At 53.6% G+C, this 113,362-nt stretch carries 123 protein-coding genes and 1 tRNA gene (1 of these 124 cut by a window edge); 62 read left to right on the forward strand and 62 right to left on the reverse strand.

Annotated features, from left to right (window positions below; all coding sequences use genetic code 11):
• Positions 1–51: 51 nt before the first annotated feature.
• Together IPN28_09635 and IPN28_09640 are read right to left on the reverse strand one after the other, a co-directional pair.
• The gene (locus IPN28_09635; GenBank protein ID QQS56531.1) at positions 52–1,026 is read right to left on the reverse strand and encodes a hypothetical protein; all 975 of its coding nucleotides are present in this window, start codon (positions 1,024–1,026) and stop codon (positions 52–54) included.
• Positions 1,027–1,111: 85 nt separating this feature from the next.
• Positions 1,112–1,666: a hypothetical protein gene (locus tag IPN28_09640; GenBank protein ID QQS56532.1), complete on the reverse strand. Its 555-nt coding sequence runs from the start codon at positions 1,664–1,666 to the stop codon at positions 1,112–1,114.
• 29 nt (positions 1,667–1,695) lie between these two features.
• On the opposite strand from IPN28_09640, the gene dusA reads away from it, so the two are divergent.
• Complete coding sequence (gene dusA, locus IPN28_09645) at positions 1,696–2,715, forward strand: tRNA dihydrouridine(20/20a) synthase DusA (protein QQS56533.1); 1,020 nt, start codon at positions 1,696–1,698, stop codon at positions 2,713–2,715.
• A 20-nt stretch (positions 2,716–2,735) separates the two neighbouring features.
• Here the strand turns inward: dusA and IPN28_09650 are convergent, their stop codons facing one another.
• From IPN28_09650 to IPN28_09790, 29 genes are all read right to left on the reverse strand, one after another.
• Positions 2,736–3,278: a hypothetical protein gene (locus tag IPN28_09650; protein ID QQS56534.1), complete on the reverse strand. Its 543-nt coding sequence runs from the start codon at positions 3,276–3,278 to the stop codon at positions 2,736–2,738.
• Between the two features lie 51 nt (positions 3,279–3,329).
• Positions 3,330–3,692 carry an iron-sulfur cluster assembly accessory protein gene (locus tag IPN28_09655; GenBank protein ID QQS56535.1) on the reverse strand — a complete coding sequence of 121 codons (363 nt, stop codon included), beginning with the start codon at positions 3,690–3,692 and terminating at the stop codon, positions 3,330–3,332.
• 16 nt (positions 3,693–3,708) lie between these two features.
• On the reverse strand, positions 3,709–4,125 hold the full coding sequence (locus tag IPN28_09660; protein QQS56536.1) for a DUF59 domain-containing protein: 417 nt from the start codon (positions 4,123–4,125) through the stop codon (positions 3,709–3,711).
• 8 nt (positions 4,126–4,133) lie between these two features.
• Positions 4,134–4,706, reverse strand: coding sequence for a hypothetical protein (locus tag IPN28_09665; protein QQS56537.1), 573 nt, complete (start codon positions 4,704–4,706; stop codon positions 4,134–4,136).
• Positions 4,707–4,757: 51 nt separating this feature from the next.
• Positions 4,758–5,990 carry a cysteine desulfurase gene (locus tag IPN28_09670; GenBank protein QQS56538.1) on the reverse strand — a complete coding sequence of 411 codons (1,233 nt, stop codon included), beginning with the start codon at positions 5,988–5,990 and terminating at the stop codon, positions 4,758–4,760.
• Complete coding sequence (locus IPN28_09675) at positions 5,987–6,373, reverse strand: endonuclease domain-containing protein (GenBank protein QQS58598.1); 387 nt, start codon at positions 6,371–6,373, stop codon at positions 5,987–5,989. Before IPN28_09675 ends, IPN28_09670 begins: the two co-directional genes overlap by 4 nt.
• A 164-nt stretch (positions 6,374–6,537) precedes the next feature.
• The gene (locus IPN28_09680; protein ID QQS56539.1) at positions 6,538–7,170 is read right to left on the reverse strand and encodes a YcxB family protein; all 633 of its coding nucleotides are present in this window, start codon (positions 7,168–7,170) and stop codon (positions 6,538–6,540) included.
• Between the two features lie 91 nt (positions 7,171–7,261).
• Positions 7,262–7,828 carry a YcxB family protein gene (locus IPN28_09685; GenBank protein ID QQS56540.1) on the reverse strand — a complete coding sequence of 189 codons (567 nt, stop codon included), beginning with the start codon at positions 7,826–7,828 and terminating at the stop codon, positions 7,262–7,264.
• A complete protein-coding gene (sufD, locus tag IPN28_09690; protein ID QQS56541.1) occupies positions 7,804–8,775 on the reverse strand; it encodes a Fe-S cluster assembly protein SufD in 972 nt (323 codons plus the stop codon). Before sufD ends, IPN28_09685 begins: the two co-directional genes overlap by 25 nt.
• A complete protein-coding gene (locus IPN28_09695) occupies positions 8,769–9,383 on the reverse strand; it encodes a hypothetical protein (protein QQS56542.1) in 615 nt (204 codons plus the stop codon). Before IPN28_09695 ends, sufD begins: the two co-directional genes overlap by 7 nt.
• Before the next feature lie 21 nt (positions 9,384–9,404).
• A complete protein-coding gene (gene sufC, locus IPN28_09700; protein ID QQS56543.1) occupies positions 9,405–10,166 on the reverse strand; it encodes a Fe-S cluster assembly ATPase SufC in 762 nt (253 codons plus the stop codon).
• On the reverse strand, positions 10,159–10,611 hold the full coding sequence (locus IPN28_09705) for a hypothetical protein (protein ID QQS56544.1): 453 nt from the start codon (positions 10,609–10,611) through the stop codon (positions 10,159–10,161). Before IPN28_09705 ends, sufC begins: the two co-directional genes overlap by 8 nt.
• Positions 10,608–10,970, reverse strand: coding sequence for a hypothetical protein (locus IPN28_09710; GenBank protein QQS56545.1), 363 nt, complete (start codon positions 10,968–10,970; stop codon positions 10,608–10,610). The genes IPN28_09705 and IPN28_09710 overlap by 4 nt, the downstream gene beginning before the upstream one ends.
• Positions 10,967–11,263: a 4a-hydroxytetrahydrobiopterin dehydratase gene (locus IPN28_09715; protein QQS56546.1), complete on the reverse strand. Its 297-nt coding sequence runs from the start codon at positions 11,261–11,263 to the stop codon at positions 10,967–10,969. The genes IPN28_09710 and IPN28_09715 overlap by 4 nt, the downstream gene beginning before the upstream one ends.
• The gene (locus IPN28_09720) at positions 11,260–11,526 is read right to left on the reverse strand and encodes a hypothetical protein (protein ID QQS56547.1); all 267 of its coding nucleotides are present in this window, start codon (positions 11,524–11,526) and stop codon (positions 11,260–11,262) included. Before IPN28_09720 ends, IPN28_09715 begins: the two co-directional genes overlap by 4 nt.
• Complete coding sequence (locus tag IPN28_09725) at positions 11,526–11,858, reverse strand: hypothetical protein (protein QQS56548.1); 333 nt, start codon at positions 11,856–11,858, stop codon at positions 11,526–11,528. The genes IPN28_09720 and IPN28_09725 overlap by 1 nt, the downstream gene beginning before the upstream one ends.
• Before the next feature lies 1 nt (position 11,859).
• Positions 11,860–13,335, reverse strand: a complete 1,476-nt coding sequence (gene sufB, locus IPN28_09730; GenBank protein QQS56549.1) for a Fe-S cluster assembly protein SufB — start codon at positions 13,333–13,335, stop codon at positions 11,860–11,862.
• A complete protein-coding gene (locus IPN28_09735) occupies positions 13,322–13,780 on the reverse strand; it encodes an SUF system Fe-S cluster assembly regulator (GenBank protein ID QQS56550.1) in 459 nt (152 codons plus the stop codon). Before IPN28_09735 ends, sufB begins: the two co-directional genes overlap by 14 nt.
• Before the next feature lie 94 nt (positions 13,781–13,874).
• Complete coding sequence (locus IPN28_09740; GenBank protein ID QQS56551.1) at positions 13,875–15,509, reverse strand: ATP-binding protein; 1,635 nt, start codon at positions 15,507–15,509, stop codon at positions 13,875–13,877.
• 441 nt (positions 15,510–15,950) lie between these two features.
• Positions 15,951–17,531 carry a peptide chain release factor 3 gene (locus IPN28_09745; protein ID QQS56552.1) on the reverse strand — a complete coding sequence of 527 codons (1,581 nt, stop codon included), beginning with the start codon at positions 17,529–17,531 and terminating at the stop codon, positions 15,951–15,953.
• 64 nt (positions 17,532–17,595) lie between these two features.
• Positions 17,596–17,724 (reverse strand): entericidin A/B family lipoprotein, encoded by a 129-nt coding sequence (locus IPN28_09750; GenBank protein ID QQS56553.1) that lies wholly within the window; start codon positions 17,722–17,724, stop codon positions 17,596–17,598.
• Between the two features lie 36 nt (positions 17,725–17,760).
• Positions 17,761–18,117: a DUF1491 family protein gene (locus IPN28_09755; protein QQS56554.1), complete on the reverse strand. Its 357-nt coding sequence runs from the start codon at positions 18,115–18,117 to the stop codon at positions 17,761–17,763.
• Positions 18,118–18,122: 5 nt separating this feature from the next.
• Positions 18,123–18,347, reverse strand: coding sequence for a hypothetical protein (locus IPN28_09760; GenBank protein QQS56555.1), 225 nt, complete (start codon positions 18,345–18,347; stop codon positions 18,123–18,125).
• A gap of 30 nt (positions 18,348–18,377) precedes the next feature.
• Positions 18,378–18,794, reverse strand: coding sequence for a transcriptional repressor (locus IPN28_09765; GenBank protein ID QQS56556.1), 417 nt, complete (start codon positions 18,792–18,794; stop codon positions 18,378–18,380).
• A 309-nt stretch (positions 18,795–19,103) separates the two neighbouring features.
• Positions 19,104–20,681: a PAS domain S-box protein gene (locus IPN28_09770; GenBank protein QQS56557.1), complete on the reverse strand. Its 1,578-nt coding sequence runs from the start codon at positions 20,679–20,681 to the stop codon at positions 19,104–19,106.
• A gap of 21 nt (positions 20,682–20,702) precedes the next feature.
• Positions 20,703–21,617, reverse strand: coding sequence for a diguanylate cyclase (locus IPN28_09775; GenBank protein QQS56558.1), 915 nt, complete (start codon positions 21,615–21,617; stop codon positions 20,703–20,705).
• Between the two features lie 109 nt (positions 21,618–21,726).
• The gene (tgt, locus tag IPN28_09780; protein QQS56559.1) at positions 21,727–22,917 is read right to left on the reverse strand and encodes a tRNA guanosine(34) transglycosylase Tgt; all 1,191 of its coding nucleotides are present in this window, start codon (positions 22,915–22,917) and stop codon (positions 21,727–21,729) included.
• Positions 22,918–22,988: 71 nt separating this feature from the next.
• Positions 22,989–23,285, reverse strand: coding sequence for a 50S ribosomal protein L28 (gene rpmB / locus IPN28_09785; protein ID QQS56560.1), 297 nt, complete (start codon positions 23,283–23,285; stop codon positions 22,989–22,991).
• A 95-nt stretch (positions 23,286–23,380) separates the two neighbouring features.
• The gene (locus IPN28_09790) at positions 23,381–24,409 is read right to left on the reverse strand and encodes a cobalamin biosynthesis protein (GenBank protein QQS56561.1); all 1,029 of its coding nucleotides are present in this window, start codon (positions 24,407–24,409) and stop codon (positions 23,381–23,383) included.
• A gap of 99 nt (positions 24,410–24,508) precedes the next feature.
• On the opposite strand from IPN28_09790, the gene IPN28_09795 reads away from it, so the two are divergent.
• Entirely contained in the window at positions 24,509–25,933 is a 1,425-nt protein-coding gene (locus tag IPN28_09795) for a polyhydroxyalkanoate depolymerase (protein ID QQS56562.1), read from the forward strand.
• A gap of 87 nt (positions 25,934–26,020) precedes the next feature.
• Entirely contained in the window at positions 26,021–26,704 is a 684-nt protein-coding gene (locus IPN28_09800) for a M48 family metallopeptidase (GenBank protein QQS56563.1), read from the forward strand.
• Positions 26,705–26,718: 14 nt separating this feature from the next.
• Here IPN28_09800 and ruvX read toward each other — a convergent pair whose 3' ends face one another.
• Complete coding sequence (gene ruvX / locus IPN28_09805; GenBank protein ID QQS56564.1) at positions 26,719–27,231, reverse strand: Holliday junction resolvase RuvX; 513 nt, start codon at positions 27,229–27,231, stop codon at positions 26,719–26,721.
• Positions 27,232–27,350: 119 nt separating this feature from the next.
• Between ruvX and gatC the strand changes: the two genes are divergently transcribed.
• The 10 genes from gatC to IPN28_09855 all read left to right on the forward strand — a co-directional run bounded on the left by gatC (position 27,351) and on the right by IPN28_09855 (position 33,492).
• Complete coding sequence (gene gatC / locus IPN28_09810; protein ID QQS56565.1) at positions 27,351–27,638, forward strand: Asp-tRNA(Asn)/Glu-tRNA(Gln) amidotransferase subunit GatC; 288 nt, start codon at positions 27,351–27,353, stop codon at positions 27,636–27,638.
• Between the two features lie 7 nt (positions 27,639–27,645).
• Positions 27,646–27,912, forward strand: a complete 267-nt coding sequence (locus IPN28_09815) for a hypothetical protein (GenBank protein QQS56566.1) — start codon at positions 27,646–27,648, stop codon at positions 27,910–27,912.
• Positions 27,909–29,375, forward strand: a complete 1,467-nt coding sequence (gatA, locus tag IPN28_09820; protein QQS56567.1) for an Asp-tRNA(Asn)/Glu-tRNA(Gln) amidotransferase subunit GatA — start codon at positions 27,909–27,911, stop codon at positions 29,373–29,375. Before IPN28_09815 ends, gatA begins: the two co-directional genes overlap by 4 nt.
• Before the next feature lie 27 nt (positions 29,376–29,402).
• A complete protein-coding gene (locus IPN28_09825; GenBank protein QQS56568.1) occupies positions 29,403–30,068 on the forward strand; it encodes a hypothetical protein in 666 nt (221 codons plus the stop codon).
• A 37-nt stretch (positions 30,069–30,105) separates the two neighbouring features.
• Positions 30,106–31,560, forward strand: a complete 1,455-nt coding sequence (gatB, locus tag IPN28_09830) for an Asp-tRNA(Asn)/Glu-tRNA(Gln) amidotransferase subunit GatB (protein QQS56569.1) — start codon at positions 30,106–30,108, stop codon at positions 31,558–31,560.
• Positions 31,561–31,562: 2 nt separating this feature from the next.
• A complete protein-coding gene (locus tag IPN28_09835; protein ID QQS56570.1) occupies positions 31,563–32,297 on the forward strand; it encodes a TerD family protein in 735 nt (244 codons plus the stop codon).
• 9 nt (positions 32,298–32,306) lie between these two features.
• Positions 32,307–32,564, forward strand: a complete 258-nt coding sequence (locus IPN28_09840) for a DUF4177 domain-containing protein (protein QQS56571.1) — start codon at positions 32,307–32,309, stop codon at positions 32,562–32,564.
• Between the two features lie 4 nt (positions 32,565–32,568).
• A complete protein-coding gene (locus IPN28_09845) occupies positions 32,569–32,793 on the forward strand; it encodes a hypothetical protein (GenBank protein ID QQS56572.1) in 225 nt (74 codons plus the stop codon).
• Between the two features lie 88 nt (positions 32,794–32,881).
• A tRNA-Ser gene (locus IPN28_09850) sits at positions 32,882–32,973 on the forward strand.
• A gap of 39 nt (positions 32,974–33,012) precedes the next feature.
• On the forward strand, positions 33,013–33,492 hold the full coding sequence (locus IPN28_09855; protein QQS56573.1) for a GNAT family N-acetyltransferase: 480 nt from the start codon (positions 33,013–33,015) through the stop codon (positions 33,490–33,492).
• A 1-nt stretch (position 33,493) separates the two neighbouring features.
• Here the strand turns inward: IPN28_09855 and IPN28_09860 are convergent, their stop codons facing one another.
• The 3 genes from IPN28_09860 to purT all read right to left on the reverse strand — a co-directional run bounded on the left by IPN28_09860 (position 33,494) and on the right by purT (position 35,412).
• Positions 33,494–33,976, reverse strand: coding sequence for a hypothetical protein (locus IPN28_09860; protein ID QQS56574.1), 483 nt, complete (start codon positions 33,974–33,976; stop codon positions 33,494–33,496).
• 78 nt (positions 33,977–34,054) lie between these two features.
• Positions 34,055–34,234 (reverse strand): hypothetical protein, encoded by a 180-nt coding sequence (locus IPN28_09865; GenBank protein QQS56575.1) that lies wholly within the window; start codon positions 34,232–34,234, stop codon positions 34,055–34,057.
• Positions 34,231–35,412: a formate-dependent phosphoribosylglycinamide formyltransferase gene (gene purT / locus IPN28_09870; protein ID QQS56576.1), complete on the reverse strand. Its 1,182-nt coding sequence runs from the start codon at positions 35,410–35,412 to the stop codon at positions 34,231–34,233. Before purT ends, IPN28_09865 begins: the two co-directional genes overlap by 4 nt.
• Here purT and IPN28_09875 point away from each other — a divergent pair.
• From IPN28_09875 to IPN28_09915, 9 genes are all read left to right on the forward strand, one after another.
• Positions 35,411–35,557: a hypothetical protein gene (locus tag IPN28_09875; protein ID QQS56577.1), complete on the forward strand. Its 147-nt coding sequence runs from the start codon at positions 35,411–35,413 to the stop codon at positions 35,555–35,557. The genes purT and IPN28_09875 overlap by 2 nt on opposite strands.
• Before the next feature lie 219 nt (positions 35,558–35,776).
• Positions 35,777–35,989: a cold-shock protein gene (locus IPN28_09880; GenBank protein QQS56578.1), complete on the forward strand. Its 213-nt coding sequence runs from the start codon at positions 35,777–35,779 to the stop codon at positions 35,987–35,989.
• Between the two features lie 3 nt (positions 35,990–35,992).
• A complete protein-coding gene (locus IPN28_09885) occupies positions 35,993–36,928 on the forward strand; it encodes an NADP-dependent oxidoreductase (GenBank protein ID QQS56579.1) in 936 nt (311 codons plus the stop codon).
• 48 nt (positions 36,929–36,976) lie between these two features.
• Positions 36,977–37,345 (forward strand): hypothetical protein, encoded by a 369-nt coding sequence (locus IPN28_09890; GenBank protein ID QQS56580.1) that lies wholly within the window; start codon positions 36,977–36,979, stop codon positions 37,343–37,345.
• Positions 37,346–37,408: 63 nt separating this feature from the next.
• Positions 37,409–37,987: a DUF1211 domain-containing protein gene (locus IPN28_09895; protein QQS58599.1), complete on the forward strand. Its 579-nt coding sequence runs from the start codon at positions 37,409–37,411 to the stop codon at positions 37,985–37,987.
• Positions 37,988–38,020: 33 nt separating this feature from the next.
• Positions 38,021–38,338, forward strand: a complete 318-nt coding sequence (locus IPN28_09900) for a hypothetical protein (protein QQS56581.1) — start codon at positions 38,021–38,023, stop codon at positions 38,336–38,338.
• Positions 38,339–38,403: 65 nt separating this feature from the next.
• Positions 38,404–41,373 (forward strand): cytochrome c biogenesis protein ResB, encoded by a 2,970-nt coding sequence (locus tag IPN28_09905; GenBank protein ID QQS56582.1) that lies wholly within the window; start codon positions 38,404–38,406, stop codon positions 41,371–41,373.
• Positions 41,363–41,938, forward strand: a complete 576-nt coding sequence (locus IPN28_09910) for a TlpA family protein disulfide reductase (protein ID QQS56583.1) — start codon at positions 41,363–41,365, stop codon at positions 41,936–41,938. Before IPN28_09905 ends, IPN28_09910 begins: the two co-directional genes overlap by 11 nt.
• Before the next feature lie 90 nt (positions 41,939–42,028).
• Positions 42,029–43,489, forward strand: a complete 1,461-nt coding sequence (locus tag IPN28_09915; protein QQS56584.1) for a leucyl aminopeptidase family protein — start codon at positions 42,029–42,031, stop codon at positions 43,487–43,489.
• On the opposite strand, the gene IPN28_09920 is transcribed toward IPN28_09915, so the two are convergent.
• The 8 genes from IPN28_09920 to IPN28_09955 form a co-directional block, all read right to left on the reverse strand.
• Positions 43,486–44,892, reverse strand: coding sequence for a UDP-N-acetylmuramate--alanine ligase (locus IPN28_09920; protein ID QQS56585.1), 1,407 nt, complete (start codon positions 44,890–44,892; stop codon positions 43,486–43,488). The genes IPN28_09915 and IPN28_09920 overlap by 4 nt on opposite strands.
• Positions 44,893–44,913: 21 nt before the next feature.
• The gene (locus tag IPN28_09925) at positions 44,914–45,543 is read right to left on the reverse strand and encodes a hypothetical protein (protein QQS56586.1); all 630 of its coding nucleotides are present in this window, start codon (positions 45,541–45,543) and stop codon (positions 44,914–44,916) included.
• An 89-nt stretch (positions 45,544–45,632) separates the two neighbouring features.
• Positions 45,633–48,266, reverse strand: coding sequence for an ATP-dependent chaperone ClpB (gene clpB / locus IPN28_09930; GenBank protein QQS56587.1), 2,634 nt, complete (start codon positions 48,264–48,266; stop codon positions 45,633–45,635).
• Positions 48,267–48,436: 170 nt separating this feature from the next.
• Positions 48,437–48,892: a DUF4167 domain-containing protein gene (locus IPN28_09935; GenBank protein ID QQS56588.1), complete on the reverse strand. Its 456-nt coding sequence runs from the start codon at positions 48,890–48,892 to the stop codon at positions 48,437–48,439.
• Between the two features lie 224 nt (positions 48,893–49,116).
• Entirely contained in the window at positions 49,117–49,992 is an 876-nt protein-coding gene (gene prmC / locus IPN28_09940) for a peptide chain release factor N(5)-glutamine methyltransferase (protein QQS56589.1), read from the reverse strand.
• Positions 49,993–50,001: 9 nt separating this feature from the next.
• Positions 50,002–51,069 (reverse strand): peptide chain release factor 1, encoded by a 1,068-nt coding sequence (prfA, locus tag IPN28_09945; protein QQS56590.1) that lies wholly within the window; start codon positions 51,067–51,069, stop codon positions 50,002–50,004.
• Between the two features lie 14 nt (positions 51,070–51,083).
• A complete protein-coding gene (locus tag IPN28_09950; GenBank protein ID QQS56591.1) occupies positions 51,084–51,995 on the reverse strand; it encodes a helix-turn-helix domain-containing protein in 912 nt (303 codons plus the stop codon).
• 11 nt (positions 51,996–52,006) lie between these two features.
• Positions 52,007–53,254: an aspartate kinase gene (locus tag IPN28_09955; GenBank protein ID QQS56592.1), complete on the reverse strand. Its 1,248-nt coding sequence runs from the start codon at positions 53,252–53,254 to the stop codon at positions 52,007–52,009.
• An 81-nt stretch (positions 53,255–53,335) separates the two neighbouring features.
• On the opposite strand from IPN28_09955, the gene ubiG reads away from it, so the two are divergent.
• The 5 genes from ubiG to IPN28_09980 all read left to right on the forward strand — a co-directional run bounded on the left by ubiG (position 53,336) and on the right by IPN28_09980 (position 56,834).
• On the forward strand, positions 53,336–54,133 hold the full coding sequence (gene ubiG / locus IPN28_09960; GenBank protein QQS56593.1) for a bifunctional 2-polyprenyl-6-hydroxyphenol methylase/3-demethylubiquinol 3-O-methyltransferase UbiG: 798 nt from the start codon (positions 53,336–53,338) through the stop codon (positions 54,131–54,133).
• 3 nt (positions 54,134–54,136) lie between these two features.
• Positions 54,137–54,328 carry a twin transmembrane helix small protein gene (locus IPN28_09965; GenBank protein ID QQS56594.1) on the forward strand — a complete coding sequence of 64 codons (192 nt, stop codon included), beginning with the start codon at positions 54,137–54,139 and terminating at the stop codon, positions 54,326–54,328.
• Positions 54,329–54,343: 15 nt separating this feature from the next.
• Positions 54,344–54,994 carry a hypothetical protein gene (locus IPN28_09970; protein QQS56595.1) on the forward strand — a complete coding sequence of 217 codons (651 nt, stop codon included), beginning with the start codon at positions 54,344–54,346 and terminating at the stop codon, positions 54,992–54,994.
• A gap of 93 nt (positions 54,995–55,087) precedes the next feature.
• Entirely contained in the window at positions 55,088–55,852 is a 765-nt protein-coding gene (locus IPN28_09975; protein QQS56596.1) for an electron transfer flavoprotein subunit beta/FixA family protein, read from the forward strand.
• A gap of 52 nt (positions 55,853–55,904) precedes the next feature.
• Complete coding sequence (locus tag IPN28_09980) at positions 55,905–56,834, forward strand: FAD-binding protein (protein ID QQS56597.1); 930 nt, start codon at positions 55,905–55,907, stop codon at positions 56,832–56,834.
• Positions 56,835–56,837: 3 nt separating this feature from the next.
• Here the strand turns inward: IPN28_09980 and IPN28_09985 are convergent, their stop codons facing one another.
• Positions 56,838–58,109, reverse strand: coding sequence for a pentapeptide repeat-containing protein (locus tag IPN28_09985; GenBank protein ID QQS58600.1), 1,272 nt, complete (start codon positions 58,107–58,109; stop codon positions 56,838–56,840).
• A gap of 114 nt (positions 58,110–58,223) precedes the next feature.
• Positions 58,224–58,826, reverse strand: coding sequence for a TlpA family protein disulfide reductase (locus IPN28_09990; protein QQS56598.1), 603 nt, complete (start codon positions 58,824–58,826; stop codon positions 58,224–58,226).
• Between the two features lie 91 nt (positions 58,827–58,917).
• Here IPN28_09990 and IPN28_09995 point away from each other — a divergent pair, with 91 nt between their 5' ends.
• The 3 genes from IPN28_09995 to IPN28_10005 all read left to right on the forward strand — a co-directional run bounded on the left by IPN28_09995 (position 58,918) and on the right by IPN28_10005 (position 62,755).
• Positions 58,918–59,121, forward strand: coding sequence for a hypothetical protein (locus IPN28_09995; GenBank protein ID QQS56599.1), 204 nt, complete (start codon positions 58,918–58,920; stop codon positions 59,119–59,121).
• Positions 59,122–59,128: 7 nt separating this feature from the next.
• On the forward strand, positions 59,129–60,406 hold the full coding sequence (lysA, locus tag IPN28_10000; protein QQS56600.1) for a diaminopimelate decarboxylase: 1,278 nt from the start codon (positions 59,129–59,131) through the stop codon (positions 60,404–60,406).
• Positions 60,407–60,478: 72 nt separating this feature from the next.
• Positions 60,479–62,755 carry a DUF4175 family protein gene (locus IPN28_10005; GenBank protein ID QQS56601.1) on the forward strand — a complete coding sequence of 759 codons (2,277 nt, stop codon included), beginning with the start codon at positions 60,479–60,481 and terminating at the stop codon, positions 62,753–62,755.
• A 426-nt stretch (positions 62,756–63,181) separates the two neighbouring features.
• Here IPN28_10005 and IPN28_10010 read toward each other — a convergent pair whose 3' ends face one another.
• Positions 63,182–64,225 (reverse strand): zinc-ribbon domain-containing protein, encoded by a 1,044-nt coding sequence (locus IPN28_10010; protein QQS56602.1) that lies wholly within the window; start codon positions 64,223–64,225, stop codon positions 63,182–63,184.
• A gap of 157 nt (positions 64,226–64,382) precedes the next feature.
• On the opposite strand from IPN28_10010, the gene IPN28_10015 reads away from it, so the two are divergent.
• The 5 genes from IPN28_10015 to IPN28_10035 are packed head-to-tail and all read left to right on the forward strand — an operon-like array spanning position 64,383 to position 68,830.
• Positions 64,383–65,120, forward strand: coding sequence for a hypothetical protein (locus tag IPN28_10015; protein QQS56603.1), 738 nt, complete (start codon positions 64,383–64,385; stop codon positions 65,118–65,120).
• The gene (locus IPN28_10020; GenBank protein QQS56604.1) at positions 65,117–65,815 is read left to right on the forward strand and encodes an ATP-binding cassette domain-containing protein; all 699 of its coding nucleotides are present in this window, start codon (positions 65,117–65,119) and stop codon (positions 65,813–65,815) included. Before IPN28_10015 ends, IPN28_10020 begins: the two co-directional genes overlap by 4 nt.
• A complete protein-coding gene (locus IPN28_10025) occupies positions 65,805–66,764 on the forward strand; it encodes an FtsX-like permease family protein (GenBank protein ID QQS56605.1) in 960 nt (319 codons plus the stop codon). Before IPN28_10020 ends, IPN28_10025 begins: the two co-directional genes overlap by 11 nt.
• Before the next feature lie 11 nt (positions 66,765–66,775).
• Positions 66,776–67,357 carry a YdcF family protein gene (locus tag IPN28_10030; protein QQS56606.1) on the forward strand — a complete coding sequence of 194 codons (582 nt, stop codon included), beginning with the start codon at positions 66,776–66,778 and terminating at the stop codon, positions 67,355–67,357.
• A gap of 12 nt (positions 67,358–67,369) precedes the next feature.
• Positions 67,370–68,830, forward strand: a complete 1,461-nt coding sequence (locus IPN28_10035; protein ID QQS56607.1) for a 1-acyl-sn-glycerol-3-phosphate acyltransferase — start codon at positions 67,370–67,372, stop codon at positions 68,828–68,830.
• A 3-nt stretch (positions 68,831–68,833) separates the two neighbouring features.
• On the opposite strand, the gene IPN28_10040 is transcribed toward IPN28_10035, so the two are convergent.
• On the reverse strand, positions 68,834–69,709 hold the full coding sequence (locus tag IPN28_10040) for a prephenate/arogenate dehydrogenase family protein (GenBank protein QQS56608.1): 876 nt from the start codon (positions 69,707–69,709) through the stop codon (positions 68,834–68,836).
• 93 nt (positions 69,710–69,802) lie between these two features.
• Positions 69,803–70,663: a chorismate mutase gene (pheA, locus tag IPN28_10045; protein QQS56609.1), complete on the reverse strand. Its 861-nt coding sequence runs from the start codon at positions 70,661–70,663 to the stop codon at positions 69,803–69,805.
• Positions 70,664–70,742: 79 nt separating this feature from the next.
• Here pheA and IPN28_10050 point away from each other — a divergent pair, with 79 nt between their 5' ends.
• On the forward strand, positions 70,743–71,801 hold the full coding sequence (locus IPN28_10050; protein ID QQS56610.1) for a homoserine O-succinyltransferase: 1,059 nt from the start codon (positions 70,743–70,745) through the stop codon (positions 71,799–71,801).
• 4 nt (positions 71,802–71,805) lie between these two features.
• Here the strand turns inward: IPN28_10050 and IPN28_10055 are convergent, their stop codons facing one another.
• The 3 genes from IPN28_10055 to IPN28_10065 form a co-directional block, all read right to left on the reverse strand.
• The gene (locus tag IPN28_10055; GenBank protein ID QQS56611.1) at positions 71,806–72,561 is read right to left on the reverse strand and encodes a methyltransferase domain-containing protein; all 756 of its coding nucleotides are present in this window, start codon (positions 72,559–72,561) and stop codon (positions 71,806–71,808) included.
• Between the two features lie 9 nt (positions 72,562–72,570).
• Positions 72,571–73,020: a (deoxy)nucleoside triphosphate pyrophosphohydrolase gene (locus IPN28_10060; GenBank protein ID QQS58601.1), complete on the reverse strand. Its 450-nt coding sequence runs from the start codon at positions 73,018–73,020 to the stop codon at positions 72,571–72,573.
• Positions 73,021–73,118: 98 nt separating this feature from the next.
• Positions 73,119–74,246, reverse strand: coding sequence for a peptidylprolyl isomerase (locus tag IPN28_10065; protein ID QQS56612.1), 1,128 nt, complete (start codon positions 74,244–74,246; stop codon positions 73,119–73,121).
• A 169-nt stretch (positions 74,247–74,415) separates the two neighbouring features.
• On the opposite strand from IPN28_10065, the gene secA reads away from it, so the two are divergent.
• From secA to IPN28_10080, 3 genes are read left to right on the forward strand one after another with little or no spacing between them, the layout of a single operon-like run.
• Positions 74,416–77,163, forward strand: a complete 2,748-nt coding sequence (gene secA, locus IPN28_10070; GenBank protein QQS56613.1) for a preprotein translocase subunit SecA — start codon at positions 74,416–74,418, stop codon at positions 77,161–77,163.
• A 41-nt stretch (positions 77,164–77,204) separates the two neighbouring features.
• Positions 77,205–78,371, forward strand: coding sequence for an FAD-dependent oxidoreductase (locus tag IPN28_10075; protein ID QQS56614.1), 1,167 nt, complete (start codon positions 77,205–77,207; stop codon positions 78,369–78,371).
• Positions 78,359–79,156: an aldo/keto reductase gene (locus IPN28_10080; GenBank protein ID QQS56615.1), complete on the forward strand. Its 798-nt coding sequence runs from the start codon at positions 78,359–78,361 to the stop codon at positions 79,154–79,156. The genes IPN28_10075 and IPN28_10080 overlap by 13 nt, the downstream gene beginning before the upstream one ends.
• A 4-nt stretch (positions 79,157–79,160) precedes the next feature.
• Here IPN28_10080 and IPN28_10085 read toward each other — a convergent pair whose 3' ends face one another.
• Together IPN28_10085 and IPN28_10090 are read right to left on the reverse strand one after the other, a co-directional pair.
• Positions 79,161–80,300 (reverse strand): 3-dehydroquinate synthase, encoded by a 1,140-nt coding sequence (locus IPN28_10085; protein ID QQS56616.1) that lies wholly within the window; start codon positions 80,298–80,300, stop codon positions 79,161–79,163.
• On the reverse strand, positions 80,290–80,868 hold the full coding sequence (locus IPN28_10090; GenBank protein ID QQS56617.1) for a shikimate kinase: 579 nt from the start codon (positions 80,866–80,868) through the stop codon (positions 80,290–80,292). The genes IPN28_10085 and IPN28_10090 overlap by 11 nt, the downstream gene beginning before the upstream one ends.
• Before the next feature lie 102 nt (positions 80,869–80,970).
• Here IPN28_10090 and IPN28_10095 point away from each other — a divergent pair, with 102 nt between their 5' ends.
• The 4 genes from IPN28_10095 (at position 80,971) to IPN28_10110 (ending at position 84,926) form a co-directional block, all read left to right on the forward strand.
• Positions 80,971–81,114, forward strand: coding sequence for a hypothetical protein (locus tag IPN28_10095; protein QQS56618.1), 144 nt, complete (start codon positions 80,971–80,973; stop codon positions 81,112–81,114).
• Positions 81,115–81,166: 52 nt separating this feature from the next.
• Positions 81,167–82,852, forward strand: a complete 1,686-nt coding sequence (locus IPN28_10100; protein QQS56619.1) for a hypothetical protein — start codon at positions 81,167–81,169, stop codon at positions 82,850–82,852.
• 30 nt (positions 82,853–82,882) lie between these two features.
• Positions 82,883–83,881: a site-specific tyrosine recombinase XerD gene (xerD, locus tag IPN28_10105; GenBank protein QQS56620.1), complete on the forward strand. Its 999-nt coding sequence runs from the start codon at positions 82,883–82,885 to the stop codon at positions 83,879–83,881.
• Between the two features lie 97 nt (positions 83,882–83,978).
• Positions 83,979–84,926 carry an acetyl-CoA carboxylase carboxyltransferase subunit alpha gene (locus tag IPN28_10110; protein QQS56621.1) on the forward strand — a complete coding sequence of 316 codons (948 nt, stop codon included), beginning with the start codon at positions 83,979–83,981 and terminating at the stop codon, positions 84,924–84,926.
• A 16-nt stretch (positions 84,927–84,942) separates the two neighbouring features.
• Here IPN28_10110 and IPN28_10115 read toward each other — a convergent pair whose 3' ends face one another.
• Both IPN28_10115 and IPN28_10120 read right to left on the reverse strand, forming a co-directional pair.
• The gene (locus IPN28_10115) at positions 84,943–85,362 is read right to left on the reverse strand and encodes a ribbon-helix-helix domain-containing protein (protein QQS56622.1); all 420 of its coding nucleotides are present in this window, start codon (positions 85,360–85,362) and stop codon (positions 84,943–84,945) included.
• 137 nt (positions 85,363–85,499) lie between these two features.
• Complete coding sequence (locus IPN28_10120; GenBank protein ID QQS56623.1) at positions 85,500–85,781, reverse strand: BolA family transcriptional regulator; 282 nt, start codon at positions 85,779–85,781, stop codon at positions 85,500–85,502.
• A 126-nt stretch (positions 85,782–85,907) separates the two neighbouring features.
• On the opposite strand from IPN28_10120, the gene IPN28_10125 reads away from it, so the two are divergent.
• Together IPN28_10125 and cobS are read left to right on the forward strand one after the other, a co-directional pair.
• Entirely contained in the window at positions 85,908–86,447 is a 540-nt protein-coding gene (locus IPN28_10125) for a J domain-containing protein (GenBank protein ID QQS58602.1), read from the forward strand.
• Positions 86,448–86,539: 92 nt separating this feature from the next.
• Entirely contained in the window at positions 86,540–87,553 is a 1,014-nt protein-coding gene (cobS, locus tag IPN28_10130) for a cobaltochelatase subunit CobS (protein QQS58603.1), read from the forward strand.
• 7 nt (positions 87,554–87,560) lie between these two features.
• Here the strand turns inward: cobS and IPN28_10135 are convergent, their stop codons facing one another.
• Positions 87,561–87,965, reverse strand: coding sequence for a hypothetical protein (locus tag IPN28_10135; GenBank protein QQS56624.1), 405 nt, complete (start codon positions 87,963–87,965; stop codon positions 87,561–87,563).
• Positions 87,966–88,108: 143 nt separating this feature from the next.
• On the opposite strand from IPN28_10135, the gene IPN28_10140 reads away from it, so the two are divergent.
• A complete protein-coding gene (locus IPN28_10140; protein QQS56625.1) occupies positions 88,109–89,947 on the forward strand; it encodes a cobaltochelatase subunit CobT in 1,839 nt (612 codons plus the stop codon).
• Positions 89,948–89,973: 26 nt separating this feature from the next.
• Complete coding sequence (gene msrA / locus IPN28_10145; GenBank protein QQS56626.1) at positions 89,974–90,492, forward strand: peptide-methionine (S)-S-oxide reductase MsrA; 519 nt, start codon at positions 89,974–89,976, stop codon at positions 90,490–90,492.
• Between the two features lie 7 nt (positions 90,493–90,499).
• On the opposite strand, the gene IPN28_10150 is transcribed toward msrA, so the two are convergent.
• Positions 90,500–90,907: a hypothetical protein gene (locus IPN28_10150; protein QQS56627.1), complete on the reverse strand. Its 408-nt coding sequence runs from the start codon at positions 90,905–90,907 to the stop codon at positions 90,500–90,502.
• Positions 90,908–90,989: 82 nt separating this feature from the next.
• On the reverse strand, positions 90,990–91,520 hold the full coding sequence (locus tag IPN28_10155; protein ID QQS56628.1) for a hypothetical protein: 531 nt from the start codon (positions 91,518–91,520) through the stop codon (positions 90,990–90,992).
• Positions 91,521–91,643: 123 nt separating this feature from the next.
• Here IPN28_10155 and hisS point away from each other — a divergent pair, with 123 nt between their 5' ends.
• Together hisS and IPN28_10165 are read left to right on the forward strand one after the other, a co-directional pair.
• Positions 91,644–93,134 (forward strand): histidine--tRNA ligase, encoded by a 1,491-nt coding sequence (hisS, locus tag IPN28_10160; GenBank protein ID QQS56629.1) that lies wholly within the window; start codon positions 91,644–91,646, stop codon positions 93,132–93,134.
• Between the two features lie 2 nt (positions 93,135–93,136).
• Positions 93,137–93,916 (forward strand): hypothetical protein, encoded by a 780-nt coding sequence (locus tag IPN28_10165; GenBank protein QQS56630.1) that lies wholly within the window; start codon positions 93,137–93,139, stop codon positions 93,914–93,916.
• An 11-nt stretch (positions 93,917–93,927) separates the two neighbouring features.
• Here the strand turns inward: IPN28_10165 and IPN28_10170 are convergent, their stop codons facing one another.
• Together IPN28_10170 and IPN28_10175 are read right to left on the reverse strand one after the other, a co-directional pair.
• Entirely contained in the window at positions 93,928–94,569 is a 642-nt protein-coding gene (locus IPN28_10170) for a hypothetical protein (GenBank protein QQS56631.1), read from the reverse strand.
• A 43-nt stretch (positions 94,570–94,612) separates the two neighbouring features.
• A complete protein-coding gene (locus IPN28_10175; protein ID QQS56632.1) occupies positions 94,613–95,029 on the reverse strand; it encodes a SufE family protein in 417 nt (138 codons plus the stop codon).
• Between the two features lie 199 nt (positions 95,030–95,228).
• Between IPN28_10175 and clpX the strand changes: the two genes are divergently transcribed.
• The 3 genes from clpX to IPN28_10190 all read left to right on the forward strand — a co-directional run bounded on the left by clpX (position 95,229) and on the right by IPN28_10190 (position 99,862).
• Positions 95,229–96,524, forward strand: coding sequence for an ATP-dependent Clp protease ATP-binding subunit ClpX (gene clpX, locus IPN28_10180; protein ID QQS56633.1), 1,296 nt, complete (start codon positions 95,229–95,231; stop codon positions 96,522–96,524).
• 293 nt (positions 96,525–96,817) lie between these two features.
• Positions 96,818–98,140, forward strand: coding sequence for a hypothetical protein (locus IPN28_10185; GenBank protein ID QQS56634.1), 1,323 nt, complete (start codon positions 96,818–96,820; stop codon positions 98,138–98,140).
• 129 nt (positions 98,141–98,269) lie between these two features.
• Positions 98,270–99,862 (forward strand): hypothetical protein, encoded by a 1,593-nt coding sequence (locus tag IPN28_10190; protein QQS56635.1) that lies wholly within the window; start codon positions 98,270–98,272, stop codon positions 99,860–99,862.
• 12 nt (positions 99,863–99,874) lie between these two features.
• Here IPN28_10190 and IPN28_10195 read toward each other — a convergent pair whose 3' ends face one another.
• Positions 99,875–100,300: a GtrA family protein gene (locus IPN28_10195; protein QQS56636.1), complete on the reverse strand. Its 426-nt coding sequence runs from the start codon at positions 100,298–100,300 to the stop codon at positions 99,875–99,877.
• Positions 100,301–100,343: 43 nt separating this feature from the next.
• Between IPN28_10195 and IPN28_10200 the strand changes: the two genes are divergently transcribed.
• From IPN28_10200 to IPN28_10235, 8 genes are all read left to right on the forward strand, one after another.
• Entirely contained in the window at positions 100,344–101,963 is a 1,620-nt protein-coding gene (locus IPN28_10200) for a hypothetical protein (protein ID QQS56637.1), read from the forward strand.
• Positions 101,932–102,885, forward strand: coding sequence for a glycosyltransferase family 2 protein (locus IPN28_10205; GenBank protein ID QQS56638.1), 954 nt, complete (start codon positions 101,932–101,934; stop codon positions 102,883–102,885). The genes IPN28_10200 and IPN28_10205 overlap by 32 nt, the downstream gene beginning before the upstream one ends.
• Positions 102,886–103,092: 207 nt before the next feature.
• Positions 103,093–104,034 (forward strand): exopolyphosphatase, encoded by a 942-nt coding sequence (locus IPN28_10210; GenBank protein ID QQS58604.1) that lies wholly within the window; start codon positions 103,093–103,095, stop codon positions 104,032–104,034.
• Between the two features lie 60 nt (positions 104,035–104,094).
• On the forward strand, positions 104,095–105,492 hold the full coding sequence (locus IPN28_10215) for a hypothetical protein (GenBank protein ID QQS56639.1): 1,398 nt from the start codon (positions 104,095–104,097) through the stop codon (positions 105,490–105,492).
• On the forward strand, positions 105,489–106,913 hold the full coding sequence (locus IPN28_10220; protein ID QQS56640.1) for a deoxyribodipyrimidine photo-lyase: 1,425 nt from the start codon (positions 105,489–105,491) through the stop codon (positions 106,911–106,913). The genes IPN28_10215 and IPN28_10220 overlap by 4 nt, the downstream gene beginning before the upstream one ends.
• Before the next feature lie 9 nt (positions 106,914–106,922).
• Complete coding sequence (locus IPN28_10225) at positions 106,923–107,840, forward strand: LD-carboxypeptidase (GenBank protein ID QQS56641.1); 918 nt, start codon at positions 106,923–106,925, stop codon at positions 107,838–107,840.
• 298 nt (positions 107,841–108,138) lie between these two features.
• Positions 108,139–108,681, forward strand: a complete 543-nt coding sequence (locus tag IPN28_10230; GenBank protein QQS56642.1) for a CarD family transcriptional regulator — start codon at positions 108,139–108,141, stop codon at positions 108,679–108,681.
• Positions 108,682–108,958: 277 nt separating this feature from the next.
• A complete protein-coding gene (locus IPN28_10235) occupies positions 108,959–109,693 on the forward strand; it encodes a hypothetical protein (GenBank protein ID QQS58605.1) in 735 nt (244 codons plus the stop codon).
• A gap of 12 nt (positions 109,694–109,705) precedes the next feature.
• Here IPN28_10235 and IPN28_10240 read toward each other — a convergent pair whose 3' ends face one another.
• Positions 109,706–111,154, reverse strand: a complete 1,449-nt coding sequence (locus IPN28_10240; protein QQS56643.1) for a M48 family metalloprotease — start codon at positions 111,152–111,154, stop codon at positions 109,706–109,708.
• Between the two features lie 315 nt (positions 111,155–111,469).
• On the opposite strand from IPN28_10240, the gene IPN28_10245 reads away from it, so the two are divergent.
• On the forward strand, positions 111,470–112,339 hold the full coding sequence (locus tag IPN28_10245) for a thermonuclease family protein (GenBank protein ID QQS56644.1): 870 nt from the start codon (positions 111,470–111,472) through the stop codon (positions 112,337–112,339).
• A 37-nt stretch (positions 112,340–112,376) separates the two neighbouring features.
• Positions 112,377–113,362: the 5' portion of a prolyl aminopeptidase gene (pip, locus tag IPN28_10250; protein QQS56645.1), read on the forward strand. The gene runs 61 nt beyond the window's last position; 986 of the gene's 1,047 nt are visible here — the first part of the coding sequence; it begins with the start codon at positions 112,377–112,379; its stop codon lies beyond the right edge, outside the window.

Below are 113,362 nucleotides of genomic sequence, written 5' to 3' on the forward strand. Positions count from 1 at the left end.
GATCTTATCAAGCCTGCAAAAGCGCAAAATTATTGCCAGCAGCAACAAAGATCAATAGGAGACCATATCGAAATCGAGGCAGACGTGCTTATACGTCTCGGTAATCGCCGACATAGCCAGCGGCTTGGCAATCGCCGGCTCGATTTCCGGCAACTCCCCGCCCGAGGCCACGGCGATCATCCGTCCGGCCGCCTTGGCGCAGGCAACAGCCTGATCGAACGGGTGGGTCATCTGGATCGTGCGGAAAAAACGCAGACACCGCGGCTCCATCTCACGGATGAGGGAAACCGGAGCATGGACGGGCAAATCATTGGCCGGCAACCCGAAACGCCAGTTGCTCCCGGCCGGAACGCCGTGCCGCACCGCTTCCTGCGTCATCACATGAACGATCTGGTCAAGATTCTCCGGCAAATCCGACCCGTAGAAATAGGTAAACGGCCCGGAATTGCTGGAAATCGCCAGCCGCCGCCCCGCCACACCGCTCAGGGCCGAAATACAATCGCCCAAAGTCCAGCCGTGTCGCTGCACCATGCGCTCGATCACGACATCACAAAGCTCCTGCGCGGAAATCTCGAAGGCCATCGCCCGTTTTGTACTTTCAACCAGAAGGCGGAAGGATTCCTCACGGGGAAAACCCATATCCTCCCAGCCGATCAGGATGTTCTGATACAACATATGGAGAAGTTCGTTGAACTCGTGGTGACAATCCATCCAGTCCTCGAAAAAGAGGCGCGCTGCCATGCGCCCGCGCTCGGTTTCCTGATCGATGATATGAGAGGGCGGCAACGCATAAGGCGCCAGCGGCCCTGGCGCGGGATCGCAATTCAGAAGTACCGCAAGCTTTTTAAAACTCGCCGTCATCGCTTGATCGGCTTCATCAAAGACGAAATAATTTTCGACAAGAACGCCGGCCATAAGCTGAATGACCTTCATACCGTCGACACCCCGCTCATGATCCGACGCGAGCTGGATCAAAGCGGAGTAGAATCGTGCGCCCATGTCGGGCTTGTTCGTAAGCGCAAACATATTTCCGGTGAACCTTGAACGGGGTTATGAAAAGGTTGGAAAGTTAACGAAAGGAAGGACGTAGTGGTCAACTACGGTATTGATTCTAATCAAATAATTCGTGCTCGTAAATACCCCAGAGATATTTTCTCGCAATCCACCCCTGATATCCCGAGATTTCTATGGAGCACCAATGCGCCTGACACTCTTCAACATTAACAAGAACAAAGGGCTCTAACTTCATGGTTACATTGGTAATTTCATCATCCTTTGGATCGGGGACTTCGTACACGGGAACGTTCTCCCGGCCCTCAATCATGGCCGTCCGCGCCCCCGATAATAAGGTGTGGTACACCCACCCCTCCTGACCCTCATGGTCCCGGATCTTGCGCCAGTTCTCGAATTCCAGAACGATCTCTACGGGCAGCCCCTGCCGCGAATAGGTCCAGCGGATTGGATATTTTTGATCCGGTCCGGCCCGCACATGAACCTCTTCTGCGCCCAGTGACACAAAGCGCGGCAGCGGCAGGGTAGTTGAACGGAAGGGAGGCTTTTTCTCAGGGGCAGCCGACTTCTCCGCCCCCGCCTCATAGGGTGCCAGCAGCAGAAAAACCGCAAAAAACAGCGGAAAAACAACAAAAATGCGATTTTTAGACACCATCGGACAGCAGATATGCTAAGGAAATCCCCATGAACACCGCCAATGTAACAGAAACTGTGGAAAAGTCCAAAACCGTCTCCATCGCGCCCATGATGGACTGGACGGACCGCCATTTCCGTTATTTTGCGCGTATGATCTCCCCCAATATCCGCCTTTACACCGAAATGGTGACGACCGGCGCTCTCCTGCACGGCGACCGCGAACGCTTCCTGCGCTTCAATGAGCAGGAACACCCGATCGCCATTCAACTCGGCGGCTCCGACCCTGCCGATCTCGCCGTCTGCGCGAAAATGGGGGAGGATTTCGGTTACGACGAAATCAACCTGAACTGCGGCTGCCCCTCCGACCGCGTGCAGAAGGGCAAATTCGGCGCCTGCCTGATGGCCGAACCGCAACTCGTGGCCGAATGCGTGGCCGCCATGCAAAACGCTGTGAATATCCCCGTCACCGTCAAATGCCGCATCGGCATCGACAACTATGATTGCGAGGAGTTTCTGAACACCTTTATAGAGGTCATCAAACAGACGGGCTGCAAAACCTTCATCATCCACGCCCGCAAGGCTTGGCTGTCGGGCCTCTCGCCGAAGGAAAACCGGACCAAGCCGCCCATCAATTACGCCCGCGTGGCGAAAATGAAAGCGTGCCACCCGGAACTGAACATTGTCATCAACGGCGAAATCCAGTCCGCCGAGGAAGTGCAGCAACACCTAGAAGTCTTCGACGGCGTCATGATCGGCCGCGAAGCCTATCAGAACCCCTATCTCCTCCTGACCGAAATCGAACAGGCCATTTTCGGCAACGAAATGCTGCGAACCCGCGAGGAGATCGCCCGCGCCATGATCCCCTATAGTAAGGAGCAGGCGGAAAAATACGCAACACCCGTAAAATCCATCACCCGCCACATGATCAACCTCTATCAGGCGATCCCCGGCGCCAGATTATGGCGGCAGGCGCTCAGCACCCTGCCCCATCAAACCGGCGCGGATGAAAAAGTGATCGCAAAAGCCCTAGAAGCCTGCGAAAACGCCAATCGCAAATCGGCCGCATAAAAGCACCAGCATTCGCATTTTTAGAGCGTCTGGGCTTGAGAAGGGTCAGGCCTCAAGAAATACCGTGCCAGAAATAGAACAAGTGCGGATTGCGGAAGGGCCATATACGATACTTCCAACCACACAGAAAAAGCGCCGCCTATACCGGAACACCCAAAGACCGAATAGTAATTCTCTGGAAAAGGATTGAATAAACCCGATAGATACGATGCCGGCATCAAAACAGGGAAATAAGTAATAAAAAAAGTCTCCGCAAGTCCAAGAGATTGACAAAAATCCTCCACTCCGATGGAAGCAAGTCCAACCACTAGAAGCATCAGACAGTCGATTAAAATCCATGACAAAAATATTTGGGGAAACGGCCTTCCGCCTAAAAACAAGACATTTGTAATCCATAAGGCCCAAAGAACCGGAACGTAGAAATAAAGATAAGGGAGGAGGGGATTTCTATCAAGGCCGACAAATAAGCTAACCAACGCATATAAATATCCGGCGGCAATCCAATAATAAAAAAGGCGCACTGAAGGAAATTCAAAAACTAAAACAAATCTTTCCCATAACACGTTTTTGCAGCCTGCTATATAAATGACCCAAGGAAAAAGCCTGCCTTGGCTTTAGACCGGAACGCCCTTTTCCCGCGAAACCTGAAAACTCTCCCCGCAGCCGCAGCGCCCCGTCTCGTTCGGATTGCTGAAATCAAACTTGGAGTTTCCCAGCGCATCCGTGACATAATCGACAACCATCCCGAACAGCATCCACGAATGCATCCGTGGGATATAAAGCCTGACCCCGCCCTGCTCGATGACATCATCCCCCGACAGCGTATCGCCGGGTTTGACATACTCCATATGATAGCTGTGCCCGGAACACCCGGTGCTCTTGATGCTCAGCCGTACCCCCGGCGACCCCTCCGGCGCCTTGTCCAGCAAAGCGCCGATCTGCGCCGCAGCCTGTTCTGTCATCTTGATCGGGTTCATACGCGTCTCTTTCACCCTAGTAAAACATATTGAGCTGCATTTTTGCCGTTTCAGCCATCTTCGAGGGATCCCAAGGCGGATCCCACACCATATCGACGGTCACACCGCCAACGCCCTCAATAGGCAGTATAGCAGATCGCACCCATCCCGGCATCTCCTGCGCCACCGGACAGCCGGGGGAGGTCAAGGTCATCCGTACGCCGATATCCGATAAACCGTCTTTTTCCGGCTCGATATCAATGACATAGATCAACCCCAGCTCATAGATATTGACTGGAATTTCCGGGTCGTAAATCTCCCGCAACGCCGCATGTATCTTAGGCCAAAGCTTATGCTCACGCGGCGCCTCGACGTGCGCCGGCTCCGTCAGCTCGTCATAGACGCTCTCGGCGGGCGCACTATTCGCGGCAGAATCGGATGCGTTCTGAACCATAACCGTCTTTACTCAATACACTTTTTCATCAAATCCATCCCCAGCGCCTTCTTGCGCGCCTCCTGCTCGTTGGCATTAAGCATCTTCACATTCCCGCCCGTTCCCTCGATCCACAAGGAAACGTGCTCTTTGACCGAATAGGCATACATACACTTGCAGTTGAACTTGATCCCTGTAGTAACATTCGTCTCGGCACAAACTTTAATGACAGCCGGCTTCAAAAATTTCTCAAAACACGGCTTGCCCTTGGAATAATACTCCTTGCGCCGTTCTGCGTCGCCCTGCACGGAAAGATCCAACGCCATATGCGCCTTGGCCATACATCCGCAAAACCCGGAAACATCCAGCCCCATCCGTTTGACCTCGTCGCTCTTGCTGGCCTCTGCCACGCACTCGGTCTTGAAAGCCTCCACCTGCTTGGCCGTCATTTTTTCCGACTGCTTCTCCCGCAGGGTTTCCCGCATCTCCTCATGGCTCTGGTAGGGCCGTTTCGCAGAGGAATCCATATCGTTCTGCATCACAATCATCACGGCCCCGAAACTCGCCGCCAGCAGAACAATCAGCAAAATGATCCGGCTCATTCCCCTCTCTCCCTGACCAAGCCTAACATTCCCGGAGCCTGATCTCCATCCCTACCCGAACAGGGAGCGCACTTTATGCAGCCCCGCGATCAGCGCGTCAATATCCCCCCCGTCCGTATAAAGCCCGAACGAGGCCCGCGCCGTAGCCTCGATGCCCAGAAACTCCATCAGAGGCATACAGCAATGATGCCCCGTCCGCACCGCCACCCCGCACGGGTCCAGCACCATGCCGATATCGCTGGGATGCGCCCCGTCCATCGTAAAGCTAAGAATTCCGGCCTTGTGCGAAACATCCTCCGGCCCATAAAGTTTCAGGCCCGGAACCTTGCGGATTTCCGCAGTGGCGTATTCAAGAAGCCTCCGCTCATGCGCCGCGATTTGATCCATGCCGATGCCCGAAACATAATCAATCGCCGCGCCCAGCCCAATGACCTCGACAATCGCGGGCGTCCCCGCCTCGAACCGCGCCGGCGGCTCCTTGTACGTCGTGCCGGAAAACCGCACCCGCTCGATCATATCGCCCCCGCCCTGATAAGGCGGCATGGACTCCAGAACGTCGTATTTCCCGTACAGAACGCCGACCCCCGTCGGCCCATAAAGCTTGTGCCCCGTGAACACGAAGAAATCCGCATCCATCGCCCGCACGTCAATCGCCTGATGCACCGCGCTCTGCGACCCGTCCACCAGAATTTTAAGTTCGGGATTGTACGCCCGCGCCGTTTTGATAACCGCCTCGACCGGATTCACCGTCCCCAGCGCGTTGGAGACATGAACGACGCCAATAAGTTTTGTTTTCTTGGACAACAGCTTCTCAAACGCCGGAAAATCCAGCCGCCCGTCCGCCGTCACCGGAATGACCTTGATGACGCATCCCACCTGCCCGCACAGCAGCTGCCACGGCACGATATTCGCGTGATGCTCCATAGCGGTCAGGAGTATCTCGTCCCCCGCCTTAAGATGCGTGCGCCCCCAGCTCTGCGCGACCAAATTGATCCCCTCCGTCGAATTGCGCGTGAAGATAATCTCGTTCGCGCTCCCCGCACCGATGAACCGCGCCACTCTCGCCCGCACCGCCTCGAACGACGCCGTCAGACTCTGCGAAAGTTCATAAAGCCCGCGATGGATATTCGCATACCCGCCCTCCATGACGGCCTGCATCGCCTCAATAACGGCCCGCGGCTTCTGCGCGCTCGCCCCGCTATCCAGAAAAACCAGCGGTTTCCCATGCATGGTCGTCTTGAAAATCGGAAAATCCCCGCGCCACGGAGAGGGAATCTGTGTCATCTCTGCAAAACCTCCCTGATCCGCTCCAAAACCCCTTCGGGGTTATTTAAAACGTCATGATTCCAGAACCTCAGGACACGATAGCCCTGCCCTTCAAGAAATGCCGTCCTGATCATATCACTTGAGTTTTCATTATGCTGCCCGCCATCCGCCTCGATAATAAGCCTTGCCGAAGAACAATAAAAATCAACGACATAAGGGCCAACAGGATATTGTCGCCTAAATCTCACACCCAGTTGATCCGCCCGGATCAAAGCCCAGAGCTTCTTCTCAGCCTCAGTTGGATTTTTCCTTAATTTTCTCGCAACAGGCGTCAATCGACTCTTGCGGCTGCTATTTCTCTTTTTTGGGAGATCGGCTACCCCCTCTCCCCGGGATGGCATCCCTCCCCTCTCACCCGCCTGCAGGGATGAAACACACCCCCTCTCACCCACCTGCAAGGATATCCCATCTCCCCTCTCACCCGCCTGCAGGAATGGCACATCTCCCCTCTCACCCGTTTGCGGGGGAGAGGGGTTGGGGGAGAGGGGGCGTTGAATATTCTCGCTCACGGCGCCTCACTCTCAGGACTCTTCTCCTGCGCCGCCTGCCACCATTTTAGGCACTGTTCGTAAATCCGCTGCTTCTCCTCTTCGGATTTAAAGAAGCGAGTAGGCACAATTAAAGCACTATACGTAGATAGGAATAAGTACAAATCACCATTCAGTATTTGTACTTTCTCTAGGCCGCTCCAGTAATATTCGCATTTAAAAAAATTTGAAGAGTGAATAACGTAATTCTGACAAAGCATAAGAATTACGGGAGCCAAGATAGCTTTGTTCTCCCCTACACTAAGTAAACGCTTGGTAATCGCCTTAAATCTGGAATGGAGCGCTTTCTTCCCGATAAAACGAAGATACAGCACAAAAAAGGTAAAGATCAAAAATGGGAGCGCCGCACTAGCTAAAGATTCAAAAGTGTAACTCCAAAAATCGCTGACTTTAATTTCTGCCTTCGAAACATCAATAAAAAATCTTAAAAAAATAATAACAAAAAAAACACACACGAATATTTTATAAATTCTAACTACGCCAGCAGCACCAGCCTTTCTTTGTTCAGCCGTCATACTGACGTCAGCCTGAAACTTCGCATAATCATCAACAGTTAGCTGATATTCAATCTCAATCGCCTCCCCGCTCACGCCACACCCCCGTCAACACCACACGCACCCCGCCCGCCAAGCCCTCGCTCGCGTCGTGCCCGTCGTGGTCGTTGTGTTTCAAAAAAAATCGTCACGCCGCCCCACTCTCAGGAGTCTTGCCCCGCGCCGCGTTAAAATACTCCTGACATTTCTGATAAAACCGCTCAAACGCCGCATCATCTGCAAACGCCCGCTTGGGAACGACCAGAGCACTAATATTTGTAGTGTACAAAAAAACTAAATCCCCGACTTTCTGAACTCTCTCGAATCCACGCCAACCAATAGTGTAGTCCGAATATTTTGTAATCTCTTTTACAAACTCAGAATCTATAATCAATTTACGCTTGGAGATATTGTCCGAAATAAGCATTTTTTTAAAATGCAGCTTGAACGACCTTTGTCTTAAAACAAAAGTCACCATCAAAATAAACAAGGCACAAGTTAAAAAGCCGGAAATAAATTGCACTGCTATTAAGCCTTTTTGGGGCAAAACAAAACAAAAGCCAAGAAGAAGTAAGGCAACAATTATTGGCCCCCTAAATTGCACAAAAGAAAATCCAACAGAGTCTGATTTATTATCAATTGCAACATTGCGATTAAACGCCACCAGATCATCAACCGTAAGCTGAAACTCTACTTCAACCGCATCGCCAGCCATGCTTCCGCCTTCCCCCGCGCTTCCTCGCGCGCGCCCTCATGAGGAATTTTCTCCAGAACCTCATCGACGAACGCCTGCACCAGAAGCCGCCGCGCCTCCGCCGCGCTCAACCCCCGCGAGCGCAGATAAAACAGCGGTTCCTCATCCAGCGGCCCGGTCGTCGCCCCGTGCGAGCATTTGACATCATCCGCATAAATCTCCAGCTCCGGCTTGGTGTCCATCTCCGCCGTCGGAGAAAGCAGCAAGGCGTTGGACAGCTGATACCCGTCCGTCTTCTGCGCCGCCTGATGCACGTGGACCTTGCCCTGAAACACCCCCCGCGCCGTATCGTCCAAAAGTGAACGGTAGAATTGATAGGACGTACAGTGCGGCGCCGCATGCTCAATCAAAATCGTGGTGTCCCCATGCTGCGCTCCGCCCAGCAGATTCAATCCGTTCAAACGGCAATCCGCATTCGGCCCGGCAATCACCGCGTGAATTTCATGGCGCGTCAGCTTCCCGCCCATATTCAGCGAAAAACAATCGTAAGCCGCATCCCGCTCCAGCGTCACCCGCACAAGGTTCGTCTGCACGGCCTCCAGACTCTCCTCCTGCAAACGGATATGATGAAACCGCGCATTCTTGCCCACGCTGATCTCCGTGATCATATTCTTCCAGTACGCACCCTGCCCCACATGCCGCTCGATCAGGGTCAGCTCCGCCCCCTCCTCAACGCTTACCCTTAAAACCGGCTGCTGATGCGCCCCGGCCGCGCCCATCCACCCAATATCCTCGACTTGTCCACTATTCTGTCCACGGCTTCTGTGGATAACTTTCTCCTCCACCCCCTGCGGTCGCACGGCCAAAAGCTCAGACGGCAACGCCCGCGCCAGATTCGTGTACTTCCACTCCTCCTGCTTGGGCGTGGGCAGCGTTTGTGAATCAAGCGCTTTCAGAACCCCTACCATAAGCTCTCCATCTCCGCCTTAAGGGGCGCCATCCGCGAACATCCGGCCAAAACCTCCAGAGCAAGGATAAAGAAATGCCAGACATCCCCGGTCATCTCGCCGTTAAGCTTAACCATCTTCGAAACAGCAAGCGCACAAGCCAGAACTCGCCCCTCGCCCTTAAGATTGTTATTATCAAGAATATAGTCGATTTGCGAACGGTGTCGAAAAGCGCAATTTGGGGGCCATTCGGCGGGATACATCTCCCGCGGAATCGAAAGCGGCGGAAAAGAGGAACTGTCCCGGATCGCCGCATCCGTACGTTCTAGGATTTCCACCATATCGGGAAGCCTTTCGAAGGGAAGGCCGGAGGCCACGGCACCGGCCCCGATAATAATGTTAAGGGTGTCGCGCTCGCGCCGGTAAAGAACATCCTCGACCTTCTCGTCAAAAACCCAGATGGTTTTGGAGTCAATCCGCCCCGAGGGAATAATTTGGCGAACAAGCTGTTCTCCAGCAACCGCCGCCAAAGCCGCCGTAATAGTTTCAAGGGGATTAGGCTCCGAAACCGCGAAATGTGCGCTGATGATGGCAAAAATTTCTTCAGAGGCTTTATCCAGAATAGGCATGATTTGTCCTTGAATGAAAGGTTACGCGCAGGCTTTGACAAATTCTTTGTAGCCCTGTTTTTCAAGCTCCAGAGCCACGTCAGCCCCACCGGTCTTGACAATCCGGCCATCAGCCATGACATGCACCACATCCGGCTTGATATAATCCAGCAACCGCTGATAATGTGTGATGATCAGGAAAGCGCGGTCCGGACTCCGTAAACGGTTGACCCCCTCGGCCACGATCTTGAGGGCATCGATATCCAGACCGGAATCCGTTTCATCGAGAATGCAGAATTTCGGTTCCAGCAAGGCCATCTGCAGAATCTCGTTCCTTTTTTTCTCGCCGCCCGAGAACCCGGCATTGACCGCCCGCTTCATCATCTCGTCAGAAATCCCGAGATCCTTGCACTTGGCCTTCATCAGCTTGAGCAACGAGAGCGCATCCAGTTCCTCCTGCCCCCGCTGCTTGCGAACGGCATTGATCGAAGTCTTCAGGAAGGTGCTCATATTGACGCCCGGAATTTCAACCGGATACTGGAACGCCAGAAAAACCCCCGCAGCCGCTCGCTCCTCAGGCTCAAGTTCCAAAAGACTCTGTCCGTTCAGCGTGACAGCCCCACCCGTAACCTCATACCCCTCACGCCCGGCCAGAACATAGGAGAGCGTTGATTTCCCTGACCCGTTCGGCCCCATGATCGCGTGAACTTCGCCCGCCTTGATGGACAGGCTGAGACCCTTGAGGATTTCCCGGGAACCCAAGTCCGTTTGAACGCACGCTTGAAGGCCTTTAATATCAATCACTCTCAGTATTCCCGTCTTGCTCGGTTTCGTAGTAATTCTCTTTTATATAATCGAAAAGACGCCACGGCAGATTGAAAATGGAAAAAGACAGCGTCAAAAAACCGACGATGAACAAACCACTGACCACCGCTGAAACAATCAGGCTGTAGACAGAAAAAAAAGTGTATCCGTCCTCAAGCTGCCCATAATTGAAAATCATCTGATAAAGCACGTGCGACGTCATGTAATTGAAAAACGTATCCAAACCATGATCTTTGCAGCTCAACAGTAACGTTTCCGAATCGATATGACACCACTGGTAAACAAAGAAAGTATTGACGAAAAGAAGGATAAAAACGCCGATCGAAATCACAAGAAAGACTTTTTGTTTGTAATAATCGACGGAGTCCGCAAAAAGCTGTTTGCCGAAACCGGTAAAACCCTTAATGAAAGCGCTTTTGTTCATGGCGGAGGATCCGGCCTTTCAACGTCAGTGCTTTCGTCGGCGGACTTAGAAAGCGGCATAGCCATCACGTCTTTCTGTCCGTCACTAACTTTCCCGACATCCGTCGTCTCTGATGGCATATACTTATCCTTCGGGATAAACTCCGGCACAGGATGCATCTGCGGAAACGGCTCGTCCTCACCCTGCTGCTCGGCAACCAAAGCTTGAAAATCGGCATCCCCGACAGGCGCCTGCTCCTGCCGCGCACTATAAATCATCGTACCGGCCAGAATGACACCGTAAAGGATCAGCGCCGCGCTGACCCCGACCACAACGCGGTGAAAGAATTTCTCCATCCTCATGCCGTTATTATCGTTCACAGGCCTTTCCATTCTGAAATCTTCTCGGCCAGCGAAAGATCCCGTTGCGTCACCTGGTTGCCCGCCTCATGGGTGGTGAGGGTCAGCCGGACGCGGTTATAGAGGTTTTCGATCTTCGCATGATGGTCCGCCTCATCTGAAAGCCGGGCCACGACCGCAAGGAAAGCAAAAGCCTCCGTAAAATCCACAAAGGTAAAATTAGCCGAAATTGCCCCGTCCGCATAGCTCCATGCGGGATTCTTCGCAAGCCAGTCCCCTAAAATGTTGTTTTCTATGGGTTTTATACGACTCATGCCGCTTTTCTCTTGTTCCCGAGCGCGTTGTAAATGCCCATAAGACTGACCAGCAGCCAGCTGAATTCCATCACAAACCCGCCCAGATCGCCCCAGTCAAAATGATAAACCAGCGAAACCATAATCATAAACGCACCCAGGGCGTTCAACCCAAAAAACCGGACGCTCTTGGAATCGATCCTGTCCCCGGCCATCAGCCAGTACATAAAAGTCGTCAAACAGGCACCCGTAACACCCATAACCGCCATCAAAAATTCCATCATCACCCCACGCTCCACTGCTGTAAAACCCAGCTAAGTGCAAAACTCGAAAAAAGTCCAAAAACCAGCAGAATAATCGGCGAACTGATCATATACTTAATATGCTCCGCTCGATACTTGTCAGGATTGCCCCAAACACACAGAATCCCATAAAAAGAAAGCAGTATAGAAATGCCGAATAGAGCGCCCATGTAAATACGAATGACAAAAGATTCAATGTCACCGGAATAATAGGACACGCCGATGCTTCCAAGAATTAAAACCCAGGGCACAATACAAAGCGCCCAGACCAAGAACCACCCAAGAGAAAACATGACTTGATCCCCGATAGACATATCACCCCACGCTCCCCTCAAGGCTGATCCCCACCAGCTTCTGCGCCTCCACCGCGAACTCCATCGGCAGGTGCTGCATGACCTCCCGCGCAAACCCGTTGACGATAAGCGCAATCGCCTCCTCTTCCCCGATCCCGCGCTGCAGGCAATAGAAAAGCTGATCCTCCGAAATCTTGGACGTCGTCGCCTCATGCTCCAGCTTCGCCGTGCGGTTACGGCTCTCGATATACGGAACCGTATGCGCCCCGCACTGATCGCCGATGAGCAGACTGTCACAGGCCGTGAAATTCCGCGCCCCGTCCGCCCCCGGCATGATCTTGACGATCCCGCGGTAGGTATTGTTGCTCCGCCCCGCGCTGATGCCCTTGGAGATGATCCGCGAACGCGTATTCTTGCCCAGATGGATCATCTTGGTCCCGGTATCGGCCTGCTGCCGCCCGTTGGTGATCGCTACGGAGTAAAACTCGCCGGAGGAATTGTCACCCTTCAGAATACACGACGGATATTTCCACGTGATCGCCGACCCCGTCTCCACCTGCGTCCATGAGATCTTCGAATTCCGCCCCTCGCACAGCCCGCGCTTGGTCACGAAATTATAGATCCCGCCCGCGCCTGTATCAATGTCACCGGGATACCAGTTCTGCACCGTCGAATATTTGATCTCCGCATCGTCATGCGCGATCAGCTCGACAACGGCGGCATGAAGCTGCCGCTCATCCCGCATCGGCGCGGTGCAGCCTTCAAGATAGGAAACGTACGACCCCTTATCCGCGATAATCAGCGTCCGCTCAAACTGCCCGGTATTCAACTCGTTGATCCGGAAATAGGTCGAAAGCTCCATGGGGCAGCGCACCCCCGGCGGGATATAGACAAAACTCCCATCCGTAAACACCGCCGTATTCAGGCACGCGTGCTTGTTATCGGAATACGGCACGACCGAATTCATGTATTTTTTGACCAACTCGGGATGCTCCCGCACGGCTTCCGAGATCGAACAGAAAATCACCCCATGCCGCTTCAACTCATCCTTGAACGTGGTCGCGACGGAAACGGAGTCAAACACCGCATCGACGGCCACAGGCGCCCGCCCTTTAACCCCGGCCAGAATTTCCTGCTCCCGCAAAGGAATACCGAGTTTCTTGTAGGTTTCCAGCAATTTCGGGTCCACCTCGTCCAACGACTTCGGCCCATCCTCGAAGGATTTCGGCGCGGAATAATAATAGGCGTCCTGATAATCGATGTCCGGGAATTCCAGCTTCGCCCATTTCGGCTCCTTCATCCGCTGCCAGTGCGCGAACGCTTTCAAACGCCGCTCCAAAAGCCACTCCGGCTCCTTCTTCTTGGCGGAAATAAACCGGACGATCTCCTCGCTCAGCCCCTTGGGCGCTTTATCGCTCTCGATATCCGTAACGAACCCCGCCGAATATTTTCCGGCCATGTCCTTGACGGTGGCAATCGTCTCTTCAGTGGCCCCCATAGGCCGCTCCCTTCTCTTCAACCGTAATCGTTTTTCGGGTATTTGGACGCATCATATCCGTCAGCATGACCCCCTCCAGCGCCGACCGCAAGGCCTGATTGACCGAATCCCACCGCCCGCGCACAGCGCAACACGCCCCCAGCGCGCAATCCGGCTCCAACCCGTCCACACAAGCCGTCAGGGCAATCGGCCCCTCGATGGCCTCGATGATAGTAACCACGGAAATCTCATGCGCCCTGTGCGCCAACCTGTACCCGCCCGCCGCGCCGCGCACCGAAACCACAAGCCCCGCCCGCAGAAGCATCTTGAGAACCTTGGCCGCCGTCGGCTCGGATATATTCGTCTGCCCGGCGATCAAGGCCGCGCTCAACAGCGCATCGCCGGTCCGCGCCATATCGGCCAGCACCACCACCGCATAATCCGCAAGCTTTGAAATTCTGAACATTGAAACGCTCAATACGATCTAGGACTAATTTTGTGCTAAATTACACCTTTGCCCTTGAGATTCAAGCTGTTTTTCGCTTAAATGACTTAAAAAATCAAGTTACAATAGGTTTTGCTGTTTTATCATGTACAACGCGCTTAATTAGAGAAAACAAAGGTATAAAACTTAAAAACTCACTTTCTTCTAACTCTTTAACTACGTTGCAAAAATGCTTTTTGTTAGCATTCTGGCTTATTTTATAAAAATGTAAGTCTTCCATCTCTCCATATTCTTGTTGGCCTAATTGCGGCCTACCCGTAGCATTATTTATTTTATTTATTTCAAAAAGATCACGTTTTTTGAGCATTCCAAATTTATCGAGTATAAACTTAGTGTATAAAAATTCAATTGGACAATACAGGTAATCCTTAAGTTCTGCCGTAGGCGTAGGCATAAGTATTGCATAAACATTCGCCCCATCATTTCTTTTTTGAATATTTGGGTCGTTCAATAAAGTTTTTCCAACCTTAAAATTATTTTGCCCCTCTTGATCGGCATCAAAAATTCCTATTATGGTTTTGGTTGGAAAAAGATTTTCGGGGCACCCCATTAAAAACTGCTTTAATTTTCCTGCATTTCCACAGCTAATAACTTCAAAATCAAGACCACTCTTTAGTTTTTCGTTTGCTATAAAAATATGCTGAACGTCTGTATCGCCTTCAGTAAAAATCAAAACATTTTTTTTGCTCCTTGCAACACAGTTCAATAAGCTACCAGCTTCATTGAAAGTCATAATGCCATCTGACAGAATAGGCACTATTTCAGAACGGGATGATTTTATAATTGGCTCGCTCCGCTCCATCCAGAATAAATCTTCATCTGCAACATACGCCACAGTAGAAGGACTATGTGTGGTCATAATTACTTGAATACCATATTCCGCTACTAACTTTTCTTTAACAATCTCAACAAATATTTTGGCTAGCGAGGGATTTAAATGAGCATCGTATTCATCTAATAAAAAAACTTTTAGAGTTTGCCCCATAAAGCGATTATATGCCCAAAGCACTAAAGTAATTATAAGCTTTTCACCATGAGACAAATATTCATAGGATACTTCCTGACCAGTTCGAGTATCCCAAAAATGTGGGCTCCCATCATACGCACTTTTCGGAGGTAAAATTTTATATTCAATTCCATACTTTTCAAAATGCTCTGAAATCTCCAACCACGGAGGTCTCATTCCTATGTAATCATAAATTTCTTCGTCACTCTTGGGATTATCTGGCTTACCGTAAAAAAATATTTTTAGCTGATTAACAGTTGCTAAATACCCTGTAAAAACCTCTCCAATCCAATTTCCTTCTAATTTCTCAACGAAAGGCGTGATTAGTAATTGCTGTTCTGAAAGCCCTCTTATACCTTGTGTTTCGGACGTAACATCAGTTCCGATTCTAATACTTTGTTCAAACATTCTATTATTGTCAGGTTTTAATGAACTTAAAGGACGATAAGACTCTGAGATAAATTTGACACTATCTTGATTTAGAGCGCTGTCCTTCTCTAAGTAGTATGGTTTATTATCCTTCTTTTCTGGCTCATACCCTGCATTTCCATGTAAAAACGATAATAGTTGAGTTTTCCCTGAACCATTTTTTCCAGTGATTACAGCAAACTGCGGTATATCCCATTCCATAGGTGGTAAAGGACCATAAGATTTTCTTAAAATTAATTTTCTAAACATAATCATGATTTACTATTTTACTATAGCTCTATCAAAGGTTTTTAATTTGAAAAAAGGATTTCGACCTTCGTAGAACGATAAAGAAGAACAGACCGCGTTGTGATCATTGTGTTTAAAAAAAACTCTGCGCCCTTTGCGCCTCTGCGGTCAAAAAAAGAGATTCCCGCATACGCGGGAATGCTTGCGCGGATGGAAAGGCCAAAACAGTAAGCTTCGCGCCTTCGCGATTCAAAGCTGTACGCACAAAACTGGACAAAAACTGAAAATATTCCTATACTGCTTTTGCAACACAGGAAAACCGCCCGCCCACCGGACTAACCGGACTGAGTCCACTCCGGGGAAAACAGGCAGATTCAGGACTGACTCTCAAGAGTAAGCCTCTGTTTTTAAAGAGCCGCTATGAAAGCTCCCCCGCCCCGGCGAAAACATCCGCGGACTTAGTCCGGGTCACGATTTCGTCGCCGTAAATTTAATATCGGGATTCTTGTCCTGCGCGTCATTGAGATGCCAGGCATTCCGCGCCATGAACACCGGATCGCCGTCATGATCGTTGGCCACCGCGCTCCGGTGGGAATCGATGAACGTTTTAAGCTTCAGCGCGTCCGCACTCGTGATCCAACGCGCCGTGTAAAGGCTGGTCTCCTCGAATTTGACGGGAATATTGTACTCCGTGCGGATACGGTCTTTCAAAACATCGAACTGCAGCGGCCCGACGACGCCGACAATCCAGTCGGGATCGCTGTAGGGCTTGAAAATCCGCGCCGCGCCCTCCTCCGCCAACTGCTCCAGCGCCTTGCCCAGATGCTTGGCCTTCAGCGGATCTTCCGCCCGCGCCCGCTGCATCAGCTCCGGCGCGAAGCTTGGAATCCCGGTAAACACAAGTTCCTCGCCTTCCGTCAGCGCATCCCCGATCCGTAACCCCCCGTAATTCGGCAGGCCGATGATATCGCCCGGATAGGCTTCTTCCGCCACTTCGCGGTCCTGCGCCAGGAACATCAGCGGCGAATGAATCGTAAGCTGCTTGCCGCTGCGCGCATGATAAAGCTTCATGCCCTTCTTGAACTTGCCCGAACACAGCCGCGTGAACGCGATCCGGTCGCGGTGCTTCGGATCCATATTCGCCTGAATCTTGAAGACAAAACCCGTAACCTTGGTTTCTTCCGGCTCCACCTTGCGGGTTTTAGTGGGAAGCGCCCGCGGCGAAGGCGCATATTTTTTCAAACCCTGCAGCAATTCCCGCACCCCGAAATTATTGACCGCGCTGCCGAAAAACACCGGCGACATATGCCCGGCCAGATAGCTTTCAGGATCGAATTCGGGGCACAGCCCCCGCGCCATCGCCACTTCCTCACGCAAGGCTCCCGCCTGCTCGGGCCTTAACATTTGGTCGATCTTCGGATCATCCAGCCCCTGGCACTTCACGCCCTCAATAAGCGCCTCGCCCTTGGTCCGGTCGAACAGAACAAGCCCGTCATTCATGAGGTCGTAGCACCCGCGGAAATCCCGCCCCATCCCGATCGGCCAGCTCGCGGGCGTAACTTCAAGCGCCAGCTTCTGCTCCACCTCATCCATCAGGTCGAACGGCGGTTGCCCGTCGCGGTCCATCTTGTTCACAAACGTGATAATCGGAATATCCCGCATCCGACAGACTTCAAACAGTTTCAGCGTCTGCGTCTCGATTCCCTTCGCGCAGTCCAGCACCATCACCGCGCTGTCCACGGCGGTCAGAGTCCTGTAGGTATCCTCCGAGAAATCCTCGTGCCCCGGCGTGTCCAGAAGGTTGAAGGTAATCCCGTCATAATCGAACGTCATAACAGAGGACGCCACGGAAATCCCGCGCTCCTGCTCTACCTTCATCCAGTCCGAACGCGCCCGACGGCGGTCCCCCTTCGCCTTGACCATGCCCGCAAGCTGGATCGCCCCGCCGAACAGCAACAGCTTTTCGGTCAGCGTCGTCTTCCCCGCATCGGGGTGCGCGATGATGGCAAACGTGCGCCGCTTCTGGATGTGATCGCTAAAACTCGTCATATCGTCTTCATGTTAAAAGCGCGGCTCTTTTGAACCGCGCTTCAAAAAAATACACCTACAAAAACTAGAACGTGTCCTGAACTTTTTCTCCGGCATGTTCGATATCGCGCCCGGCGCCTTCAAAAGTATTCGAACAGCCGCCGACAAATCCGGCCATCGTAAACAAGCACACCATCATCAGAACTTTTTTCATAGTCGTCCCTTTCCTTAAAGTTAATAACCAAACGTCTCAGAGCGTAATCATCGCCCCTTCAAACGGATTGTCCATCGCCCTGTCCTCGATTTCTATAACCCAGAGATCGGGATCGCGTTGACAGGTCCGCTGAATATAGGCATCGGCGGCCGTTTCTTCAACCCTTTCTTGCCCCAGCGCATTCATCCACCCCAGAACGCCTTCAAGATCGCGCTGCTGGACAAGCAGACGGCATTCCCCCGACAGTCCGTTCAGCTTAAGCAGGATGACGCCCGTGTTCCGCTCTCCGCGCTGCCGGATATAATAATAGATGCCCCGGTCGGCCAAGGGCCGTAATTGCGCGTCGATCCACAAATGCACGGGCAGCCTTGCGTCTTGGGGATCGTCAGGCATGGCGCTTAATGGAAATGCTCAGCAAAGACCCAGCGCTCGACCGTCAGACCCGCATCCATCTTGGAATCCTCGGGATGATGAAAACGGTAAACGGTTTTGGCCGCATCAAGCGCGACCTGATGCGGGCAACCAGCCTTCACCAAACCCGCATAAGCCTTGAGAACCGCCCGCTGACATTTGCAGCGTTCAGGATCGCGTGCTCCATCGAAATGAATATGCTGACATGACATGAAATTAATCCGTCCAGAGCCGCAACCCTGTTACTTTTTGCTCTTTCCCTTGACCTTCTTGCCGTAAAGCTCCAGCCTGTGATCGACGAGATCGTAGCCCAACTCCCTGGCAATCCTGACTTTCAGACGCTCCAGTTCTTCATTCTGAAACTCGACCACCTCACCTGTCTCCAGATCGACCAGATGGTGATGGTGATCCCAGTTCAGTTCGTACCGCGAATACCCCTCCTGAAACTCATGCCGGGTCACGAGATTCATTTCATCCAGCAGGCTCAGGGTACGGTAAACCGTCGCAATGCTGACCGAAGAATCCAGTTTCTTGGCCCGGTCGTAAACTTCCTCGACGGACGGGTGGTCCTCGGCCGACTTAAGAACCTCAAGAATGGCACGGCGTTGCCCGGTCATTTTCAATCCGGCCTCGGCACAGCGTTCTTCAAGATCAGACATAACGTAAATCCTTTGCGTAAATATTCCACAGGCACTTGTATTGCACAGCAATATGCCTGAAAAATCAAACCCAGTATGCAGGAAAAGAAGGGAGAAAAACAAGACAGAAACAAAAACAACCATAGGTAAATAAAAATCGCTGGACTCTTATATTTTTTATGCCAAAATAATTTTTTATACACATATATATTCCAAGGATTGGAAAACATGTACGCAGCCGGGATTGTTTTTTTTACCTTTGTTTTATTGTTTATCACGTTCTGGATTTTCTTCCTGCCGGACTCGCAGAGTTGAAAATAAAGAACATAACTAGGCCTTTTTCTCTATCGCCTTTACTTCAGCGCCCTGCTTTTTCGGCTTTTTGACGACGCGGTAATGGGGGAAATTGAGAATGACAATCGTCCCCACCCCCGGTTCGGACTCAATACCGAGCGTTCCGTCGTGCAACTCCGCCATCGCCTTGGTCAGCGGCAAACCGAGCCCCGTGCCCTGATAACGCAGATCTCGCTTTTCCGGCTTCTCACTGACTTGCCCGAACGGCTCAAGGGCTTGCCTGATTTTGTGTTTCTCAATCCCGATCCCCTGATCGGAAATCCTGATCTCCAGCCGCCCGTCTTCAAGCAGCCCGGCCCGGACATGAATAACCCCGCCATTGGGAGAAAACTTGATCGCGTTGGTCATCAGATTAATAAGCATTTGCCGCACCAGACGGTGATCCGCCCACATCTTCGGCAGCTTGGGCATAAGATCGGTCTTGATCTGCGTATCCCCGGAAAAAACCCGCGAGGCCATCATCCGCACAACGGAGCTGATGAGTTCACCGAGATTAATCTCCTCTTCAAACAGCTCCAGACGCCCCGCCTCAATCTTGGACATATCGAGGACTTCGTTGATGATTTCCAGAAGATGCTCGGCGCTTAAATGCACATCGCCGAGATATTCCTTATATTTCGGGCTGCCAAGAGCACCGAAAGTTTCCTTCATCATCATTTCAGAGAAACCGATGATTGCATTCAGGGGTGTTCTCAACTCGTGACTCATATTCGCCAGAAAAGCCGACTTCGCACGGTTCGCGGAATCCGCCTGCTCCTTGGCATAGCGCAAGGACTGCTCCATCTGCTTACGCAGCGTGATGTCCATGACGGTGGTCACGAGGAATTTCCGGTTCTGACTGAGTTCCAGGGTCGCGGACGTAAAAAGAACATTGGCGACGCTTCCGTCCTTGCGGATGATCTTCAGTTCTCCCGAACTGCGAACGCCGACACTGATGAATTTCTTGTGGTTAACCCGCGCCCTCTCCCGGTCGTCATGGGTGACAAGTTCGGAAAACTCGATATTGATCAATTCATCGCGGGTCCAGCCATACGTGCGTATGAAACTGTCATTCACCCGCACGACGACCCCCGCAGGATCGGTCACGATAATCCCCACCTCGCTAACCTCGAAGATTGAGGCCAGAAGCGACATGGCATCATCGCGTTCGCGCTGCAGGATAGAGTGGTCCTTCACATCAAGCTGCCCGAGAAGATCAAGCGCAACAACATCGCCCCCCTCATCCAGAACAGGATGAATCCAGAACCCGTACACACGCATCCCGCCGGGAAGAACCGGCAGGCTTTGGATACTGACCGCCTTCTTGCGCGAAACGCAAACCGCAAAGGATTGAAGGAAATGCCGGGCATTTTCTTCATCGAGAAATTCACGGATATCCTTGCCGACCAGTTGGTCTTCCGTCCGGCCGAAATACCTCTGGGCCTGTGAATTGGCCCGCACGACGAGATACTGCCCCTTCTCTGCGGGCTGAACGATAAGCCGCGGCAACGCCATATCCATGAAAAGCGCGTCAAAGTCGGGAGTGAGAAGGCTGCCCTCGTGGCTGTTTGACATATCCGGGCGTCTTTCAGTGGGTTATTGCTTGGCTGTATCCTGAACGTAACGCTGCAGCGGACTGATTTCATAATACTCAAGGACGGAATCGGGATGGCGGTTGGAGCTATGCAGATCGTTCTTCAGATTCTTGAGCAAATCGCGGATATCGTCGCCCTGTACGGGCTGCGCGATACAGCAGGACATACTGAGCGGAATCTCTTCCGTTCCGAGTTTGACCAGAATATTCCGGCGCTCAAGCTCCTTGCGGAGACGGTCCAGCGCAGACACGCCGCCCGCCATATCCGCCTGCTTGAGGCTGAGAACAAACTCATAATTCCCCATATAGTAGGCATCGTCGAAAGAGCGAACGCTGAGCTTGATAAGATCGGCAACCGCCTTGATGAAAAGATTGCGCTGGGTCTCGGTATAATACTGTTCGATCCGCTCCACATTGTCGATCCGCCCGAAGGCAATGCAGAAATGCTTTCCGCGGCGCGAAAGACGGTGCAATTCCCGCTCGACATCCTGGAAAAGCACCTTCGGGCTCCGCAGGCCGGTGAAAGGATCGTAACCCGTACCGTCCAGCAGGAAATCCCGCTCCAGCCGACGCAGGCGCTGCATGAATTCCTCGTAGATATTGACGAAGGTCTGAAACGCCTCGAAATCCGGCTTGACCTGAACCTCTTTCACTTCGATGAGAAGCTTGTCGGCCGCCTTCATCATGTCCTTGTGCATGGCGGCCAGTTTTTCGAGAAGCTCCTCCTGGACGATACCGTCCTGACGGGTATTCTTGACCCATTCCGCGAAAGAAACGGGCTTTTCAACGGCCAGAACCTTCCCCTTCATCTCAAAATAGAAGAGGTTCTGCACCAGCGCGTCAAACCACTCCGTCTGATCGCCGATCACCGGAAGGAGGGACCGCCAGCGCTGCTCTTGTTTCTCGTCTCTGGACATGGTTCGGACTTCTTGAAATTCTTGCCTGCTCACCCCACAAAAATACAGCAAAATGCTTAAATTCGGTTAAAGAATATCCCCGCAGGCAAAATATTTCAAAAACAGCCCGTTAACCGCCCATCCAGACCTTTTCCAGCGCATCCAGACTCCCCTTTGGGATAGCCTCTCGCACCTCCCGCATCAGGCGGTTAAGGGTCGCCACATTGTGTTGGGCGAGGATCTGGGACGCCAGATTTTCCTGCGCCTTCAGAAGGTGATGCAGGTAAGCCTTGGAAAACTGGGAGGAACTCGGCAGACCAAGGCTCTCGTCAAGCGGCGTCGGATCGTCCCGGTACCGGGCGTTTTTAAGATTGATCGTCTCGCCTTTCGCCCCACGCATGAAAACCGTGCCATGCCGCGCCAGACGGGTGGGAATGACGCAATCGAACGTGTCGATCCCCATCCGCACGAAGGTAAAAATATCCTTGATGCGCCCGATCCCCAGAAAATGAACGGGGCGCAAGGGGTGGATAAAGGGCGCGCTCCCCTGAACGATATCGGCCATTTCCTCATCCGAACCGCCAAGACAGCCGCCAATCGCCGTTCCGAAAAACGGCCGATCCGCAGTGTATTCCGCGCTGATCCGCCGCAAATCCTTGTAGACGCCGCCCTGAACAATGCCGTAAACCGCCTGTCGGCTACTGTGGGTCCGTGCAAATTGCGCGAGGCAGCGGTCCCCCCAGCGCAGGCTCATTTCCATCGACCGCGCCGTGTAGTCCTTATCGACATGATAGGGCGTGCATTCATCGAATTGCATCAGCAAATCCGCGCCCAGTTGCCGCTGGATATCCATGGCGCTTTCGGGCTTCAGCTTGATTTTTTTCCCGTCGGTGTAGGAACGGAAAACGCAGCCCTCTTCCGAAATCTCCAGCAGGTTGCGGAAGGCATCGCGTCCCTTCCCGCTGCGCCCCTTGATCTCGTTGGCCATCGTCCCCTCGCCCAGCGAGAACACCTGAAACCCGCCGCTATCCGTCAGCATCGGCCCGTCCCAGTTCATGAAGCGGTGCAGCCCGCCCATTTTCTCGATCAGGTCGGCCCCCGGCTGCAGCATCAGGTGGTAGGTATTCGAAAGAATGATATCCGTGCGCGCCTCGCGGAGCTGCGCCGGGGACAGATTTTTGACCGTGGCCTTCGTGCCGCAGAAAATATAATTCGGCGTCTCAATCGTCCCGTGCGGCGTCGTCAGGCGCCCGACCCGAGCGGCGGATGCCGGATCACGCGCAGCGATGGTAAAATCGAAACCAGGATAATCGAGGTTCATGGGTGCGCCGTTCTCTAAAACAAAAACCCGCACCTGGCGGGTTGATGCAAAATCTGTGCGATATATAGCGCCTAGGCAGCAACCTTGGCCGCAAGAGCCTTCTCGACTTCCGCTTTCACGGGCCGCAAGGCAGGGTCCAGCTTGGTGGGAGCGGTCTGCGCCAGATAGGAATCAAGCCCGCCCATATGCTCAACGGTGCGAAGACCGTGAACGCTGACCCGCAGCTTCACCCAGCGGCTCAGCGCCTCGCTGAACAGGCTGACTTCCTGAATATTCGGCAAAAAACGGTGTTTGGTCTTGTTTTGCGCGTGGGACACACGGTGCCCGGTCTGTGCGCCTTTTCCTGTAATCATGCAACGACGGCTCATGGCCAAAATCCTTATTCTTTGTAATCATCCCTTAATCGGTGGCAAAAAATAGTCGAACTCGTCCGGTAAAGTCAAGCTTCTGATGTAAAAACCCCTCAAAACATCTTGCCGGAGAAGAAATAGGCTCCGCCCAAGGCAGCCAAAAACAGCAGATGCGCCATGAAATTGATGTAAATCCCCCTTCGCAGATGTTTGTGATCGAGCCGCGCCGAGGCTTTCTCCGGCCCGACCCATGAATTTTTCAGCACAGTCCCCGATAAATCCTGCACCGGCCCGCCGATCATGATCTCCAGCGGCCACGCCAGCGCCGTCAAAGCCGCGCCGCCCTGCTCGTAAGGTGCCTTGTTCTTCACCGCCCACCACGCCCTCAGACTCTGGGAAAGCCGCGCCGTCGGCGTCATCGCCGCAGCCGCCGCGAACAGGAATCCGCTGAGGTAAGAGGGAACAAACCCCATTAGCTTTTCAAGCTCCAGCGGCACGGTCCCGAACCCGGATGTATGACCACACTTGCCAAACCGCCACGCAAAAGCGGACAGCACGCTGTAAACGGCCAGAAGCGGGAGTCCGCCGATAAGATACCAGAACACGGGCGCCACCATCCCCTTATCAAACGAGACGGCGGCAAAGCCCATACCCGCCCGCGTGATCCCGAAATCATCCGTGCTGTTGAGATTAAGCCGCGTCGAGCGCGACAGCCCGTAAAACGCGCCCTGCGCCGATCCCTGCTGCTCCATCGCGAAATAAAGCCGGAGCAGGACGAACCACACCGAGCCGGAGGTAAAGGACAGCGTCAGAAAAAGAATTTCCACCGCCCCGTAATCGTTAAGTCCCTCACCAATCTGAACCGCGAGTCGACCCGTCATGAAGGCAATCAGAAGGGCGAAAGCGCTCAGAAGAAAACCGCGGAAAATCAGCGCACCGCGATTCCGACCGGCCTTGTCCAACCGATCCCCGAAACGACCGAAAACCCCGTCGTAAAACAGCCAGAAAAACGGATAGGCGTTTCCGCGCAATGGCCCGGTCACCATACCCACAACCATAGTTATGACAATGGATAGAATTACAACCGGAATCCGGTCCGGGTCTATCAAAAGCACATTCAGTTGTGTTAAAGTCTCATTCATAGTATAATGAAAATGTGTGGGAGAGCGGCTCTAGCCCTTGTTTTCCGTATAATTTGACAAGTATTCTACAGCCGATTCCCGGAGCATGAAAGAGGGACGATGCTTTACCATTTGTATGAGATGCAACACGCGCTTTTAACCCCGGTCCGGCTTCAGGCCGAGCTGACGCGCACCCTCTTCCAGAACCCCTTGAATCCGCTGTCCTATACTCAGTTTGGTCGAACCATGGGCGCCTCGGCGGAGATGATCGAACGCGTGACCAAACGCTTCGGACGCCCGGAATTCGGCCTCCATGAGACAGAGATTGCCGGAAAAAAAGTTGAGGTCATCGAAAAGGTAATCGCCCGTAAACCCTTCTGTTCATTGCTGAATTTCAAAAGAAAAATCAAAAGGAACGACCCCAAAGTGCTTCTGGTCGCCCCGATGTCCGGCCATTACGCCACCCTCCTGCGCGGCACGGTGGAAGCCCTCCTCCCACACCACGATGTTTACATCACCGACTGGGAGGATGCCCGGCAGGTTCCCGGCAAACAGGGCCGTTTTAACCTCGATGACTATATTACGTACCTGCGCGAGTTTCTGAGCCTCCTCGGCCCAGACGTCCATGCGATTGCGGTCTGCCAGCCTGCAGTGCCAACTTTAGCGGCCGTGTCGCTTATGGCGACAGAAAATGACCCGAACCAGCCCCTGACGATGACCCTAATGGGCGGCCCGGTCGATACCCGGGTCTCAAAGACCGCCGTCACCGAACTGGCTGAAACACGTCCCCTGCGCTGGTTTGAAAGCACGGTAGTCCACGAAGTACCCTTTTACTATCCCGGGGCATATCGGCGTGTGTACCCCGGTTTCCTGCAGCTGGGTGGTTTTATGTCGATGAATCTCGACCGCCATGTCGGCTCCTACATGAAATTTTATCATCACCTGATTATCGGCGACGGCGAATCGGCGGAACACCACCGTACCTTCTATAACGAGTACCTTTCGGTCATGGATATCCCGGCGGAATTCTACCTCCAGACCGTGGAAACCGTCTTCCAGCGCCAGCTTCTGCCCCGCGGCCGCATGAAATGGCGCGATCCCTACACCGATCAGCTCATGGACGTCCGCCCGCAGGACATCGAACATACGGCCCTTCTGACCATCGAGGGCGAACTGGACGACATTTCCGCCCGTGGCCAGACCACGGCGGCGCATGAATTGTGCTATTCCCTGCCCCAGCGTAAGCAATTTCACCACTTCCAGCTGAAAACCGGCCATTACGGGATTTTCAACGGTCGCCGCTGGCGCAACGATATTATGCCCCGCATCCGCCACCACATCCGGTTGTTCGATGAGGGCAAGGATCCTGTTCCCGCAGAAGATTTGGCGGTTATACCCGATCTTTCGGCGGACAAATACAACAGGGAGACACACGGAATCGCGGCGATCCGGCGTTGGATAAAAGAGAATCAGCCGCAGAATTACAAGGAAGCGCAAATACAGCAAAAAGGTGCCGGATGGCATCTTGAAAAAGAAAAAAATTAGTCTAGAGTGAAGACGCTCCTTGAGGAAATTTTTGGCAGGTTTTTATGGATATTAAGTTATCGCAAAACCCTGTGGGAAAAGGAAAAAATGGCGATCGAACGACTGGTGCAGGTCAAACGGAGTAAGCGGGCGCGCCGCGTAGCGCTCCGCCTCGACGCTAAGGAGGGCGTGATGAACCTCGTCGTGCCCTCTCATATGAAAATTGACAGCGCCCTGAAGTTCGCCAAGATCCACGAAGAATGGGTGAAGGAGACCCTCGCCTCCCTCCCGCCCGGCGTCCCGTTTGAGGATGGAACCGTTCTCCCGATTCTGGGACAGAAAAGACGCATTTCGGTCACTTACGACGAAAACGCCAAGGGCACGGAAATCCAACTGCTGAAAACAGTCCTGCAGGTGCGGACAAACCTGATCGACCCCTCGCCGCGTATTCGGCGATTTCTGAAAAGTCTGGCCAAACAGACCCTGACCGAAATGACCGAGAAAAAGGTCAAACGTCTGGGCGTGTCCGGCGTCTCGGTCGCGGTGCGCGAAACCAAGAGCCGCTGGGGAAGCTGCTCCGAGGACAGCAACATCTCCTACTCCTGGCGGCTGATTTTCGCTCCCCTTGTCGCTATTGACTACGTGGTCGCTCATGAAGTCGCCCACCTGAAGCACCTCGACCACAGCGATGACTTCTGGCGCGTCTGCCGCCGCCTCTCGAAGGATTACTTCGAAGGCCAGTACTGGATGCGCAACCACGGCAACATCCTCCTCCGCTACGGCGGGGAATGACCCCTTAGAAAACATCAACCCCGCCTCAGGCGAAAAAGCGTATCCAGCGCCTCCTGCAGAATCGTCATGGCCACCAGTTTATCGGTCAAACCATCCTCTTTGGCCCGCAGCCGTGTCTTTTTTTTATCCACAGATCGGCCCACAAGATCATCCACAGTATCTGTGGATAACCTTTCGTCCACCAAGGCAATCCATACGGTTCCATCAGGGAAAAGCTCTTTGGAAATCTGCCGCTCCAGCTCCAGCGCAAAATCCCGCACCGATTGAGCACTCCGCCCCTCGCTTCCGTCCATGTTCAAGGGGAAACCGACGACAAACCCGCCCGCCTCGAAATCCTTCACAATCCGCTCAAGCGCCTTTAAATCCTGCGAAAATTTGGTTCGCTTGATCGTCTCGACGGGAGTGGCAATGCGCTGCGAATCATCGCAGACCGCAACACCGATAGTCTTTTTCCCCACATCCAGACCCAGAAGTGGACAAGCGGCGGGAAACTCTTTCACGAGTGTCTTGAGCAGGGAAACCGTCATAACCCTTGCACGCTACACCGCGCAATGTTAGAAGTCCAAGGTTTACTATCGAAAGCCCTATGGCAAAAGGATTTTTCCGGCCTTCAAGGTCAGGGGAATGAAAGGATCGGCAAACTCAAATGTCCCTCGATAAAGCCACCGTCAAAAAAGTCGCTGGTCTGGCCCGTCTGGCAATGAACGATGAAGGGCTGACCCGTATGGCCCCTCAGGTTTCCGGGATTATCACATGGATCGAGCAACTGGCTGAGGTCAATACCGACAATGTCGAGCCGCTCTCCAGCGTGGTCGATATCCCCTTGCCCTTGCGTAAGGACGAGGTCACGGACGGCAACTGCGCCGATAAAATTCTCGCCAACGCCCCCGAAGCCACGCAGGGCTACTTCGTGGTGCCCAAGGTCGTAGAATAGGCGGACAATGTCACAGGAAGACCAGATCAGAAAAATGAAGGAGCATCAAAGAAAGGTGCTGTATTCCACACTGATGGCCAGCGGCGCGGGGATGATCCTTGTCGGCGTCTTCGGCCTTCTGAGTCCGGAGGTGTACTTTGCCCTGCTCAACACGGGACCGAAGGCTGATTTGTCTATAGAAAGCATCCGCCAGTTTTCGATGCTGCTGACCCTGATCGGTCTCGCCGATATCGTAATCGCCTCAATCGTGTTTAAGGACAGGAAGACCCTATGACCGACCTCACTGGCCTGACCATTGCCCAAGCCCTTGAAGGCTTAAAAAACAAGGACTTCACGTCTAAAGAACTCACGCAGGCCCATATCGGAGCCATGGAAAAGGCAAGGGCGCTGAACGCCTTTATCGTCGAAACTCCCGATCTGGCGCTTAAACAGGCCGAAGAATCCGACAAACGCCGGGCCTCAGGCAAAGCCGGAGCGCTCGACGGCATCCCTCTGGGCATCAAGGATCTCTTCTGCACGAAGGGCGTGCAGACCACCGCCGCCAGCCACATCCTCGAAGGCTTCATCCCGCAATATGAATCCACCGTCACGCAGAAACTCTTCAACGATGGCGCGGTCATGCTCGGCAAGATGAACCTCGATGAATTCGCTATGGGCTCCTCCAACACAACCAGCTATTTCGGAAATGTCATCAGCCCATGGAAACGCAAGGGCCAGCCGGATGTCCAACTCGTCCCCGGCGGCTCCTCCGGCGGCTCGGCCGCCGCCGTCTCCGCAGGCCTAGTCATGGGCGCAACCGGAACGGATACGGGGGGATCGATCCGCCAACCCGCCGCCTTCTGCGGTATCTCGGGCATCAAGCCAACCTATGGCCGTTGCTCCCGCTGGGGTATCGTCGCCTTCGCCTCCTCGCTCGATCAGGCCGGAACCTTCGCCCGCACGGTGCTGGACAACGCCCTTTTGCTGCGCTCCATGTCCGGCCACGACCCGAAGGACAGCACGTCTGCGAAAAAGGATGTCCCCGACTTCACCAAAGCCCTGACCGGAGACATCAAGGGTTTGACGATAGGGATTCCAAAAGAATACCGGGTCGATGGGATGCCTGCTGAAATCGAAAAACTCTGGCAGCAGGGAATCGACTGGATCCACAGCGCCGGCGCAAAAACCATCGAAGTCAGCCTCCCGCATACAAAGTATGCTTTGGCGACCTATTACGTCATTGCCCCCGCCGAGGCTTCTTCGAACCTCGCCCGCTATGACGGCGTACGCTATGCCCAACGTGTCCCTTCTGAAAATCTGCGCGAGATGTACGAAAAAACCCGCGCCGAAGGGTTCGGCGATGAGGTCAAACGACGGATCATGATCGGCACCTACGTATTATCAGCAGGGTATTACGATGCGTACTACATCAAGGCTCAGAAGGTACGCCGACTGATCGTGCAGGATTTCATGAACGCCTACGAAAAATGCGATGTTTTGCTGACCCCCACGGCCCCCTCCGCCGCTTTTGCCATCGGCGAGAACCAGGACGACCCCATCAAGATGTACCTGAATGACGTCTTCACCGTCCCTGCCTCTCTGGCCGGACTCCCCGGAATGTCCGTCCCGGCGGGCCTGGACGCGGACGGCCTGCCGTTGGGTCTCCAGATCATCGGCCGCCCATGGGACGAGGAAAGCGTTTTTAGGGTTGCCGGAGTCATTGAAAGTCTGGCACTATTCAGCCATACGCCCCTATAAGTCATAGAAGGACAAGGAGTAAAAGCCATGTACTTTCCGGCCCCAAAAAATAAAAACGTAGTCGTGTGCTTTTTTCTCTTGCCGTTATTGCTTTTATTAACTTTAACACTGAGAACTCAAGCTTTTGCTGAAGATGAAAAGACTTTGGAGCAGATTCTTTCTCCAAAGGATAGCAAGAGTGGAAAACCGAACTCCGAGAAAAGCGGCGTAGAATTGGCCTATGATTTTTTTGAAAAATGTTCGACCTCGCCTGATTATTTCGTTTCAGAAAAAATTCAGAAGGAATATTGCCGATGCAAGGCCGCAAAAATGGCCAACTCTCTCAGTAAGAAAGATTTTCTGGCTCTTGAGGAGGATTCTGAAGACGGTAACAATGCCAGGAACGGAATGAGAATGAATGCTGACTCCCTTTGTATGCGTCCGGCGATAAAATCCTACGCGAAGGGAGTTTGCATGAAAGACCCTCACTTCAAAACCATCGTACTCGGGAAAAGTAAAATGTGCGATTGCGTAGCAGATTATATGAGTTCATATGCAAAAAAACATCTTCCCAGTATTATTATCAGGGCTGCGACCGAGTACCCTTTATCTCTGGATCCCCTCTCTTTTTTCCTGTCGAGTGAAGACTTCAATATGATGTACAGCGTTCATAAAGAATATTGTTACAATAAGGTCGTCTACAGCCCAAAATAAACAATAAGACTAAAAGACTAACTGTCAGTAAAAAATCATGGCACAAACAATTCAAGGCAAAACAGGCGAGTGGGAAATCGTCATCGGCATGGAAATCCATGCCCAGGTGATTGCCAACGCGAAACTTTTCTCCGGGGCGTCGGCCACCTTCGGCGGCGAACCGAACACGCAGGTCTCCTTCGTGGACGCCGCCATGCCGGGAATGCTGCCCGTCCTGAATGAAAAATGCGTCGAGCAGGCCATCCGCACCGGGCTGGGACTGAACGCAGAAATCAACAAAAACTCGATCTTCGCCCGCAAGAATTATTTCTATCCCGACCTGCCACAGGGCTATCAGATCAGCCAGTACGAAAAACCCATCGTCGGCAAAGGCAAGATCGAAATTGACCTGACAGGCGGCGCCGTAAAGGAAATCGGCATCACCCGCCTCCATCTGGAGCAGGACGCCGGAAAATCCGTACACGACCTTCACCCGAAAAAATCCTACGTCGATCTGAACCGCTCCGGCTGCGCTCTCATGGAAATCGTCTCCGACCCGGATATCCGAGGGCCGGAGGAAGCCACCGCCTACCTCTCCAAAATCCGCATGATCCTGCGCTACCTCGGCACCTGCGACGGCAACATGGAGGAAGGCTCCATGCGCGCCGACGTGAATATCTCTGTCCGTAAACACGGCCAGCCCTTCGGAACACGCTGCGAGGTGAAGAACGTCAACTCGCTCAAGGCTGTGCAGCAGGCGATCGAATACGAAGCCGCCCGCCAGGTGGAAATTCTTGAGGACGGCGGCAGGATCGATCAGGAAACCCGCCTCTGGGATCCCGCGAAAATGGAAACGCGCTCCATGCGCTCAAAGGAAGAGGCGCACGATTACCGCTACTTCCCCGACCCCGACCTTCTGCCCCTCAATTTGGAGCAAGGCTGGATCGACCGGATCAAGCAAACCCTCCCCGAATTGCCCGACCAGAAAAAGCATCGCTTTATGCAGAGCTACGGCCTCAGCGCCTATGACGCGGGCGTGCTGATCGCCGAACGCGAACGCGCCGATTATTTCGAGACTGTGGCCAAAAACCGCGACGCCAAACTCGCCGCCAACTGGGTCATCAACGAGTTACTCGGCATCCTGAACAAAAACGGCAAGGGAATAACCGACTCACCCGTCACCGCCACCAATCTCGGCGCCATGATAGAACTCATCAGCGACAACACGATCTCCGGCAAGATCGCGAAGGACGTCTTCGCGGAGATGTTCACCTCCGGCAAGTCTCCCGGCACGATCGTGGAAGAAAAAGGCCTCAAGCAGGTGACGGACACCAGCCTGATTGAGCGCGTAGTAGATGAGGTCATGGCCGAAAACCCCGACAATGTCGCCGCCTATCGCGGCGGCAAGGACAAGCTCTTCGGCTTCTTCGTCGGACAGGTCATGAAGAAAACGCAGGGCAAGGCCAACCCCGCCGCCGTGAACGATATTTTGAAAACGAAACTGGATACCTGAGCATGGCCGAGACCTCAACGCCCAAAGTGCCCATGAAAATCAAGCTCGACCTTTCTGGAAAGCAACGTTTGATGGCTGGTTTGTCATGGGAACCTCTGGTCTCCAAAGACGCCCCGAACCCGGAAGCCAATACCCAAAGGGAGAAAATTTTCACCAACGATGTTATGGGAATTTTCCATCGTGTATACTACTACCTCTACGAGGTCAAACGCTCCTATTCTTTCCTGGTCCATATCCGCTCCGCCGAGAAGGACGAGGACGGAAAGGGCCGCGAGAAGAACTACGCGCACTATGACCTCGACCTGCTGTGCTATGTGCTGGACAAGGAGGGCAAACCCGCCGCCTACTCCGGCCCCGCCGCCGCAGACATGATCGACAAGGAGGAGGTCGTCTATCACAGCGGCGAGGACTATAGCGGTTACGGCGGCAACGACGACGAGCAGGTTCACATCGAAATGAACCATATTCCCGAAGCGTACCAGAACATTTTTTTCATCGCCGCCAGCGACAGTAAATTCAGCCTCAACCAGGTCAAGGGTCCGTCCATCCGCCTCGTGGACTGCAAGACCGAAAAAACAATTACGGAAACACCAATCAAAGCCCCGGTCGATAAGGAAACCTACGCCTACCTCTACGGTCGCCTCTACCGCAAGGGCAGCGAATGGTTCTTTCAGGAAATCGGCGAATTCACGGACGGCGAACAGGACTGGCCCGTCTATCTCAAGAAATACATCTGAGGCAAAGCGATGGCAGAGGAAAAACCCCCGGTTGTCTATACCGGACCAAAATATGAATACAAGGTTGTGATTTACCGCGAGGGCGCCCTCGGCTCGATTTTTCTGGCAGGGTCCAAGGTCCATCCGGTAAAATTCTCGGAATTTTTGAACAAAAATGCCGCGCAGGGCTGGAAAGTCGTGACGATGGAGCGTGAATCCCGCCGTCTCCTGCTCTTCTTCTCCCGGGAAGCCTTCTTGGTGGTCATGGAACGCTTGAGACAGGACTGAAACAATGAACGATATGCATAATAAATTGCTGATCGCCATCATCGGGGCCGTGGTCATCGTGGCCCTTCTCACAATCATGCAGGTCTGGGGGCCGGTCCTCCCCTGGAACCTGTATTACAAGATCGTCGTTACCGCCGTGATCGTGGCCGTGGTCTGCGGCTTTATGCTCGTCGCCCGCTCCGACATGGTCGAAAAGAAAAAGCTCAAGGACGAGAATTATCTGGACTGACAGAGTTTTATCCTCCGCGCTTTACAAAAGCGGCCGGATGACGTATTGGATGGAACTCTTAACTTGTACTGTTGACTTGTAACTTAGTGGTGACGTGGCCGAGCGGCTGAAGGCGGCGGTTTGCTAAACCGTTATACGGGTAACACCGTATCGGAGGTTCGAATCCTCTCGTCACCGCCATTTTTCCTACCCTCAGGATCAAAAAATCGTCAAAATCCAATGATCGCCGAATACGAAGATAAATTCCGCCAAAGCGTTCTGGACCTGATCCTGACCATCCAGCGCGGAGAATTCGGGATGAGCATCACCGCCGAAGACCAGCCCGATCTTGCGGATATCGACGGCTTTTATAAAACCGGAAACGGCAACTTCTGGGTCGCGGTGCAGGGCGAGGAAGTCGTGGGCACAATCGCGCTGAAGGATATCGGCAACGCGCAAGCCGCCCTCCGCAAGATGTTCGTAGCGCGGGAATGGCGCGGTAAGGAAAAGGGCATTGCGGCGTCCTTGCTGCGGACGGCTTTGGATTGGGCTAAGGACCGTGGTGTGACGGAGATATTCCTCGGCACCACCCCGCATTTTCTGGCGGCCCATAAATTCTACGAACGCAACGGCTTTCAGGAAATCTTGAGGGAGACGCTGCCCAAAACCTTCCCGGTTATGAAAGTGGATACGAAATTTTATTGCTACCAGCTAAAATGATTTAAGCCTTTGCTTTAAACCGCTCACATTCCAACCTGACCTCAAAAAGCTTGCGTGCCAAAGGATGAAGCGTCTTAGATTCAATTTGTGAATAGCGCCTTTTACCTAAACGCCTATCCAGAACCGCAAGAGACTGTATAAGCGGATCATCCGACTTCAAAGCCTGATCAAAATCCAGTTCATGGACAAAGGCCCAGCAGGACTCGTAAACATCCTGACGGCTGATTTCCCCATATTCGACAAACTGGGTTTTATACTTTTTTGCTTTGGTCGGACTTACGCCTTGATCACTGTCTTTATCGCCATATTTATAGCGATTATAAAAAGCCATCGTGCAAAAGTTCGCTATAACCTCGCCATCGACAGTAATCCACGCATGGCCGCAGGTACACGCGCCATAGGCCGCGCTGTGAATCGCCACACGCGAAGCGATACTCTCCGCGAAATTCTGTTCAACTTTTTGCTTCAGCTTTGTCCAGCGCATCTCTTAATCCGAAAAACTCTCATCTATTTTAAAACTGCCTCAATATCGATACGTAAAATAACCGGAGGTCCACCCATCTTAGTCCATTTTATAAGGATCGATCGAAAAGCCGTCAGGTGAATCTTTAAACCCCTCTTTCTGCCGTACTCTTCCAATAGCTTCGTCAGCCAACTTCTGACTGGAATAAATGCCGATAATCTTTACATTTTCATTATCTTCATCAATTACATGAAGATGTTCCACTAAATAAACAATCACAACTCCACCCTCACCTTCCCCACCACCGCCAGTGCCTTTGCCTTCGCCGCCTCCACGGTCTCTCCCCGCGCCAGTGCGACCCCCATGCGCCGCTGGCCCTTGACCTCCGGCTTGCCGAACAGGCGCACATCCGTATCCGGCTGCGCCAGCGCCTCGGCCAGATTCCCGAACGAAACCTGCTGTGAAGTCCCCGAAACCAGTATGACCGCCGACGCCGACGGCCCCCGGAAGGTTATAGCGGGGATCGGCAGCCCCAGAAATGCCCGCGCATGAAGCGCAAATTCCGAGAGATCCTGCGAGATCATCGTCACCATCCCCGTATCATGCGGCCGTGGCGAAACCTCGCTGAAAATCACGTCGTCCCCGCGTACGAACAGCTCGACCCCGAAAATCCCGCGCCCGCCCAGCGCATCCGTCACCTTCTTGGCAATGTCCTGCGCCCCGGCCAACGCCTTCGCGCTCATCGCCTGCGGCTGCCACGATTCCTGATAGTCCCCGTCCTCCTGCCGGTGCCCGATGGGCGGGCAGAAGCTCGTCCCGTCCCTGTGCCGCACGGTCAGCATCGTGATTTCATAGTCAAAATGGATGAACCCCTCGACGATTACGCGCCCTGCGCCCGTGCGCCCGCCCTCCTGCGCGTAACGCCACGCCTTATCGATATCCGCCTCGGTCTTCACGGTGCTCTGCCCCTTGCCGGACGAACTCATGATCGGCTTGACGACGCAGGGCAGACCGATGGCCTTGATCGCCGCGCCGAACTCCTCCCGCGTATCGCAAAAACGGTAAGGAGAAGTCTCAAGCCCCAGCTCCTCCGCCGCCAGCCGCCGGATCCCCTCGCGGTTCATGGTCAGCTTGGCCGCCCGCGCCGTCGGCACCACAGTAAACCCCTCCCGCTCAAGTTCCACCAGCGTATCCGTGGCAATGGCTTCCACCTCCGGCACGATGAAGTCCGGCTTCTCCAGTTCGATCACCTTTCGCAGCGCCGCCCCGTCGAGCATCGAGAGCACATGAGAGCGGTCCGCGACCTGCATCGCCGGCGCATTCGCATAGGAATCCAGCGCGACCACCTCAACGCCGAGACGCTGCAGTTCGATCACAACTTCCTTGCCCAACTCCCCCGACCCACAGAGAAGGACTTTCTTGGCAGTGGATGTGAATTTCGTACCGATCTGGGTCATGGAAAGCCTCGAAGCGTGTGAAAGAATGTGTGCAGAGAATACCCAAGATGAAAAAGAAAGCAAAGCGCGGCGCAAGGGGGCTGGATCAGGCTTAAAGGAACATTCGGTGCAATCCTTAAAAAAACGCCCGCACCAGCAACAATAGATTGACAATTTCTCATAATACTGTCACGACTACCCCTAAGTTTGACGGCAAGACTTTTTTAGATAGAACGTACAGGCAAGATTGTCCGGTTTTGGAGAAACGAACGTGAGCGTCGCCTCTCCCAAGATAGTTCCTCCCTTTTAAATTTGCACTTCGGACGAAACCCCCACGGGTAAAGAACTCATGGGATACTACACACAAACATGAATGAGGAAAATCATGGCCACAGGTACAGTAAAATGGTTCAACAAAATGAAGGGATTCGGGTTTCTGACCAATGACGAGACCGGAAGCGATGTCTTCGTTCATATCAGCGCCGTCGAAAAAGCGGGCTACGATAACCTGAACGAGGGACAGAAACTGAGTTTCGATATTCAGAGAGATCCCAAGAAAAACAAGGAAAGCGCTGCTAACCTGAAAAAGATTGCATAGGGCATGACCACCGTTCAGGCCTACCAGTTCAAGCGCTTCGGCGAACCCGACGTGCTCGAACTGGGAACACTCGACCTGCCGACCCTCGGGGACAATCAGGTCATAGTGATCATCAAGGCTGTGGCGGTCAACCCGACCGATTGCAAGATAAGAAAAGGCCGTCTCAAGGAGATCAACGGGACTCACTTCCCCATGTATACGGGAACGGATTTCTGTGGTGTCGTGGATGAGATCGGCTCCGAGGTCTCCGGCTTTAAGGCCGGAGACTTTGTTTACGGCTCTGTGAATTACAAAACCCTTGGGGGCGCAATGGCCGAAAAGGTCATGACCGCCGAAGCCAATATCGCCCTAAAGCCTGAAAAAATCAGCTATATGGAAGCCGCAGGCTCGATAAGCCCGGCACTGGAAGCCTTTCAGGCCATCAGCGCCTGCCACAACACCGGCGAAGGCCGCCGCATTTTTATCAACGGCGCCACCAACAACACCGGAATGTTCGCCGTCCAGTTCGCCAAAATGGTCGGGCTAGATGTCACGGTATCCTCAAGCAAGAATGCCCTAAAAGCCCTAAAGTCGATGGGCGCCGACGATGCCTTTCATTACAGCGAAAGAAACCTCTCGGATTTCAGCAACGCTTTCGATTACCTGCTGGACCTTATAGGCTCCTTCACAACCTTTGCTGCTGCCAAACCCATGCTCAAGCCGGAGGGCAAACTGATCACCACCGCACATCTTCCGGGCTTGTCGGAAGACAGGAACGTGATCCTGATTGACGTTCACAACTCCGGCAAGCAGTTGCAGCTTTTCTCCCGCCTGTTCGATTTGGGCGAGATCAGATGCGCCCCGGTCAGGAAATATACATTTGAAGAGGTCGCTCAGGCCCATACACAGGTCGAAAGCGGCGAGTTTATCGGCAATACGATAATCACGCTGAACAGTTGATCGAACCCTGCTATAATTGGAACCGCAATTATAGCACCGGGATCGGCCTTGGAGAAAAATAACCAGATTTATTTCGCCCTTTGTGAAGACGGAACACTGGACATCTTTGAATCAATCCACGAAATCCGCAAGCAATGCGAAGGCATAGACGTCGAAAGCGGCGTCTGGGACTTTTTCGACCACACGGGAAAGCCTTTGACCCCCCTCTTCCACACCCCCAACCGCATCAAAAAGCACCTCTTCGGCCTGCTGACTAGCATCACCTCCTCCCAGCACTTCGATCTCGTACCCCAGGAAGACGGCGGCCAGCCGCAACTTTTAAACCTCCTGACCGAAAAGACGATCCTGAATCCGAATAAATTCTTCAAGGATATTTCAGAAATAGAAGATTATGCAAAAAAGCAACAAACTGAATGATTGAAAAAGAACGCCTGCATAGACAAATTGGCTCAATGGCAATAATCTGACACCATGACAACCATGCACAAAGGCCGACTGGAAGCGTTCAGCGACGGGGTTCTGGCCATCATCATCACGATTATGGTGCTGGAGTTGAAGGTTCCGCATGGAGACTCCTTCGCGGCTCTCGTCCCGCTCCTGCCCGTCTTTCTCAGCTACGTCCTGAGCTTTGTTTATATTGCGATCTACTGGAACAACCACCACCATATGTTTCAGACCGTCCAGCGCGTCAACGGCGCGATCCTCTGGGCCAATATGCACCTCCTGTTCTGGCTCTCGCTCGTGCCGTTCGTCACGGGCTGGATGGGCGAAAACAATTTCGCTCCCCTGCCCTGCGCCTTTTATGGAATTGTCCTGCTGATGGCCGCAGTGTCGTATTTCATTCTGCAATTCACGATTGTCGCCGAACACGGCCGCGACTCTCTTCTGGCCAAGGCGGTCGGCCGTGATATCAAAGGCAAACTATCCCTTGCCGCCTATGTTTTGGGCATCGCAGCCTCGTTCATCAGCGTCTGGATCGCGATGGCCCTTTATGTGGCGGTCGCACTCATCTGGCTGATCCCCGACCGACGCATTGAAAAATCCCTGCGGTCCGGCTAGAATGATGGTTATCTCTTTTAGGAGCCGAAGAATATGAACAGGATAGCCGCACCCCTTTTAGTTTTCTGTCTGCTCGGCATAGCAGTTTCTGCCCCCGCCGCCAGAGCCAACGAACCCGTGATGTGTACCATGGAGGCCAAGCTCTGCCCGGACGGCAGCTACGTCTCCCGCACCGGCCCGAACTGCGAATTCGCCCCTTGCCCCGGCGAGGGCGGCCAGACGCAACCCGCGCCCATCCCTGTCCCGCCGCCGCCTGACCGCATCGGCGAACCTGGACCCGGAGGCGTACCTGGAGGTACTCCCGGCTTTGCCCCCGGAAACCCCGGCCCGGACAATTCCGGCGAAGAATAACGGCAAAATACTCCTTGCCTTTCCCCGTAGCGGGTGTATGCGTATCCCTTGAAATACGGGAAACGATGACTTCTTTACGCCAGATTATTGATGTGTTTTCAGGGCCAAAGCCCTTCAACATCGTCCTGCCTGTCGTCATGATCTATCTCGTGGCCGGAACCGTCGCGCAAAAATATATCGGCCTCTACGCCGCCACACGGATGTTCTTTTCTTCGCCGATCCTCTGGCTCGGCCCATTGCCCCTGCCAGGCTTTCCCGTCTTTCTCGCGATAATTACGGTCAATCTCACCCTCAAACTGATTTATAAAAGCCCATGGACAAAGGAAAAGTCCGGCATCGTCGTCACACATCTAGGCGCCTTGCTGCTGCTTCTGGGCGGCCTGTTCACGTCCCTGTTCAGCGCGGAAGCTTATCTCGATCTGCTGCCGGGTGAGGAAAAATCCATCGTCTCCGATTATCACGACCGCGAATTCGTATTTCTCAACGCAAAAGGGCAGGCTCTCCGGTCCTTTCCGGCAAACGGATTGGACGTCGGCAAAACCCTGCGGATTTCAGACCCGCCTCTGGTGATAAAAATTCTCGAAAGCTGCGGCAACTGCTCTATCGTCGCCCGTGAAGACACGAGCGGAGACTTTAAAGGCATGGCCGCAAACATGAGCCTCAAACCAGCGCCTCTGAAAATGCAGGATGAGGAAAATCTCACCGGCGCGACATTCTCGATACAAGGATCAAGCGATGACGGAAATTATCTCGTCCTCGACGAAGTTCCCAAACTCCCCGAGATCAGGGTGGATAAAGAAATCTTCCGCTTTGCCCTGCGGAAAACACAGCGCCCGCTGCCTTTTACAGTCAAGCTTTTGGAGTTCCGGCGCGATCTGCACCCCGGCACCGAAATGGCCCGCGCCTATGAATCCCGTGTGGAGATCATCGACGGCCCCTCCCGCTGGGAAACGGTCATCAGCATGAACCAGCCACTGCGCTACAAGGGCTATACGTTTTTCCAGTCCTCCTTCGTCCAGACACCCGCGGGGGAAATGTCGGTTCTGGCGGTGGTTCACAATGTCGGACGCATCTTCCCCTATCTTTCAGGCATCCTGATGTGCCTCGGCTTGATCCTTCATCTATTGATGGGTCGCAGAAAAAAAAGCAAAGCCATGGTTCTGGCCTTATGCCTCATGACTCAATTCGGTCATCCGGCATGGGCGGATGACAAGGTGCAAAAACTAACAGTAGACAACCTTGCCCTGCTGCCCGTCCTGCATGAGGGACGGATCAAGCCACTGGAAAGCTTCGCCCGGGCCCATCTGAAAAGATTCTCGGGCCGCGACAGCCTGCCGGACATGAACGCCCTCGGATGGTTGACGGAAACGCTCTTCGATCCCGCCCGCGCCGAAACCCGCCCGGTCTTTAAGATCAATAATCCGGAGATTCGGGCATTGCTCGGCCTGTCCCTAAGTGAAAACCATCTCTACAGTTTTAAGGAAATCTCCGAAAAGCTCGGCACCAAACAGAAACTCATCACCGATATTATCAACGCGCCGCAGGAAAGCTGGACACCCGCTCAAAAAGATATGATTGCCCTGCAGGAAAATATCGTCCTCATGGACAACCTCATGAGCAGCCTGACCCTCTTCCTGCCGCTCTCCGTGATCCTGCCCGAAGATGTGCCCGACAGCTTGAAGCCCTACGCCGGAAAACCACTGAACTATCTCGACGTACAGAAATTCAGAGAGCAAATGGACAGCGAGTTGAACGCGATCATAAAAGCCAAAGGACAGGACATCGAGTCTTATACTCAGGCTGAACAGGCCGTCGTCTACCTGTCTTTCTCCATCACCCGTCTGCGCGAAAAGGGACAACGCAGTACACAACTTAAACTCATTCCCGACACGGTGGGGCAGAATGAAGACTGGCTCTCGCCCTGGGCATCGGTGCTCGCGGGCAAAGGCTCCCCGCAAACCGCTATGCTCTTCGAACACTGGAAAAAATTGGCCGCTGCATACCACGATGGCAATGCGCAGGAATGGCTAACTGCTTCTAGGGAATTGCGGGCGGAAAGGGGTAAATCCCCATTTCGAACCGTCAGCCATATAACGCTGGAGCTGGAGCATCTCTACCACCGTTTGGCGCCCTTTTCTGTTGCATTTGCCTTATATCTGGTTGCGGCCGCGACCCTGATCGGCTATCTGTTTCTGAAATCCGGAACTCTGCTCGGGCTGTCCCTGATACCCCTTCTGCTCGGCGCCTGTTTTCAATGGACGGGACTGGCGATGAGGATCGCCATCCTCCAGCGCCCTCCCGTAACGACCCTTTACGAATCCATCCTGTTTGTCGGAGCGATAGCGGTCGTCTACGCACTGATATCCTTTGTATTTCAGAGAAAACCGCTCTGGCTGGCGCTGGGAGCGTTCTCGGGAATTCTTCTCGGTTTGCTGGCCTTCGCCCATGAAACGGACGCGGACAGCTTTGTTATGCTCACCGCTGTTCTGAACACAAACTTCTGGCTGGCCACCCACGTTCTGTGCATCACGGTCGGCTACGCCTTTTGCCTCATCACCGCGCTGCTCGCGCATTGGATTTTATTCTTGATGCTAAACGGAAAAACTAACGAGCCTCCGCCCGACCTATTCCAGAAACTTCATCTCGCGGCGCTTCTGGCCCTGCTGTTCTGCGCGGTGGGCACGGTTCTGGGCGGCATCTGGGCCGACCAGTCCTGGGGCCGTTTCTGGGGCTGGGATCCGAAGGAAAATGGCGCCCTCCTTCTGGTCCTTTGGCTGGTCTGGCTGATGCACGGACGCATCAGCCGCCAGTTTTCTGCACTGGTCTACACGGCGGGGCTGGCCTACCTTTCGGCAATCCTCGCCATTTCATGGTTCGGCGTAAACCTGCTCAGCGTCGGTCTTCATGCCTACGGTTTCACAGAGTCCGCCGCATGGATATTCTGGGGCGTCCTGTTGGGAGAGACTCTGTTTGCCCTCAGTGCCATAATCATGGTCAAGATAAACCTCAAACAACCGCTTGCCCATGAAAGCTAAAATTTTCATCGTCCTGCTGCTGGTACTCGTCGGTCTGGGGCTGGAAATCTGGACGGGCAGCCAGCCGCCTGAAATCACCACGCAGACTCCTAACAGCCCGCAGGTCAAGAGCCTGAATAGTCCCGCGCCCTCGTTTTCCTTTGCGACCCTCGAAGGAAAAACGCTCAGCCTGGATGATCTTAAAGGCAAGACCCTCCTGCTGAATTTCTGGGCGACCTGGTGCGCCCCCTGCCTCGCGGAATTCCCGGACCTTCTGGCGTTGGCATCCTCTCGCCCAGAAGACCTTGTCCTCATCGCCCTCTCCGTGGACGAGAGCCCCGAAAACATTCCCGCTTTCCTCAAACGCTTTGACCCAGGAATTCAGGAACTGGCAAAAGCCGCCAACGTGGTCATCGGCCTCGACCCACAAAAGAAAATCGCGCAGGATATCTTCGGAACGATCCTCTTCCCCGAAACCTTCATCATCGGCCCGGACCTGACGATCCGCCGCAAGATCGCGGGCGTGATAGACTGGAACGGACAGGAGTTAGCCGCTGAACTGGAAAAAATCAGACAGGCGCAATGAATAAATCCAGCCCCGGCCAAACATCTCCTTGTTTTTCAATAAGTTTTAGCATTGAATAAGTGACTGTAAATTCACGCTTTCTGAGGTTCCATGACTATGCCCGCTTACCACTTCGCCGCGAAAAAACAGAAATCCCACATCCTGATTACCACCATCCGTCAGAAATCCTTTTCCGAGTGGCTGAAAACACAGGAAAAATACATCCAAACCATAGCCGAGGAAAACGGCTTCGAGGGGAAGGAATCACAATATTTGGTGATCCGTAACGACTCCGCAAACGCGCACAGGGTTTTGATGTCTTTGGGACAGAAAGTACGCTACGCAGACGGCGCCGAGCTTTGCGCCTTTATCGCCCGCCGCTTCAGCGTCAAAATGCTCAAATCCGCCAGCTTTGAAATCGACCCTGCGGGCCTGTCCGCCGAAGAACTGGAACGCCTCTCCATCGGCTGGGGCTTGGAGCATTACCGCTTCGACACCTATAAAAAGGCCAAGGATGAAAAAAAACCGCAGCTGCTTTTAAACAAAAAGGTGAGCGCCGAAAGCACACAGGCTGTGCTGGACTCAACCTATATGGTCCGTAACTTGGTCAACACGCCGGCCAACGACCTCGGCCCCGAGGAACTCGAACAGGAGGCCCGCAAACTGGCCGGAACGTTCAAGGCCAAAATTTCGGTCATCGAGGACAAGGAACTGCTGACCAGAAACTTCCCGATGATCCACGCCGTCGGCAAGGCCAGCCCCCGCCGCCCCCGCCTGATTGACATCACATGGGGCGATCCCAAACATCCGAAGGTCACAGTCGTCGGCAAGGGCGTGTGCTTCGACACGGGCGGACTTGATCTCAAACCCGCCAGAGCCATGCTCATCATGAAAAAGGACATGGGTGGCGCCGCGCACGCGCTCGGCCTCGCCCGTCTCGTGATGGCACGGAAACTGCCCATCCGCCTGCGCGTCCTGATCCCCGCAGTTGAAAATTCCGTCTCCGGCGAAGCCTTCCGCCCGCAGGACATCCTCAAAAGCCGCAAGGGCATCACCGTCGAAGTCGGCGACACCGACGCCGAGGGTCGCCTGATCCTCGCCGATGCCCTTGCCTACGCCTGTGAAGGGAAGGAAAAACCCGATCTCCTCATTGATCTCGCTACTCTGACGGGCGCGGCCCGCACGGCCTTGGGCGCCGAGCTGCCGGCCTTCTTCTGCAACCGCGAGGATTCGTTGGAGGAAATGCGGAAACTCTCCATGACCGTCGAAGTCGATGACCCCGTCTGGCCTCTCCCGCTTTGGGACGGCTACCGCAAGGAACTCAGGACGGACATCGCCGATATCAGCAGCACGGGCAACGGTCTGGCGGGCGCAATCAACGCCGCCCTTTTCATGCGCGAATTCGTGGAACCCTCCGTCGAATGGATGCACCTCGACCTCTATGCCTGGGAACCCACCGGAAAACCGGGCAAACCCAAGGGCGGCGCGGACACAGGCCTGAGAGCATTATACGCCCTTCTGGAAAAACGCTACGACAGCCCGAAAAAGAAAAAAGCTACCAAGAAAAGCTAAGCCAGAGCCTTCAGGACGGCATGAGCGAACTCGTGCAGAGTATCGTCCCGCGCCCCCATGATCACGACCCGGTCGCCCGACCGGGCTTCCTTCTTGATAAAGTCCAGAAGCTCCTCGCGTGTGGATTTCCAGACAGCGTTCAAACTCTGGGCTTTCAAATCCCCGATAAAATCCGCGGCGGTGACCGTGCGCTCCACTGTTCCGCCCGCATAATACACATCCGGCATCAGGACAAGGTCGTCGCTTGAAAGGTGAGAGACGAACGCCTCGGCGAATTCCCTCCGCATCCGCTCCAGCGGCTTGAACCCGTGCTGCTGGTAAAACACGATCAGCCGCCCCTCGAAAGTTTTCAGCGATTGCAGACTGGCAGAGATTTTATCGGGATTATGCGCGAAATCATCGAGAACGGTGATTCCCCGCACGGTGCCGACAACCTCCATCCGGCGGTGAATCCCCCGGAACGCCTCCAGCGCCCGCACCGCCGCCGCCATCTCCACATCCATCGCGGCCGCAACCGAAAGGGCAGCGAGCGCATTTAATACATTATGCCGCCCCGGCACAGAAAGGCTTACCGGAAAACGCTCCCCCTTGAACAAAACATCGAAATCCACCCCGTCCGGCCTGTATTTAGGATCAGATGCCCGAAGCGAACATCCCTCACCAAACCCATAGGTAAGAACCTGCTGCCCATCAAGTCGCGGAATAATCGCCCGCAACGCCGGATCTTCATAATTCAGGACCACGGCCCCCTGCGTCCGCTCAAGATAGGAGCCGAACAAATCCTGAAGCTCCTCGATTGGCTTATGATCGAGAGCGATATTGTTCAGCACGGAGATTGTCGGTGTGTAGTGAGCGATCGAACCGTCACTCTCATCCATCTCGGCGACAAAAAGATCGGGCCGCCCGCTCCGCACATTAGCGAAATAATCCTTCGCGCCGCCCGTCATGAAATTGCGGATGATCCCGCCATTGATCACGGTCGGATCAAGTCCCAGCCCCTCGAGCATTGTTCCGGTCATGCCTGTGACGGTGGATTTTCCACTGGTGCCTGCCACGGCAATCCGCACCTGAGCGGCGTTAAAAAGCGTGGCCAGAAGCTGCCCCCGCGTGACAATCGGAAGACTGCGTTCCTTGGCCGCCCGCACGTCGGGAATAGTGTCCTCGACCGCGCTGGAAACGACCAGAAAATCAGTATCGGAATCAATTCCCGACCCGTCCTGAGGAAAAAGCGTGATCCCCGCCTCCGCGAGAGCCGCAAATTTTGAGAGGGATTTCTTCTGATCGAAGGAGCGGTCGGACCCGCAGACCTTATGCCCCGCACGAGAAAGATAAACCGCCAGCGGCATCATCCCGCTGCCGCCGACCCCACAGAAAAAATAAGAGCTCTTTACAGGATCGGCCATGGACAAAAAGTCTTGAATTAATCAGGGATGAAGGGAAATCGGCCCGTCCGGCTTGATCTCGACAACATCGGAATCTTCTTCTTCAACCTCGGCAGAATCATTGCCCAGCTTTTTCAGAACGCTCATGAAATTGCCCTTCGGTTCGGGTGCGGGCGCAGCAACCGGAGCGGCTTTGACGGGAACAGGATCGGCGGCCGGTTCCGGCAGCATCGCGGCACTGACCGCAGTTTCAGCTTGAGGAACAGCAGGAACCGGAGCCTGTGCCACCGGTTCGGAACGGAACACGCTGAAATCGACCGTTACCGCAGAAGGATAAGAAGCATTCGATTTCAGCACGTAGCCCTCGCGGCTTCCAGCCCACGCCGGTTTTTCCTCAACAGTGGCGGGAAGGCTGAGATCAACAGTCTGGTTATGCGTGGAACACGTCACGCGCAGAGGCTCCGGCGACTGCTTGACCTTCATCGTGCCCGGTGCGGAAACACTATATCTCTGCCCGCTGGCAAATGCTCGGCAACTGGCATGGTCAGCCCCTTGCAAATTGAGTTTTATATCCTGATAGCCTTTATTCATAAAGGACGTCGTGACGCACCCTGAAAGTAAGAGCACGGAGAAAAACATCAGGGCGGAACGGCGAAGCGGAGACTGGATCATGGCGGCAACTTTTCCCAAGGTGATTTTACCTAATAAACACAAGATGTCGTTGTTATATCACGGCAAAAGCCGCTCGACAACGCCTTCGTTCAGGCCACGGATTTCCGCTGCGGGGCGCTGCCGGGGGCGTTGGCCTTGCTGATCGGCCCGGAAACGCGGAATTCCAGCCCCTCCTTGCCCGCAGTGACATGGACGGTCATGCCTTCGCGCACCTGCCCCTGCAGGATCATCTCGGCCAGCCGATTCTGCATATGAGTCTGGATCACCCGCTTCAGGGGCCGCGCCCCGTAAACCGGATCATACCCGCGCTCCGCCAGCCAGTGCCGCGCCGCATCGTCCAACTCCAGCCCGATATGCTGGGCAGCAAGCAGCTTCCGTAAGTATCCGAGTTGAATATCCACGATCCCGGCGATCTTCGCCCGGTCCAGCCGCGCAAAAAGAAGAATTTCATCGAGACGGTTCAAAAACTCGGGCCGGAACGCCGAACGCACCACGCCCATCACCTGCTCCCGCACCTTGGAGACATCCTCCCCCGGCGGCTGGTTGACCAGATACTCGCTGCCCAAATTAGAGGTCATGATCAGCAGCGTATTGCTGAAATCCACCGTCCGCCCCTGCCCGTCCGTCAGACGCCCGTCATCGAGAACCTGCAAAAGGATATTGAACACATCAGGATGCGCCTTTTCAACCTCATCGAACAGCACGACCTGATAAGGTCGCCGCCGCACCGCTTCCGTCAGCGCTCCGCCCTCCTCGTACCCGACATAACCCGGCGGCGCACCGATCAACCGCGCCACCGAATGTTTTTCCATATATTCGGACATATCCATCCGCACCATTGCGGTGTCATCATCGAACAGAAATTCGGCCAGAGCCTTGGTCAATTCTGTCTTGCCTACACCTGTGGGTCCAAGAAACAGGAACGACCCCATCGGCCGACGCGGATCCTGCAGCCCCGCCCGCGAACGCCGGATCGCATTCGAAACCGCCCGCACCGCCTCCTCCTGCCCGACCACGCGCTTCTGGAGTTTGGCTTCCATCTGCAGCAGCTTCTCGCGCTCACCTTCAAGCATCTTATCCACGGGAACGCCTGTCCAGCGGCTGACGATACTGGCTATATCATCCGGCGTGACTTCCTCATTGATCATATTGGCCCGGCCACCGTCGGCGGCTTCCTTATGCTTGGCCTCCAGATCGGGGATGACACCGTATTTCAGTTCGCTGGCCCGTGACCAGTTCCCCTCACGCTCGGCCTTCTCCAGCTCGATCCGCGCCTTGTCGAGTTTTTCCGTCACCTTCTGCGCGGCGTTGAGCTTCTCCTTTTCCGCCTTCCATTGCCCGGTCAGGTCTGCCGACTTGGATTCCAGCTGCCTGAGTTCAACCTCAAGCTTCTCCAGCCGATCCCTGGACCCCTGATCTTTCTCCTTCTTCAGCGCCTCCCGCTCGATTTTGAGTTGGATGATCCTCCGGTCGAGTTCGTCGATCTCTTCCGGTTTACTATCCACCTGCATCCTTAGGCGCGAAGACGCTTCATCAATCAAATCGATCGCTTTGTCGGGCAGGAAACGATCGGTGATATATCTATTCGACAATGTCGCTGCCGACACAATCGCCGCATCGGTGATCCGCACCCCGTGATGAAGCTCGTATTTTTCCTTCAACCCGCGCAGGATGGAGATCGTATCCTCCACAGTCGGCTCGGAAATAAAGACGGGCTGAAACCGCCGAGCCAGTGCCGCGTCCTTCTCAATATGCTTGCGGTATTCATCCAGCGTGGTCGCGCCCACCATCCGCAACTCTCCACGCGCCAGCGCGGGTTTGAGCATATTGGAGGCATCCATCGCCCCGTCCGCCTTCCCCGCCCCGACCAGCGTATGAAGCTCATCAAGAAAAAGGATAACCTCTCCCGCCGCCGTCGTGATCTCGTCGATGACGGCCTTTAGACGTTCTTCGAATTCCCCGCGGAACTTGGCCCCGGCGACCAACGCCCCCAGGTCCAGCGCCATCAGCCGCTTGCCCTTAAGGGCTTCCGGCACATCCCCGTTAATAATCCGCTGCGCCAGCCCCTCGATGATCGCGGTTTTGCCCACGCCCGGATCGCCGATCAGCACCGGGTTGTTCTTCGTCCGCCGTGAGAGAACCTGCACCGTGCGGCGGATTTCCTCATCCCGCCCGATGATGGGGTCCAGCTTCCCCTTGCGCGCATCTTCCGTAAGGTCACGGGCATAGCGGTTCAGCGCATCGAAACGGTCCTCCGCCGTCGCGCTGTCTGCGGTGCGGCCTTTACGCATCTCATTGATCGCCTTGTTCAGCGCCTTATCGGTCACCCCGGCGTTTTCCAGATAACCCGCGATATCAAGCTTCTTGGCCATTGCCATAGCCTGCAACAGCCGCTCGGCGGTCACAAAACGGTCCCCGGCCTTTTCGCTGAGATCAAGCGCACTGTCCAGCACACGCCCCAGATCACCGGACAAACGTAAACCGCCCGCCCCCGGTCCGCCCACGACCGGAAATTTGGCAATCGCCCCTTCAAGCTCACGCTTGAGCCGCGCAAGATCACCCCCGACCGCCTGCAGAAGTTTCTGCACCATGCCGGATTCATCCTCCAGCATCACCCGCAGCAGATGCTCGGGTTCCAGCGATTGATGCCCGGAACGCGACGCCAAAGTCTGCGCCCCCTGAAAGAAGGATTTGGTCTTTTCGGTTAGTTTTTCGAAATCCATAGATAATCTCCAAGCCGGACAAGAACAGGGAAATGCAAAAAAAACGCAAGAACCATTCTAATGACGTCACGTCACGAGGCAATGATCAAAATCAAAAACGCACAAAAACGAACAGACGGTCGAAACCGCCTGTTCTGAAAAATAGCATAAGCGAAAAAACAGGACGAAGATCAATCGGCAACCGACGCTGTCTTCTGCAAAATTGAGCCCTCATCAGCCGCTTTTGTGATCGGAGGTTTATCCCCAAGGATACTCTTGGGCAAAGCCAAATCGTCATTACTGCCCGTATTCAGCTTCGGAACAAACGGCTCCTCACGCCTCTGCTCGGGCTGCCCATAAGAAGGCTGATGCGAAGACTGACCGGACTCAGAATATTCCTCGAACCCGTTGATAATACGCTGATAATGCTCGGCGTGTTGATGATAGTTCTCGGCCATGATCCAGTCCCCGGCAGACATGGCATCCTTCGCCAGCGCCAGATACTTTTCACAGACCTGATGAGCCGTACCGCGGATACGTACATCCGGGCCATTGCTGTCAAACACCTGCGTACGCTGGTGCTGATTATTGCGCCGCCCGCCATTTCCGCGGTTTCTGTGTCTTCTGTTTGAAGGTCCGTGCCTCATATCCTAATCCGCTCAGGTTAGTAAATTTTCCAAAATAACACACGCACAAGTTACTCCATATGTAAACATATGGCCAGCCCGTAAAGCCTTAGACTGACAAGTTAAACACAATATATTGGTATCAATCGTTCCCAACCAATCCGCATATTGTGTCGTGATGTGTTGAACATCTTCACCCTACTGCCAATGCGATTTTCTAATCAACCGCCCTTTAAAAAAAATTCTCATTTATCCCCACAGGAGATTTCCACAACCCGCGGCCTGCCTGCAAGATCGCGGTGGGCCTTGCGTATCGAAAATCCATATTTCTCCGCGAGTCGCATCACACTTTCTTCCTGCTCTGAACCGATCTCAAACAGCGCCTTGCCTGACCGGGAAATCAGCCTCGGTAACATAGAAAAGATTTGACGGTACGCCTCCAGACCGTCTTCCCCCCCGTCAAGAGCCAGAATCGGGTCATGATCCCGGACTTCCGGCGCAAGGCCGGGAATCTCGGACCGGACGATATAGGGCGGATTCGAAACAACAAGTTCGAACGGCCCTTTCAGCGCCTCTGCCCATGACCCGCATATGAACCGCGCCCGATCCCTTACCCCTAGCCTTTCAGCATTCTCTTGAGCCACCTTTAGGGTCTCAAACGAAAGATCAACGCCGATTCCTTCGCTGTCCGGCCATTCTTTAAGAAGTGACAGGAGAATACACCCCGATCCTGTCCCCAAGTCGAGAACCTTGGCGGGAAGTTCCCCCCCGAAAAGCGCCAAAGCGACACTGATGAGGGTTTCCGTATCCGGCCGCGGCTCAAGCGTCTGCGGCCCCATATAAAAGGGAAGCCCCCAGAATTCCCGCTCCCCGTAAATCCTGTGCAGAGACTTTCCAGAAAGACGCTGTGAAACATCGTCGAGAATTTTATGTCTTTGCGTCTGGCTCACCAACCGCGCCGGCTCGGATATCAGCACCGCCTGATCCAGCCCCGTTCGCCTTTCGATGATCAGCCGCGCCTCAAAGCCGGGATGCTCGATCCCTCCCGCCTCAAGACTTTTTTTTATGGTTTGAAAAATCTCACCCAGCGTACCGGAAAATTCCTCAGACAAATCGGACATACACGCGCCTTACGAACTGTTCAGCGACGCCAGAGCGTCCGCCTGATGCTCGGCGATCAGGGCATCGATGATTTCATGAAGACTTGCCCCGCTGACGATTTCGTCCAGCTTGTAAAGCGTCAGGTTGATCCGGTGATCCGTAACCCGGCTTTGTGGAAAATTATAGGTACGGATCCGCTCCGATCGGTCCCCCGACCCGACCTGCGATTTGCGGTCTTGCGCCCTGGCATCGTGCAACTGCTGGCGCTTGAGATCGTAAAGCCGGGTCCGCAAAACCTTCATGGCCTTGTCGCGGTTTTTATGCTGGGACCGTTCCTCCTGCATCTCGACAACCACGCCCGTGGGAATGTGAACGATCCGCACCGCGCTATCGGTCGTATTGACGTGCTGCCCGCCGGCACCCTGTGAGCGGTAGGTGTCGATCCGCAAATCCTTCGCGTCGATCTGGATATCCACCTCCTCCGCCTCGGGTAAAACGGCAACCGTCGCGGCGGACGTATGAATGCGCCCCCCCGCCTCGGTCTTGGGAACCCGCTGAACCCTATGAACGCCGGATTCGAATTTCAGCTTGGAATAGACATTCTGCCCATGAATCTCGGCGATGATTTCCTTATAGCCACCCAAGGTGCTGTCAGACGCCTCGACGACGGTCAGGCGCCACCCCATCCGCGAGGCGTAGCCCCGGTACATCCCGAACAGATCGGCGGCGAACAAAGCCGCCTCATCCCCGCCCGTCCCGGCCCGTATTTCCAGAATGACGTTTTTCGAATCCGCTTCGTCCTTGGGCAGAAGCGCGATGCGGATCTCCTGCTCAAGCTGGGGAATGCGCTCCTTAAGGGCGGCCAGTTCCTCTTGCGCCATATCCCGCATTTCAGGTTCGTCCAGCAAAGCGGTCAAATCCGCCTTTTCCTTTTCAGCCGCATCAAGAGCTTTCAGCGCATCGACGACGGGGGAAAGCTCCGCATATTCGGTGGAAAGCTTCTTGAATTTCTCGCCCGTAAGCCCCGCGGCGGACATCAAAGAGGCCAGTTCTTCATGACGTGCGGCAATGGCCGACAGCTTTTCTTTCATGGACATGAGGAAAACTCGATCTACTCTTCAGGATCTTCACCCGCACTCGGCCCTTGCAAGGCGGAATCGTCGGGCGGCTCTGGCATAACCTCGGGTTCCTTGAATTCAAGGGTCTTCAGGAAAGTTGTATCCAGAGGAATATCGCTACGGACCTCATTCTTTTCACCCAGAGGCTTGAGAGCTTTTCCGTCGATCAGCAACTCGACCCCGCCCGCATTGCCCAGAGTCATGGTCAGCCCCGGATTGTCGGGAATATGGTACTGATCCCCGGCCTTAAGCCTGTCCGAGACGATCTTTTTACCGTCCTTGTCTTTGATCTCGACCCAGCTATCCGTCAGAAGATTCAGAACCAGCCCCCCGGTTTTCTCAACCTGTGCAGAAGCAGGATCCGCCGGAGCAGAACTTTCCGTCAGGCCCGGCAGCGGAGAATCGGGAATCGGAGCACTGGCCCCTTCGACCTTCTCCTTGAAGGCGCCGGGAACCTCAGGAACGGCAGGAGCACTTTTCTTCCCGCCCCCCTGAAGAAACAGCCAGCCGGAGAGAATCGCAACCGCAGCGATGACCGACCCGATCAGCACCCACGACGAAGGCGTCTGGCTCTCGGACGCCGGAACCGGAAAGCTGAGTTCGCTCTTCGGCTGCGCGTCCATATATTGGGACTTGAAAAGCTGCGCGATCTTGGCCCCATCCAGCCCCAGATACTCGGCATAGGTCCGAACGAATCCGATGGCGTAAACCCGCCCCGGAAGCTTTTCGATCTCGCCGTTCTCAATGGCTTTGAGTTGGCTCTCGCGTATCCGCAGGGCGTTTTCGATATCCTTAAGGCTCTGCCCGTAATGCAGCCGCGTCCGCCGCAGAATATCGCCGACATCCATGTCCTTGTAGTTGTCCAGATCATCCGGGCCGGATGTATGTGATTTGCGGTCCGCCATAATGCGGAAGATTACGCTATCTTTTTGTTTTCTTCCAGCCCATATGCGGCATGAAGCGAACGAACCGCAAGTTCTGTGTAATCTTCCTGAATGAGAACGCTGATTTTGATCTCCGAAGTGGAGATTACCTGAATATTAATTCCCTTGTCGGCCAGCGTACGGAACATTTTATTGGCAACGCCGGCATGACTTCTCATCCCGATTCCCACCACCGAGACTTTTGCCACCTTCGGATCAACGACGAGCGTTTCATATTTAAGTTTCGTGTTCAGCCCTTCAAGGGTCTTGAGCGCCCGCTCCAGATCAGCGCGGGGAACGGTAAACGTCATGTCCGTCTTCCCGTCACGCGAGGAAATATTCTGCACGATCATATCCACATTGATCGCCGATTTTGCCAAAGGCTCGAACAGGGAGGCCGCAACCCCCGGCTTGTCCTCGACCCCAACGACGGTGATTTTGGCTTCATCTTTATTATGCGCGATACCGCTGACGATTTCCTGTTCCACGATGTTTTCCTCATTTGTAACGAGTGTGCCTTTCAGATCGCTGCCGATATAGTCCTCAAAGGTCGAGAGAACCTGAATGGGAACACCGCTCTTGGCGCCCATTTCAACCGAGCGAGTCTGTAAAACCTTGCTGCCCAGAGACGCCAGTTCCAGCATCTCCTCATAGGATATTTTGGGAATCATCTTGGCCTTGGGGACGATGCGCGGATCGGCGGTATAGACGCCCTTGACATCCGTATAGATATCGCACCTCTCAGCCTTCAAGGCGGCGGCCAAAGCCACGGCAGAAGTATCCGACCCTCCCCGGCCCAAAGTTGTAATCCTTTTGTTTTTGGTCACGCCCTGAAATCCGGGAACAACAACAACTTCTCCAGCATCCAGCCGCTTGTGCAGCTCCTTTGTCTCGATCTCCTCGATCCGCGCCTTGCCGTGCATATTGCTGGTCTTGATCGGAATCTGCCAGCCCAGCCACGACCGCGCCGTGACCCCTCGCTTCTGCAGCGCCATCGCCATCAGCCCTGCTGTCACCTGCTCCCCGCTGGCAACGACCGTGTCATACTCGCGCACATCGTGCAGCGGGCTGATCTCGGAACAATAGGCGACAAGCTGGTTGGTCACGCCCGACATGGCGGAAACCACCACGGCGACCTTATTCCCGCGCTCGACTTCCTTGACGACCTTCTCCGCCGCGTTCTCGATTTTCTCGACATCCGCGACCGAAGTCCCCCCGAATTTCATAACGATCAGAGCCATGATTCCGCTCGTCCAAACCCTTGTATTTCATACGAAGGTTATCCATACTGGCCCCGGATTAAAAAATCAAAGGGATTTATGATGTCCGGCGCGAAAAACTCGGCCCGCAGGAAAGACACAGCCTCCACGGTCGATGAGGCGGAAATCCGGCATTTCGCGAAGGATTCCGCACATTGGTGGGATGAAAACGGCCCCTTCAAGCCCCTCCATCGCGCCAACCCGACACGGATGAAATACCTCAAAAACCGGATGTGCGGACATTTCAGCCGGGATGAAAAAAGCCTGACGGCGCTGGAAAACTTGAAAATTCTCGATGTCGGCTGCGGCGGCGGGCTGGTCTGCGAACCCCTCACCCGTATGGGCGCAAAGGTAACGGGCCTCGATGCCGACGAAAACGCTATCCAGGCCGCCAAAGCCCATGCCGCGCAAAATGGCCTATCCATAAACTACCGCTTTATGGACGCCATGGATCTTAAGGAAAAATTCGATATCGTCCTCGCACTGGAAATCATCGAACACGTCCCGAGCCCGCAAGACTTCGTGACCATGATCGCCGACAAAGTCGCTCCCGGCGGCCTCGTGATCTTTTCGACCCTGAACCGCACCCCGAAATCCTACGCCCTCGGTATTGTGGCGCTGGAGTATGTCCTCAGATGGGTTCCCCGCGGCACGCATGACTGGAAAAAATTCGTCAAGCCCTCGGAACTCGCAAGCCACGCCCGCGCCGTCGGACTCGAGCCCGCGAACCTCAGCGGCCTGATCTATAACCCGTTAAAGGACTCCTTCGCCCTTTCAAACTCCGATGTCGCCGTGAATTACTTCATGACCTGCCGCGCCCCGGCGGCAAAAAAGACGAAGACGGCAAAGAAAAAGGCCTGACCCATGCATAATGTTTTCGTGGTCCTCATGCTTCTGGCCGCCGCCGCCGTTCTCGGCGTACTGGTGGTGGGGATCGTCGGGATGCTCAAGGGCGGAGAGTTCAATAAAAAATACGGCAACAAGCTGATGCAGGCCCGCGTAATGCTGCAAGGCCTCGCCCTCGTTCTCCTCATGCTGGCGTATTTGAGCCGTTAGGCGGTAGGATACGGCATGAGATTCGTTGTTTTTCTTCTGGCTGTTTTAATCGCCTGTTTGTCTGCGCCCGCTTGGGCGGAAAAGGCAGGCCTTGAGAAAAAAATTATAAAAACCTCATTCTTCACAATCGAACTGCCCGAGCGGTTTGTTCATGTGGAGGGAAACGAGGGTGACTGGATTGATCATATCGAAGGTCTATTTTTTGCGAACACCAAAGACTACTTTCCTATGGCTAACAAAATTACCCCTGATGGCTCGTGCATTCTTTTAGAATATACAAACGCCATGAAAGGAGAGCATGTTGAAGAAAAAGAATTTATAACCCTGTACTATCAAAACTTTTATGAAGAATTTAACAAAGACAACATCCCTAACGAAGATATAAATAAATTTGAAAAACCTAGAATATTAGAAAAAAACAAATTACTAACTACAGCATATTCAAAAATTTACTTCTTTGACAAAGAAAGTAAATTACCTATGCATGGCTACAGCTACGCGACCTTCTTCAAAAATAATAATGTCGCAATATTGTACGCTTATTTCGACTCCAACAATGAAGAAACAGGCCGGAAAGCCGCGCAGGAAATCTATGAACAAATCAAAAAAACGAGCATGGAAATAAACCCGCCAAAAGCCGCCCTGCAAAATCAATTCAACCCCTAAAGCATTTGCGGCCTGTTTTCATATGAATTGTTCGATGCACTTTTATCAGCTATATAAATTTACAAAGTTTTGAATGGCTGCTCGGAGTTCCCCATGAAAATCCTCGTCCCCGTCAAACGCGTCGTCGATTACAACGTCAAAATCCGCGTGAAATCCGACCAGTCCGGCATCGATACCGCCAACGTGAAGATGTCGCTCAACCCCTTCGACGAAATCGCCGTCGAGGAAGCCGCGCGTTTGAAAGAATCCGGCAAGGCTAAGGAAATTATCGCCATCTCCATCGGTCCCGATAAGGCGCAGGAACAACTCCGCACCGCCATGGCCATCGGCGCGGACCGGGGGATTCTGGTGAAAACCGACGCACCCATCGACCTCGGCGGCGTGGAGCCTTTGGCTGTCGCCAAAATCCTTAAAGCGATTGCCGACAAGGAAAAGCCGGACCTCATCATCCTCGGCAAACAATCCATCGACGATGATTCCAACCAGACCGGCCAGATGCTCGCCGCCTTGCTCGGCTGGCCGCAGGGCACCTTCGCCTCGAAACTGGAGATCGGGGCGGGCTCACTCAAGGTCACCCGCGAGATCGATGGCGGCCTGCAAACCCTCGAACTCAAAATGCCCGCGATCATCACCACCGACCTGCGCCTGAACGAACCGCGCTACGCCAAGCTGCCCGACATCATGAAGGCGAAGAAGAAACCGCTGGAGATCATAGACCCCGCCGCTCTGGTTGTGGATATCAAGCCGCGCCTCTCTGTGGTTAAAGTCACCGATCCCCCCATCCGCAAGGGCGGCGTGAAGGTTTCTTCCGTGGATGAACTGGTGGATAAACTGAAAAACGAAGCAAGGGTGCTGTGAGCGCAGCGAACAGCATCCCGGACTTGATCCGGGATCCAGAAAGGAAAAAAGCATGGCCACACTCGTCATCGCCGAACACGACAACAAAGCCCTGAAACCCGCCACCCTGAACGCCGTGGGGGCCGCCGCAAAAATCGGCGGGGAAATTCATGTACTTGTCGCCGGATCGAATTGCGCCGCCGCCGCCCAAGCCGCTGCGAAAATCTCCGGCGTCACGAAAATCCTGCTGGCTGACGCCGCCGAACTCGCGCACCAGCTGCCCGAGGACGTGACGCCGATCATCGTTGATCTCGCCAAAAATTACACGCACATCCTCGCTCCGGCCACGACTTTCGGGAAAAACCTCCTGCCCCGCGCCGCCGCGCTTCTGGACGTGCAGCAGATTTCCGAGATTACCGCCGTGGAAACCCCCGACACCTTCCAGCGCCTCGTCTATGCAGGGAACGCCGTGGCCACCGTGCGCTCCGCCGATTCCATCAAACTCATCACCGTGCGCGGCACGGCCTTCGACCCCGCTTCGGCTCAGGGCGGCAATGCCGCTATTGAAAACATCGCGGCTAAGGGTGCCTCCGGCCTCTCATCTTTCGTGGGCGAGGAACTCTCGAAATCCGAACGCCCGGAACTGACCGCCGCAACAATCGTCGTCTCCGGCGGCCGCGGCTTGGGATCGGGCGAAAACTTCGCGATGATTGAGAAACTTGCCGACAAGCTGGGCGCCGCCGTCGGCGCCTCCCGCGCCGCTGTGGATGCCGGATTCGTCCCCAACGATTATCAGGTCGGCCAGACCGGAAAAATCGTCGCACCGAAACTCTATATCGCTATCGGCATCTCCGGCGCCATCCAGCATCTCGCAGGTATGAAGGATTCGAAAGTCATCGTGGCGATTAACAAGGATGCCGACGCGCCCATCTTCGCGGTCGCGGATTACGGCCTCGTCGCCGACCTCTTTCAGGCCGTGCCGGAACTGACGGAAAAATTATAGGATTTATTCTCTCTGACCATCCGCAGGCAGACGGAACACCGGACGGCTCCGGTCACGGTCGAAGACGGCGCCTTCAGTCTGCGCCCCGTCCAGAATTGTTCCTTCAAGAATAGCCCCCGTGAAATCGGCGTCCCGCAAATCGGCATCCCGCAAATCGGCAAAGGATAAATCGGCCCCGCGGAAAATCGCGTTCTTGAACTGCGCCCCCTTCATCTCTGCATAGCGCAACCGCGCCTGGGAAAAATCGCAGGGATGAAACTTGTTCATCGCCCCACCCGTCCCGATCAGAAGGGACGAACAATTCGCACCAATCATCTTCGCATGCGAAAGATTGGCTTCCTTGAACGAAGACCCGCGCAGATCGGCCCCCTCCATGTCGCAGTTGCGGAAATCCGATTGATCCAGAACCGCGCTCTGCAATTCAACCTTATAGAGGTTCATGCCGAAAAATTTTGTCTTAACGGCGCGCACCGCCGTCATCTTCTCCAGCTTGAGCGTACCGAGCTGCCGCATATCGACGTCGCTGAGGTCAAGTTGCTGCCCGCTCTCCCCAACAGTCCGCAGCCACATCCGGTGCTTTTCGATCAGCTTGGGCAAAGGTTCGGCCAGAGCGGTAATCGACGTGCCGATATTCTCATCCGTAATCGCCTCGGAAAAATCGACGCCCTTGCCCCTCAGCTCCTTAAGCTCAACCCCGACAAGAATTGCGGATTTCATACTCGCGCCCGTCAACTGGGTGCCTGAAATCTGGGCGTTGCTCAAATTCGCCCCCTCCAGCTTCGCCCCGCGCAAATCGGCGCGGGAAATATTGACCCCCGCCATCATCGCATCCGAAAAATCAGCATTCGAGGCCATCGACCCGGTCAGCTTGGCGCCGCTCAGATTCGCCCCCCGGAAATTCACCACGCGCCCGGTATTGAAATTCCCGTTTCGGGCCAAACCGCCCACGCGCAAATCCGCCGACTCGAGATCCGCCCCTTCGAGGTTCGCATTCTCGATCCGCGCCCCGCGCAGGTCTGAACGTGTAAAGACGGTTTTAAACAGATTGGAATTGCTGAGGTCGCAGGCGTAAAGACTGGCCTCCTGAAAACTGGTATGCGAAAGGTCCATCCGCTCCATGACGCAGCCCATAAAATTGGCTTGCCGAAGGTTCTTCGAGCGAAGGGATAATCCGGTGAGGTCAATATTGGACAGATGCGCCCGACGCCCCCCGAGCCGCCCGTCCAGAAAACGGTTATGCAGCTCGACCATCGCATCCAGCTGGTCCTGCGAAATGGTCTCCATGCGGTGGTTTTCATGCTCTCTCATGAATAAAAAAACCCGAAAATGCGCCAGAATACGGCTAAAGTATAGCACCCAAGCCCTTAACAAAATCCTAGGAAAAGAGCCTTAGCGGGTGGCCAGGAGAAGATTGAGGAAATTGCGGATTTCCGGGCTGGTCCAGCGGGCGTCCCCGCTGATTCGATACAAAAGTTGCCCCCGGCGGTTGATGATATAGGTAACGGGCAATTCCTTGATTTTAAGCGATTTTTGCAGCTGCCCCTCATAATCGTGATACCCGGCAATGCTCTCAACATCCAGTTTCCTAATATACCTGAGGAGATCGTCGATCTCCTTTTGCGTATTCACGGAAACCGCGACCACACGGTATTCCCCGTTGCCGTAAGACTCCTGTAGCCGCAGCAGTTCAGGCAACTCCTTGACGCAGGGCTTGCACCATGTCGCCCAGACATTAAGAATAATGAACTTGCCTTTGAAGTCCTCCTTGATATTTACGATTTTTGCTTTCGGACCCAAGACCGAAAAAGCCGGCAAATATTGTGCCTTGGGATATTTCATGAAGGAATGAAAGAGATGATAGACTTGAGCTTCGGCCTTTTTCAGGGAGTCCTCGTTGTTCTTGCACACGCTTAAGGAAGCAATAATAAAAACGAACAAAAACCCTACGGGAAGGAAGTAACGGTGGACCCATCGGTCGGGGCGGTCAGACATAACAGGGCAACCGTATCACTTTAAAGGGTTTGGGGTTCCCTTTTGTTATAAACCGGGATAGAAAATAAGGAAACAACTGTGCGCCACGACCATGAAAAAAATTTGCCCACGCCCTGCATCCTCGACCTTGCTCGTGCTTTCCCTGATCCTTTTGGCAGGATGCGGGATTAAGCCCAATCACGTCGATCCTCCCGAAGGCGCCGAAGAAAGCACGTTCCCCAACGTCTATCCCAGCCCGCAGACCGACCCGCAGCCGGGCTTGGAGCAAAAAGATACGCTGACACAGGGAAAGTAGAACAGGCATGACCGCGTTTCACGACAAAAAGGGAATCCTCCACGTCGAGGACATCCCGCTCCCCGAAATCGCACGGCAAGTCGGAACCCCCTGCTACGTCTACAGCGCCGCCTCGATCCGCAGTCAGTATCATGCCTTGAAATCGGCTCTGGAAAAGGTATTCCCGCCGGAGCGTATGCCCGTCCTGTGCTACGCTTGCAAGGCCAACTCAAATATCGCCATTCTGCGCGTACTCCAGCAACTGGGCAGCGGCCTTGAGATCGTCTCAGAAGGGGAGCTGTTTCGCGGCATCGAAGCCGGGTTCAGGGGCGACCGCATCATCTCCACCAGCTTCGGCAAGAACGAGCCGGAAATCCGCGCCTGTCTGGAAGCGGACATCCACCAGTTCATCATCGAATCCTGGGTCGAGCTTGAGCAGGTCAACCACTACGCCGCACAGTCCGGCAAGGAAACCGCAGTCCTCTTCCGCCTGAACCCGGATATTTCCGGCGGCGGGCACAGCAAAATCTCCACGGGCCGCAAAGAGCACAAATTCGGCAATACGGAAAACAAGATCATCGAAATGTACCGCCGCGCCGCAGGCATGAAATACGTCCGCCCGGTCGGCATCTCCGTCCATATCGGATCGCAGGTGACGACGCTGGACTCCTTCCGCCCCGCTTACGAGGCGGTGGCCAATCTCGTCAAGCGCCTGCGTGCCGAAAAACTCACGGTCGAACGGCTGGATATCGGCGGCGGGTTCCCGATCGCCTATACCAAAAACGACAATCTTCTGGACCTTGACGCGTTCGCGCAATGGGTAGCGGAGATTATTCTGCCCCTCAATACCGAAATCCAGCTTGAACCCGGCCGCTACATGGTCGGCAACGCCGGGGTTCTCCTCACCGAAACCCTCTACGTCAAGGAAACGGAAGACCGCAAGTTTCTGGTCCTTGATGCGGCCATGAACGACCTGATCCGTCCGGCCCTCTACGAGGCCCATCACGGCATTCGCCCCGTCCTTTCACGTACGGACAGAAAGATACAGGCCTACGACGTTGTCGGCCCGATCTGCGAAAGCGGTGATATTTTTGCCAAGCAAAGGGAAATACCGGAAGTCCGGCGCGGCGAACTGGTCGTAATCGAATCCGCAGGCGCCTATGGATTCTCAATGGCCTCCAACTACAACAGCCGCCCCCTGCCCGCAGAAGTTCTGGTCGATGGAAGCAATATGGCGGTAATCCGTAAACGCCAGACCCTGCACGACCTGACCCGAGGCGAAACCATCCCGGAATGGTTAAGGTGAATTAACCCTTTTTGGGCCTCAAGAGGCAGAAAATAATAGGTCAGCCCGCGAAAACACGATATTCTGTAAGATATGCTCGATCCGCTGGATTCTGAAAACAAGCCCTTGCTCGACGCCCTCCATCGCGGCCGTCGCAAGGCATGGTTTGTCATCCTCATTGAACAATTAACTCTGCATTTCTGGCGCCCGGCTCTATGGGTATTACTTTTTCTGTCTTTATGGATTTTGGAGGTTCCCCAGTTTTTCGGTCTGAACGGACAGATCGCCGGATTGATCCTCTTTATCGGCGGCCTCGTCTACCTGTTCCGCCGCGACATCCTGACCATGCCCGTTCCCGACCCGGCCTCCGTCGATCTGCGCCTCGAAAAGAGCAGCCGCTTCCGTCGCGGCCAGATCAGAGCGCTCGAAGACCGCCTCGCCAACCCGCACAAACGCGAAACCCGCGAACTCTGGGACAAGGGGCAAAAGCAAATGCTCTCCGCCCTCCCCGGCCTGCGGACGCCGGCCCCGCGTTCCTTTCTTGCCCGCCATGACCCGAAGGCTCTCCGCTTTGCGGTGCTGCTTTTATTTGTCTCGGCCCTTCTGGTAGCCGGAACCGACTGGCAGCGCCGGATGTGGAACGGCCTTTTCCCCGTCACGCCCTCTTTCATCCTCTCGCAGGGTCGCAAGGACGAACTCTGGATCAAGCCCCCCGAATACACCGCGCAGCCGCAACTTCATATCAACGGCTCGTCTCTGGCCGAACCCGTGAAAATCCCCGAGGGCAGCGAAATCAAGGTGCGCGTCTTCAGTACGCTCGGCACACTGGCGCCGCCGCATCTGAGCATGGGCAAGACCTCCGCCCCCCTGAATCATCTCGGCGACGGCCTCTTCGGCTTCGAAACGAAGATCGAGCCGGGGACGGATATTACGGTTACGCAACTGCTGATGACCCGCGCTGACTGGGACTATGAATTCATCATCGACCAGCCACCGACGATGAAATTCGAGGAAAAGAAAGAAGAGGAGAAGGCGGAAAAAGATCAAGACGAAAAATCCGCTGATGAAGGAAAGTCGGAACCCAGGGAAATGCCGTCGGACAAGAAAGCACAAGAAAATCCGCCGCCTGCGCCCTTAGTCGATGAATCCTTCCCGCCCCTGCCCGGCCCGGAACACCGCCAAGCCAAGAAAGAGGAAGACCAGCCCCCTTACGAAATCCTCCAGAACAAACAGATACGCTTCCCCTTCATCGTTCAGGATGACTACGCCGTCACCGACCTGACCATGACCATGCGCCTCGATGACATGGTCTCTGAGAAGCCGAGAGGGAAAAATGCCCATGAAGAACGGGTCGTCATGTCCGCCCCCGGCAAGGAATTGAAAGTCCAGCCGATTTACGATCTCACCGGACACACCTGGGCGGGCCTGCCTGTAATTTTCGAATTCAGCGTCAAGGACCACAAGGGACAGACCGCCAGCGTCGAACCCGTGAAAATGACCCTGCCGGAAAGGACGTTCAAACACCCGGTTGCCAAACTGCTGATCGCCCTTCGTAAAAAACTGGCCTGGTCAACCGGCCGCGATTTTAACGACATCGCCGCCAATCTGGAGGCCATATTACAGGCGCCCGATCTCTTCCATAACGACATGGTAGTCTATCTGGCGATCAAAACCGCCAGCGCCCGCCTGACCTACGCCAAAATCACGGAACCTGAAGAGGTCGAGAAAACCGCAACGGACCTCATCGCCCTTCTCTGGGAAACCGCTCTGAGCATCGAGGACGGCAACCTCTCCGTGGCCATGCGTGACCTGCGTCAGGCGCAGAAGGAACTCGAAGACGCCCTGCGCGACCCGAACACCAGCGAAGAGGAAATCGCCCGCCTGATGGACAATCTGCGCGAAAGCATGATGCAGTATTACATCGAACTCTCCCGCGAAATGGAAAAGCGGATGCAGGAGGGTGAGGAAACCCCTGAGATCAACCCCGACGAACTGGCAAAAATGATCAATCCCGAAAGACTCTCGGACATGATGGATCAGATGGAGTCCGAATTGCAGTCAGGCAACCGCGACTCCGCCAAGGAACTCCTTTCCCAGTTGCAGAATATGCTCGACCTCATGGACCCATCCATGGATGCGCCCCTCCCGGAAGATATGCAGATGGCGATGGAGGGAATCAACGAGTTGCAGCAGTTGATCGAAAGTCAGGAAAAACTGCGCGACCAGACCACCGAACAGGCCAACCGTCAGAAATTCTCGCAAGGCACTTCCGAAGGCTTTGCCGAACCCCTTCCCTTGAATGAACAGGCGATGGAAGACCTCGGCCTTTCCGGTATGCCCCCCGCGCCGAACAACACTCCTCCCCCGTAAGTGCGGGACCATCCCAAGCGCCACCTCAGGCGCCGGACGAAAAACTGACGGGAGAAGTCATTCCGCCCGCGCCCGAACAGGAAGAAGCCATCGCCGACGGCCCGCCTGCGGATATCACCGGGGAAAACGCAGAATCGTCGCCCCCCTCAGACCCGTCGGACAGCCGCCCGAACAAGGCCGAGCAGGAAGCCCTGCGCTATATTCTCGGCAGCCTGATGCTGGAATCGGCTGAAAAGCTTGAGCAAGTGCCAGAAGGCATGGGCAAGGCCGAACTGGAGATGCGCGGTTCCTCTGATGAACTAGGACAAAATAAACCCGCAGAATCCATCCCGCATCAGGATCTGGCGATCAAATACCTGAAAGAAGCGCAGGAACAGCTGCAAAAAACCCTCTCTCAAAGGATGCAGCAGATGACCGGATTGGGCTTCAATGGGAATCAGAAGTATGATCCTCTGGGCCGCCCGTATGGGGGGGAGGAGGAGGGGAATGGCCCTCACCATGGTTCTCAGGTGAAGATTCCGGATGAGGCGGAGAAGAAGCGTGTGGAGGAGATTCTGAAAGAGCTTCGCCGCCGCTCGGGTGAGATGGAGCGCCCGCCGGAGGAGCGTGAGTACTATCGCCGCCTCCTGCGCCAGTTCTGACCGCCAGCACGAACCGCACTGTGATATCCGCAGCCTTCCCGCGCACAGCCTCCGCCTCGGATGTACGCTCAAGGACAGACTCGAAGGCCATCGACTCCTCCGGCTCCATCTTCGGCTTGGGCGGCTCGATATACCAGTGCTCCATCACCTCATCGAACTGCGAGTGCAGGACGACCTCCATCATCGGCACGTCTTTGCTCTCTTTAGTCAGGTTGATAATATTCCCGCTCAATACAAACGCGCCTTTATTGTCTTCAAAAGCCTCCATCCGGTCGAAAACCAGCCCTTCACCGGGAACTGCCGACGAACGACCCATCAGGGCATAAGCCGCCGAAGCCGGAGGCCAGCTCCGCACGATCGGTCCCTGCAAGGAAATAAACAAAATAAGAAAAACAAGAAACACGGCCCCGGCAACCCCATACCCCGCAAGTACGTTCCGCAGCGGCGGCCTCTCGCGCACGACGGGAGGCGGAACAAAAACCTGCTCCTCCGGCAAAGGCTTGACGGCATCCGGTATTTCCTCAGTCGAGGGGGGGGCTGACGCATGAAGCATATTTTCAAACGTGTCGAGACCGATTGGCCGCTCATCCTCCACTGAAGGCGGCAGCTCAGGGGGAGATTCCTGTAATTCTTCGGGCTCTGCAGAAAAGTCGGACAAATCCTCCTCGGGGAAAAACGCTCCTTCGCCACTCTCCTCACCCTCCGAACCGTCAGGTAAGGCAAACCAGACGTGCGAACAATCGGAGCATTGGACCTTGCGCCCCACGGCGCCAAGATCGTGCGGATAAACCTTGAATCGGCTTGCACAGTGGGGACAGGTGAGTATCATGGGCGCCAGATTCTTCTCAAATGAGCATAATTTTTGTAAATATAGTGTCTGTTCCCCCCGCGGGCAAGACAGACCGCCTCGAAAAGAGTACTGTAAGCCTATGCAAAAATTATTCCTGCACAATTTATTCCTAAAATTTTTACTCTTGGCGATTTTTATGGCATCGCCCGGAGAAACCCGGGCAGCAGAAAAAAATGAGCCGCAGCAACACTGCGCGGCAGCAGATAAAATATGCATTCTCCACGAAATTGAAAAACAGGCCGCGCTCCTTGAAAACAAAACCGAAAAGGACCAGACTCTGCGCGAACTGGCCAAGGCCTACGCCCGTGCGGGAAAAATTGAAGAGGCAACCGCCCTGATCCCCAAAATCATCACACCCGATACCCAGGCCATGACCATTCGCGGCATCGGCATGGAACTCGCCGATCTTAAGTTAACGACAGAAAAACAGAACGCGGCCTTCATCACACTCCGCGCCGAAGCAGAGAAGATCAAACACCCACCCTCCTATGCCATCGCCCTGACCTACATCGCCATGGCACAGGCCTTCGCTGGCGATAACGAGGGCGCATGGAAAACCGCAGCGAGTATGGAAAACGCATCCCTGCGCCACAAGGCATTTGGTGAAACCGCAGAAATTCAGGCAGAAAAGGGCGACTACGCCAATGCAAAAACCAGTCTCGGGAAAATCGACGACCCAGCCTATCGCAACAAGGCCACCCGCAACGTCTCGAAAATCCTTGCCGACCAGAGTCTTTATGAGCAATCTTACGATTCAGCCTCGCAAATCGCCAATCCATACCTCAGGGCGCTGGCCTTGCAGTATCTGGTGGATCGTCAGGACGGCAAAATCAAGCCGGGAGCAATCCCGCAGGAAACGGAAAACAGGCTGTGATAAAATTTGACAACGTAGGATTCCGTTATGAAACCGGCCCGGAAATCCTGAGCGACATCGGCTTTGAGTTAAAATCCGGCTCCTACCACTTCCTGACCGGGCCGAGCGGCGCCGGAAAATCATCGCTGCTGAGCCTGATGTTCCTCGGCCACCGCCCAACACGCGGAAGCCTGTTTATGTTCGACAGTAACGTCGGCCTCCTCCCCCGCGAGCGCCTTTTCGAAATCCGCCAGAAAATCGGCATTGTCTTTCAGGATTACCGCCTGATGGATCATCTCTCCGCCTTCGATAACGTCGCCCTGCCGCTACGGATATTGAAGCGCCCGGAAAAAGAAATCCGCAACAACGTCACCGAGCTTCTCGACTGGGTCGGTTTGGGCGACAGCAAGGAACGCCTGCCCCCTACCCTGTCCGGCGGTCAGCAGCAGCGCATCGCCATCGCCCGGGCCATCATCGCCCGCCCGAAACTTCTTCTGGCCGACGAGCCGACCGGAAACCTCGACGACACCATCGGCTTCCGCCTGATGGGCCTCTTCGAGCAACTCAATAAAATGGGCACGACCATTGTCATCGCCACCCACAACACCCACATCATGGAACTCTACGCCCATCCGCGCCTTATACTTGAACACGGCCGCCTGACGCAGGAATCCCGGCAGGGACCGATAACGCAGAAGATCAGAAATGTCAGCTAGATCATCACCATTTTATATGAAAATGCAGGAACGCCTGCTCAAACTCGCTCTCGGATCCAAGGGCTACGACCTGCCGTTTGGCTCGGACTCGGATCGCGGATTTCTCCTCCTGCTCGTCGGACTGATGAGCTTTCTGGCCGTTCTCGCCTGTGCGGGAACACTCTCCCTGCACGCCATGACCCAGCGCTGGTCGAGCGGATTGGAAAATAAAATAACCATTGAGATCAAGGCCGAGGATCAGGACGGAACCATCCTTTCGCCCGAAACCATCAAGATGGAAACCGAAAAAATCGCGCAGATGCTCCAGAAAAACCCGCTGGTCAAATCCTATGAGCCGCTGGGCGAAAAGGACATCCGCAAGCTCGTCTCCCCGTGGCTGGGCGAAGATTTCAATCTGGAGGAGCTTCCCATGCCCGGCCTCATCGCCGTCGAACTGAACAGCGCAAGCGACGAATCGGTTGAAAAGCTGACACAGGCGGTTCACGCCCTCTCCCCGACATCCTACGTCGATACCCACCGCGAATGGTTGCAGGATATTCTGCGCTTTACACGGACTCTGCAATGGGTAGCTCTGCTCGTGGCCCTGATTGTTGCCGTCACGACCGTCACGGGAATATCGGGCGGCGTACGTTCAAGAATGGCCATCCATAAGGATCAGGTCGAGATTCTTCATCTCATTGGCGCGTCGGATAAATACATCGCCCGCCAGTTCCAGTGGTACGCAGTCGTGATTGCCCTGCTAGGCAGCACTCTGGGCACAGCGGCAGGGTTGTTCATGGCGATGCTTATTCTCTTCCTGACAGGCCAGAGCGGCACACCCCTGATCCCGCAAATCAGCCTGGATAGCACATCCTTCGCGCTTTTTTGCATCCTGCCCGTCATCGCCTGCCTGATTGCCGGTATGACCGCCCGCCTGACGGTCTTGCGGACTCTCTCCCTGATGCCGTAAAAAGAGGGGTGATGAAACTTCTATTGATAAAGGCGTTCTCGGGCCTGTCCGCAGCGATCTTCAGTCTGTGGCTGGGCGGCTTCGTGCTGTTTTCCTTTTACGCCCTGACCGTGAACCCCGCCTATGAAAACGAAAAGACCGATGCAATCGTCGTCGTGACCGGCGGCAATCACCGGATTCAGACCGGCCTTGACCTTCTGGCGCAGGAACGCGCCCCGAAACTCTTCATTTCCGGTGTCCATGAGAAAGTGACGGCGACCGATATCCTGCAAAACTGGAAGGGAAATCAACCCAAACCGACCTGCTGCGTGTTTCTCGGCCATAAGGCGCTAACCACATACGGTAACGCCGATGAGACACAGGAATGGATCACGGCCAACAAGGTCAAATCCATCCGTCTCGTGACTTCGGGGTACCACATGGGCCGCGCCTTGCTGGAGTTCAAACGGGTCATGCCGGATTTAAAAATTATCCCCCACCCGGTCGAGGAAACCGATTACGGCGTTCTGAATTGGAAATTCTGGGAACTGGCCTTCAGCGAATACCATAAGATTTTATTCCGGCTCACCCGTATGTCCCTCGAACAACAATAGCCGGAAAATCGAATGCCCCCGTATGTCATCCGGTCTACAATCTACAATCTCTGCTTTTACGGACTGACGGCCACCGCCTGCGTCCTCTGCCTGCCAACTCTGTTTCTGCCGCGAAAGGCGTTCATGACGGTCGTGCATGGATTTGTCTTCTGCAACCATATCCTTGAAAAATACATTCTGGGGCTGGACTTCGAAGTGCGCGGACGGGAGTATCTCCCGTCATCAGGCTCTTACATCGTCGCCTCCAAACACCAGTCGGCGTACGAGACGACGAAGCTGCACATTCTCTTCGACGACCCGGCGATCATTCTGAAAAAGGAATTGCTGAAAATCCCGCTCTGGGGGCAGTATCTCGCCAAATCCGACGTCATCGCCATCGACCGCAGTACCCCCAAATCCGCCATCGAGTCCATTCAGGACGGTGCGAGAAGAATGCAGGCGCAGGGCCGCCCTGTCATCATCTTCCCGCAGGGCACCCGCGTGAGCGTAACGACGACCGCGCAAGATCGGCCCTATAAAATCGGCGTCGCCCGGTTGCAGGAAGCCACCAACCTGCCCATCATCCCCCTCGCTATGAATACAGGCGTATTCTGGCCCCGCAATAGCTGGATCAAGAAACCGGGCACGGTGGTCTTCGAATTCCTGCCGCCCATCGAACCGGGAAAGCCCCCCGCGGAAATCCTCTCGAAATTAGAGAAAGACATGGAGGGCCGTTCGGTCGCCCTGATGAACGAAGCCCAGACTCAACGGACCGCAGCAAAAGGGAAAAGCTGGCTTTTGCCTGCAATACTGCTTATTTTGGCGTTCGGATACATCGCCAACTGGCTGATCGTCGCCCGATATGTCGAGGCCGGGGTCAATAACGCCTTGACGAATTTCCAGCGCGAAACCGCCTCCCGCTTTTTAAAGCAGGCACCGCCCGCCATCTCGGGCTTCCCCGGTAAAATGAAGTTATCCTTAGGACCGCACAGTGTGCTCAGCCCCGCCGGAACCGCCGAGTTCGAATCCTTTTCCGCCGAATCCTGGCCCCTGCCCTATATGCCCCTGACCCTCGAGGCCGTAAAAATCAGCGTAAAGGCCCGCTTCTGGAAGGAGGGGCAGGATTTTGACTCCCTGCACGCCGTCATCCGCCCTCGCGGGAAAATCTACGACATTACCGAAAGCGAGGCGGTGAGCGGCAATTTCAAAATCCGCGTCGCGGGGCGCATTGATCTGCAGGACGATCTGAATCCCGGAATCAATCTCACACTCGAACTGGAAAACTACCAGCCCTTTATCGCAGGACTGGCGGAAAAAGGGATTATCCGTCCGCAAGCCGCCATGATCGCGGGCGCAGGCCTGAAGGCGTTCGAACGCGGCGGCATCGCCAGAGTCAGTTTGACCAAGAGCGACCGGGCGGTGTATCTGGGACCGATCAAAATCTTCGAATTTCCGCCCGAACGCCGCAGGCTTCACACTCAGCCGCACGAATGACGGTTACTCAGCCTGTCCGATTTCGACGATCTGCTTGCGGATAGCGCGGGTCTTCGTAAAGACTTCATAAAGATAGTCCCCGTTCCCCTGCCGGATCGCCTTCTGCAGCGCGGTCAGGTCTTCGGAAAACCTCTGCAAGACCTCAAGGACCGCTCCCTTGTTATTCAGGAAAATATCGCGCCACATCACCGGATCAGACGCTGCGATCCGCGTAAAATCCCGGAACCCCGAAGCCGAAAATTTGATCACTTCAGATTTAATGTCGTCCTCCAAATCCGTTGCGGTGCCCACAATCGTGTACGCAATCAGGTGCGGCAGGTGCGAAGTAATGCCTAAAACAAGATCGTGATGCGCCGGCTCCATAATCTCGATATTCGCCCCGCACTCCTCCCACAGCTTCGTCACCTTCTCGACCGACCGTATCCCCGTATCGGGCAGAGGCGTAAGAATGCACCAGCGGTTTTCAAACAATTCCAGAAACCCGGCCTCCGGCCCCGAAAACTCGGTCCCGGCAATCGGATGCCCCGGCACGAACTCAACTCCCGGACGGCAGTAAGGTTTGACCGCCTCAATCACCGCCATCTTGACCGACCCGGTATCGGTCACGATCGCCCCTTGCTTGAGCGCAGGCGCGATCCGCTCCGCGACTTTCTGCATCGCCCCGACCGGAACAGCAAGGATGACGAGATCGGCGCCCTCAACCGCTTCGGCCAGATGATCCGTGACTTTATGCGCCAGCCCCAGATCGTTGACAGTCTTGCAGACATCCAGATTGACGTCCGCCGCAACCAGCGTATTCGCCAGCCGTTTTTTCAGAATGATCCGGGCGAGCGAAGAGCCGATCAGCCCCAGACCGATAATGGTGACTTTATTAAACATGACGATATTCCTTGTTCTAAACCTGAAAGACTAAACCTTCAGGTTTGATTGGTATTAAACATTTTATATTAGGGCGCGGCATAAGCCGCAGGATCATTCATCAAGTTCCGGCACCGCCGGATACCCGCCGACCACGCCGCAATAACGGCAATCCGCATCAAAAATCTGGCGCAGCGCGTCAAGTAAAGGCGAGTCCGGAGCGATATACCCCCGCGCCTCCACCAGATGTGCGTTGTAGTCGGGCCGCGCCGAAGACTTGGAACTATAGAGATTGACGACGCTCACACCATGCTCGGCGAGACGATCGACCACCCGCGTCCGGCTGACGCTGACCCTGAGGTCCAGCCCCAGAAACGTGCAATCGTCATCGGAAGGCAAAAACTCGAATTTGGAAACGACCAGCGAACGGTGCGTCGGGTTCTGCGTCGATTTCCGCCCGTGACTGCCGTACGGAAGGGCGCAGAGGATCGACATTTTCTCGGAATGCTGATCGAACAGATGCACCCACCATGCGTCGTTCTGATCCAACTCCGGCCACGGCAGGACGGCAAACGACGTTTCATCGTTGCGAACCGCGCCAACCGCCCCGGCCCGTGAATTGATCTTTTTCATCGGCACGATGCTGCCGAAATAATCCTTGGCCATGTCCCAGTGAGGGTTGCCATGCTCATCGGCAAAAACCACCACGGTCAGCCCGGTTTGCAGCAGCGCCACCGCCCCGACCAGTTCCCGCCAGATCCGCACGACCGCCTGCCGCGGCAAAGGCCCATTATGCCGCGCCAGCAGACGCCGGATCATCTTGGCCTCGCGGGCGGGCTGGACCATCTGCAAATTCGACTTGCGCTTGGCCTCGGCGATCGAGGACACGAGCGACGCACGCTCCATCAACAGATCGTGGACCTTATCGTCGATCTTGTCGATTTTGACGCGAATATCGCTCAATGTTTTAGACATGGACTTGCACTGCTTCCCAACCTATAAAGCTTATTTATAGAGAACTGATCAGGAAATCAAACGGATCGTGAGACTTTGAATGCCTTTGGTAGCTTATAACGATCTGCCGACCTTCGAGCGCCTCAAGCAGGAAGGCCGGACAGTCCTGCCGCCCGACCGGGCCGCGAAGCAGGATATCCGCGAAATGCATATCGGCCTGCTGAATATGATGCCGGATGCCGCCCTGACCGCCACCGAGCGCCAGTTTTTCCGCCATGTCGGGGAAAGCAACCAGATCGCGCAACTCTACGTCCACCCCTTCACCCTTCACGAATTGGAGCGCAGCGCCGAAACAAAAGAATACGTTAAAAAATATTACGAACCGTTTGAAAAACTTCAGGAAGAGGGTCTTGATGCCCTGATCGTCACCGGGGCGAACATCTCCCAGCCGCATCTGGAGAAGGAACCCTTCTGGGAACCGCTGAAAAAAGTCATGGACTGGTCGTGGAACAACGTGACTTCCACCCTCTGCTCCTGTCTGGCCACGCACGCGGTCATGCAATTCCGGTATAATCAGAAGCGCACGCCCCTCCCTGGCGGACAAAAACTCTGGGGCGTCTACCGGCATAGAATCGAAGACCGCACCCACCCGCTGGTCCGCAACATGAATACGGTCTTCGACGTTCCGCACTCGCGCTTCAATGCGATATCGGAGGATCAGTTCCACGCGGCTAAAATGAAAATTCTGGTCAAGGGCAAGGAAGCCGGAACGCACATCGCCGTCAGCGCGGATGGCTTCCGCCTCGTCTGTATGCAGGGCCACCCCGAATACGACACGATCAGTCTGCTCAAGGAATATGAGCGCGAACTCCGCCGCTTCGAAACCGGAGAAAGGCCCGACTGCCCGCCATTCCCCGAAAACTACTTCAAGCCGGAAATTATTGAAAAAATTCAACCCCACCAAGAAAAGCAGCCGACCATGGCTCTGCTGGACAAACACCGCGAATTTATCTCGGATAACCTCGAAAACACCTGGACGGATAGCGGCCGCAGCATCCTCTCAAGCTGGATCGGCCTCGTCTATCAGGTCACCCATTCCGACCGTAAGCGCCAGTTTATGGAAGAAATCGACCCTGACGCCCCCCTCCGGGGCTTATAGGAAACTAATCCGAGGTATAGCTCTGCGGCACCGGAACGCCGGGGGGCCGCCCGAACAATCCGGGCTTATAAGCTAGAACCTTTGATCCCGATCCCTTATCCACCCCGGCGTAGATTTGCTTGCTGGCCTCAATAATATGCACCCCCGCCCCGATAGGCAGGAATGTCCGCCCCATATGTTCAAGCAAATTGGCCGACCGCATGAAAATAGAGAATTTGAACGGCGGCATGAACAGCGCACTCTGTGTGCGTTCCTGCACAAATAAATTTTCCCGCAGGAAGAAACACAGCTGCGAAAGAGAAAACGGATGCCCGTGCCCGAACGGCGACCATTCGACCCGCGCCCACAAAGCCGAACGGTTGGGAACGATGACCAGAATACGCCCGTTGGGTTTAAGCACCCGCCAAATCTCGTGAAGAGTTGGCTGCAACTGCCCGCTATGCTCCAGATAATGAACCAGAAGAATCCGGTCCATGGAGGAATTTTCAATCGGCAGGCCCGCCCCCTCTGAAAGAAAAACGACATTTTTGCCGTCCTTCGGCCACGTATCGGCGCCTAATCCCGAAGGCATCATGGCCACGACCCGCTCGGCATTCCCGCAGAAGGACTCCAGATAAGGAACGGTATAACCGCAACCCATCACGCGCAGTCCGTGCGTATCCGGCCAGAACGCCGCAATCCGGCGGTTCAGGACGTTCTGAACGCAAAGGCCGAGCGGGGAATTGTAAAAAGTCCTGAGATCGTAGACCGAGCGGTACATACGCCCATTCTACAACCGATCGCGGATTTGGTAAACAAGCGGCAGATCGGCCTCCGGCATCGGGTAATCATACATATTCTGAGGCGCTACCCACGCCAGAGCCTGCGCCTCAAGGGGTTGGGGTTCCCCCCGCCAGACTCGGCAAACGAACAAAGGCATCAGCAGGTGAAAATCCGCATAGCTGTGGGAGGCAAACCCGATGGGGGAAAAGCAGCATTCCCGCGTCTCGATCCCCAACTCTTCCTCCAGTTCGCGCATCAATGCAAATTCCGGCGTCTCCCCCGCCTGCACCTTGCCACCCGGAAACTCCCAAAGACCCTCCATACTTTTCCCCTTGGGCCTTTGTGCCAGAAGAACAAGCCCTTGCGCGTTGACCAAGGCAACAGCGGCAACCAAAATGACAGGAAGTCCCAAAGGTTTGTCCGGCCTCGGCAGGGCAAGCGCCTCATGACAATTCATTTTTTTCATCAGATGGTTATATCCATTTTTCAGTATTCCACAAAAGCAAAAGCCGCGAACAACCCGCGGCTTCTGTAAAAAACAAATCTGAAACAGTCTTACTCGGATGCTTTTTTGTCCTCGGCTGGCTGCGCCTCCGGCTCAGGGGTCAGGGCTTCGAGTTCAATCTCTTCTTCAGTGCCTGTGGCAGGCTCGACCGCATCAGCTTCTCCGGCATCGGCTCCCGCATCCGGCTCAGTGCCTTCGGCCTGCTGCTGGGAAAGATCGATGGGCTTGCCGTTGGCGTCAAACTGCTCGATATTGGCTTCCTCGCGCCACTTGGCGATCACCTCATTATAAAGCTGGCGGCTGATTTCCTGCTCCAGATAAGGCTTGGCCGTATCAAAGTCGGCAGCAGGGCGCTGACGCTTATCCTCGACCTTGATGATATGAAAGCCGAAATCGGTCTTAACAGGTTTCTTGGTATAGGAACCGGGCTTAGTCTCAAACGCGGCCTTGGCGAATTCAGGCACGACTTCGGTATTGGTAAAGTACCCAAGATCGCCTCCGTTCTCAGCCGAACCGTCCAGGGAGTTTTCCTTGGCCAGCTTGGCGAAATCCGCGCCGCCGTCCAATTCCTTGACCAGCGCCTGAGCTTTCTTTTCGTCGTCCTTGGAAAGAAGAATATGAGCGGCCTTCACTTCCTCAACTTTCGGGAAACTCTTAATGTAGTCATCGTAAGCCGTTTTCAAACGGTCCTCGGTCATGGCTTTCTTGACTTCACGCTCGATAAAGATGGAGCGCACGATCTGCTTCTGGGCGTTGGCCAGTTCCTTCTGCACCTCTGCATCGCTCTCAAGGCCTGCGCCGGAAAGCTTGGCATCAATGACCCGCTCACCGATCATCTGGTCAACAGCGATTTGCTGAAGAACATCGTCAGGGAACTGCTTGAAGTTTTCAGGCATATTTTTGAGAGTGTCTTGCACATCGGCCTTGGTGATCTCCTGTCCGTTGACCTTCGCCAGAACGGGATTCTCGGCGGAAGCCGGAACCGAAGGAGCAGAGACTTCCGGCGCGGACTGCGCCGCAGTGATGGTCTGCAGCGGCGCGGGCAAGCTGGCGGAGGGAATCATCCGTCCGGCCAGAAATCCAAGGGCGCCGACGATGATGATGATCAGAAAAGTAACGGCGGCATGGCCGGATTCGCCGTTTACAGGGGCTTCCTGGCGTAAGGTCTGATAAGACATGATATTCCTCAATGGTGATCGTGCGGATGTATTATGGCCGCAGACTAGCGAAACCCCCCACCCTTTTCAATAGGGAAAGTGGGCCGGAACGAAGCCTCATGTTGACGCAGGGCAGGCTGAGGCTTATACCAGAACGCTTATACAGGGTCATTTCAGGAGAAAACCTCAAGTGTTCGGCCTTTTGGGAAAAATATTCGGAACCGCCAATACACGGACTTTAAAGCAACTGGGACGCCACGTCCCTAAAATCAACGCCCTCGAACCGAAATATGAGGCGATGAGCGATGAGGATCTGCGGAATCAGACAAAAATCTTCTGTGAAAGACTCGAAAAGGGCGAACCGCTCTCCAACATCATGCATGAAGCCTTCGCGGTCGTCCGCGAAGCCTCCAAACGGACGCTCGGTCAGCGCCATTATGATGTGCAGCTCATCGGCGGCATGGTGCTAAACGACGGTAAAATCGCCGAAATGCGAACCGGAGAGGGCAAGACGCTTGTCGCCACCCTGCCCGTCTATCTGAATGCCATAAGTGGCAAAGGCGTCCACGTCGTCACGGTCAACGATTACCTCGCCAAGCGCGACGCCGAATGGATGGGGCAAATATACAGCTTTCTTGGCCTCACGACCGGATGCATCTTCGGAAATATGCGCGACCATGAGCGCCGCAAGTCGTATGCCAGCGACATCACCTATGGAACCAACAACGAGCTGGGATTCGACTACCTGCGCGACAACATGAAATTCCGCCTCGACCAGATGGTCCAGCGCCCCTTTAATTTTGCCATCGTGGACGAAGTGGATTCAATCCTGATCGACGAGGCGCGAACCCCCCTCATCATCTCCGGCCCGTCCGAAGGCTCGACCGAAATGTATGGCCGCGTCAACAAGATCATCCCCCGCCTCGAGGAAGCCGATTACGAGAAGGAAGAAAAACACAAGAGCATCGCCCTGACCGAACGCGGGCAGGAACACGCGGAGGAATTGCTGCGCGAATTCGGAATCCTCAAACAGGGCAGTATGTACGATCTCGGCAACGTCTCGCTCGTCCACCACGTCAACCAGGCGCTCCGCGCCCACAAGCTCTTCCAGCGCGATACCGACTACATTATTAAAGACGGCAAGGTGATGCTGATCGACGAATTCACCGGCCGCATGATGGAGGGCCGCCGCCTCTCCGAAGGCTTGCATCAGGCCATCGAGGCCAAGGAAGGCGTGGCCATCCAGAACGAAAACCAGACCTTTGCCTCCATCACCTTCCAGAATTATTTCCGCCTCTACCCGAAACTCGCGGGTATGACGGGTACGGCCCTGACCGAAGCCGCCGAGTTCGAGGAAATCTACAAGCTCAAGGTCGTCGATATTCCCACGAATGTCCCCGTAAACCGCCAGGACTACGACGATAAAATCTACAAATCCCTGCGCGAGAAGGATGACGCCATCGTCGCCCTCATCAACGAATGTCAGGAACGCGGACAGCCCGTGCTGGTCGGCACGGTCTCCATCGAGAAATCCGAAAAACTGTCTGCCCGCCTCAAAAAGGAAAAAATCAGACATAACGTCCTTAACGCCCGCCACCACGAGCAGGAGGCGCATATCATCGCACAGGCCGGAAAGCCGGGCGCAGTGACGATCGCTACCAACATGGCCGGACGCGGGACGGATATCCAACTCGGCGGCAACGTCCAGATGCGAATCTCCGAGGAGATTGAAGACGAATGGCCGGAAGAAAAAAAGGAAGCAGCGATCAGAAAGATCAAGGAAGAAGTCGCCGAAAACAAAAAACTTGTTCTGGAATCCGGCGGCCTTTACGTGGTCGGCACCGAGCGCCACGAATCCCGGCGCATCGACAACCAGCTCCGCGGCCGTTCGGGCCGTCAGGGCGACCCCGGCGCTTCCATGTTCTTCCTGTCCGTCGAAGACGATCTCATGCGGATTTTCGCAGGCCAGAACCTCGAATCCCTTTTGGCCAACAAGAACATCGGCCTGCAGGAGGGCGAGGCTCTGGAGCATCCGTGGATTTCCAAAATGCTCGAACGCGCTCAGGGCAAGGTTGAGGGAATGCACTTCGAAATCCGCAAGAACCTCCTCAAATTCGACAACGTCATGAACGACCAGCGCAAGGTGATCTATGAACAGCGCCGTGAAATCATGGAAGCCGAAAGCGTCGAGATCATGGTCAAGGATATGCGCCACCACACGGTCGAGGATATCGTATCACGCTGCATCCCCGAGCACGCCTACGCCGAGCAATGGGATATCGTCGCCCTCGAAACCGATGTCGTCCGGCTCCTCAATCTCCACCCGCCCCTGCACGATTGGGCCAAGGAGGAAGGCATCGCAGACACGGAAATCATGGACCGCCTGATCGACCTCTCCGATAAGAAAATGGCCGAGAAGGCCGTCAACGCGACCCCCGATGCATGGCGCAAGGTCGAAAAAATGGTTCTGCTTCAAATGCTCGACCAGCACTGGAAGGAGCATCTTCTGAATCTCGACCACCTGCGGCAGGGCATCAACCTGCGCGCCTTCGGCCAGCGCGACCCGCTGAACGAATACAAGACCGAAGCCTTTCAGATGTTCGAAGCCATGCTGCACATGATGCGCGAGACGGTCACCATGACCCTGAGCCTCGTGGAATTGAACGTGGAACCGGGCCGCGCCAACCTCGTGATCCCCGGCATGATGCCGCAGACCGAAACGAAAATGAAGGAAAGCCGCACCGATCCCGCTGCCGGACAGGAGCAGTCGGAGGACGATTCCCGCCAAAACGTCACCGCCATGCCGCAAAGAAACAGAAAGTTCGACAAGGACGATCCCGAATCCTGGGGCAAGGTCCAGCGCAACGCCCCCTGCCCCTGCGGTTCCGGCAAGAAATTCAAGCAATGCCACGGGAAGATTGTTTCTAACGGAAACTGACCTTGAAAACATAATAATCCTAACCGCCGCAAGGATTAAGAATGACCGCCAGAGCAGCAGACATTGTCATCGTCGGCGCGGGGATCGCAGGCCTCTGGACCTTCCACCGCCTGAAGAAACGCGGCTATGACGTCCTGCTCCTCGAAAAAGACTCCATCGGCGGCGGCCAGACGATCGCATCGCAGGGCATCATCCATTCGGGCCTGAAATTCGCCATCGCCGGAAAAATCAGCACCCTCGCCCGCTCCATCAGCGCCATGCCCGACATCTGGCGCGCAGCATTAAAAGGAGAAGGAGAAGTCGATCTTCGCACGGCGAAAACAGCGGCAGATTCGCAGCTTCTCATGATCCCCGGCGGCCTGATTGGCAACCTTTCCAAAATTGTTACAAAAAAGGCGCTTGGAAAAAACGTGCGTGAAGTCGCGGAGCATAATTGGCCAGATCAGATTCAGTCATCGGGCTTTAAAGGCTCCGTTGTTTTTATGGATGAGCTTGTCCTCGATATCCCCTCAATCCTCTGCGCCCTCGCCGAGCCCTACCGAAACGCCATACGTAAAATCCCGCAGGAATACGCAGATGACCCCGCCGCCTTCCTGACGCAGCAAAGCATCAGCGCAAAAATAATAATTTTCACAGCGGCATCATCAAACCTGCCAATCGCAAAACAGCAGAGCCACGAACAAGGTCTGGACGTCCAGCACCGCCCGCTCCTGATGGGGATGCTCAAGCCCGCTCCCTTCCCACTCTTCGCCCACCTCGTCGGAACCTCCGAAAAACCCGTCGCCACAATCACAACCCATAAGGATAAGGACGGAGTCCTGATCTGGTATCTCGGCGGCAACGTAGCAGAACGCCCTAGAGGATCGTCCCAGCAGGACACGTTCAACGCTGTAAAAAAAGCATTCTCAACCTATATGCCCGCTCTCGATCTTTCGACAGTGAAATGGGCAAGCCTGCCCATCGACCGAGTCGAGGGAAAATCGAAAACAGACGGCTGGATGCCCGATACACCTACGCTTCACAGAGCCGGGAACAGCCTATACGCTTGGCCGACGAAACTGACCTTCGCGCCGATGCTCTCGGATATGATCGTAGAAAATTTGGAAAAAGAAGGCTTAAAACCATCCGGCCACATAACTGACTGGTCATTTCTAGCGCCCGTCTCTTACGCCACACCTCCTTGGGATCAGCCACAATGGACAGATTGACGGTCAGAAAAAAACTCGGGCAGACCGGGCTGGAAATCTCGCCTCTGGGCTTAGGAACAGTAAAATTCGGTCGCAACGAAGGCGTGAAATACCCGCAAGGCTTCAATATCCCCGAAGAACCGGAACTCGCCGACCTGCTCGCCCTCGCCCGCGATCTCGGAATCAACCTCCTCGACACCGCGCCGTCTTATGGCACCAGCGAGGAACGCCTCGGACGCCAGCTCAAAAAACAAAGGCAGGATTGGATCATCGTGGGAAAGGTAGGAGAAGAATTCGAAAACGGAGAATCCACTTATATCTTTACCCCCGAACATTTTGAGAAAAGCCTGCACCGCTCACTCAAAAATCTTCAAACCGATTATATCGACGTCCTGCTCATCCACTCGGATGGATCGGATATAGATATACTCTCAAACGAAAGCCTAATTCGGAAAATGCAGGAGTTCAAAATGCGCGGACTGGTCCGCGCCGTCGGCGCTTCGACCAAAACGGTCGAAGGCGGGATCAAGGCGCTCGAGACGATGGATGTGGCAATGGTCAGCTACACACCTCTCTATAAGGATGAAAAACCCGTTCTGGACTTTGCTGAGAAAAATAACAAAGGCATCCTTCTGAAAAAAGCGCTCGCCAGCGGCCATATCGAAAAGCTCGGCGAAAACCCGCTGGAATCCGCGCTGCGCTTCGCCTTTTCCCACCCCGCAACACACGGCGTCATCATCGGTACGATCAATCCGCAGCATCTGCGCGAAAATGTGAGAACGGCGCAAGCAATCTTGCAGAAATAACTGCCTATTCTGGACTCAAAAACTTCTCCAGAACCTTCCGCACCAGTTCTTCGGGAACATCCTTCTTGATCATCGTACTGCCGATCGCCTCGGCGACGATAAAGGTCATATGCCCGTCCGTGGCCTTTTTATCCCGCCGCATGATCTCCATCAGCGCATCGACGGACGTCTCAAGCTTGGGATTAATCTCCGACGGGCTGGTCATCAGGCCAAGCCCGGCGAGATGCTCCTGGGCCCGGATCATATCTTCTTCGGGGCACAATCCCAGATTAACGGAAAGCGCGAACGCCAGGACGATGCCGATTGAAACCGCTTCCCCGTGCAAGAGCCGCCCGTCATACCCCGCCGCCGTCTCCAGCGCGTGCCCGAACGTATGCCCGAGATTCAAAAGCGCCCGCCTCCCGGATTCACGCTCGTCTTCCTGGACGATGGCCGACTTGGCCTTGCAACTCGCCTCCACCGCCTGCGCCACCACCTCAGGCACGAGATCACAAACCCCCTGACCATATTCGTCCAGCCAATCGAAAAACCGGAAGTTTCCAAGAAGACCGTATTTGACGATCTCCGCATACCCGGCCAAAACCTCGCGGCGCGGCAAGGTCTTGAGCACAGAGACATCCGCCACCACCACGCTGGGCTGATAGAAGTTCCCGATCAGGTTCTTGCCGTGGTCTGTATTGATCCCCGTCTTCCCGCCGACGGAACTGTCCACCTGCGACAAAAGGGTTGTCGGCACCTGCACAAACGGCACTCCGCGCAAAATCGTCGCCGCCGCGAACCCGGCCAGATCACCGATCACGCCGCCCCCGACAGCCATCACCACAGAATTTCTGTGGATATTATGATCCAGCATCCAGCTGTGAAGTTTAATCAGGTTCTCATAAGATTTCGTTTTCTCGCCATGAGGCAGAACATAAATCTCGCAAAACTGCGCCGCATGAGCCTCCATCTGCCTCTTGATCGACTTGGCATAGCCCTCGACATTCTCATCCGTGACGATGAAAATCTTGCTGCCGCCGATATCGAAAGGCAGGAAATCGGGGATACGCTGCAAAAGCCCGGAGCCGATGAAAATTTCGTACGTCCGCTCCCCGAGCGGGATGGTGACAACCTTGGTTTCGAGATCGTGTATTTCAGTGCTCATCGTCAATATACTCTGCAAGGGATTGTAATACGGCATTAACGAGTTCGTCTATCCCGCCTTCCGTCTCTTCGACGGTAATATCTGCGCGGGCGTAAAGTCCTTCCCTTTCCGCCAGAAGATTATTGAGGCGTTCTTTCGGGTCTTCGCAATCCAGCAACGGCCGGTTTTTCGATTTTTTCAGCCGCTCATAAAGCGTCTCCACATCGGCCTTGAGCCAGACGGAGATCCCCTTGTCATGGATCGCCGACAGCGTCTGCGGAACCGTCACGCACCCCCCGCCGGTCGAAAGCACGCACGGCCCGCGGTCGAGCAGGTCAACAATCGTTGCGTGTTCCAGAGCACGGAAAACCGCCTCGCCGCTTTGCGCGAAAATATCCGAAATCGTCCGGCCCTCCTGTTTTTCAATAAGCTTGTCGGAATCATAGTGAGGCAAATCGAGTTGAGACGACAGGATAGCCCCCGCATGACTTTTTCCACTGCCCATCATGCCCAAAAGAACCAGAGGTTTTTTTAGCCGTGAACGCACGGAATCCAAGAGGGCCGAAGAGTGTTTAACCTGTTCATTCATGCTTATCTCTTACACCATTCCATCTTTCAATGCCGTGATTATTTTGATATAAAACCCTTCTCTTCGGGTTCTAGGGATAAACTTTCAGCAAGCGCTTGTGTCATGTCCATATTGAGGATTCTGGTCGCATTGGTACTGGTCTTGACCGTCATCGGTTTCGGCTATCTCGCGGTTGTGGACGTCCCCATTCGCCAGACCGAGGTGACCAAGGTACTGCCAAAAGAGGCTTATGCCGATGCAAAATAAAACTTTCAGAAGACTCAGCAGGGCATTAGGCGGATTGGCAGCTTTAATTTTTATGGGAACCTTTCCGGCATTGGCCCAGACCCAGCCGTTTGAAAACAACGAAGAAGCAACACTTCAGCCGCAAAACCAGACAGCTCCTGTCCCTGATCCGGCGGCAATACCCGAAATCGTCCATCAGATTGACCCCAAAATCGAATCCATGGGCTTTTCCCCGCGGGAAGATCACCGCAGCCTGGGCGCCGATCTTTTCCGCGGCTCGACCCGCTCCGCGATTACGGAACTCATTAAGGCACAGCCCGATGCGTCCTCAAGCCCCGCCATGCACAAACTGGTCAATCAGGTTCTACTCACCGCAGCCTCGACAAGCGAACTGGTCGCGGACACAGTACCTAACCCCGGCGAAGACCTTCTGACACTCCGCATGGAAAAAATGCTCGACCGTGGGCTTTATGAAGAAGCCGCGTCATTCTATTCAAACCTTGACCAGGATCCCTATCACGAGCGCTTCGCTGCCGCCGGAATCACAGCGTTGATTATGACGGGCAAGAAGGCGCTGGCCTGCGTCGAGGTAAAAACCTTTTTCGGTGACCGGAACGATTCTGCCCTATGGAAAAATCTGAATCTGTATTGCCGCTACGTGATGGCTTCCGCCGAATCCCCCCAGAAATTTGATCTCGATTCCTCCGACACGTCTATTTTTCAGGTTTTACGGAACATCGTCACCACGCCCGGATATACCCTGAACTACACGCCTTCGGTCTTTGAAACACTCTCGCCGATCGACCGCGCCATTTTGGTGGCAGAAAACAGATTGGTATATTCAGCGCAGACCGACGCCGGAGACTTATCGGTTCCAGCGAACCACCTCCAGCCCCTGCTGAACGTGCCCGCTCTGGATCTGCACACTCGGCTGAAATTGCTGGATGGAGGAGTCCAGACCGGAACACTGCCGGGAACAGCCATAACCGGATTTTACAAATCGGCCGTCATCGACGAAAAAGCCGTTGGCCCCGTCCCCGACCTCATCAGGATATACAAAAAAATCAAAACGGCGGATGAAACCACCGACATTCCCGCGCTACTGAAAGAGGCAATCCGGCTCTCCGCCCCCTATGGTCCCGCGACCCTGATTCCCTTTTTGCCCGAAATCGAGGAGATGCGCTCACAGCCTCTGGAAGCGCAGGAACTGGAGAAGGTTCTCTTGTCCGAGCTGCTGGCCAACCGTGAAGTGTCCTATGATTGGCTCCTCAGCGTCGCCACCCCTGAGACATCAAGTTTGTCCACGGACAACCCTATATATAAGAGGTTACTAATAATAGGATACCTGCTGGCCACCCCCGAAAGCCGCACCCAAAAAAACACCGCCGAGATACTGGATATTGTTGCACAGCACAATCCGGCGCAGAAAGAAGCCTTGAGGAGCATTATAGAAAATATTGACAAGGAGCCCCCATCTCTCAATAATGGCGCCAAAGTTTATGAAAATGGCTTTGACACGGCTGGGAATACAGGTTACACCTTGCCCTCGGCTGAAAAGATTGAGCGTCTTGCAGGCGCCAGTCAGAAAAACGCCATCGGAGAAACGATTTTGCTGAGTAACTTGGTGTTGAGTACTGCCTCTGCTGAAACCCCTTCACCGGACGCTCTCATCGCAGTGACGGATAGTATGAAGAGAATTGGCTTATATGATAAATCGCTGTCCCTGACTGCTGAATCGGTTTTGGCGGCGGTAAAATGAAAATTTGAAGACTTTAAGGAGAAACACACAATGGCACGTCCAGGCCGCCCAGCAATGCCGAAACCCGACCTTCACCCTCAGGTGGACGCCTTCCTTGATATGCTGACCTCTGAACGCGGTGCAGCAAAAAACACACGCCAGGCTTACTGGCGTGATCTCGCGGACGTCAGCCAGTTCATGAAGGGCAAGAACAGCCGGGATATCACCGCCGCTACGACCGACGACATCAAGGCCTACCTGAAGGATCTTTCGGAAAAAACCCACGGCAAGGGAGCCGCCAAAGGTAAAATCGCCGTAAGAACCGTGGCACGCCGCCTCTCGGCCCTTCGCCAGTTTTATCGTTTCCTCGTCTCTGAAAATACTCGCCAGGACGACCCGACTTCGACCATCGAAAGCCCGAAACAGGGCCGCAGCCTGCCAAAAACCCTGAGTGAGCAGGAAGTGAATACATTGATTAAAACCGCCGCCGCAGCGGGCGATGCTGAAAGCATCCGCCTCGTCTGCTTGCTCGAATTGCTCTATGCCACAGGCTTGCGCGTATCGGAGTTGGTAGGCTTGCCCCAATCAGCCATCGGCGAAAACCAGCAGTTCCTGATGGTTGAAGGCAAAGCCGGACGCGAACGCATGGTCCCTCTGACCGAGACCGCCCAGAAATCCCTTTCCAAATACCTCGAAATCCGCCAGCAATTTTCCGGAAACGATGGAACAAGCGCCAGAACCGCGAAATGGCTCTTTCCCTCCAAAACATCCGAAAGCGGCCACCTGACCCGCCAGCGTTTTGCACAGTTGCTCAAGGATTTGGCCAAGGACGCGGCCATAGACGAGGACCGCGTCAGCCCGCACGTCCTGCGTCACGCCTTTGCAACACACCTGCTCAGCAACGGCGCTGACCTCCGCTCGGTGCAGAAAATGCTCGGCCACGCCGACATCGCGACGACCCAGATTTACACCCACATTTTGGGCGACAAGGTCAAGAAAACGGTGCAGGAAAAGCACCCCTTGTCAAAAACCGCCGAAGGCAAGGCCTAAGTGGTGTAAGGCAAAAGAGTGAGACCATGCCCCCTCGGGGCGAAAGATCACTTGGGCCTTTTTGACAAAACATAACAGTCAGAAATGACGTGGATAAATGAGCCAGCTTGATTTTGAAAAGCCGATTCTGGAGCTTGAGGGAAAAATCTCTGAACTCCGCCATGTCGACAGCGGCGGCACCATCAACATCGCCGAGGAAATCTCGCGGATGCAAAGCAAGGCCGAGCGCCTTCTGAAACAGACTTACGGCAAGCTGTCCGCAGAACAAAAGGTCCAGGTGGCACGGCATCAGGAACGCCCGCATTTCCTCGACTACATCAAGGAGATGATTGACGATTTTATGCCCATGGCCGGTGACCGCAAATACGCCGAAGACCATGCCTTGCTGGGCGGCATCGGAAAATTCCGCGGCCAGTCCTGCATCATTATGGGCCACGAGAAGGGTCACGACACCGATAGCCGCATCAGACACAATTTCGGCATGGCCAGGCCCGAAGGCTATCGCAAGGCCCAAAGGCTTCTGGCGCTCGCACAGCAATTCAACCTCCCCGTGATTACGTTAGTGGACACCGCCGGAGCCTATCCCGGAGTTGGAGCGGAAGAACGCGGACAATCCGAGGCCATCGCCCGTTCGATTGAAAGCTGCCTGCGCTGCACCGTTCCGATCATTTCGGTGATCATCGGCGAAGGCGGCTCAGGCGGCGCCATCGCTATCGCCACAGCCGACCGTGTCTATATGCTCGAACACGCCATCTATTCCGTGATCTCTCCCGAAGGCTGCGCGTCCATACTTTGGAAGACCGCAGATTACGCAAAGGAAGCGGCAGCGGCCTTGAAACTGACCGCCAACGATCTTATGGAACTCAAACTGATCGACGGCATCATCGAAGAGCCGATGGGCGGCGCCCACCGCAACCGCAGCGACACGATCCTGAACGTCGCCAACCAGATTGAAAAAGCAATCAAGGAAATGTCGCCCTGGGACGAAGATAAAATCATCCGCAAGCGCCGCGAAAAGTTTCTTCAGGCCGGACGGCATTTCTAAAAAACTGAACAGGAAATCAGGCCACTTTCGCATTGTCCTGATCGTCCGAACGTGTGCCGGAAGAATTTTTTGAAAAATAAGAATCGTACTCCTCGGGAATTTTCGCACGTTTTTTCATATTCTCGAAACTTCCGTGCCCGGCTTTCTGATGCCCGTCTTCAGTCGCAGCCGCTTTGAAATAGAGCATCAGAAAAACTCGGATCGCAGCCGTCAACGACGTATCGCCATTTTTTCGCAGGAAAACGAGAGTACAGAGATTATGAACGGAGCAGCGTTCTTTTTTTGCGACGTCCTTGAGCGCCTCCCACATCTCCGGCTCAAGCCGGATGGAGGTACGCCGCCCGTAAACGGTCACATTGCGGCTGACAAGTGTACTGCGTACATTGCCATCGACGCTATTCGCCTTCTTTGACGATTTTTCGCCAAGTAACCCCACAGACCCGCCCCACACACACTAAAAATCAATAAACAAGAACGCCGATAAAAAACTGACAGAACAATAAATCGCTTCTCGCAAATTCAAACACAACTTCTGTATGCTAACCAAAAGCTGTAAAATATGCAACTATAAGGTTAGGTCTGGTGTTGATTTTTTTCGACCGGGGTCAAAAGTTTGAGCGATAGAGCATGAATTTTTTCGACATCGCTTCCAAGAATCTTTGTAACCCAACGATGCCTCTGGAGCCGGGAAAGCCCCTGAAACCTGCTGGATACAATTATAAGTATATAATGACTGTCTCCGCTACCATCGTCCCCGCTATGACCTTTATGCAGGTGGCTCTCATTGAAAATCTCAAGCTCTTCCGGCTCAAGGGCAGACCGCAGAAGTTCAGCCATTCTTTGTTCCATACCCATACAACGTCTCCTTTGCTAAAGACTGTTCTTACGCTATATAATGGTCTTATGCCACGGATCAAACTAAAGCAGAACTCCCCTGAATTCGCAGACGGCAAGACCATCGCACAGCCTAAATCCTGCGAAATGCCGGGCTGCCGGGCGTGCGGGGAACACCGTGCGCCCAGGGACCGCAGCCTGAGCGGATATTATTTGTTCTGTCTGGATCACGTACGCGAATATAACAAGGCTTGGGATTTTTTCTCTGGCATGAACGAAACGGAGGTTGAAAACCACATACACAGCAGCTTTTACGGCGACCGCCCGACCTGGCACTATGGCCTCGAAATAAAGGATCCCGCAGAATTTTTACGCCACAAGGCATGGCAGACTTACAGCTATACGGATATGGAGGCCGAAAAAGAAAACACAAAGGGCGCAAACAGCGGGAATACGGCCAACACACTCACCCCGGAGCGCGAAGCCCTCGGAATCATGGGCTTGGAAGAGCCTGTAACCTTCGCGGAAATCAAAAACCGCTACAAGGCTCTGGCTAAAAAGTACCATCCCGACCTGAACAAGGGTTCTCAAGAAACAGAAGAGCTTCTCAAGCGCGTAAATATGGCTTATACCATACTCAAACTGGCTTACAGGAAGTTTCAGAAATCAACGGAACAAGGCGCCTGATTCTGCGTTCCCGCAAGGAATTAATTATCCCCATGAGCGAAAAACGTACCCGGTCGGACGAACTGGACAAGGAAAAGGAAGCTGGGCGTGGCATGACGTTCAGCATCACCCAGATCAAGGCCAAGGAAGGCAAATACACGACGATCCCGGACACGAAATATAATGTCCGCGAAACCTTCGGCCTTGATATCGACTGGGAGGTTCCGGGCTTTCTTGAAGATAATGCCAACGTTCCCGACTTCGATCCGACCTACAAATTCGACCACGATACCACCTTGGCAATCCTCGCCGGATTCGCCTATAACCGCCGCGTGATGATTCAGGGCTACCACGGCACCGGAAAATCCACTCATATCGAGCAGGTCGCCGCCCGCCTCAAATGGCCGTGCGTGAGAATCAACCTCGATAGCCACGTCAGCCGCATCGACCTGATCGGTAAGGACACGATCGTCTTGCAGGAAGGCAAACAGATCACCCAGTGGAAGGAAGGCCTCCTCCCTTGGTCCCTGCAAAATCCTGTGGCCCTCGTTTTCGATGAATACGACGCCGGACGCCCGGACGTCATGTTCGTGATCCAACGCGTTCTGGAATCCGAGGGGAAGCTGACATTGCTCGACCAGAATATGATTATCCGCCCCCACCCGGCCTTCCGCCTGTTCGCCACCACCAACACGATTGGCCTCGGCGACACGACCGGTCTCTATCACGGCACACAACAGATCAACCAGGGCCAGATGGACCGCTGGAACGTGGTCGTCACCCTGAATTATCTCGAACATGACCACGAGGTGGATATCGTCCTCGCCAAACTGCCGGAGCTGGACACAAAGGAATTCCGCGAGACCGTGAGCCAGATGGTGACTTTGGCCGATCTGACCCGGCAGGGCTTTGTTAACGGCGACCTCTCTACCCTCATGTCCCCGCGCACAGTCATAAGCTGGGCGGAGAATATGATGATTTTCGGCAACCGCGAACTGGCCTTCCAGTTTTCATTCCTGAACAAATGCGATGAAACCGAACGCCCGCTGATCGCGGAATACTACCAGCGCTGCTTCGGAGTCGAACTCCCGCAAAGCGCCATCCACAATGTCGCGGTAAAAATGTGAAACGCGACTATTTTCCCGGAGGAGCGGGATCGCCGGGGATAACTCCGGGAACATAATCAGGTTTAGGGACGCCGATAATATCGCTGGGCGCTGAGGACGAACCGCCTCCGCGATTCCTCTGATACTGATCCACACCTTCCTGGATATTGCGTCCGGCCCTGTCAGCATTCTCGAGCACTTTCTCAACATTTTGGGGAGTAATCGCAGAAGTCGCCCCCTCAAACCCAGCCTGAAAAGCATTAACCACTCCGCGAGAAGCCCCGCGAACAAATTGCTCTCCGTCAGTTTCGCCAGGTTGATTGTCCTTCATAGCCTCCCGACAGCCAGGTACAACCGAAACAGCGCCAACAACAACAGCAAAAAGAAACCCCAAAGTACCACTCGCAACCTTCTTGAAAGAATTGAAAGGCATAATTCTTAACCCTTACTTTTGCTTATGTAAAAAATCATTTACTCCCTAACTTATAGCAGAACCACCAAAACCCGTCAAATTAGCGAAAACAGATACACAATTAACCCCTGTTTTAATTGTAATTTTCCTTTATTCTGGCCCCCATGACCGAATCCAGTAACAAGGCCGAAGAATTCAAATCCAGCACCCGCTCGGTGGTCCGCACCCTCGCCCGCAAGCCGGAACTGGATGTGACCTTCTCCGAGGCGGAGTCTCCAACGGGTCAGATCGGTTCCCTGACCCGCCCGCGCCTTCCCATGCCCGACCCCAACCTGCCGCCCGAGACAACGCGCTTGGTAAGGGGCTGCGCGGATACGTACGCGCTCAAAATCGCGTACCATGATCCCGCCCTGCACCGCCGCAACGCCCAGTCCGACCTGCAGGCGCAGGCCGCGCTCGACGCGCTCGAACAGGCACGATGCGATGCTCTGGGCGCTCTGAAAATGAAAGGCGTGTCCGATAACCTCAACGCCGTGCTGGAGGAAAAATCTAAACGCAGAGGATTCGCCGATATTATTAAACGCGAAAGCGTCAGCCTCGCCGATGCTTTGCACATTGTCGCACGAACGGAAATGACGGGCATCGCCCCGCCCCCCTCGGCGCAAAAAGTCTACGACCTCTGGAAACCGTGGATCGAGCAGCATCTTAAATCCGCAAGCTTTCAAAAAATGAAAGAGACACTGTCCAACCAGCAGCAATTCGCAACCCTCGCCCGCGAACTCCTGCGCGAACTCCAGCTTCCCATCGGCAAGGGCGAGGACGACTCACTGGGCGAGGACCATCAACTTCCACCCGAAGACGGCCAGAATAAAGGCGAGCAGGAAGAACGGGACGATAAATCCGCCGAACAAAGCGACTCCATGCCCGGTCTGCGCGATTCCGAAGCTGCCCCCAAACCCGCCGATTCCGCCTTCAACATGGGCATGGAGGAAATGCTCAGCGACCTGCCCGATGAGGCCGCCGAAGAAAACTACGCCCCTCTCCCCGGCCGGGGCGAGGATTTCATCGAAGGCGTGGAAGGCCGCTACACCGTTTTCACGACACAATTTGATGAAACTTTAAACGCGGAGGATCTCGCCGACCCGGAGGAGCTGCGCCGCCTGCGCGCGATGCTGGATAAAAAAATCGCGGGCTATAACAACCTGATTACCAAACTCGCCAACCGGCTGCAGAGAAAACTCATGGCCAAACAACGCCGCAACTGGCAGTTCGACATGGAGGAAGGCTATCTCGACGCCTCCCGCCTTGCCCGCATGATCGCAAATCCAAACGTCTCCCTGACCTTCAAGCAGGAAAAGATCGCCCCGTTCCGCGATACGATCCTGACCATCCTGATCGACAATTCCGGCTCCATGCGCGGCCGCCCCATCGCGATTGCCGCCATGACCACCGACATCATCGCGCAGACCTTGGAGCGTTGTAACCTCAAAACCGAAATCCTCGGCTTCACCACCCGCACCTGGAAAGGCGGAAAATCCCGCGATCTCTGGATTCAGAACGGAATGCCCGAATATCCGGGCCGCCTGAACGATGTCCGGCATATCATCTACAAATCCGCCGACGCCCCGATGCGCCGCTGCCGCAAAAATCTCGGCCTGATGCTCAAGGAGGGCATACTCAAGGAAAACATCGACGGCGAAGCCCTCGTCTGGGCCTATAACCGCCTCGCCAAACGACCGGAAGAGCGCAAAATCCTGATGGTGATCTCCGACGGCGCCCCGGTGGACGACTCGACCCAGTCCGTCAACCCCGCCAATATCCTGGAGATGGACCTCCGCAACGTCATCCGCTGGATCGAAAATCGCTCGAACGTGGAACTGACCGCCATCGGCATCGGCCACGACGTCACCCGCTACTACAAAAAAGCCATCACCATCGCCGACGCCGACGAACTCGCCGAAGCCCTGACGAAGCAACTTTCGGGCATTTTTGACGAACTCTAGTAAGGCACACCAGGAGGGGAGCAAAAATGACAACGCAAAAAGCCATACTCGCCGGGGGATGTTTCTGGGGGATGCAGGATCTGGTCCGCAAACGCCCCGGAATCATCGCTACCCGCGTCGGCTACACGGGCGGAACGCTCGAAAACCCTAAATACGATGATATTTGCACGGGTAAGACCGGCCATGCCGAAGCCATGGAAATCACCTTCGACCCCGTACAGACCAGCTTCCGCGCAATTCTGGAGTTCTTCTTCCAGATCCACGACCCCACGACTAAAAACCGGCAGGGCAACGACAGCGGCACGCAATACCGCTCCGCTATTTTTTATCTCACGCCCGAACAGGAAAAAACCGCCCACGAAATCATCGCCGCAATCAACGCCGCCGGAGTCCTGCCCGCGCCGATTGTAACGGAAGTCACAGCCGCTCGGACCTTCTACGAGGCCGAAAAATATCATCAGGATTATCTGCAAAAGCACCCGGACGGCTATACCTGTCACTTCATCCGGCCAAACTGGAAGCTGCCGCCCAAAGCCGCAGAATAAATCAAGATCAGGCGCTTTTCTTGGCAAAGGCGTTGCGGACGACCTGCCACGATTTCGCGGCCTGATAAAGCCGCACGAACGCGGCGGCATCGCTGCGGACAAAACTCAGAACGCCTTGAACAAACGCCTCCCGCCCCTCATCGTCACGCAGATAGCGATCCTCAATCGCCTTTTCAAGCAGATGATACCCGCGCTGGCGTGAAAAACTCTTGCGCGGAGAATATCGGGCAAAATAGAGCCCGAGGCAAATCCTGTTTTGCTCGGACAATCCGGCAAACCGCCCCAGAACGCGCAGATCATCCTCCGTTAGCTCCCAAAGCTCAATCTTGCGGACAAGCTCGGGATGCACAAGGGCCAGAGCCTCGGTATAATCCGAGCGGAACTGGGCCAATAAATTCTGGATCGGCGCAACCACCGCATACCCCTTAAAAAAATATTCTATAAAGGGGACTACACGTATCACAAAGCGGGGAAACGAACAAAGAAAAATCAGAAAATCACAGCGGATCAAAGCCTTGTGGCCCGTCATCACCCCCATTAGGGCCGGATTTTCCGCCCGAACCGCCGCCCGTGCCCCGCGAGGCGCGGGCAAGGGCGTCAACGGTCGCCTCCCAGGATTTGATGGTATCAAAATACTGTTTATGAAGCCGGGGCTTATCCGCCATGAAATCCAGCAAAGCGTCCAGATAATCCTGACGGTTCTGGTAGTAGGGAAAGAAGTCTTTATTCGTAAAACAGGAATCGACGAATTGATCCGTCCACCGGACCCCGAAATGATAGGGATCGGCATCGGGATTTTTCAGGCCGGGCGTAGGGCGCACGATATATTTACGCAGGTAGAACGCGACCGCATATTTCATATCGCTGGACTCGGAAACCAGCGAGTTTAGAATATGGCTGTCCTGATGGCTGACAATCCGCCCGGTCTTGATATGCTCCGCAAGCTCGGGAAAACGGTGCTCGAATTCATGGATGAAATCCCAATCCGCCCCTTCGGTAGGCCCGCCTGTCGGAAAAACTCTTGCCATCGTCCACCTGATTAAATACTGACCGGGATCAGGATACACCAAACCACCCGCCCTTTTCACTATAAAATCGCTTGTCTAAACCCCTGATTTCCCCTAACTAAAGCAGGGAAAGCGTGAGCAAGAATGTCCGAAAAGAAAAAAATATTCAAACCCCAGCCCGTCAGCGGCTTCCCCGAATGGCTGCCGGAGGTCCGCGCGGTGGAGCTGCAGTGGTTCGACCATATCCGCCGGATTTTTGAGAGTTACGGCTTCTGCAACATCGAAACCCCCTCCGTGGAGCTGCTGGACGCCCTCAAGGCCAAGGGTGGCGACGGCGAGGCCGACGTGGACAAGGAAATGTTCATCATCCGGCACCTGAGCCGCGAAATCGAACAGAGCAGCAAGGAGCCGCGACTCGCGCTGCACTTCGACCAGACCGTCCCCCTCGCCCGCTACACGGCGCAGCATTTCAACGATCTGGTCTTCCCCTTCAAACGCTACCAGATGCAGCGTGTCTGGCGCGGCGAACGCCCGCAGGCCGGACGCTTCCGCGAATTCTACCAATGCGACATCGACGTGATCAACGTGGACTCCCTGCCCCTGCACTTCGACGCCGAAATGCCCGCCATTATCTGGGAAACCCTCTCCTCCCTTCCCGGGATGGAAAATGAAAAAATACAGCTTCGGATCAGCAATCGAAAAATCATGCAAGGCTTCTTGGAGGCAATAGGAGTAGACGCACCAGATTATATTACTGTCGTAATACGGGCATTTGATAAAACAGCGAAAATCGGAGAAGAAGCAGCACTCAAACAAATTCAGGATTATGCTGACAGCAAAAACCTTGATCTAGAAACAGTAGCGCCAGTCCAACTTTTTTTAACTTTTGCAGTTTTTCCATATAGTAATACTGATGAGTTGTTAAACGGGCTTAAAAATCCTCCGCTTATTTCAAATTTTATGGAACCTCCCACAGAATTTAAAAACAGTTCTGGATTTTTTGGGGGAGTAAAACTTTTGTCAGATCATTATCCTCAAGTTAAACAAAACAAACTTTTTAATGAAGGCTTAGAGGAATTATGTTTTGTATTAGAAAGCCTTTCTCATTTACCTGAAAAATCTGCCGTTGCTGATATTGGAATTGTTCGCGGCCTCGATTACTACACAGGTACTGTGTATGAAACTGTTTTTATAAATCCAAATGGCTCACCTGATATGTCTTACGGCTCCATCTGCTCCGGCGGGCGCTATGACGACCTCGCGGGCAATTACATCAACAAACACCTGCCGGGTGTCGGCATCTCCATCGGCTTCTCGCGCCTGTTCGACCGCCTCCGGCAACAGGGCAAACTCCCCGTAGGCCGCCTCTCCCCCGCCGATATCCTCGTTATCATGCCCAGCGAGGAGCGCCGCGCCCTCACCATGGACACCGCGCAGAAACTCAGAAAACAGGGCCACAAGGTCGAAACCTTCCACAACCCGGTCAAACTCGCAAGACAGCTTGCCTATGCCGAGAAAAAAGGGATACCCTATGTCTGGTTTCCACCCTTCGAGGACGGCAAGCCCCACGAAGTCAAGAACATGCAGACCAAAGCGCAAACCGCCGCCAACCCGGACGATTGGAAGAAGGATTGACCATGATAAAACACCGCCTCCTGCCCGTCCTCTCTTTGGTCCTGCTGGCCCTTTCCGCCCTGCCCGCACTGGCCGCGAAAGAAAAACTCCGCGCCCCCCCCGGCACGGAAACGCAAAAAAAGGACGACCGCGTGGTTGGTGAGGACGCCAAGCTGGACAACAAAATCTACAAGCCCGACTATTGCGATTTCTTTGCCAAGTTCCCGACCGAGCCGCTGAAGGGCCGCCGCTGCGAAACCGACGACGAAAGCCAGTGCTACGACCTCGTCTCTTTCACGAAGGTCTTCGGCCTCTCCTCGACCGTGCGGTTTGACATCATCTGCAACCCCGCCGATGAACAGCTCTTCGCCGAATACACGCCCGAAGTCATGAAAAAAACCGTGATAGAAATGACCAAAGGGAACGTTCTGGAAAGCTATGAGCCGCAGGTTCAGGAGGAGAAGAATTACCGCCTGGCCGGAATAATCGGCCGCGGTCGGGCCGGCATGGGCGACACGATTTTCGTCGCCCAGCTCTGGGTCGGGAAAAAATCCATCATGGCGGTCGAGGCCGAAATGATGGGCGAACAGACCCCTGAGGCTGACGATCTCTTCGCCTCCATCCTCAAAACGATCGGCTACGATGAGTCACCTGAGGAAAAAGCCGAACGCGAAAAGGCGGAAAAGGAAGAAGCCGAAAAGAAGAAGATTGAGGGTGAAAAGCCTGCAGAAATTCTGCAAAATACGCCTACGCCTGAAGAAAAAAAAGACGAACCTGCGACAAAACCTGAAATTAAAAATTAAAAAAGAAGCAGTCAGTTCCTAACATACACTGGGCAATATGTTTCAGGATTTTTTATAGGATCGTCATACTCAGCAAATCCATAGGGAAAGCTCCAAGCAACAACCCCAGATTTTTTTTCGTAATCTTTTATTTTGACAGCCAGTTCATGCGTGATGAAGGCAGTTGCGACGTTCGAGTCACCTGTAACAAAAGAAAACATCTTTCGTTGCGGAATTTTCAAACAAACATTTTCAGGACTATGCGCCAGATTATATCTTTTCTGCACTATACTTCCAAAACTTTCCTGATATATCGGCACTGTAGGATCATATTTATAATTCATCGTAAAAAAATAAAAATACTGTTCAGTACCTTTTAGTGAATCTAGATAGACTCTTTTAAGACCAGGAGCTACCCAATACTCGATTCCAGAAGAACACCCCCATGCTCTCAAACTAACCTGATAATCTTTTTCTCGAGCGAACCGACAGAGATCAGTATCAGACTTAATGGTAAGCGCAAGCTGTCCGATAATTTCTGTTTTTCCAGAATAATCTTCAACAATTGTCTTTTGGTCAATTAAATCGACTGAATGGACCTCTATTTTTGGTCGCGCACACGCACTTAAAGAACATAAAATACAGAGAAAAAAGATATGCACAAACGATTTCATAATATGATCTCTAGCACAATTAACCGACTCTGGCTAATTAGGGCTACCCGGAAATTGCCGCACATGTAAGCGCCCTGATCCGCTCCACCATAGCATAAAACCCGTTCCGCCGATTAGGGCTCAGATGCTGCTCCAGCCCGATTTCGCGGAACAGCGCCAGCACATCCGTATCCGCGATTGCCTCCGCGCTCTTGTCCTGATACCCGGCCAGCAAAAGCGCGATGAGCCCCCGCACGATATGCGCGTCACTGTCGGCGGCGAAATGATAGGTGCCGTCCTCCCGCCGCTCCGCGACAAGCCACACCCGCGAGGTGCAGCCCCGCACAAGGCTCGACTCGGTCTTGAGCGCCTCCTCCATATGCGGCAGGCTTCGCCCGAGATCGATCAGATAGCGGTACCGCTCCTCCCAGTCGGAAAAGAGCGAAAAATTTTCAGCCAATTCAGTCAGTGTCGGCGACATATAGGTTATGTAAATAAGATTAACGGTCTGGTGATCTTTCTATCGTATTGTGGTAACAAGGCGCAACCTCTGTAATAGGGCAATTTGTCCGCAGGAGGACAGGGAAAATGATCATCAGCGCACTTAAGGGCTTGCACAGCCTTCCCGCTCTTGGCAGATTGAGGGGAAAGTTGATTCACTCCAGACAGAAAGTCCGCACATGACCGGTCCAAGTTCAGGCGACTCCAAAAACACGCTCTATTGCTCCTTCTGCGGCAAAAGCCAGCACGAAGTGCGTAAGCTGATCGCAGGTCCGAACGTATTTATATGTAATGAGTGCGTTGAACTCTGCATGGATATCATCCGTGAGGAAGACAAGACCCAGCTCGTTCGTCCCGGCGAGGGCATCCCGACCCCCGGCGAGATCAAGGCTGTACTGGATGATTACGTCATCGGTCAGGAAGGCGCCAAGCGCGTCCTCTCCGTCGCCGTTCACAACCACTACAAACGCCTCGAACACGGCAGCAGCGGCGCAGGCGACGTCGAACTCGCCAAATCCAATATTCTGCTTGTGGGTCCAACCGGATGCGGGAAAACGCTTCTGGCCCAGACCCTCGCCCGTATTCTTGACGTCCCCTTTACGATGGCGGACGCCACCACCCTGACCGAAGCGGGTTATGTGGGCGAAGACGTGGAAAACATTGTGCTTAAACTCCTGCAGGCCTCGGATTACAACGTCGAGCGCGCACAGAAGGGGATTGTGTACATCGACGAGATCGACAAGATCTCCCGCAAATCCGACAATCCCTCGATCACCCGCGACGTCTCGGGCGAAGGTGTGCAGCAGGCGCTCCTGAAGCTGATGGAGGGAACAGTGGCCTCCGTCCCTCCGCAGGGCGGACGCAAACACCCCCAGCAGGAATTTTTACAGGTCGATACCTCAAACATCCTCTTCATCTGCGGCGGCGCATTCTCAGGACTCGAAAAAGTCATCGCGGCCCGCGGGCGCGGCACGACCATCGGTTTCGGCGCGGATGTGAAGGGCGTCGATGAGCGCACGGCCGGCGAGATATTCAAAAATCTCGAACCCGAGGATTTGCTCAAATACGGCCTGATCCCGGAATTCGTCGGCCGTCTGCCGATCATCGCCACCCTTGAGGATCTCGACGAAGCCGCGCTGATGCAGATTCTGACCGAACCCAAGAACGCTCTGGTCAAACAGTACAAAAAACTCTTCGAAATGGAAGGCGTGGAACTCACCTTTACGGACAGCTCACTCAAGGCCGTCTCCCGAAAGGCGATCGAGCGCAAAACCGGGGCACGCGGCTTGCGGTCGATCATAGAAAACCTTCTTCTGCACGCGATGTTCGAAATCCCCGACCGCGACGACGTCACCGAAGTCGTCGTCAACGAGGACACCGTGACGGAAAACAAGCAGCCCGTTTATGTCATCGCCGAAAAAGCGAAGGAAAAATCCGGCGGTAAGAAGAAAGAAGTCGCTTCGGCCAAGAAGTAATGAATAAAAATAATAAAATACTGATAGCGCAGCATTTTATTATATACATCATTTCGGCTGTAGTCCTACTGAGGCAATTCAGGCTCGCCATTCACCCAGACACTGCGTGGCTGACGTCATGCGCCCATCGTTACTACGAGGGAATACCTCTCATAAATGGGTGTTATGACACAAACCCGCCACTCAGCACACTTATTTATGTTCCGTCGATTGCCCTAAGTGATCTAACCGCCATAAAAATCTACTACAGTGTTTATATTACGATATTCGCACTAATTATTTTAAGCACAGTTTTGACGTATCTGATCATCAAAAAAATGTCCTTCCTGAGCAAAGAAGAGCATCAAATTTTCGTGGTCGCATACATCACAGCAGTTGTGATATCCCCACAGTATGATTTTTCCCAGCGCGATCATTTAATAGTGGTCACAGCCATTCCATTTTTTTTAACCCAAATATCAATTACCAAAAAAATTCCGATCAACTCACTACTAAGTCATCTATCGCTTGCATTCGGTACTCTTATGATAATGGTGAAGCCTCACTATGGCCTTCTTCCATCACTCCTGATTATCCATCGACTCATTACTCAAAAACGAATAGGCGTAATTTTTGATAGGGATTTCATCTATCTAAGTTCCGGCAGCTTGGTATACGCGGCCACTTTATTCATTTTTTTTCCCGATTTTATTATCACGATACTACCAGACATTCTGAATTATTACATCCCCTACAACAATGAAGATGGCGTAAAGTCTTTACTAACTCCCTACATTTTGCCCGTGTTGCTCTTAAGCGCAGCAGCGTTTACAGCTACGCATAAAAACAGAGAAAGGCAATATTTCTATGCATCCTGCTGGCTGGGCACTCTATGCGCTCTACTCGCCTTCCATATACAAGCCAAGGGATTTTACTATCAGATAATTCCTGCCAAGACTTTTTTTCTGATTTCTTGTTCCTTGACAGTTTTCTCCTTCGCCAGGTGTTTGCTAAAGGATAAAGATAAACACCTTTTACTTACGCCTTTAGCATCCATATTAATAATCGCCATTCCCCTTTACAAATCATACAAATACAGTTCGCAATTCCCTACCCATGATTATTTCCTGAAGGCTCCCCTCACGCAGTTTATTAAGGCAGAATGCGGCACCCCATGTTCTTACTACATGACCTATCCGCATATGTCCCTGAATACGCAAACCAGTTTTTATATCGGAGATGCGTTCGCCAGCCGTTTTCCGGCATTCTGGTTTTTTCCAGCCATGGAGGCCCACTTGGGCGTATCTGAAGAGATAATAGAAACTAAGCAGTATAAAGAAAGGATCGAAGCAGACAAAGGTCGGTTCTCGGATTATGTGGTCGAGGATTTAAAGAAATACAGACCCAGACTCCTGATGGTCTACAAAGAAAAACCTGATCAGAAAGGTACAGTGTTTAATTATTTTGAATATTTTTCTACCAACTCTGATTTTATAAATATTATGGAAAAATATAAAAGAAGTGGCGAATTTAGTACTGATCGGCAAGGGTATTTGAAAGGCACATCTTTTGACAACCCACTCATACTGCAATGGGATGTCTATATTCTAAAAGAAACAAACAACAATCCTCCATAAAAGTTATATTCATAGCGCACAGCATGGGAGTAACAAGTACGGCAGGTATATCAGAGTCCATCAATACATATTGACCTGCAAAGCCAATAAACTGATAAAATAAGAATACAAAATTAGGAAGTAATAAAAATGTCTGTACGCTTGAAGCCCTCTATCGTCTGGGGGCTAGCATTTGTAATTCTGGCCCCGTGGCTTATCGTACAGGGACAGGCCATGCTCAACGGAAACGTATCATGGCTGTTGATTGCCGCAGAGCGGATGGCAACTGGCCAATCTCAATTTGAAACCATCTATGAAACAAATCCTCCCCTAAGCATAATAATATATATCCCCCATATTTTATTTTCTTATCTATTCAGACTCGATATCCCGACCGGAGCAACTGCTCTGACATCAATATTAATAATCTTGAGTTCAATCACTACTCTCTCTATTCTAAAGAATTTCAATTTTCTAACTAAAAACGATCAAAATTCCTTATTTTTTGGCACGCTTTCTTCTATTACAATCATAACAGCAATTTATTTCATGGACCGTGAGCACCTGATGATGCTGGTCCTTATTCCGTTTATCCTCTGTCAGTTTGCGCTGACTTACGGCATTGCTGTTCCTAAGCGCCTTTTATGGCCAGTGTTAGCTCTGGCCTCAGTCATGCTTTTGGTAAAACCCCACTACGTCATACTGCCTGCCGTATTCTTTTGTCACCGGATGTACGTCCAGAGAAAGCTGAGTATTATATTCGATCCCGATTTTATTGCTCTGCTGACAGGCGGAGTCATATATGCGTTAGTTCTTGTTGTTTTTTATCAGGATTATTTAAATATTATATTGCCGGACGTACTGAATTATTACCTCCCGATGAAAGACAAGTACCAAACCTTGAGGTTTTTCAAAGCCCATTTCAGTGCTTATATCGCCTTCTTGTGTCTCGAGTTATTCATGGAGGATTTGGAAAAACCAAAAAAGCGCCTAGTGATTTACCTCTACATCTGCGCCTTGCTTTCACTGATCCCTCTGCTTGTACAGTTAAAGGGTTTTTACAATCACCTCATGCCAGCCTTTGGATTCTTCGTCATGGGGTTGTCGCTGACAATCTCATTCAGAGCAGAAAAATACATGAAAATTTGTCCACCGACTATCAGGAACGTCCTTCCTGTTTTGACCCTTTTACTATCTATACTGGTAATAAGACCTTCGTGGAACTACCCAAAAGGCACTGAAGTCAGCAATATGACACTCGCACGCTACCTTGATGAACAATGTTCCCAGCCATGCTCATTTTTTATCTTCCACGGAGACATCGAAATAGTAAATCCTACGGCTCTCTACAAAAATTACACCCACGCATCACGTTTTCCAAGTTATTGGTTCATCCCGACACTGCTGCAGAGAGTGGAAAAAGCCGCAAAAGACAACAACAAATCTTCAAGTGAACACTTAAAAAAAGAAATAATCAGATTCTCTTCTTATGTAGAACAAGATTTAAAAAAATACAGACCCTCTCTATTGCTGATAGGAACGAATATTGATGTTTTTGGTAACGGAAGGTTTTTTGACTACGTGACTTTTTTCTCTGTTAACAACAACTTCAAAAGGGAATTTCAGGACAATTACTCAAAAACAGGAACCTTCGAGTTTGACCGCGCAGAATATTTTCGTGGCACAAGTTTAGCCCAAAGCTACAAGCTAAAATACGATGTTTATGTTCGCAACACGAAATGAATTCTTACCCCCTCACGTCTTATCTTTAAACACAAAAATCCAGGAGCCGAAGTAATTCCAGATAAGCGCAATACCACTCGCAAAGACCTTTCCCCACAAATGAGGGTATAAGGAAAGCGAAATGACAGGAGAGGCAACGACTACAAAAAGATGAAGGGCAACCGAACTAATCATCAGACCAACTACACTGACCATAAAAAAAACAGTAAACTTTTTATAAAGTGGACCTTCTGTCTTTTTATCAAAGGTCCATAAGAAGTTCAGAAGAAAACTATTGGCGTTAGCGAATAAAAACCCGAAACAGTGTGCCAGAAGATAATGTAAACCTAACCCATAAAAAAAAATAGAAAATATGAGAATATCAAGGCCCGTATTAAGCACCCCGACACAGGCAAAACGCATAAATCTTTTATAGTGACTTTGAAGGAGTTTCAGCATAATCATTATCCTACAACAACTAAGGTAAAATGAAGGCAAAGAATTGTTACATCAAGAAAAAACAAGGCTCCTTCTCCCGTTACCCGCTCTGTTGATCGCAGGAGCGGTATATTTCACAGTATGGGCAAAACTATACCTTGATCTATATCTGACCACGGACTTCGGTTGGCTCTTGATTTGCCTTGAGAGATTTTTATCCGGCGGCACCTACACTGAGGATTTTTACGAAACCAACCCCCCCCTGAGCTTCCTTATCTACTACCCTGCCTACATCTTACATAAAGTCGCAGGAGTCTTCCCGACCCACGCGATATTTTCACTGTTTTGTAGTGCGGCAGCACTGATCGCATTTATAATATGGAAATATTTAGATTCGTACGGATTCACCGGCTCCATGAAAATTGGACTTTTCGGCGCTTACTTATTTTCGGGAACATGGATCATATCAACCGGATTTGGACACAAGGACCATCTTGTATTCCTTTTATTACTCCCTTACATCCTGATGCAAATAGGAATTATCAGCCGCAAACCAACGTCAAGGACATTAATGACAACATCCTCCCTGCTGGGAGCCTCGGCCATTTGCATAAAGCCACATTATATTTTAATTCCTGCATTTTTTTATGTTTACAGGTTCTATTCTGAACGTTCTCTAGCCAAGCTAATATTAACATCTGACTTATGGATATTTGTTTCCGTAGGCGCTGCCTACCTACTTTCAATCTACGTGTTTTTCCCTGATTATATAAATACTGTTTTCCCGGAGGTGCTGGAACTATACACCATAGACGTCCCAATGCCTGTCATTGACCTTCTCAAATTTCTGTCGCTCTCGGCCTGTGCTTTTATCGTCATGCTTTTTGTGTACGAAACCGAGGAAACCAAATACTTGAAAGCCTCGGTATACTCGTTGATTGGCCTAAGCCTTCTCTGCGCGATCGCATACTTTGTGCAAAACAAGGGTTTTTTTTACCAAAGCGCCCCCTTCCTAGCCTTCGCAGCCATGTCCTTTATCCTGTCACTGTTTGGATTAATCTACCAATCCTGTAGGCTTGCCGATATAGCAATTCTTGTCCCTTGTCTCCTGTTATTGATATTCACCAAAACCTATATGACAGGACACCCTCCGGGCTATGTTTCTTCTCAGGATTTCAGAGAGATGCCCTATCATCAAAAATTGAAGGCATATGCGTCGAATGGCGTATACATGGACCTTGAAATGAAGTCTTCAGCCCTCTCAATTCCTTTCTACTTGAATATTCAAAACGCCTCCCGCTTTGGACAAATCTGGCCTATACTCGGACTCAAATTTAAGTTTGAGGCAAGCCTGAAGGAACAGGAAAAAGATGCTTTGCGAAAAAGACTGAACCATTACATTGATATGATCGCCGCTGACATTACGAAAAACTCCCCCGCAGTGATCTCCATACCAAGGTATATCGAAGCAGGAAACCCCTTGCCGACCAAGGCATACTTTAATTTTTTCATGAAGAACCAAAATTTTTCCAAGAGTATGGAAAAATACCAATTCTCTGAAACTTACACGTTCAATAAAAACCTTTACATCAGAGGAGCAAAAAAGAACATGGAAGAAGAAAACCAAACTGTTGACCTGTACGTACTGATAGATGACGACAAAGCCGAAAAAAAAGACGAATAAAGAACTCATCTCGATAATCATCCCCTGCTACAACGAGCAGGAGGTTATCCGCCTGTGCCATGAGCGTGTGACCAGCGCCCTTGCGCCCCTGCCCTACGATCTGGAGATCATCTATATTAACGATGGCAGCCGTGACAACACCTATGAAATCCTCAAGGAAATCAACGCCTCCGACAAGCGTGCGCGTGTTTTGAACCTCTCGCGCAACTTTGGAAAAGAGGCGGCAATGACCGCGGGAATCGACGCCGCAAGAGGCGATGCCTTGATCATCCTTGACGCGGACCTTCAGGATCCTCCCGAACTTATTCCGGAATTGATCAGGATATGGAAGGAGGAAGGAGCCGATGTGGTCTATGGCCAGAGAGTCGAGCGCGAGGGCGAAACCTGGTTCAAAAAAGCCACGGCCAGCGGTTTCTATAAACTGATGAACAATATCAGCGCCATGGAACTCCCCCGCAACACGGGCGATTTCAGGATCATGAACCGAAGGGCTGTTGAAGCGCTTAAGCAACTTCGTGAACATCACCGTTTCATGAAGGGATTGTTCGCCTGGATCGGCTACAAGCAGGTCGCTCTGCAATACAATCGCCACCCCAGAGCGGCGGGAACGACAAAATGGAATTACTGGAAGTTGAGCAATTTCGCCATGGAAGGCATTACGAGCTTTAGCATCGTACCGCTCAGGATCGCAACGTTCGCAGGTTTTTTGATCTCACTTATGGCTTTTGGCTATGGTTCCTTTATTCTCTTGAAAACCCTGATGTTCGGCCGCGATCTTCCGGGCTATACCTCGCTGATGGTCATGATTACCTTCCTCAGCGGCATCCAACTTTTGACGATCGGAATACTCGGCGAATATATCGGCCGGATATTTGGGGAAACCAAGAACCGCCCTCTGTATTTCATAGAGGAAGAATTATAGGAAGAACCTGAAATAAATAGAATTTCCGCACTGCAACACGTTGCTTTCTTCCCCTTTTGCCGTGCTTCGGGTTAAGATAAAAGATGTAGTGTGTGGGTCTAATGCCCTTCCTGCGTAAAGTTTTTGGTGACCACCTCTGGAAAAGCAAGGACAGCAACGCCCATGGCGCAAGGCGCATCGAAACGGAAACAGAAAAGCGGCAAGCTGATGCCGGAATCGGGACGCAGATACAGGCTGATTACGCGCAGCGACATGGACGGTCTGGTCTGCGGCATCCTCCTCAAGGAACTGGACATCATTGACGACATCATGTTCGCCCACCCCAAGGATATGCAGGATGGCCTGATAGAAGTGGGACCGGGCGACATCACCACCAACCTCCCCTATCACCCGGATGCCTTTATCTCTTTTGACCATCACGCCAGTGAAGCCTTGCGGGTCAAGGATGCGCCCGAGAATCACGTCATCGATCCAAAAGCCCCGTCTGCTGCCCGCGTAGTCTATGATTATTTCGGCGCCGCCGAAGGGTTCCCGGAAATCCCCGAGGAAATGATGACCGCCGTGGACAAGGCTGACTCGGCGGACTTCACGAAGGATGAGATTTTAAACCCCACCGGCTGGGTGCTGCTCAGTTTCATCATGGACGCCCGCACGGGCCTGGGCCGCTTCCGCGACTTTAACATTTCGAACTACCAGTTGATGATGAAACTGATCGACTACTGCCGCAATCACGGCAGCATCAAGGACATCCTGAAGCTTCCCGACGTCAAGGAACGCGTGGATATCTATTTCGAGCAGGAGGCCCGCTGCCGGGAACAAATCCAACGCAGCGCCGTCAAGCACGGCAAGACGGTGGTCCTGGATCTGCGGCAGGAGGACACGATCTGGGCCGGCAACCGCTTCCTCATCTACGCCCTGTTCCCGCAAGCCACCGTCTCGGTTCATGTCCTTTGGGGAAAGAACAAGCAGAACACGGTCTTCGCCGTTGGGAAATCGATCCTGAACAAGAACAGTAAGGCTAAAATCGGCAAAATCATGCTCGAATACGGCGGCGGCGGACATGATGCCGCCGGTACCTGCCAGGTTGAAAACCTCCGGTCCGAGGAAACCCTGAAGGAGTTGATTGAAAGGATAGCCAAAGACGGGTAATGTAGCCCCGTCACCACTTTCAACCCCGCGGAACGGGCCGCTTTCTCTCTGATGACATTCGTGCGTAAATTCCTGGGGCACAATCTGATCCTCAAGCCTCCGGCACGGCTTGGCCTGTCTCGCCGCGACCGGATCAATGCGATCGTCAGTCAGGCGAACAAAACCACCCCGTTCTACAAGGGCAAGTTCGATTACTTCCTCAGCACGTCTCATGGGCTTTCGGACGAGGAATTTTACTACGCCTTCAGTCACTTGCCCATTGCCACCAAGCAGGAACTCAGAGACAACAACGCAGGCTTCATGTGCGAAAGCCTCACGGGAAAAACCGATCTTTTACAAAATGGGAAAACACCCAACGCAACAGAGTTTTTAAACCATGTCCTGATAAAAAAGGATTTTTTCACCGCCATTTCGACCGGCGGCTCGTCGGGTGCTCCAACCTTCCGCTGGCTCGACCATCACGACGCCAATATTTTCGCGCAGTCCTTCCTCCATTCCTTCAGGCTCAACGGCTGGAAACCGGGCGAGAGCTTCGTAGTTTTCTACCCCCTCAAATCCTATTTCACCGGCCCCTACGCCGCGCATGAAACCGCTCTGCGCCGCCTCTTCGGCTTTACGATGGTCCCGTTCGAGGAGATTTCAAAGGAAGGAGTTCTGACCCTTCTGGATACGCTTAAAAAGCGCAAGGCGACCTTGCTGGTCATTTTTCCCTGTGTGCTGCAACGCGTGGCGGAAATCATGGCCGCCGAAGGCATACCTCCCTTCGAGAACCTGCCCTGCATCAACGTCAGCGGAGAGTTTTTCCTCGACTGCAGCAAACGCTTCATCCAGAAGATGTTCCCCGACAGCGACATCCAGTCCACCTACGGGGCAGTTGAGTTCGGCGAAATCGCCCACCAGCATGGCCTCTCCGCGCAGGATTGCAAGGTCTTCGGTGACTATGCCTACATCGAACAGGGGCCGGAGAACTCCATGCTGGTCACCGCCCTGCAGCAAAAGGCCTTCCCTCTGATCCGCTACCGGATCGAGGATATGGGCAAAGTCGTCACCGATATCAACGGCGATCAAACCATCACGATGCTGGAGGGAAAAAACACCGATTTTATTCCAGGGGCAGACGGTTACGCCTACTACCCGTCCTTTTTCAACGCACTCGTCAACGAAATCAACAAGGCATTCGGATTTCCCGTAATACACTTCATGCTCCGCCACCAGACTTTACGCAACAAACACTACCTTCAGATGAACTATGTTGTAAACGACCCCGACAAGGCCGCCGAGATCGAACAGGCCTCTCTGGAAACGCTGGGTAAATACTTTACAAATTTCCATGCTATCGATATCCGCTTCTGGCCTTATTTCGAGCATGACTACACCCGCAAATTCAAGATCATCGGCGAAGGCGACGGCCTCGCGGAAGTCGTAGGCGGATATCATCAGAGAACGGCGGCGTCATGAGCGGCAAAACCGCGATCCTCTGGTTCCGTCAGGATCTGAGGCTCAGGGATAACCCCGCCCTTATCCATGCCGTCCGAAGCAATTATGACATCTTGCCCCTGTTCATCCTGGACGATGGCAATCCCGGACAATGGAAACGTGGCGCCGCGAGCCGCTGGTGGCTGCACGAAAGCCTGAAAGAACTGAATAAATGCCTGCAAGGAAAAATGGTTTTCTGCGCCGGCAACCCGCTCGAAATCCTTCTCAAACTCATTGAAACCACAAAAGCCACAGCGGTTCTCTGGAACCGTTGTTATGAGCCATGGCGAACCGCACGCGATAAGGCGATCAAAGAAACGCTAAAGACCCTGAATATAGACGCACAAAGCTTCAATGCGTCTCTTTTGTGGGAACCATGGCAGGTCAAAAAATCTGACGGGGAGCCCTATAAGGTCTTCACGCCTTATTTTCGCAAGGGATGCCTGAGCCTTCCTGACCCACAAAGACCCGAAAATGCACCGACGCAAATAAGGTTCACCGAACCTCCGTTACCAACAAAACTCGACGATTTGAGCCTGAAACCTAAAATACCATGGTATTCAGATATGGCACGGGTTTGGACGCCAGGCGAGGCCGGAGCGCAAAAACGCTTGGAGATTTTTCTTGAGCGTGGCCTGAAAGGCTATAAGGAAGGCCGCAACCGCCCCGATCTGGAAAAAATCTCCCGTCTATCCCCGCATCTCCACTTCGGCGAAATTTCCCCAAGGCAGGTCTGGCATGACGCAAGAGCCGCAGGAATAGCACAACAACTCGAAACGGACACGGACCATTTTTGCAGCGAACTCGGCTGGCGCGAATTTTCCCATTCCCTGCTCTATTACAGCGACAACCTGCCGGAAAAGCCCTTACAGGCTAAATTTTCCGCCTTTCCGTGGCAAAACGACCCGCAAAATCTTGAGGCTTGGCAAAAGGGCCGCACGGGGATTCCCATCGTCGATGCCGGAATGCGCCAGCTCTGGCAAACAGGGTGGATGCATAACCGTATCCGCATGATCGCCGCCTCGCTTCTCATCAAAAATATGCGCATTGATTGGCGGGAAGGCGAGCGCTGGTTTTGGGACTGCCTGGTCGATGCCGATCTCGCCAACAACGCCGCCAGTTGGCAATGGGTAGCCGGCTGCGGGGCGGACGCCGCGCCCTACTTCCGCATTTTCAATCCGGTTACCCAAGGCAAGAAATTCGACCCCGAAGGCGTGTACGTCCGCACGTACGTCCCTGAAATTAGCAACCTGCCAAACAATCACATCCACAATCCCTGGCAAGCGCCAGACAATATTCTGACCGCGGCCAACGTCACGCTCGGCCAAACCTATCCACACCCTGTGGTCGATCTCACGGCCAGCCGCGAAAAAGCGCTGGAAGCCTTCGCGGCAATCAAATAAAACAGAAAGATGATAAAGCGTATTTGCCCCCCCGCCCTGAAACCCGGAGACACAATCGGAGTCTTCGCCCCCTCCAGTTGGGTCGAGAAGGAAGACATTGAGAAATCTAAGGCCGCACTGGAAAAAAAGGGCTACAAGGTCTTTATCCACCCCCAGACCTTTGAACGCCATAACCAGTCCGCTGGCAACCACCTGCAAAAAACCCTGGCCTTTCAGGGTCTCTGGCAGCGTCCGGACATCAAGGCGATCTGGGCCGCCGGCGGCGGCAACCGGGCGATGTACCTGCTCGATACGATCAATTTTGACAAAATCAGGGACAATCCGAAAATCCTGATCGGCTTCAGCGATGTCACCGCCCTGCTCAATGCCATATACGCCCACACGGGGATAGTCAGCTTTCACGGCCAGGTCTTTAAAAACGTCCATAAATGGTCCGAACTGGACCACCTGCTGCAAATTCTCTCAGGCAAATCTTCGGCCACTTACCCCTACGGTAACGCAATAGTCGTCCGCCAAGGTAAGGCCAAAGGGCCGCTGGTCGGCGGCAATTTGAGCCTCTTTCAATATCTGCCCGGAACCCTGCCGGGTAAATTCTGGAAAGGCGCAATCCTTTTCCTTGAAGACTGCAACGAGGAGTTAAGCCGTATTGACCGTATGCTTCTCTATCTCCGCCGCTCGGGTGTACTGAACGAGATATCCGGACTCCTGCTGGGAGATTTTATCAATATGCGGGAATCCCAAAGACCCTTTGGGTTCAAATTTGAGGATATTGTCTCCGAACTGACGGAAAATCTGGATATTCCAGTCGTCATGAACCTGCCGTTTGGCCATGGCAAGACTTTCTATAGCTTCCCCCTAGGCGTCCCCGCGAAGATCGACACCCTTGAATTCCTACTGAAAACCAAGGAGCCTGCAACTATTATTTAGAAGATTATCATTAAGAGACTGTTATAAAACAAAAATAGCAGAGATAATCTGATTTTTTAGTGTACAGGACCAGACACGTCAACGGCCTATTTATTTACATATTTATTCCTGCTTCGTTCTATTATTGTTGTAATTTAGCAAAATTTTTGATAGGATGCCCCCTCATTGCTGTGAAAGAGAACGAGAGTTAAGTAGCTTTAAGGCAACCGTATAACTCCATGGGTTGCTTTATTTTTTTCTGCGCCATGTTCTATTCCGGTGATGCTTGGACAAACCACAACATAAGGTGACATAACCAATGGCTGGAAACGATAATTACGGATTTAAAGCAGGTGATAAGGTGGTTTACCCCGCGCATGGCGTTGGCCAGATTACGGGCATCGAAACCCAGAAGATCGCCGGCATGTCCGTCACCCTCTATGTCATCGAATTTGAGAAAGACCGGATGCGCCTCAAAATTCCCGTGGCCAAGGCCCAGTCCTCGGGCCTACGCAAGCTCACGCCCAGCCGCCGTCTCAACGACGCGCTGGAAACCCTAAAGGGCCGCTCCCGTGTGCGCCGCACCATGTGGAGCCGCCGGGCGCAGGAATACGAAATGAAGATCAATTCCGGTGACCCGGTATCGATTGCCGAGGTTCTGCGCGACCTGAAACGCACGAACGACGAGACGGAGCAATCCTACAGCGAACGCCAGATCTACCAGTCTGCGCTGGAGCGTCTGGCCCGCGAAGTGGCGGCCGTGAACAAGATTTCTGAAACAAGAGCAACCGAAAAGCTTGAGGAAATCATGGGCAAACGCCCCCCGAGGGGCAGCAAGTCGGTCACCAAACAGGCCGCTTGAGCCAAATTAAGTTAGCATAAGACGAACAATTATCAGGCACAAAAGGGAAAAGCACTTCCTTTGTGCCTGATTTTTTTGTATGATTCGCAATACAAGGCATATAAAAGTGCCTCCCGCCTGAAAGCTTAGCTCATCGTATTATTTTTCTGACGCCGCCACTGCGTATAAACAGGATTCCGAGTATCTGTCCGTGAGTGTCCCATCAACTAAAGATTACCGTTTTAGTAACCTCGGCCAACCCCGCCGGGTCTGGGCAGTCTCCGCAATCCACGGTGAAATCGACCGCCTCATCGCCCTACACGATGATCTTTTCCCTTACATCCAGCCCGGGGACCGCTTGGTCTATCTCGGAAATTATTTCGGCTTCGGCCACCATGCCGTGGAAGTGGTGGACGAACTCTTGACCTTCCGGCGCATGGTTATGGCCAAAAGCGGGATGATGGCTGACGATATTGTCTACCTCCGTGGCGCACAGGAGGAAATGCTGCAAAAGCTCCTCCAGCTTCAATTCGCCCCCGATCCCGGCAACATCCTGCTCTGGATGCTCGGCAACGGCCTGATGAGCACACTCTATTCCTATGGCATCTCCCCCCATGACGGGATCGACGCTTGCCGCCAGGGGGTTATCGGTTTAGCCAACTGGACAGGCTCGATACGGGAAGCTGTCCGCAAGCACCCCGGCCACGAAACCTTCAACACCCGCTTGCACAGAGCCGCCCATACATCCCCACATTCAGAACAGCCTGTTCTCTTCGTGAATTGCGGCTTGAGGGAGGACCGGACGATCGAGGAACAGGGTGACAGCTTCTGGTGGGCCGGCCGCGACTTCGACCGGATCGAAAGCCCCTACGCTCCCTTTGCCAAGATTGTCCGGGGTTATGACCCGGAACACAGGGGCATCCGGATGAACAATGTCACAGCCACCATAGACGGCGGCTGCGGCTTCGGCGGATCCTTGGTCTGCAGCGTCTTTGATCAAAACGGCGGACATATGGATAGCGCCGCGTTCTAAGCTTTCCGATCCCTAATCAGTGACGATCTTGTAAAGCCGATTCGGAACGACTTCCTCACGCGGCCCCATCCCGTTCATGACTCTGAACCGCTCCTGCTGGAAATCATCGAACGGCATACGGCTGGCCATCGAGGCCACGGTATCGCCTGAACGGCTGGTCACGGTGATCAGTCGGTAAGGCTTGATACGCCGACGTTCGGCCTCATCCATAGGCCCGAAGCTATAGGTCGAGGACCGTATGGCCGAAAGCTTGGCCGCGGAAAGATTCTCGGGATACGCAATCTGGAACCTTGCCATCCGGTCGCGCCCCCACGGCAGGGCGATCAGGCGGATAACGACAGGGCGGCCGTTGGCCGTTCCGGTAAAAGAGGCCGTAGCAGCAGGAATCCCGTTAATCTCGATCCGCTCGGCATCGGAGGCTGGCCGACTCTTCAGCATTTCGCGCTCAAGGAAATTCAAGGGCGAAAGCCCGCCTTTATTGGGAAGAAAATCAAACACGATCAAGGAACCGTCCTGCGACATCCCGATCACCTGCTCCGGCTGATTGACCAGACGGAACCCCGGCGGCACAGTAAACTGGAACCCCAGCTCGGGATGATAGAACATGCGCCCGCGCACAAACCCCTGCGCCGGACTTTCACCGTAGGTCATGCCGGAAATACGCTGAAGATAGCTGTCGCGGTTCACCACCCCCTGCGGCGGATATTGCGCCGCCTCACCGATGGTTTTGGCCACCCGCTCCTGCGTGGCCGGGTGTGTGGAGAAATAATCCATCGTCCCGCCGCTGCCCTGACCGCTGACCCGCGCTTCCAGAACGGAATCACTTTGCAGGTTACGAAGAAAATCCGTCATGCCGCGGGGATCGTACCCCGTGCGGCTGAGATAGCGTATCCCCAGCGTATCCGCCTCGTTCTCCTGCCCCCGTGAATAGGATTTGATGTAAAGATCGGTCCCCAGCCCCAGTGCATCGCTGGCCACAGAGTTACCGATTGCCGAAGCCAGAACCGCCGCGCCCAGAGACGTTACGACGCCCCGCGAATAACGCTCCGCCGAATGCCGCGCCGTAATATGCCCCGTTTCATGTGCCAGAACGGCCGCAAGCTCGGACTCGCTATTGGCCAGCGCCAACAGACCGCGGGTCGTATAGATATACCCCCCCGGCAAGGCGAAGGCATTCACCATGGGAGAATCCAGAAGATAAAACTTATAGCGCACATCAGGCCGCTCCGTATGCCGCGTGACTTTCGTGCCGACCTCCTGAACGTAGGACTGAAGGCCTTGATCCTGATACAGTCCGAATTCCTTGAGGACTTTCTGGTGCTCCTCCGCCCCGACCTGCACTTCCTGCTGTGGCGACATCAAGGCCGCAAACTGCTGCTTTCCCGTTGCCGGATTAGTGGAGCAGGCTGATAAAAAAGCCACAACCGCCAAAAGCGACATCGGTAATAATTTATTATTCATGAAAAATCTCCCCGCTCACAATTCATAACAACCAAAGCTGCCCTTATTTATGTGGATGCCCCTGCCCTAAATTAGAGTAATCGCGATAATCATCAGCCCCCTCTGACGAGTCGTGACTATAAACATAATCAAGGTTAAAGCCGCTGAAGATATCCGATAACTCCCGCCATTGCCCTCCAAAGACTGCTAAAGCAAAAATCAGAACCGAAAGGATATAAAAAATATACAGAATCCCCTTGAACATTGAATTGATGTCAGTCCATCCTATAAAACATGAGACATATATTAAACAGATTTTACATTCTGGCTATTTTTTTGTTGATAGCTCTAAGCCTTTCAACAGTAACAAATGCCAAAGCCAGTCTTCCTGCCGCAGATTTTTTGGATTTAAAAAAGACAGGCACAGGTAAGGTCATAGAAGTTATAGACCCGCTAACAGTAAAACTTGATCAAGACAGGACTATTCATCTGACGGGACTGAACTACCCGGATTTAGACCCCTACTCACCTGGATCGATGTCTGTCACGGCACTGGATATTTTGAAGGATTTTCTTATCGGTAAACATGTAGAAATATTTCAGACACGAAATGACAAAGCTGGAAGATTGAACCGCATGGGCCATATTATCGCACACCTGCAAAGATCAGATGACAAAGCTTGGGTTCAGGGAACAATTTTACGCTTGGGGCTGGCAAGAGTAAAAACGGAAAAAACCAACCCGGAATTGGCAGATCAAATGTATAAACTGGAAGACCAGGCCATAAACGAATCCATAGGCTTATGGTCAAAAAAAGACTATAAAATTCAATCTGCAGAAAACTTGGAATGGGCAATAGGAACCTTTCAGGTTGTTCAAGGAAGAGTTCACAGTGTATCCATGAATCAGAACAGAACATTCGTTAATTTCGGCTCGGACTGGCGAACGGATTTTACGATTACAATCCCGCCGTCGCAAATGCGGATATTCTATTCAAACGAAACCACACCACAGGGCTGGAATGGAAAAATGATCAGGGCCAGAGGCTGGATATCTGCGCTCAATGGCCCGTCAATGGAAATAAACCACCCGCAAGCGGTACAACTCATAGACAAATCATTTTATAAAGAAAAATACGCTGAAGATCGGCCCGTAAAGAAAGAAAAAAAACTCCGAAAAGGAAGCGGTTTGCCAAGCCTGAATTAAAATTACCCACGAAATTGATACATAAATAGATTTTGAAATGCCCAAACGCAGAGCACAAACAAAAAACTCAGATCAAGAATCACCTCAGCAAACAAGGCAAGAGGAACACGGCTTTTCCTATATCTCCCGACGCCCGCTTTTGGACCTCTTCCCCCCCATCTCACCCTACTCCACGGGCTTTCTCGCCGTGGACGATCTTCACAATCTCTATTGGGAGCAAAGCGGCAACCCCGAGGGCGTTCCGATCCTTCTGATTCACGGTGGCCCCGGCGCGGGTGCAACGCCGACCCACCGACGTTTCTTCGATCCCGACTTTTTCCGCATCGTGATCTTCGATCAGCGCGGCGCCGGACGCTCACATCCGCTGGGCTGCCTGCAGAACAACACCGCGCAGCATTTGGTCGAGGACATTGAGCGCCTTCGCAAACACCTGAGCATAGAAAAATGGCACCTCTTCGGTGGTTCCTGGGGCAGCACCCTGGCCATCGACTACGCCAGTCAGTTCCGGGACAGATGCCTCAGCCTGATTCTCCGCGGCATATTCATGTGTGAGCAGGAGGAGATCGACTGGTTCCTCTACGGCATGAGGAATATTTTCCCAGAAGCATGGGAGCAATTCGCAGGACTGCTCCCGGAAAGCGAACAAAATGATCTGCTTGAAGGCTATTACAAACGCCTGACGGATGAGCTTTCGGAAGACAGACAGATGGAGGCCGCCATCCGTTGGAGCCTATACGAAGGCGCCTGCTCCTCTCTCCTCCCCAACTACGAGACCATCACGACCGAAGAGCAGAAAATGCACGCCCTCGCCCTTGCCCGGATTGAGGCGCATTACTTCAGGAACGAGGTCCGCTCCCCCGAAAAAAGCCTCCTCAAGACAATTAATTTCTTGCGTTCTATTCCCACAACGATTATTCAGGGGCGATATGACATAATATGCCCAATCCAGACGGCCAATAAGGTCCATCAGTTCTGGCCAGAGGCGGATTATGTAGTAGTGCCGGATGCGGGTCATTCGGCGCT

It is taken from the genome of Alphaproteobacteria bacterium, from assembly GCA_016699735.1.
Taxonomy (GTDB): Bacteria; Pseudomonadota; Alphaproteobacteria; order Micavibrionales; family Micavibrionaceae; genus JAGNKE01.

What these genes read in the sequence shown, in the direction of transcription:
- IPN28_09635 (QQS56531.1), bottom strand. Translation starts at nt 1,026, where the DNA reads ATGTTTGCGCTTACGAACAAGCCCGACATGGGCGCACGATTCTACTCC.
- IPN28_09640 (QQS56532.1), bottom strand. Translation starts at nt 1,666, where the DNA reads ATGGTGTCTAAAAATCGCATTTTTGTTGTTTTTCCGCTGTTTTTTGCG.
- dusA (QQS56533.1), top strand. Translation starts at nt 1,696, where the DNA reads ATGAACACCGCCAATGTAACAGAAACTGTGGAAAAGTCCAAAACCGTC.
- IPN28_09655 (QQS56535.1), bottom strand. Translation starts at nt 3,692, where the DNA reads ATGAACCCGATCAAGATGACAGAACAGGCTGCGGCGCAGATCGGCGCT.
- IPN28_09660 (QQS56536.1), bottom strand. Translation starts at nt 4,125, where the DNA reads ATGGTTCAGAACGCATCCGATTCTGCCGCGAATAGTGCGCCCGCCGAG.
- IPN28_09665 (QQS56537.1), bottom strand. Translation starts at nt 4,706, where the DNA reads ATGAGCCGGATCATTTTGCTGATTGTTCTGCTGGCGGCGAGTTTCGGG.
- IPN28_09670 (QQS56538.1), bottom strand. Translation starts at nt 5,990, where the DNA reads ATGACACAGATTCCCTCTCCGTGGCGCGGGGATTTTCCGATTTTCAAG.
- IPN28_09675 (QQS58598.1), bottom strand. Translation starts at nt 6,373, where the DNA reads ATGCCATCCCGGGGAGAGGGGGTAGCCGATCTCCCAAAAAAGAGAAAT.
- IPN28_09685 (QQS56540.1), bottom strand. Translation starts at nt 7,828, where the DNA reads ATGGCTGGCGATGCGGTTGAAGTAGAGTTTCAGCTTACGGTTGATGAT.
- sufD (QQS56541.1), bottom strand. Translation starts at nt 8,775, where the DNA reads ATGGTAGGGGTTCTGAAAGCGCTTGATTCACAAACGCTGCCCACGCCC.
- IPN28_09695 (QQS56542.1), bottom strand. Translation starts at nt 9,383, where the DNA reads ATGCCTATTCTGGATAAAGCCTCTGAAGAAATTTTTGCCATCATCAGC.
- IPN28_09705 (QQS56544.1), bottom strand. Translation starts at nt 10,611, where the DNA reads ATGAACAAAAGCGCTTTCATTAAGGGTTTTACCGGTTTCGGCAAACAG.
- IPN28_09715 (QQS56546.1), bottom strand. Translation starts at nt 11,263, where the DNA reads ATGAGTCGTATAAAACCCATAGAAAACAACATTTTAGGGGACTGGCTT.
- IPN28_09720 (QQS56547.1), bottom strand. Translation starts at nt 11,526, where the DNA reads ATGATGGAATTTTTGATGGCGGTTATGGGTGTTACGGGTGCCTGTTTG.
- IPN28_09725 (QQS56548.1), bottom strand. Translation starts at nt 11,858, where the DNA reads ATGTCTATCGGGGATCAAGTCATGTTTTCTCTTGGGTGGTTCTTGGTC.
- sufB (QQS56549.1), bottom strand. Translation starts at nt 13,335, where the DNA reads ATGGGGGCCACTGAAGAGACGATTGCCACCGTCAAGGACATGGCCGGA.
- IPN28_09735 (QQS56550.1), bottom strand. Translation starts at nt 13,780, where the DNA reads ATGTTCAGAATTTCAAAGCTTGCGGATTATGCGGTGGTGGTGCTGGCC.
- IPN28_09740 (QQS56551.1), bottom strand. Translation starts at nt 15,509, where the DNA reads ATGATTATGTTTAGAAAATTAATTTTAAGAAAATCTTATGGTCCTTTA.
- IPN28_09745 (QQS56552.1), bottom strand. Translation starts at nt 17,531, where the DNA reads ATGACGAGTTTTAGCGATCACATCCAGAAGCGGCGCACGTTTGCCATC.
- IPN28_09750 (QQS56553.1), bottom strand. Translation starts at nt 17,724, where the DNA reads ATGAAAAAAGTTCTGATGATGGTGTGCTTGTTTACGATGGCCGGATTT.
- IPN28_09755 (QQS56554.1), bottom strand. Translation starts at nt 18,117, where the DNA reads ATGCCTGACGATCCCCAAGACGCAAGGCTGCCCGTGCATTTGTGGATC.
- IPN28_09760 (QQS56555.1), bottom strand. Translation starts at nt 18,347, where the DNA reads ATGTCATGTCAGCATATTCATTTCGATGGAGCACGCGATCCTGAACGC.
- IPN28_09765 (QQS56556.1), bottom strand. Translation starts at nt 18,794, where the DNA reads ATGTCTGATCTTGAAGAACGCTGTGCCGAGGCCGGATTGAAAATGACC.
- IPN28_09770 (QQS56557.1), bottom strand. Translation starts at nt 20,681, where the DNA reads ATGTCAAACAGCCACGAGGGCAGCCTTCTCACTCCCGACTTTGACGCG.
- IPN28_09775 (QQS56558.1), bottom strand. Translation starts at nt 21,617, where the DNA reads ATGTCCAGAGACGAGAAACAAGAGCAGCGCTGGCGGTCCCTCCTTCCG.
- tgt (QQS56559.1), bottom strand. Translation starts at nt 22,917, where the DNA reads ATGAACCTCGATTATCCTGGTTTCGATTTTACCATCGCTGCGCGTGAT.
- rpmB (QQS56560.1), bottom strand. Translation starts at nt 23,285, where the DNA reads ATGAGCCGTCGTTGCATGATTACAGGAAAAGGCGCACAGACCGGGCAC.
- IPN28_09790 (QQS56561.1), bottom strand. Translation starts at nt 24,409, where the DNA reads ATGAATGAGACTTTAACACAACTGAATGTGCTTTTGATAGACCCGGAC.
- IPN28_09795 (QQS56562.1), top strand. Translation starts at nt 24,509, where the DNA reads ATGCTTTACCATTTGTATGAGATGCAACACGCGCTTTTAACCCCGGTC.
- IPN28_09800 (QQS56563.1), top strand. Translation starts at nt 26,021, where the DNA reads ATGGCGATCGAACGACTGGTGCAGGTCAAACGGAGTAAGCGGGCGCGC.
- ruvX (QQS56564.1), bottom strand. Translation starts at nt 27,231, where the DNA reads ATGACGGTTTCCCTGCTCAAGACACTCGTGAAAGAGTTTCCCGCCGCT.
- gatC (QQS56565.1), top strand. Translation starts at nt 27,351, where the DNA reads ATGTCCCTCGATAAAGCCACCGTCAAAAAAGTCGCTGGTCTGGCCCGT.
- IPN28_09815 (QQS56566.1), top strand. Translation starts at nt 27,646, where the DNA reads ATGTCACAGGAAGACCAGATCAGAAAAATGAAGGAGCATCAAAGAAAG.
- gatA (QQS56567.1), top strand. Translation starts at nt 27,909, where the DNA reads ATGACCGACCTCACTGGCCTGACCATTGCCCAAGCCCTTGAAGGCTTA.
- IPN28_09825 (QQS56568.1), top strand. Translation starts at nt 29,403, where the DNA reads ATGTACTTTCCGGCCCCAAAAAATAAAAACGTAGTCGTGTGCTTTTTT.
- gatB (QQS56569.1), top strand. Translation starts at nt 30,106, where the DNA reads ATGGCACAAACAATTCAAGGCAAAACAGGCGAGTGGGAAATCGTCATC.
- IPN28_09835 (QQS56570.1), top strand. Translation starts at nt 31,563, where the DNA reads ATGGCCGAGACCTCAACGCCCAAAGTGCCCATGAAAATCAAGCTCGAC.
- IPN28_09840 (QQS56571.1), top strand. Translation starts at nt 32,307, where the DNA reads ATGGCAGAGGAAAAACCCCCGGTTGTCTATACCGGACCAAAATATGAA.
- IPN28_09845 (QQS56572.1), top strand. Translation starts at nt 32,569, where the DNA reads ATGAACGATATGCATAATAAATTGCTGATCGCCATCATCGGGGCCGTG.
- IPN28_09855 (QQS56573.1), top strand. Translation starts at nt 33,013, where the DNA reads ATGATCGCCGAATACGAAGATAAATTCCGCCAAAGCGTTCTGGACCTG.
- IPN28_09860 (QQS56574.1), bottom strand. Translation starts at nt 33,976, where the DNA reads ATGCGCTGGACAAAGCTGAAGCAAAAAGTTGAACAGAATTTCGCGGAG.
- IPN28_09875 (QQS56577.1), top strand. Translation starts at nt 35,411, where the DNA reads ATGGAAAGCCTCGAAGCGTGTGAAAGAATGTGTGCAGAGAATACCCAA.
- purT (QQS56576.1), bottom strand. Translation starts at nt 35,412, where the DNA reads ATGACCCAGATCGGTACGAAATTCACATCCACTGCCAAGAAAGTCCTT.
- IPN28_09880 (QQS56578.1), top strand. Translation starts at nt 35,777, where the DNA reads ATGGCCACAGGTACAGTAAAATGGTTCAACAAAATGAAGGGATTCGGG.
- IPN28_09885 (QQS56579.1), top strand. Translation starts at nt 35,993, where the DNA reads ATGACCACCGTTCAGGCCTACCAGTTCAAGCGCTTCGGCGAACCCGAC.
- IPN28_09895 (QQS58599.1), top strand. Translation starts at nt 37,409, where the DNA reads ATGCACAAAGGCCGACTGGAAGCGTTCAGCGACGGGGTTCTGGCCATC.
- IPN28_09900 (QQS56581.1), top strand. Translation starts at nt 38,021, where the DNA reads ATGAACAGGATAGCCGCACCCCTTTTAGTTTTCTGTCTGCTCGGCATA.
- IPN28_09905 (QQS56582.1), top strand. Translation starts at nt 38,404, where the DNA reads ATGACTTCTTTACGCCAGATTATTGATGTGTTTTCAGGGCCAAAGCCC.
- IPN28_09910 (QQS56583.1), top strand. Translation starts at nt 41,363, where the DNA reads ATGAAAGCTAAAATTTTCATCGTCCTGCTGCTGGTACTCGTCGGTCTG.
- IPN28_09915 (QQS56584.1), top strand. Translation starts at nt 42,029, where the DNA reads ATGACTATGCCCGCTTACCACTTCGCCGCGAAAAAACAGAAATCCCAC.
- IPN28_09920 (QQS56585.1), bottom strand. Translation starts at nt 44,892, where the DNA reads ATGGCCGATCCTGTAAAGAGCTCTTATTTTTTCTGTGGGGTCGGCGGC.
- IPN28_09925 (QQS56586.1), bottom strand. Translation starts at nt 45,543, where the DNA reads ATGATCCAGTCTCCGCTTCGCCGTTCCGCCCTGATGTTTTTCTCCGTG.
- clpB (QQS56587.1), bottom strand. Translation starts at nt 48,266, where the DNA reads ATGGATTTCGAAAAACTAACCGAAAAGACCAAATCCTTCTTTCAGGGG.
- IPN28_09935 (QQS56588.1), bottom strand. Translation starts at nt 48,892, where the DNA reads ATGAGGCACGGACCTTCAAACAGAAGACACAGAAACCGCGGAAATGGC.
- prmC (QQS56589.1), bottom strand. Translation starts at nt 49,992, where the DNA reads ATGTCCGATTTGTCTGAGGAATTTTCCGGTACGCTGGGTGAGATTTTT.
- prfA (QQS56590.1), bottom strand. Translation starts at nt 51,069, where the DNA reads ATGTCCATGAAAGAAAAGCTGTCGGCCATTGCCGCACGTCATGAAGAA.
- IPN28_09950 (QQS56591.1), bottom strand. Translation starts at nt 51,995, where the DNA reads ATGGCGGACCGCAAATCACATACATCCGGCCCGGATGATCTGGACAAC.
- IPN28_09955 (QQS56592.1), bottom strand. Translation starts at nt 53,254, where the DNA reads ATGGCTCTGATCGTTATGAAATTCGGGGGGACTTCGGTCGCGGATGTC.
- ubiG (QQS56593.1), top strand. Translation starts at nt 53,336, where the DNA reads ATGTCCGGCGCGAAAAACTCGGCCCGCAGGAAAGACACAGCCTCCACG.
- IPN28_09965 (QQS56594.1), top strand. Translation starts at nt 54,137, where the DNA reads ATGCATAATGTTTTCGTGGTCCTCATGCTTCTGGCCGCCGCCGCCGTT.
- IPN28_09970 (QQS56595.1), top strand. Translation starts at nt 54,344, where the DNA reads ATGAGATTCGTTGTTTTTCTTCTGGCTGTTTTAATCGCCTGTTTGTCT.
- IPN28_09975 (QQS56596.1), top strand. Translation starts at nt 55,088, where the DNA reads ATGAAAATCCTCGTCCCCGTCAAACGCGTCGTCGATTACAACGTCAAA.
- IPN28_09980 (QQS56597.1), top strand. Translation starts at nt 55,905, where the DNA reads ATGGCCACACTCGTCATCGCCGAACACGACAACAAAGCCCTGAAACCC.
- IPN28_09990 (QQS56598.1), bottom strand. Translation starts at nt 58,826, where the DNA reads ATGTCTGACCGCCCCGACCGATGGGTCCACCGTTACTTCCTTCCCGTA.
- IPN28_09995 (QQS56599.1), top strand. Translation starts at nt 58,918, where the DNA reads ATGAAAAAAATTTGCCCACGCCCTGCATCCTCGACCTTGCTCGTGCTT.
- lysA (QQS56600.1), top strand. Translation starts at nt 59,129, where the DNA reads ATGACCGCGTTTCACGACAAAAAGGGAATCCTCCACGTCGAGGACATC.
- IPN28_10005 (QQS56601.1), top strand. Translation starts at nt 60,479, where the DNA reads ATGCTCGATCCGCTGGATTCTGAAAACAAGCCCTTGCTCGACGCCCTC.
- IPN28_10010 (QQS56602.1), bottom strand. Translation starts at nt 64,225, where the DNA reads ATGATACTCACCTGTCCCCACTGTGCAAGCCGATTCAAGGTTTATCCG.
- IPN28_10015 (QQS56603.1), top strand. Translation starts at nt 64,383, where the DNA reads ATGGCATCGCCCGGAGAAACCCGGGCAGCAGAAAAAAATGAGCCGCAG.
- IPN28_10025 (QQS56605.1), top strand. Translation starts at nt 65,805, where the DNA reads ATGTCAGCTAGATCATCACCATTTTATATGAAAATGCAGGAACGCCTG.
- IPN28_10030 (QQS56606.1), top strand. Translation starts at nt 66,776, where the DNA reads ATGAAACTTCTATTGATAAAGGCGTTCTCGGGCCTGTCCGCAGCGATC.
- IPN28_10035 (QQS56607.1), top strand. Translation starts at nt 67,370, where the DNA reads ATGCCCCCGTATGTCATCCGGTCTACAATCTACAATCTCTGCTTTTAC.
- IPN28_10040 (QQS56608.1), bottom strand. Translation starts at nt 69,709, where the DNA reads ATGTTTAATAAAGTCACCATTATCGGTCTGGGGCTGATCGGCTCTTCG.
- pheA (QQS56609.1), bottom strand. Translation starts at nt 70,663, where the DNA reads ATGTCTAAAACATTGAGCGATATTCGCGTCAAAATCGACAAGATCGAC.
- IPN28_10050 (QQS56610.1), top strand. Translation starts at nt 70,743, where the DNA reads ATGCCTTTGGTAGCTTATAACGATCTGCCGACCTTCGAGCGCCTCAAG.
- IPN28_10055 (QQS56611.1), bottom strand. Translation starts at nt 72,561, where the DNA reads ATGTACCGCTCGGTCTACGATCTCAGGACTTTTTACAATTCCCCGCTC.
- IPN28_10060 (QQS58601.1), bottom strand. Translation starts at nt 73,020, where the DNA reads ATGAATTGTCATGAGGCGCTTGCCCTGCCGAGGCCGGACAAACCTTTG.
- IPN28_10065 (QQS56612.1), bottom strand. Translation starts at nt 74,246, where the DNA reads ATGTCTTATCAGACCTTACGCCAGGAAGCCCCTGTAAACGGCGAATCC.
- IPN28_10075 (QQS56614.1), top strand. Translation starts at nt 77,205, where the DNA reads ATGACCGCCAGAGCAGCAGACATTGTCATCGTCGGCGCGGGGATCGCA.
- IPN28_10080 (QQS56615.1), top strand. Translation starts at nt 78,359, where the DNA reads ATGGACAGATTGACGGTCAGAAAAAAACTCGGGCAGACCGGGCTGGAA.
- IPN28_10085 (QQS56616.1), bottom strand. Translation starts at nt 80,300, where the DNA reads ATGAGCACTGAAATACACGATCTCGAAACCAAGGTTGTCACCATCCCG.
- IPN28_10090 (QQS56617.1), bottom strand. Translation starts at nt 80,868, where the DNA reads ATGAATGAACAGGTTAAACACTCTTCGGCCCTCTTGGATTCCGTGCGT.
- IPN28_10095 (QQS56618.1), top strand. Translation starts at nt 80,971, where the DNA reads ATGTCCATATTGAGGATTCTGGTCGCATTGGTACTGGTCTTGACCGTC.
- IPN28_10100 (QQS56619.1), top strand. Translation starts at nt 81,167, where the DNA reads ATGGGAACCTTTCCGGCATTGGCCCAGACCCAGCCGTTTGAAAACAAC.
- xerD (QQS56620.1), top strand. Translation starts at nt 82,883, where the DNA reads ATGGCACGTCCAGGCCGCCCAGCAATGCCGAAACCCGACCTTCACCCT.
- IPN28_10110 (QQS56621.1), top strand. Translation starts at nt 83,979, where the DNA reads ATGAGCCAGCTTGATTTTGAAAAGCCGATTCTGGAGCTTGAGGGAAAA.
- IPN28_10120 (QQS56623.1), bottom strand. Translation starts at nt 85,781, where the DNA reads ATGGGTATGGAACAAAGAATGGCTGAACTTCTGCGGTCTGCCCTTGAG.
- IPN28_10125 (QQS58602.1), top strand. Translation starts at nt 85,908, where the DNA reads ATGCCGGGCTGCCGGGCGTGCGGGGAACACCGTGCGCCCAGGGACCGC.
- cobS (QQS58603.1), top strand. Translation starts at nt 86,540, where the DNA reads ATGACGTTCAGCATCACCCAGATCAAGGCCAAGGAAGGCAAATACACG.
- IPN28_10135 (QQS56624.1), bottom strand. Translation starts at nt 87,965, where the DNA reads ATGCCTTTCAATTCTTTCAAGAAGGTTGCGAGTGGTACTTTGGGGTTT.
- IPN28_10140 (QQS56625.1), top strand. Translation starts at nt 88,109, where the DNA reads ATGACCGAATCCAGTAACAAGGCCGAAGAATTCAAATCCAGCACCCGC.
- msrA (QQS56626.1), top strand. Translation starts at nt 89,974, where the DNA reads ATGACAACGCAAAAAGCCATACTCGCCGGGGGATGTTTCTGGGGGATG.
- IPN28_10155 (QQS56628.1), bottom strand. Translation starts at nt 91,520, where the DNA reads ATGGCAAGAGTTTTTCCGACAGGCGGGCCTACCGAAGGGGCGGATTGG.
- hisS (QQS56629.1), top strand. Translation starts at nt 91,644, where the DNA reads ATGTCCGAAAAGAAAAAAATATTCAAACCCCAGCCCGTCAGCGGCTTC.
- IPN28_10165 (QQS56630.1), top strand. Translation starts at nt 93,137, where the DNA reads ATGATAAAACACCGCCTCCTGCCCGTCCTCTCTTTGGTCCTGCTGGCC.
- IPN28_10170 (QQS56631.1), bottom strand. Translation starts at nt 94,569, where the DNA reads ATGAAATCGTTTGTGCATATCTTTTTTCTCTGTATTTTATGTTCTTTA.
- IPN28_10175 (QQS56632.1), bottom strand. Translation starts at nt 95,029, where the DNA reads ATGTCGCCGACACTGACTGAATTGGCTGAAAATTTTTCGCTCTTTTCC.
- clpX (QQS56633.1), top strand. Translation starts at nt 95,229, where the DNA reads ATGACCGGTCCAAGTTCAGGCGACTCCAAAAACACGCTCTATTGCTCC.
- IPN28_10190 (QQS56635.1), top strand. Translation starts at nt 98,270, where the DNA reads ATGTCTGTACGCTTGAAGCCCTCTATCGTCTGGGGGCTAGCATTTGTA.
- IPN28_10195 (QQS56636.1), bottom strand. Translation starts at nt 100,300, where the DNA reads ATGCTGAAACTCCTTCAAAGTCACTATAAAAGATTTATGCGTTTTGCC.
- IPN28_10205 (QQS56638.1), top strand. Translation starts at nt 101,932, where the DNA reads ATGACGACAAAGCCGAAAAAAAAGACGAATAAAGAACTCATCTCGATA.
- IPN28_10210 (QQS58604.1), top strand. Translation starts at nt 103,093, where the DNA reads ATGCCGGAATCGGGACGCAGATACAGGCTGATTACGCGCAGCGACATG.
- IPN28_10220 (QQS56640.1), top strand. Translation starts at nt 105,489, where the DNA reads ATGAGCGGCAAAACCGCGATCCTCTGGTTCCGTCAGGATCTGAGGCTC.
- IPN28_10225 (QQS56641.1), top strand. Translation starts at nt 106,923, where the DNA reads ATGATAAAGCGTATTTGCCCCCCCGCCCTGAAACCCGGAGACACAATC.
- IPN28_10230 (QQS56642.1), top strand. Translation starts at nt 108,139, where the DNA reads ATGGCTGGAAACGATAATTACGGATTTAAAGCAGGTGATAAGGTGGTT.
- IPN28_10240 (QQS56643.1), bottom strand. Translation starts at nt 111,154, where the DNA reads ATGAATAATAAATTATTACCGATGTCGCTTTTGGCGGTTGTGGCTTTT.